We start from the raw sequence: 115343 nt of genomic DNA, 5'->3' as shown, positions 1-115343 counted from the left end.
GACGCGAGCTGGGCGGCGCTGACGTTCGGCAGGCCGGCGTCCCGCATGGCCTGGTCGGGGTCGGCCACGAAGGCCGCCGCGATGTCGGGGCTGCGGAAGAGGTCGAGGATGTAGTCGATGATCGAGGTCATTGGAGTGCCTTTCTGAGTGGCTTTGTCTGTGGTCTGGCGAACTGAAGACAACGTTATGGACTGCGCGCGCCGCCGGAAACGGGGCCGAAACCCCCGCCTTCAGATCCCCCATCAGGGATATAGGGGGTGGCCCCATTAGGGGGTTAGGGGATGCTGGGGGATGGCTGTGTCCCGGCACTAAAAAGCCCGCCCACCTTGCAGGTGAGCGGGCTTTTCGGGGGTTCTCAGTCGAAGATGTCGAACCCTGCGTCGTCGAGCGGCGCGTGGTGAGCGCCGTCGGCGCCCTGGTCCCAGCGCGAGTCCATCCCGGTGTCGACGACCGGGACATCGTCGATGGGGTGCAGCTCCCCGGCAAAGGTGGGAACGTCCACCGAATAGTCGTCGAGGACGGTCGGGACACTGTGCTCGACGCCGCCGGGCAGGTCGCTCAGGGCGGAATGCAGGTCGTCGGTCACCACCACCGGCACGTGATCGCTCACCTCGCCGAAGTCGCCGAAGGCATCGAAGGCCGCCGTGGCTGCGCCACTGGCCCAGACGTTGTCGCCGCCGTCAAGGCCGGCGACCGATCCCAGATCGGTGACGCCGGACGGCTCGGGCGACGAGAGTGACTCGCTGACCACCGGGATCAGGTGATCGACGTCCGCGGTGGTCACGTCGGACAGGTGGGCGTCGGCGATCGCCTGGTGGGGATCAGCGGCGTACCGGGCGGCGGCATCGGGGTCACGCACCAGCGACATCACGAAGTCCAAGAGTTCGTTCGCCATCGTGTCACCGTCCTTTCTGTGGGTTGGCTTCGATGCTATCGGCGCACGTAGACCCACAAATCGGYGCCGAACCCACCTTCCGGACCGCCCCAATAGGGGATGCCCCGTTAGGGGTTTCGACACGTTAGGGGGATTGCGGCCGAGCGGTCCCGGCTACCACTAAGGTGAGGGCGTCACGCTGTCGACAGGAGATCACATGGGCGACTCGCTCGGGTTGTCGATCGGGACAACCAATCTGGTGGCGGCCCGCGAAGGCCGACCACCGGTCGTGCGGCGCGCGGTGCTGACTCTGTTCGACGACCGCGCCCCCGAGGTCGGTGTGCCGGGCGAGAACCCCAATCTGACGCAGCCCGGTCTGGTGCTCGGTGGATTCGTCGACCGGGTGGGCGACCCCGTTCCCCTGGTTGCCTCCGACGGCTCGTCGCACCGCGGCGATCAGGTGCTCGCCGAGGCGCTGGACGCGATGGCCCATTCCGTCGGCGGTGGCCGGCCCATCACCATCGCCGCGCCTGCGCATTGGAGCCCGGCCGCGGTGTCCGCGCTGCAGGTCGCTTTGCGCGCCAAACCCGGCCTGTCGTCGGCGACCCTCGTGCCGGATTCGGTCGCGGCGCTGGCCGGTCTGCGCAGCGGGCCCGGGTTGCCCGCGCAGGGCGTCATCGCCCTGATCGACCTGGGCGGCAGCGGCACCAGCATCACGCTCGCCGACGCGGGTGCCGATCTGGCACCCATCGGCACCACGCAGCGCTATCCCGATTTCTCCGGCGACCAGATCGATCAGGCGCTGCTCAACCATGTCATCGCCGGGATCGCCGAGGCCAACAACGCCGACCCGGGCAGCACGGCGGCGGTGGGTTCGCTCGGCAGGCTTCGTGATGAGTGCCGGCGCGCCAAGGAACGGCTGTCCGCCGACACCGCGACGGTGGTACAGGCCGAACTGCCCGGCTTCAACTCCGGTATCCGCGTCACCCGCCCCGAGCTGGACCAGCTGATCGAGGGCCCCCTGGGCGGGCTGCTCACTGCCGTCGGCGAAGTGTTGCAGCACAACGGCATTCCGGTTTCCAGCGTGTCGGCCATCGCCACCGTCGGTGGGGGCGCGGCCATTCCGCTGGTGACGCAGCGGCTGTCGGAGCGGTTGCAGGCACCGGTCATCACCACCCCCTTTGCACAGGTGAATACGGCCGTCGGCGCGGCGCTGGTGGCCGGCCTGGCCTCCGATGCCGCAGCCGCAACGGGTTTGGCCCCGGCCGCCGAAGCCGACCCTGCGGCCACCGGACTGGCCCCGACGATGGGCTGGGCGGGAGAGTCTCCAGCCGCACCGCCGACCACAGCAGCCCCCGGGCTGGCATGGTCGGAGGACAACCCCGCTCCGGCAGGCGAGCCGATGCCTTACGAGGGCCCGGACTACGACACCGGTTTCAGCAGTGCCCGGCCCGAAGTGGCTTTCACCCCGCAGGACGACGAGCTGCCGGAAGAGGCGGCGGCGCTGCCTTGGTACAAGCGCCCACCGCTGCTCTTCGGGGCGGCGGCCGCGGCGGTGCTCCTCGCGGGGGGTGGCCTTGCCGTCACGCTGACCGGCACCAGTGGTCCCGGCGGCACCGTGATCGAGACGGCGACCAGCTTCTCCACCAAGCCCGGGGAGAGCACCGCGGCCCCGCAGACGACCGAGACGGTCACCGTCACCGGTTCCGACGGCATCATCACCACGTCCGAGGTCCCCCCTCCGCCGCCGCCGGAGACCACCACGACGACGACACCGTCGACCACCAGTTCGACGACGACCACCACGACAACAACGACGACCACCACGACAACGACCACCACAACCACCACGACGCCGCCGACCACGACGACGACGACCCAGCCCCCGACGACCACCACGACGAAGCCGCCGACCACGACGCAGCCCCCGACGACCACCAAGCCGCCGGACCCGGTCACGACGACGGCCCAAGCGGCGGTCACGGAGAAGCCGCAGCCGACGCAGGCACCGCAGACGACGGTCCCCGTCTCCGGCGGCGAATAGCGCTCGCCCATGGCAGGCCTGGGCGAGGGGACACGATCGGGCGACGCGCTCGCTGCCCTGATCGACGCGCCCACCGAGCCGGCCAAGGTGCTGGTCTGCGGAGGTATCGGCACGGGTAAGACAACCCTGGTGAGCGCGGCGCGCACCGCGCTGCGGAGCGCGGGCCGTTCGGTACTGTCGTCGGTCCTAGACGACTCTGAAATCAGCAGTGCCGCAATCGTTATCGACGATGCACAGCTACTCGACGACGCCGCCCTGGGCCGGCTCACCGCGCTGGTCGCGCGACCGGAGCTCACCGTGGTGGTGGCCGCTGAACCGCTGGCCCACCGCCCTCCGCTGAACGCCCTGTTCACCGCGCTGGCCCGGGAGAATCCCGTGGTCACCCTCGGCGTGCTTACACCGTCCGAATTCGCCGGCATCCCAGCCGATTTCGCCCGCACCGTGCAGGCGGCCACCTCCGGACTGCCGTTCCTGCTGGGCCCGGCCGCGCAGGCGATCGCGACGCCCGACGGCGAATCCGCGGCTGCCGTCATCGGCACCGCCACCCGGGTGGCATTGGTGGAGCGGTTGCACCGCCTGGACCGCGCGGCGCTGGACACCCTGTTGCTTTGTTCGCTCAGCCCGGGTCTGGGCGCCGACGATATCGCCGCGGCACTGCGCATCGACGGGGACGGCGCACAGGATCTGATGGACCGGGTCCGCGCCACCGGTCTCATCGACCCGGCCCACCGCCGGCCGTTCCTCGGCATCCTGCACCGCGCAGTCGCCGAGATCCTCGGGACCGCCCGCCACCACGACACCGAGCTCGCACTGCTGCGATCTCAGGATCACATCGGCACGCTGTCAACGGATCTCGCACTTCGGATGGCCGAGCATGGGTTGCGCGACGCGCAGCTGGCCGACGCCCTGATCACCCTGGCGACGCGGCACCGCGCCCAACCGGCGCGCGCCGCGCGGCTGTACCGGGCGGCCGCCGACGCCGGTGCCGGCCCCCGCGCGCACAGCGCCGGGCTGGCCGATGCGCTGGCCATGACGGGCGACTGCGCGACGGCGGCGCAGCTCGCCGACGACCTGCTCGGCTCGGCCGACTCCGCCGAGCGAGCGGCTGCGGTCCGGATCTCGGCGAGCATCGCCCTTCATGACGGCGCCGCACGGCAGGCCGCCGACCTGTTCGGTTGGCTCGGGCCCTACCCCGATGCGTTCGTCGGGTCCGCCGCGGCGATCGTGGCCATCGGGACAGGTGACGCGGCGGGCGCCCGGGCGGCGCTGGCGGTCAAGGACGCCGGGCCGCCCACCTCGACGGCCCGGGCGGCCCGCAGCCTGGCCGACGGTCTGTTGCAGACCCTGGATCAGCCGTTCGGCGCCGCGATCGGTCGACTGAGCCAATCGATCTCCGCCGAGCGCACCGATGCCGGCGTCGCGCCCGACAGCCCCGCCGCGCTGGTTACCCTGGCCGCGCTCCACGGGGGTGACGCGGTCCGGGCGCGCAGCATCATCGGTCGTGCGGTCGGCGCCGACTCGGCCGAGGACCATGGCTTCACCGCCGCGCGGCACCGACTGCTGCTGGGCTGGGTGCGCATGCAGGACGGACAACTGAGCGCGGCGGGCGCGGACGCAGCGGCGGTGCCGGAATCGCTGCATCGCCGGGACGCCCTGTGGGCGGCGGCGCTGCGCACGGCCATCGCGCGCCGGGGCGGCGACGGTGGCGCGACGCAGAAGCACTGGTACGCGGCCATGGATGTGCTGGCCGAGTACTCCCTGGACATCTACTGCACCCTGCCGCTGGGCGAACTGTGGGTCGCCGCGGCCCGACTGCGCCAGCTCGATCGGGTGCAGCATCACCTCGACGAGGCCTTCGCGCTGCTGAGTGCCCTCGGTGCGCCGACGCTGTGGTCGGTGCCGCTGCACTGGGCGGGGGTGCACGCCGGCATCCTGACCAATGCGCCGGAAGCGGTGGCACCGCACGGGCAGGCGCTGGCCGCCGCGGCCGGGGACAGCCCGTTCGCGCGCAGCCTGGCGACCGCGGGCCGGAGTTGGTTGCGGGTGCTGGCCCATCAGGTCGATCCGGACGAGGTGACGGCCGCGGCGCGGGGGCTGACGCGCTTCGGTCTGACCTGGGACGCCACCCGTCTGGCCAGCCAGGCGGCATTGCACACCCCGGACGGCAAGGTGTCGGGCGCCATGTTGCAACTGGCCCGGGACCTCAAGTCCGACATCCTCACCTCTGACACCGCCGAAAACGACGCGCCCAAGGCGACACCGGCGGCGACCGAGCCGGCGTCGTCGATGCCGACCTGGACCCGCCTGTCCGACCGGGAACGGGAGGTCGCCGAGCTGGTCCTGCAGGGCATGCCCTATCGCGATATCGGCAATCAGCTGCTGATCTCCGCCAAGACCGTCGAGCATCACGTCGCGCGGATCCGCCGCCGGTTGGGCGCCGAATCGCGGTCGGAGATGCTGTCCATGTTGCGGGCGCTGGTGGGTTCCCCGGCCTGAGCCAGCCGGGTGATGTGACTGTGGCGACCACCACATCTCGGTTTGCCGAAGTCCGGCCGGCCGCGTCGTTACACAGCCATCGCCCAGTGTCAGCAAGTCTTTTCCGGTACCGGCGGATCGGCTTCCGCGGGGTGACAAATGGTGAGTTAGGTCAGCCTTGCTAGCGGTGCTTCCCGGCCGGATGCAACTATGAGCAGGCATCTAGCCTAAGTTACTGGCGAGTAACACACCTTAAGTTACCGGCGGGTAACTTAAATTACGGGAGGCGCGCGGTGGAAGACAGCCTGGAGCACATGCTCACGACTGGCCGGTTGATCCTTGGTTTGTTGATGACCGCGATCGTTTTGGTGTTCGCCGCCAAGCGGGTGCTGTGGCTGGTCAAGCTGATCAACTCGGGGCAGAAGCTCGGTGACGAGCGCGGCCGCAAGGATGATCTGCTCAAGCGCTTCCTGAACCAGAACAAGGAAGTCTTCGCCCAGTCGAAGCTCCTGAAATGGTCGATCCCCGGCATCGCGCACTTCTTCACCATGTGGGGCTTCTTCGTCCTCGGATCGGTGTACGTCGAGGCCTACGGCGTGCTGTTCGACCCCGAATTCCACATCCCGATCGTCGGCCGCTGGGCCATCCTGGGCTTCCTGCAGGACTTCTTCGCCCTCGCCGTGCTGGCCGGCATCATCGTCTTCGCGATCATCCGCGTCACCCGTGAGCCCAAGAAGCTCGGTCGCGAGTCGCGTTTCTACGGATCGCACACCGGTGGCGCGTGGGAGATCCTGTTCATGATCTTCCTGGTCATCCTGACCTACGCCATCTTCCGCGGCGCCGCGGTCAACGTGCTCGGTGAGGACTTCCCGTACCAGTTCGGCGCGTTCTTCTCCGACGGCATGGCCGCGCTGCTGGCCCCGCTCGGCCACACCGCCAACGCCTGGATCGAGACCATCGCCCTGATGGGTCACATCGGCGTCATGCTGGTGTTCCTGCTGATCGTGCTGCACTCCAAGCACCTGCACATCGGTCTCGCCCCGATCAACGTCACCTTCAAGCGGCTGCCCGACGGCCTGGGCCCGCTGCTGCCCATGGAGTACGAGGGCGAGAAGATCGACTTCGATGATCCCGCCGAGGACGCGGTGTTCGGCCGCGGCAAGATCGAGGACTTCACCTGGAAGGGCTACCTCGACTTCACCACGTGTACCGAGTGTGGCCGCTGCCAGTCGCAGTGCCCGGCCTGGAACACCGGTAAGCCGTTGTCTCCCAAGCTCGTGATCATGAACCTTCGTGACCACATGTTCGCGAAGGCGCCGTACCTGATCGAGGGCAAGACGATGCCCGAGGAGGGCTCGGTCGATTTCGCCTCCTTGGAGCACCATGACAACGGGCATCACGTCCCGGAGTCCGGCTACGAGCGCATCGAGGGCCACGGCGCGGATCAGGCCCTGCGACCGCTGGTCGGCACCCTGGAGCAGGGTGGCGTCATCGATCCCGACGTGCTGTGGTCGTGCACCAACTGCGGTGCCTGCGTCGAGCAGTGCCCCGTCGACATCGAGCACATCGACCACATCGTCGACATGCGCCGCTACCAGGTCATGGTCGAGTCCGAGTTCCCCGGCGAGCTCGGCGTGCTGTTCAAGAACCTGGAGAACAAGGGCAACCCCTGGGGCCAGAACGCCAAGGAACGGACCAACTGGATCGACGAGGTCGAATTCGACGTCCCGGTCTACGGCCAGGACGTGGACTCCTTCGAGGGCTTCGAGTACCTGTTCTGGGTCGGCTGCGCCGGCGCCTACGAAGACCGCGCCAAGAAGACCACCAAGGCCGTCGCCGAGCTGCTCTCCACCGCCGGGGTCAAGTTCCTGGTGCTGGGCACCGGCGAGACCTGCACCGGTGACTCCGCCCGCCGCGCCGGCAACGAGTTCCTGTTCCAGCAGTTGGCGGCGCAGAACGTCGAGACCATCAACGAGCTGTTCGAAGGGGTCGAGACGTCCAACCGCAAGGTCGTCGTCACCTGCCCGCACTGCTACAACACGATCAACCGCGAGTACCCGCAGCTCGGCTCGGATTACACCGTGGTGCACCACACCCAGTTGCTGAACCGCCTGGTCCGGGACAAGAAGCTGATCCCGGTGACCTCGGTGGATCAGGAAGTCACGTATCACGATCCGTGCTTCCTGGGCCGGCACAACAAGGAGTACGAGGCCCCGCGTGAGCTGGTCGGCGCCGCCGGCGCGAAGCTCACCGAGATGCCCCGGCACGCCGATCGCGGTCTGTGCTGTGGCGCCGGTGGCGCCCGGATGTGGATGGAAGAGCACATCGGGAAGCGCGTCAACACCGAGCGCACCGAGGAGGCCATCGACACGGGTGCCTCGGCGATCGCCACCGGTTGCCCGTTCTGCCGCGTGATGATCACCGATGGTGTCGACGACGTCGCCGCCACCCGGGACATCGAAAAGGTCGAGGTTCTCGACGTCGCGCAGCTGCTGCTGAACTCGCTGGACACCAGCCTCTACACGCTGCCGGAGAAGGGCACGGCCGCAGCGGCATCCGCGGCTCGTGCCGAGGCCCGTGCCGCCGCCGAGGCCGAAGCCGAAGCTGCCGCACCGGTCGTGGAAGAGGTCGAGGAAACGGAAGCCGCGCCGGCGGAAGCCGCCGACGCCAAGCCGGTCACCGGCCTGGGCATGGCCGGCGGGGCCAAGCGTCCCGGCGCCAAGGCGGCCGCACCGGCTGCTGAGGCCGCGGCTCCTGCTGCCCCGGCCAAGGGGCTGGGGATGGCCGGTGGCGCCAAGCGACCCGGTGCCAAGAAGGCCGCACCCGCCGCTGCCGAGGCGGCTCCGGCCGCCGAGGCCGCCGCTCCTGCCGCTCCCGTCAAGGGCCTGGGCATGGCCGGTGGCGCCAAGCGACCCGGTGCCAAGAAGGCCGCACCCGCGGCCGCCGAAGCTGCTCCGGCCGCCGAAACCACTGAACCGGCCGCACCCGCGGCTCCGGTGAAGGGCCTGGGCATGGCGTCGGGCGCCAAGCGTCCCGGCGCGAAGAAGGCCGCACCCGCCGCCGCGGCGCCCACTCCGGCCGCTGCCCCCGAGCAGCCGGTGGCCGAAGCGCCTGCTGCACCGGCTGAGCCCGCCAAGCCGGAGCCTCCCGTCGTCGGCCTCGGCATCGCTTCGGGCGCCCGCAGGCCCGGTGCCAAGAAGGCGGCCCCGGCCGCCGCTCCGGCCGCTCCTGCGCCGGCGGCGGAGGCCCCGGCCGCTGAAGAGCCCGCCGCCGAGCCCGAGCCGGTCGCCGAAGCCCCCGCGGCTGCGTCGTCCAATGGTTCGGACAGTGGCGCCGACCGCGTGGTGGGCGACGAGGCTCCCGTGAAGGGTCTCGGCATCGCCAAGGGTGCCCGCCGTCCCGGCAAGCGCTAAATCTCAGCGATTTGTGCACGTTTCGTAACGCCTGGCGTTACGAAACGTGCACAAATCGCGGCTAAACCTGACGTAATTGGAACGGCGTAGCGCTCATGATTCCGCCCGGGCAGGCGCCATTGGAATCCGCGGAAATGACCCCGCCGAGCGTCGCCGGATCAATCGTCATGGAAACGACAGCCGGCTGATAGCTGCCGTCCTCGCAAATGTAGCCATCGGGTTTGGTGACCGAGAAACTCCAGCGGCCGTCGGCAAATAGCATCGGGCTGGTCCAGCCCTGGTTGCTCGCGACGGTCCCGGTACAACCGGTCAGACCGCAGGTGCTGGCGATGGTCCAGACGTTCCCCACATCGCCGCCTGCGTAGGTGCCGTTGAGTAACGGCGGATCGGCATGAGCCGACGCAGCAAATCCGAGCGACGCCACAGCGGCAATGCCGAATGCGGTGCCCAACAAACGTGTCATCGACGTCATAGTGATTCAGGAACCTAACACCGTGTCCCCAGAAAACAGTGGATGCGCACCGCCGAATATCGACGTCGACGTCAAACCGCAACCTTCATCCGGAAAATCGGTTTGCGGACGCATGGGAGAATTAGCCGCGTGAGTAGCAATCAGTTGTCGTGGCAGAACACCGGCCAGAACCCGCGGCCGCGTACGTTCGCGCAGTCCACCAAACTGCAGGACGTCCTCTACGAGATCCGCGGGCCGGTACACGAGCACGCCTCACGGCTGGAGGCCGAAGGCCACCGCATCCTCAAACTCAACATCGGCAACCCGGCGCCGTTCGGCTTCGAGGCACCCGACGTGATCATGCGCGACATGATCCAGGCCCTGCCCAATGCCCAGGGCTACTCCGACTCCAAGGGCATTCCCAGTGCGCGGCGTGCGGTGTTCACCCGCTACGAACTGGTCGACGGCTTCCCCAAGTTCGACGTCGACGACGTCTTCCTGGGCAATGGTGTCTCCGAGCTCATCACCATGACGCTGCAGGCGCTCCTCGACAACGGCGATCAGGTGCTCATCCCGGCGCCGGACTACCCGCTGTGGACAGCGTCGACCTCGCTGGCCGGTGGCACCCCGGTGCACTATCTGTGCGACGAGACCCAGGGCTGGAATCCCGACATCGCCGACATGGAATCGAAGATCACCGATCGCACCAAGGCGATCGTCGTGATCAACCCGAACAACCCCACCGGTGCGGTGTACACCCGCGAAACCCTCACCCAGATAGCCGATCTCGCGCGTAAGCACCAGTTGCTGCTGCTGGCCGACGAGATCTACGACAAGATCCTCTACGACGACGCCAAGCACATCGCCATGGCATCCATTGCGCCCGACCTGCTCTGCCTGACGTTCAACGGCTTGTCCAAGGCGTATCGGGTGGCCGGGTACCGCTCGGGCTGGTTGGTCATCACCGGCCCCAAGGAACACGCCACCAGTTTCATCGAGGGCATCAGCCTGCTGGCGAATATGCGCTTGTGCCCGAATGTGCCTGCGCAGCATGCCATTCAGGTGGCCCTCGGCGGTCATCAGAGCATCGACGACCTGGTGCTGCCCGGCGGCCGCCTGCTCGAGCAACGCGACGTCGCCTGGACCAAGCTCAACGAGATCCCCGGGGTGTCGTGCGTCAAACCGGACGGAGCGCTGTACGCGTTCCCGCGGCTGGATCCCGAGGTGTACGACATCCACGACGACGAACAACTGGTGCTCGATCTGCTGCTGCAGGAGAAGATCCTGATCACCCAGGGCACCGGATTCAACTGGCCCACACCGGATCACCTGCGCATAGTCACGCTGCCGTGGGCCCGCGACCTGTCCAGGGCCATCGAGCGGCTGGGTAACTTCCTGGTCAGCTACCGGCAGTAAGGGCTCAGCCCGACCGCCTACCCTTGGGCAGGTGACCCACTCGCACGGACATTCCCACTCGCTGGACGGCCCCTCACCACTGGGTCCGATGTCCGCGCGGATCGTGGTCGGCCTGCTGGTGGTCATCGGCATCGCCACCGTCATCGGGGCGGCGTGGTTGTGGCCGAGCCAGCAGGAAGTCGACATCCCGCTGCCGTTCCAGAACTCGTCCGGCGGCGCGGTCACCACCGAGTCCGGCCAGGTGCTGTCCACCGGCATGGCCAACTGTGGCAGTCCCTCCACCGGTGCCGTCCTCACCGGCAGCCCGCAGGACGCCCCCGATGGCGGCGGCCAGTGCGTGCACTCGCTGGTGTCCATCGGATCGGGGCCGAACGCCGGCGCGAACACGCTGCTCGAGTTCAGCGGCGGACCCGGGCAACCACAGCTCGCCGCCGGCGATCACGTCCGGCTCAGCCGCGTCGTCGACGGCGCCGGCTCGACCACCTACGCCTTCTTCGATTTCGAGCGCACCTGGGCGCTGGTCGGTCTGGCGGCCGCGTTCGCCATCGTGGTGGTCGCGGTCGCGCGCTGGCGCGGGTTGCGCGCCATGGTCGGCATCGTCGTGGCGTTCGCCGTGCTGGTGGTGTTCCTGCTGCCCGCCCTGCGCGACGGCGCCCCGGCCGTGCCCGTCGCCCTGGTCGCGTCCTCGGCCATTCTGTATGCCGTCATCTATCTGGCGCACGGTGTCAGCCTGCGCACCAGTGCGGCGCTGCTGGGCACCTTGACCGCACTTCTGCTGGCGGCGGTGTTGTCGTGGGGTGCAATCGAACTGGCTCAATTGACGGGGCTTTCGGAGGACCAGAACAACGAGGTCGCGGCATACCTGGGACACGTGTCGATCACCGGCCTGCTGCTCGCCGGGTTCGTCATCGGCTCACTCGGTGTGCTCAATGACGTCACCGTCACGCAGGCGTCGACGGCCTTCGAACTGGCCGAGCACGCGACGTCGCGGCGGGCCATCTTCGCCGGCGCCATGCGGGTGGGCCGCGACCACATCGCCAGCACCGTCTACACCCTGGTGCTGGCCTACGCCGGCAGCGCGCTGCCCCTGCTGCTGCTGTTCAGCGTCGCCAACCGGTCGCTGGGCGATGTACTGACCAGTGAGAGCGTGGCCATCGAGATCGCGCGGTCGGCGGTGGGCGGCATCGCGCTGGCGCTGTCCGTGCCGCTGACGACGGCGATCGCGGCGGTGCTGGCAACCCCGGGTCCGGCGGCGCCCACGGTCGGCCGCCATACCGAATGACGGTCCGCCCCCAGGCTGCGTAGGTACAGTTGGCCCACGATCCGAACGCCAGGGGGTGGGCGTGGCTTTGCCGGACGATCGCACCGTGTTCAGCGCGGTAGTCGTCACCGCGTTCGTGGCTGTGTGCGCGGTGGTGCTGCTGCGTGTCCACATTCCGATACCGGGCTGGCTGGCCGCGGCGATCATCGTCGCCGCGTCGGCCGTCTTCGTGCGCGCGCTGGCGGCACGCATCACCAAACGCCCCGTGCCACCGGGCGGGCTTGCCGCCGCCGGTGCTCCCCTGATGCTGCTGTCCCTGGTCGATCACCGCGTGGCCGCTGTGGTGGTCACCCTCGTGCTTCTCGCGTTGTGCACCTGCCTCGGGGTGACGCCGAATTCCCCAGCGCCCGAAGGTCTGGTCGACGACGACGCAGGGGAACCGTTGCAGCGCTGGATGTCCCGAACCGAGGCATTCGTGCACTGGTCCGGCACGACACGATCTGACTGGGATCGCCGGGTACGCCCGGTTCTCGCCCGCCACTTCGAGGTGGCCACCAAGGCCAATCAACGCCGCACCTCCGATCCGGCGGCATTCAAGGCCAGCGGACTGATGTTGTTCGGCGACTTGTGGCAATGGGTCGATCCGGACAACGTCGTCCGGGGAGGCTCCCCGAAACAGGGCCCCGGCCGTCACACCTTGGAAGAGATCCTCGAACGCCTGGAGCAGGTATGACCTTGAAGACCACGACGACCGCTGCGCGGTGTGCGGCAGTTCTCGACGAGATCGAGGGCGTCGTCGTCGGCAAACGGATCGCGCTCACGCTCATCCTCACCGCCATCTTGGCCCGCGGGCACATCCTCATCGAGGATCTGCCGGGCCTGGGCAAGACGCTCATCGCCCGGTCTTTCGCGTCCGCACTGGGTTTGGACTTCAAACGGGTGCAGTTCACGCCGGACCTACTGCCGGCGGATCTACTCGGCTCGACGATCTACGACATGCAGTCGGGACGTTTCGACTTCCGCGCCGGGCCGATCTTCACGCACCTGCTGCTGGCTGACGAGATCAATCGCACTCCCCCGAAAACCCAAGCGGCGCTGCTTGAGGCGATGGCCGAAAGCCAGGTCAGCATCGACGGTCACACCTACCCGCTCCCGTCGCCGTTCATGGTGTTGGCCACCGACAACCCGATCGAATACGAAGGCACGTACCCACTGCCCGAGGCTCAGCTCGACCGCTTCACCATCTGCCTTGAGCTGCAATATCTTTCGCCCGGCGACGAGGTCGCGATGCTGCGCCGGCGGCTGGACCGCGGATCGGCGCCGCCCACGGTCAAGCCCGTCATCACCGCAGACGAGCTCGTGGCCATGCGGGAATCCGTCGAGCAGGTGGATGTGCACGAGGATGTCCTGCGCTACGTCGTGTCGCTGGCGGCGGCCAGTCGGGCCCATCCGCAGGTCGCCGTCGGTGCCAGCCCCCGGGCCGAATTGGATCTGGTGCAACTGGCACGTGCACGGGCGCTCCTGCAGGGACGCGAACAGGTGTTGATCGATGACGTGCAGGCCCTCGCAGTGGCGGCCATCGCCCACCGCATCACGTTGAAAGCAGAAATGTGGGTCCGGCAGGTGCGCCCGTCGCATGTCGTCGAGGAGTTGCTGCGCCGGGTCCCGGCACCCGACGGCCGGTGACCCGATGGACGAGCCCACCGAGACACGTCGCACCGGCGCCGAATTCAGCTGGGGCGCAGCACCTCTGACGATCATCCTGGCTGTCTGCAGCGTGCTCGCCGTCAGCCTCGGCCTTGCCTTGTCTCGATGGGAGCCGATCGCCCTGGCAATACCGGCGGCGGCGGCGCTCGCCCTGGCCGGTTGGCGTTTCTCCGCCCCACCGGTGCAGGTCTGCGTAGACGCCGAATCCGGCGGCTTCTTCGAAGGTGAGCGAATCCGGCTGACGGTGTGGACCGAATCGGGCTCGACCGGCGCCGTCCAACTGACTGTATCGGCGGTCGCCGGGATGGATGTGCACGTCGTCGAGGAGGAGCCGGACCGTCTGGTCGTGGAATGCACCGCCCAGCGCTGGGGCCGCTACCCCGTGCTGGCCCATCTGCGGACCCGCGCACGCGGCGGCCTGTTGGCCGGCAGCGCGACACTCCATGCAGTCGAGTTGTACGTCTTCCCGGTGGCACCCGCGCGGTCGACGGCCATCCCCCGCACCGAACTACCCGACCGCCTGGGATCTCACGTCGGGCGCCGAGTGGGTTCGGGCGCCGAGTACGCCGACATTCGTGCCTACATGCCCGGAGATCCGCTGCGCGCGGTGAACTGGCCGGTGAGCGCCCGCCGCCGCGCCTTGCACATCACCCAGCGGCTGGGCGAGCAATCCGCCGACGTGGTCGTCGTCATCGACACCTATCCGCAGCCACCCGGCCCGGCGACCGAGGCGACGGAACGTACCGTCCGCGGGGCCATGCAGGTGGTGCAAACCGCGCTCAGAAGGGGAGACCGGGCCGGCATCGTCGCGCTCGGTGGTCGGCAGCCACGATGGTTGCAGCCCGACAGTGGGCGCCGGCAGTTCTATCGGGTGCTCGACGCGACGCTGGGCGCCGGTTCGGGGTTCCACTCGTCGGTCGGTTCGTTGGCGCCACGGCCGGCGGTGCCGCCAGGCGCCATCGTCATCGGCTTCTCGACGCTGCTGAACACGCACTTCGCATTGGCACTTGTCGACTTGCGCAAGCATGGGCACGCCGTCGTCGCCGTCGATGTTCTGCGCGGCTCACCCGCCGCCGACGAACTGGATCCGCTGGTTACCCGAATATGGTCACTGGAGCGGTCTTTCATGTACCGCGACATGCGGACCATCGGTGTCGAGGTCGTCCCCTGGCATGAGGGGAGCACTCTCGATGAAGCGATGCAGCTGATTCCGAATCGGCATTCGGCACGACTGCCGCGCTGACCGTCAGACCAGATCGTCTTCCGACAGCTCCGTCGCCGCGAGCGCCTCATCCAGGCTGGCGTGCCGGAACACCGACGTGATGTGGTCGTGCACCACCCGGAACGCCGAGCCGAAGGTGTCGGCGTCCGCGCCGTCATCACCGGTCACGGTCTGCTCGGCCACCACGACCCCGTCGTGCACGTACATCCGGCCCACGGTCACCGTGTCGCCCAGGCCCTGCGCCCAGTCCCGCAATGCGGTGCGGCCCTGCGCGGCGCCGTCGCCGTCGCCGAACTCGATGTCGTCGCTGCACAACTGGTCCAGCGTGCCGAACTCCCGGGCGTTCAGGGCGTCATGCCAGGCGAGGACCGTGGCGATCTCCGAAGTACTCATACAGCCAACCTTAGAACGGCGTGTTGGCCAGCCAGTCATCCCATACGGCGGTGTCACCGAGGAGTTCGACACCGTCGGCGCGGCGGCGGGTGATGGCCAGCAGCAGGTTGCGCGCCGGCCCCCGGACCGCGACGTCGCCTTTGGCGTGGGCGTGCGACCACGCCAGGCCGTCTTCGTCGTTGACCACCAGCCACTCCCCCGTCGGACCCAGCCCGTCGTCGGTGGCGTGCAGGTGCAGCCGTTGCCCGGGCGCGAGCCCGAGCCCGGTCGCGGTGGCCAGCTCGATCCACTCGCTGACCCCGTCCGCCGCCAGCTCCGCGGACAGCGCGTATTCCTTGCCGAGGGCAAGATCGGCGTCGGCGCGGTGGACGGTCAGTTCGTGCAGGCGGCGGCGCACCCACCAGCCGGCCGGGCGCGGTCCGATGAAGGTCCACACCCGCTGCGGGCCCACGTGGTCGACGGCGTCGAGAACCAGCTGTGCCCCCGCGTTCAGCCAGTCGACGGCGGCGTCGGGGTCCTCGGGCGGTTTACCGTCACGGACATCACGCGGGTCCAGCCCCTCGCTCAGCCGGTCGCTGATTATCTGTGCGCACCAACGGTTTCCACGCCCGACATGACGGAACAGCTGGTTCAGCGTCCAGTCCGGGCAGGTGGGTACGGGCGTCGACGGATCCGCCTGACGGATCACGTGGCCGAAGATCTTGGTCTGCTCGAGCAGGGCGGCCCGGAAGTCCACGCTTATGACCGTAGCGCGGGACGGGCTTCACCGAGGGCGATCGGCAGGGTCGCCCACCCGCGCAGTACCCGGGTGTCGCGCCGGACTCCGGTGCCGGCCAGCCGGGCGTCGGGATAGCGCGCGAAGAACGTCTGCAAGCCCACCTCACCCTCGGCGCGCGCGAGTGCGGCGCCCAGGCAGAAGTGCCTCCCACCGGAGAACGACAGATGCCGCCCGGCGTTCTCCCGTTCGATGTCGAAGCGATGCGGATCGGGGAACACCTCGGGGTCCCGGTTGGCGCCGGCCAGATGAATGATGATCAGCTCGCCGCGCCGCACCGCCGTGCCGGCCAGCTCGACATCGCGACCGGCGAGCCGCGCGCTCATCTGCACCGGCGAATCGAGGCGCAGGATCTCCTCGACGGCATTCGGCCACAACTCGGGCCGCGCGGCCAGGGTGTCCAGATGTTCGGGGTGATCGAGCAGCATCCGGATGCCGTTGCCCAGCAGGTTCACGGTGGTCTCGAAACCGGCAGCCAGCACCAGTCCGGCCAGGGCCTTGAGTTCGCGTTCGGTCAGCGGCTCGCCGGCCGCACCGCCGTCGGACGCCGCGATGATCTGGCTCAGCAGATCCTCACCGGGGTTGCGGCGCAACTCCTGCAGGTGCCCACCCAGCCAGGCGTCGAACCCGGCGATGCCCTCGTCGACCTGTTGGGACTGCGCCCAGGTCAAGCCGATGTCGAGACTGGGCGCGGCCAGCTCGCCGAACCGCAGGATGTTGGGCCGGTCCGGCTCGGGAACGCCGAGGATGTCACCGATGACGGCGACGGGCAGCTGGGCGCAGTACCGGTCGACCACGTTGATCGTGTCGCCGCCGAGTTCATCGAGCAGTTGATCGGCACGCTCCTGCACCCGCTCACGCAGCCGCGCGACGGCGCGGGTGGTGAACACCGACGAGACGAGCTTGCGCATCCGGGTGTGTTCGGGCGGTTCGATGGACAGCAGCGACGGCGGCTCGATGGGGTGCAGCAGGTCATCGGAGGTGTGCTCGACGATCCAGCGCAGCGGCTTGGGCAGGTTGATGCCCAGCGAGCTGACCCGCCAATCCTCGGAGCGCAGCACCTCGTGCGCGACGCCGTGGTCGAACGTCAGCAGAACCGCTCGCCCCCGGACCACCCGCCCCAGTGCACGCATCTCATCGGCGAAGGCACCCGGATCGGAGCGGGCCCGCGGGTCGGCGATCAGTCGCCCCTGAGGATCACCCCGCCGCGCCGCCACCGCGGAGAGCCCGCGTACCACCCCGTGCAGAGCCAGCCAACGAATCCGTTGCCGCATGGGTGCGAGCTTACGACGGTCAGTGCGGAGCGCAGAAGATCAGGAAGCAGGGACCGCTCTTCTTGGGACCGTCGTCGCCGCGGTCACCTCGGCCGTTCCCGTTTCCATTTCCGTTCCCATTGCCGTTTCCGTAGCCGCCCTGGTTACCCGAACCCGGATAGCCGCCGTTGGAATTGCCGGGGTACTGGCCCGGGTACCCGCCGTTGTTCCCCGGGTTGCCGGAACCGGGGTAACCACCGTTGGAGCTGCCGGGGTACTGGCCCGGGTAGCCGCCGTTGGACCCGCCCGGGTACTGGCCGGGGTAACCGCCCGGGTACTGGTTCGGGTAGTCGTCGGGGTCGGGGTACTGCTGCCGTTTGGGGGGATCCCACGGCATGCGGATCACCGGATGCGGCCACTGGACCGCCGGCGGGGGTACCTCGACGGGCGGCGCGACCACCGGCACCGGGACGGGTGCCGGCGCCTCGGGCACGGGCGGCGGGGCCGCAGGTGCCGGTGCCTGCTCGACGTAGACCTGGCGCGGTTGCGGCACCTGCTGCACGACCTGGATCGGAGCCTTGATCGTCTCGGCCGGCGGGGCCGGCGGCGGCGCCGCCGGTTGCACCGGGGCGGCCTCGGGCACCGGTTTCGGTGCGACGGCCGGGGCGCTGGGCGCCACCGCGTTCTGAGCGGGTGACGGACGCTGATCGGCGGTGGGCCGGATGCTCACTGCCAACGAAACCGCAAGCGCCACAACGCCCACGACGAAGATGGAGGTCAACGCACTACCGACGAGGAGGAAGGGTTTGCGGCCTTCTTCGACGGGAGCCGGCGTCTCCGCGAATGCGGCGTCGACGTCGTCGGCGAACAACGGAACGTCCGCCGACGGCATGGCCATCTGGGTGTCCGCGGCGGCCATGGCGGCGTACGCCGATCCGGCGGTCGGGCCGTCGGGATCCTGGGAGTACGCCAGCCCGACGGTCGATGCTTCGAAGGTGGGGGCATTCGCAGCGGCCAGAGCGGCACCGCGGGCCAATGCCAGTTCGGATTCCTCCGGCGCGCTGACCGGGATGTCGACGAGATGCTCGAGGTGGTCCTTCACCGAGGACACGTCGACTCCGGAGCCGACGACGAACATGCCCTGCGGGGCGGATTCCCTGCCGGCGACCGCGGCGGCCATCTCGGCCAGCACGGCCATGGCATCGGTGCTGTGCAGGCTGCGGGTGAGGACCTTGACGACGGAACCGTCGTCCCCGTTGACCACCGACAGCGTGGCGGAGTCGCGGTCCAGGAAGAGCAGTGCGGTCGATTGATAACCGACCGCGCCACCCGCGGCCTTGGCCAAGGCACTGGCGGCGTGCAGTTCGGAGACCAGCATGACGTCGGTGATGCCGTGCGCGGCCAGCGCATCCCGCAGGACGGCGGCTTCGGTGTGGTCGGTCCACGTGACGCCGACATGGGCGAGATGGTGGCCGCCTGCCTCGGCGCTCTCCTGGGTTCCGAGCACCGCCTGGACCACTTGATCGGCCGCGCTGGGAGTTGCTGAGTCACTCGATGTCGACACCGGGAAGACGTCATGATCGACGGTGGCTCCGTCGGCCTTGTCACCCTCTACCAGCACCATACGCACCGTTGTAGGTGTCAGAGACACACCTAATACGATGTCCACTTAACCCCTCCAAAATATTTGCTGCGCTATCCAGGTCGCCGCGCCTGACCCCTGCGGCACAGAGCGCCGACTAGATAGTTCATCGCCTACGGCAGTGCCGTCGTTACCAACCGACGACGTTAGCTAGACCACTTAAGCGACCCTACTCGGGTACCGGCGCGAAAGCTCGGCGGCGTCTGGTCCACACCCTGCCAGTGCGTCCTGTGCAGGAACTATGACTTGAGGAAGTTCTGATACGACTTCGAGGGCGTCGGGCCGCGCTGGCCTTGGTATTTGGAGCCCGCCGCGGCGCTGCCGTAGGGGTTTTCGGCGGGACTGGTCAGCCGCAGCAGGCAGAGCTGGCCGATCTTCATTCCGGGCCACAGGGTGATCGGCAGATTGGCCACATTCGACAGCTCGAGGGTGATGTGGCCGGTGAAGCCGGGGTCGATGAAACCCGCGGTGGAGTGCGTCAGCAGTCCCAGCCGCCCGAGCGATGACTTGCCCTCCAACCGCCCGGCCAGGTCGTCGGGCAGGCTGCAGCGCTCCAGCGTCGCGCCCAGGACGAACTCGCCGGGGTGCAGCACGAAGGGTTCCCCCTCCTTCGGTTCGACCAGTGAGGTCAGGTCGTCTTGGCGCTCCGCCGGGTCGATGTGGGTGTAGCGGGTGTTGTTGAACACCCGGAACAGGTTGTCGAGGCGGACGTCGACGCTGGACGGCTGGATCAGCGAGTCGTCGAACGGGTCGAGCGCCAGACGGCCGGCGGAGATCTCGGCGCGGATATCGCGGTCGGAGAGCAGCACGCGATGAGCCTAGTCACCCGACTGACTTGCCGACGGGCCGCCCGACATGGCAGATGTGCAGGCCGCCACACAGAATTGACGCTAGCGTTTAACTCATCACGCAGTTCCTACCAGCCAAGGAGCTTCCACATGCAAACATTCGCAGCCCGTTTCAGCCTTCCCATGGCGGTCGCCGTGGCCGCTGGAGCCGTTGCTTTCACGCCCGTCGTGGCCCCGCCGCCGGCCTTGTCCGCCGTCGCCCCGCCCGTCGTGCACAGCCTGCAGATGCCGGAGTTCCAGCTGACGGCCTCCATCCTGGAGATCCTGGAACTGCCGGTCCTGAAGCAGTACATCAAGAATCAGATCACCGATCTCGCGACGTTCGGCGTGGGATGGGCCAAGGCCGGCGACGGGCTCGGCACGAGCTTGCGCGCACTGCCCGAGGCGATCGTCACCGTCACCAGGCAGGTACTCGACGGGGACCTGCTCGGGGCGCTGACAACCATCGAGAAGGGCCTCGTCACGACACTGACGCTGGTCGGCGGGCCGCTGCTGGCCTCGCGCATCGCCCGCAATCAGCGCACCCTGGCCGTCGACGAAGCCCTCGCCGCGGCGTGGCCGATCGCTTTTGTCGGTTTGGGTACCGCCTTGTTCGCCGGCTTCGACGACTTCGCGCGGTCGGTGATCGTCGCCGGTCAGAATCTCGTCGATTCCTTGCTGCCCATCAACATCGGCAATGTGATCGATGCGCTGGTCGGTGGCGTCAAGTTGATCGGACAGGGTCTCGCCGAGGGTGCCGGCAAGATCACCGACGGTGTCGTGTTCTTCCAACAGACGTTGGCCGAAGCGCTGAAGGCCGAGCCCTCGGGTGTTCCGGGATTGGCGGGGGCGAGTGCGCTGTCGGTGACCGCGTTGCCGAAGACCGCCGACACCATCGTCACGTTGAAGACGGGCACCGAGACGACGCCCGTCGAGGACGACGTCGTTCAGGACAAGGGCACCGAGGTGACCGGCACCGTCTCGGGCACGGTGTCGACGGCGACCGCCACGGCCACTCCTTCTGCAACGGCCACTCCTTCCGCCACCCCGACTCCTACGGTCAAGGCGACGCCTTCCTCAACCGCGCCGGAGCCCACGCAGGACGTCACCAAGACCGGCAACAAGTTCGAGCCGGGATCGAAGGTCGAGGACAAGGACAACCCGGCATCGACCGGCACCACGGGTTCGACGAGCACGCCGACGACCGGCACCCCGGGCACCACCACCACGGCGACGACCACCGACACGACCACGCCGGGCGGCGTCGATACCAAGACCGAGCCCGCCAAGGAGGACGCCCCGGCAGCCGCCTGACTTCCTCGTTTCCGACGTTTGGGTCGTCGCTGGTGCTTTTCAACGACCCAAACGTCGGAAACCGCCAGCACACCGGGCGTCGAGTGCGGCGCCCGGTTCCGCCGGTGCTAACCTTCCTGTTCACCAGCACCGCTGGTACGCCGATGTAGTTCAATGGCAGAACATCAGCTTCCCAAGCTGAATACGCGGGTTCGATTCCCGTCATCGGCTCCACGAAAGCCCTGGTAGAGGGCGCTTTACGGCGTGGGCGCGAGTTAAGCGCCCTTATTCGTCTCTTGTTGGTACGCGGGGACTAGCTGGACCCGCGCGATCCTCTGCACACGCGATTCGCGGCCAGCTAGGCTTCCTGCCAGTGAATGCACAGGAGAGATTGATGGGAATTGCAGCGACATCTGCCTGGACCCGAAGGACGATTGCGGCGCCAGCGCTGTGCGTTGGAATAGGCCTGAACCTCGTCGCCACGACAATCGCCCTGACGCCCACAGCGCATGCCGACAAGTACTCCGACTGCGCGGCGGCAGGCGGCCAATGGAGCAACCTGAACGGCAATTGCCGCGTCCCTGGCGCTGGTGGCGCTCCAGAGAAGGTGTGCAATCTCGTCCTTAAGGCACAGAACGACACCTTGCCCGGTCTCGGCGGCGGCGGTACTACCGGAGTATCCGACGAAGAAGGCGAATACATCGTCTACCAGATGCGCGACGGCTACGGCCTATCTGCGGGCGAGACGTTGAAACTTATCAACACTGCCACCGGTACGTTCATGTGCGGTGAACAATTCGGCGTCAGCGTCCATGTGGTCCCGTGAAACCAGGATCGGCAGCGCGTCGCACGCTGAATTCGCGGGTTTGATTCTCGTCATCTGCTCCACGCCTACGAGGGCATATTCGCTTCGTGGCCAGCTCGCTCTTGGTGCGCGTACCCGAGTGCGGACACGGCAGCCCGACTCCGCTAACTATCTGCCCCCTGCCCTATGTTTAAAACACCAAAAGGAAAACTGGGGGCGACATGGCGACGGACACATCAATTCCCTACATGGCGGGTTATGGGTCTATCACGCGCACACTGGAGAAGATCAAGAATGCGGCGACGCCCGATCGCTTCACACAAGACTTCCTGGCCACGAAGCTTGGCCTGCCCGGCGGTACGCCGAAGCCTGTGATCCCGTTCCTGAAGCGAACGGGGTTCCTGAATAGCGATGGGTCTCCAACGGAGCTCTACACACAATTTCGCAACGACGATCAGTCGGGTGCCGCAGCGGCCAAAGCACTCAAGATCGGCTACGACGCGCTCTACCAGATTAACGAATACGCTCACGAACTCGATGACAAAGGTCTTGCCGCGGTCATTGTTCAGGTGATGGGGTGGGACAAGAGCTCGTCGAACGTGAAGAGCGCAGTCGGATCATTCAAAGCCCTCAAAGCGTTCGCCGATTTTGACGCTCAGCTGTCCCCAGTCAAAGACGAACCCGCGGAGAGTGGTACAGGTGGTACAGGCGGAAACGCAGGCGGACCGAATCTGTCTCATCAGTCGACTGGCATCAACCTCGGTTACACGATCAATCTCAACCTTCCCGCCACTTCGGACATCTCAGTCTTCAACGCCATCTTCAAGAGTCTTAAAGAGCACCTGTTATGAATAACGACGAGCAGATCAAACTCTTCGGTGTGTCCAACCAACTCTTGGAACACGACCTCGACAAAGTCGAGAAGAACCTGGGGTTGGACCTCGGCCGAGGCCACGTTGCCACGATCGCCCAGGATGGGTCCTACTATCCGCAAATAGAATCTGCCATCCGCGCTCAAGCCGCAGAAATGGCTCCGCACTACGAAGTCTTCTACTCGCTCGAAAACACGATCCGTCGCCAGATAAGCGACGCACTAGAAGCAGTCGACAAGAACTGGTGGGATGACGCACAAAATCAGTACGTGCCGCCGAACATCAAGAGCGAGTGTGAAACCAGGCGCCAACGTGAAGTTGACCAGGGTTTAACAGCCCGGTCAGACGAGTACCTTGATTACTCGACCTTCGGTGAGTTGAGCCAGATCATCAAGCACAACTGGTCAATCTTTGGCCAAACCTTCAACAGCCAGAAGGCGGTCGAAAAGGTTATGGCCCTGCTGAATAGCATTCGTGGCCCAATCGCTCACTGCTCGCCACTAGCCGAAGATGAAGTTGCTCGTCTGAGGCTCGCCGTAAAGGACTGGTTCCGACTGCAAAGCTAGCGCCATCAACCCCACAGCGGCACAACGTTCTCGCGCAACAACTTCGGCTGTTCCAAGGCGTCGAGCGCGGCCATGTCCTCGGTGTGGTCGTCTGTGTCGAACAGGTGCGTGTAGATGTGCTCGGTCGGCGTCGTGTTCGCGTGGCCCATGAACTTCGCGACCTTGCGGACTTCGACACCACCGGCCGCGCACAAACTCGCGTACGTGTGGCGTAGCGCGTGGAACCGGAGGTCGGCCGGTAGGTCGTCTGCCAGATCGTCAACAGAACGAGCTACACCGCGCCGACGTTCGACTTCGTGAAGGGGATGTGATGGCGAACAACGAACCCGGCGTCACCCCGGACGGCTACGTCAAATTCATCCAGGACTCCGGCCCAAACGATGGCCCCACTGAGTTCAGCTTTGGTCCCGGGCTCGTGCCACGCGGCAAGGAATGCGCCCTACCCGAGCACGGCGGCAAGTATCGCGGCACGACCCCGCGACGTGGCCGGCCAAGCGCACGGGACCGGGACGCTCCCGGCCACCCCGGCTACCGCATCGGCTAGCCGCTGCCGACCGCCGGACCTACCGGACCCTCGCCGCGAACGCGGCAGCAGCCCTCCGGCTGTGTCGGGGTGTGGCAACGGCGGCCCTAGACCTCAGCCGGGGGCGGGCGTTTGCCACGCCGCTTGCCACGGTGTCCTTCGAGACGCCCGCCCCGGTTGAGCCGTACGGCTAGGTCGCGGACGTATTACGCCAACGCCAGTCGACCTCCTTGTCTGCAGGTACCGGTCGACTGAAGAGCAAGTCCGCGACAAATTTCGACTTAAACTTCTTTTTCTCAAGTGCATAGGTGAACGTGCCTTCGACCTTCAAGTCGCGCTTGTCGGCAATCCAAGGTTCTAGCTGGGCGTACTGCGCTAGTCCAATCGTGTAGTTGCCGTCCTCTTGGGGCACCAACACCTTTTCTTCGTCCTTCTTGTTAATAATGGGGTTCGCCTGCTCCCCGGGCCTCGGTTCGGCTGGCTCGATGCGGAGCTCAAGAAGGGCCTTCTGTGCTGGCAAAGTCCCGGTGTTCTTCAAAAGGACAAATAGAAGAGGTCTGCCGTCGCTACCGCGGAAGAACTTGAATTCGTCTACGCCCACCCAAGGTCGCATTCGCGCATTGACCTCGGAGCTGGACCCGCGCCAAGTAAGCCCGGCGAAGACAGCGGCGACGATGGCGAACCCTGCACCCACTGCGGTCGCCCAGGCTTCGAGCGTTGCGGGATCCCAACCCCATACATGTGGACTCTCCAATGCGGCCCCCTGCCGGTCTGATTGGAAAGCACCGTAGCCGACCGTCACACCAAAGACTGAGATGTCCCGGCCTGCGGCAGACCCAGCCGTGTTTCGGCCCCTTAACGGTCCCGCCGACGCAGCCCAACCGCACCCCGACATCAGTCCGCCCGCGTCCCGACCTCATCCCGCCAGAATCGGCCAATAACTGCTGGTAGGCAGCAATTATGCGTCGCCTCGCAGGCTTCCGACCTCGGCGTATTCGCTCAACCGTTCGGGCGTGGAAACGGCTTCTCAAGCTGAATACGCGGGTTCGATTCCCGTCATCGGCTCCACGACTAACTGCAACAGCACAATTCGAAAGCCCCGACTCGCTGGCACAGCCTCCCAAGACTGTTTCAATGCCAGTCCAGCGAAGATGTCGAATCGGTAGGGACGGCAGTCCAATTCCGGTCTTCCGCGGCACACCAACTACGCCTACAACCCGGACTAGCGCTAACTAAAGTCCTTTTTATTGCCTTAACTCGGACTAACACTACACTTAGTCCGAGTTAGGAGACCTCTATGTCAGCGATCTTGCGGGCACACGAGGCGCTGATGAGAGAAGATCCGACAGAAGGCCCGCACGCTGGTCGGATAAGAACTGTCCAGAACTGGATCGGCGGCAGCGACTACTCACCGCGAGACGCGCTATACGTTCCGCCACCGCCCGACACGGTGCAGGCGTACATGGACGACCTCATGGAGTTTGCGAACCGAACCGACCTTCCCGTCCTGATTCAGGCTGCCGTCGCGCATGCCCAGTTCGAATCGATCCACCCCTTCACCGACGGCAACGGTCGCATAGGGCGAGCCCTCATCAACACCATCTTTCGGCGACGGGGGGCGACTACGCGCCTCGTTATCCCGCTGGCATCGGCGCTCGTCGCTCACCGCGAGCGCTACTTCGGAGCGCTCGATGCCTACCGCGCCGGTGATTTACGCCCCCTGATCGTCACGTTCGCGCGGTCGTCGAAGACCGCTGCCGCCGAATCGCGCACTACCGCGGAGCGATTGGCTGAGATCCCAGTTGAGTGGCGAAACAAGGTCGGACCCATCAGGCGTCGCAGCGCCACCGACAAACTGCTTTCGCTATTGCCGTCGCAGCCAATCGTTTCGTCCGACGACGTCGCATCACTGATCGACGCACCTCGAAGCAGTGTGTTCACCGCGATCAATCGTCTGCACGAAACCGGCGTCCTACGCCCTCTGACCGACCGCAAGCGCGACCAGATATGGGGAGCAAGCCTCGTACTCGATGAATTAGACGACTTGGGGCGCAGGATCGAGCGAGCGAGCGACTGACTCGGTCTCGGACATTCTCGGGGCAGTTCCATCCCGGGCGGCCTGACGACACCGCCGGCCCTCCACATCGCAAATCCGACGAACAAGCGGCGTTGCCGAAGACACCCACCTGCTAGCGCCTCGCAGGTGGCAATGCCCTTGATTGCACGTCCACTCCCCCTCGTATCACTCAGTGCACCAAGAACTTTCACCCTAGGCGCCTCGTCGCGCCCACCCCGCACTACCTGCACGAACGCGTATTAGCTGCCAATTGACAGGTAGTCCACTACGCGTGATGCGGTCATGCCCTCGGTCATACGTTCGCCACAGTCGCATCTCGCCCGTTCCGGCGCAGACGGCCGACTTCCGAAGGAGCACAAACACAATGACCGAATCAACCAACGAACACCGCCGCGGCCATTCCACGCTGTGGCGTCGGGCGATGACGCGATGGCGGGCGATTGCGACGGCCATCGCGGTCGGCGGCGTCGTCGCCGCGTCCATCATGGCCGCGCCGCTGGCCTCGGCCAGTCCGCAAGGCGACCTGGCGGACCTCATCAAGCGGCAGCACGTGGCCGCCGGTTGTGCGCCCTACGAGCCCGCACAACAGGCGCTCGTGGACGTCGCCGTGCAGAACGCCCAGACATTGGCGGGCAACAACGGCAACCTGACGTCGAACACGTTGGGCCTGCTGCAGGACAAGGGCTTCAACCCCACGGCCTGGGGTCAGATGAACGTCTTCAACCCCAGGGGCCTGACACCGCAAGGCGCACTTGACTTTTGGAATGCCAATCCCACACGGGATCTGATCAGCAATTGCGACATCAGGCAGATAGGCGTCGCGGTGTGGATCATCGGCAGCAAGTGGGCCGCGTCGGTAGTCATGGGCACGCCGGGCGGCAACGGACCGCCGGCGTGCTTCACCAGCGCCGCGGGCCCCAATCCCATCATCAACCTGACCGCGACCTACAACAGCTGCAATGCCAACGTGTCCGTGGTCCTTCCGAAGTGCCCCGGTTTCGATCCGGCGCCGCCGATCTGCGGTGTGGGGCACTACAACATCGGTTTCGGCCAACGGCAGGGCGGCGGCGAACCTGTCTTCTCCGGCCAGAAGGAGCGGGACGGCGACAAACCGCACTACTTGTTCGGCACTCGGCCCGCGCCCGGTCCCGTTACTGCGTACTTCCGCATGCAGTCGTGCGGCAGAGTCTTCCCTTTCGCATCGAATTGCGACCCCTGGACCGATCCGGTGGCCATCGATCTCGGCAACAACGAACTGGTCGCGCGCTGACTCAGTGACACCGTTGCCCCACCAGCATCGCGGTGGGGCAACGGTTTCCGTCACGCCGGGTCAAACCCCGACCCGCTCCACACGCACATCACCCGAGCCGATCAGCTCGTCACCGACGGTGATGATGTCCAAGATCAGATCCTGCTCCACACCCAACTGTCGACCGATCGACTTCGGGCTGAGGTTGCGCTCGAAACTCAGATGCAGTGCGGCAGCCACCGTGTCGACGTCGGCATGACCGCCCCGGGCAACGATCACGTCGGCGACGTCAATCCACGGCTGGTGCGCCTCGTCCACGATGACAGGCGCGGATTCCACCTCGACTGGTTCCACGACCACCGGCGCCACGTCCGGCCGTGCAGCTGAAACGGCCGGGCCGGCCGGGCGTGGCACCGACACCCTGATCAGCAGACTCAGCCCATGGGTCGCCGCCAACAGGCTCACCGGCGCCACCACCGCGATCGCCGCCGCCAGCCACGGACTCAAGGGCGCCGAGCCGGGAAGCACTGCATGCCAACCGTTCCCGACCACGCTCACCGCAGCCGAGATCGCCAGGACGATCCAGAAGTAGCGCCGATTGCGCTGCTGCCCCTCGACTCCCGCGAGCGCGACGATGGCCATGGTCGCCTGCAGGATGGTGCCGTCAACGATGAGTGGCCACAGCCACGCGAGCCGCTCGGAGATGCCGGCCCGGACTGCGAGGTCGGCCAGCGCCGTGAAGGACAGTACGAAGCTGGCGATGCCGATTCCGACCGTGATGACCGCCGCGGCGGTCCGGGTAGTGGCCAACGACCGTCGCGAGGCCACCGATACGTCACTCATGGGGCGTCAGCTTGCCAAGGACGTCCGACAACCTCAGCCGAGACGGATGACGTAGGTCCCGTCCTCGTCACGCTCGATGTCACCGTCCACGCTGCTGACCCAGACGGGCGAATCCGCGCGTGACCCGAGGAAGGCGTTGCGAATGGCCCCGCCGGGCTGCAGGTGCACGTTCCATTCGTCGGCGGTCGCGAAGATGCTCACGACCTCGTCCCCGTCGGCATTGCGGATCGAGAGCATCGACGCATTCTCGGACTGCTCGTCGTCCTCGGCGTCGGCAATCAGGTCCGCCAGGTCGTCATCGTGTTCAGGGTCGTCGTGCACGAGGACACCGTACCCACGGGATCAGCACTCGCAGCCGAGGCCGTCGCCATCGCGGTCCAGCTTCGACTGGTACTTGTCCGAGGAGGACGGAATGTTGCAGGCGCCGTCAGCCTTGGCCGCCGTGCAGTTCTGGTACGGGGCGGCCGCCGCGATGGGTGCGAACACGGACCCCGCCAGCCGCCCGCGGGCCCGCCCCGGCGGTGTTCTGGCCGATATCCGCCGCTGGATGGACGACCATTTCGCTCACTGGCCTGGCGCGCCCCTTTGCCCGGCGCCGGCGGCGGGTTTGCCGAAGCGACTTCGGGATCACCGAACATGCTGCCGGACAACATGATGCTCCATAGGCCGGATATGCCGGCTCGAATATGACTACTTCACTGGATATTTGGCGAGTCGCCGGGACCCGCGATTCGCATCCCGGGGGATCGCACCCCCACCGCGAAAGCGCGAAATTGACGCCCCTGGCGGTGATTTCGCCCGTCAGCCCCAGCAGCCGGAGTGTCACAGCAAAGAACGGTGCAGCTCCCGGTGTCCTTCGACCGTACGAATTTCAGGAGAACAAAAGCACTTTCAGTCGCTTGACAGGATGCTCCCTGTTTGACTGGCCGAACCACAGGCCACCATCGGGGGGACGCGCCATGTACCTGAGAACCATCCCAACCGGAACCGACGTCGTGCCCGACAGCGTGCGCTTCGTCGCGTCACGCAACAGCGTCTATGCAGCAACCGCCGACGGGCGCCTGCTTGCCATCCGATTGTTCGACGGAACGGTCGCCGAACTCGGCACCGGCTTCCTCACGCCGGTCGGCGTCGTCCAACTGGCCGACGGCATCCGCCTGGCCATCGGCGAGTCGGAAGGCACGGTGCTGGTGGTCAGCCGGGACACCGCCGACCGCGACCACGCCCGGGTATTGGCGCAGTTGCCCAGCTATGTGCTGGCTCTCGACGAACATCCGGATGCCGACGCACTGCTGATCCTTTCCGACTCCCAGCCCGACGGGACCTTGCCCGCGCTCCTGCGCTGCGACCTGGAAAGCGGCGATATCGAGGTCATCGCCGCAGACCTCGAAGGCGCCCGCACCCTGAACGTCGACGCCGACGGGCGCACCGCGCTCGTGTTCTCGGCTGTCGCCGGCAGCGGCCGGACGTTGACGACCGTCAACCTCGACGACGGCACCGTCGACAGGGTCACCACCGAGGACTACGACCACATCGCCTACGCGCCCACAGCGGGCGCCCTCGGGGTGTTCGCCACGCGATTCGACCCGGCCGCCGACACCGACGTACTGACCTTCTGGGACGGCGCCGAATCGGTGACCGAACCGCTACCCGGCCCCGTGCCCGTTGCCGGTCTGACGCGCTGGGGATCGCTGGTGCTGGTCGCCGCCGGCTCGAATCTGCACGCTCTGGAATGGGACCTGGAGGAAGGCGAGCTGCCCATCACGGTTCCCCTGGCACCGCTCGTGGCCACCGGGTATGCGCGCCTGCTCGTCGATCTGCCCACGCTGGGTCTCACCCCCGGCGACGTCACGTACTCGGTGCGCGAAGGATTCGACGCCGGCTCGATCTCGCTCGGCGTCGAGCCGCCGAATCCCGACGGCTCCGAATCGGTGATGCTGCTGGCCGGCTACCTGCGCGGCGAATTCCATGTGGAAGCCACCAACACGGCCGACGGCAGCCTGCTGGCGGTGCGGCGCTTCCGGGTGACGACGCTGTGGCCCGACGATGTTGCCGGGCCGCCGGTCGCGGTCACCGGCGATGTCGGTGCCACGCTGATGGACTGGGGCGGAACCGGCGGCATCGCGGGCTACCGTGTTCTCCCGCCGCCGCGGGAATGGCGTGTGCTGACTGTGCTGCTGTTTCTCAACGACCGCAAGTACGACGACGAGGAAGCCACCCGCAACCAATGGAAGGATCTCGCAATCGGCGGGGGCGCTTCGCTGCGTCACTACTACGAGGAGGTTTCGGCCTTCGTCCCCGATCCCAATGGCCGCGGCGTGACCGTCAAGCTGGTCGGCGACAAAGTATTCGGCCCGATCAAGGTCGAGATGGGTTGGGGCGATGCGTTCAAGCAGCGCGGTGGTGCCGACGCGGGCTGGCTGTCCACTCCCAAGGGCAAGAAGGAGATGGCGGGCGCYGTCAGCACGTTCTTCGCCGATATGCCCGGGGGCGTCAACACGATCGCCTTGGCCGACTCGTTCGTCTTCGTGATCCGTTCGGGTTCCGACGGGCCCGTTCCGATGGGTGCCGGAAATCCCGATCTGCCGACCAAATACGTATGGGGTCACGCTGATCCGACCAAGCTGTGGCGCAAGACCGAGGCACCCCCGGGCCAGCCGACCACCTTCACCCAGTTCGAGCGACCGGTCTCGTTCATGTCCGATGTGTATCCCGCCGCTGCGCCGATCGGCGACGTCAGCCGCACCCTATGCCACGAGTTCGGACACAATCTGGGCTTGAAAGATCTCTACAACAGGGGCGACTTCACCGCTGAGGTAGAGGCGCGCGAAGTGGGCGGCATGGACCTCATGCACAGCTCCGAGTATCTGCCGCACTTCAGCCTGGCGAACCGCACGGCCTTGGGCTGGATCGACCCGGCGTGGTTGCGCCGCTTCGACTTCACGGCCAACCCCACCGGTGACACCGTCCGGTTGCAGTCGATCGAAACCGTCGAAGCTGGCGGCCCGACGGACGGGCGCGTGGCGGGTATCGAGATACCGATCAGCGACGACTGGAGTTACCTGTTCGAATACCGTCGCACCCAACCCGGTCAACTCGGCGACCAGCTCCTCAAGCCCAGCGTGATCGCCGACGACGACAAGGCCATCATCGGTACCGACGTGCGTTGGCGCGGTGGCGAAACGGCGCGCCCGCCCATCCTGCGCCTCCCCGAGGACGTCGACGGCGACGGACCCGTCCTCCACCTCGCCGACACGAACTACCGCGACAGCGATACCACCAACCCAGCGCGGATGCACGACTTCGTGCTGACGCTGAACCGACTCGCGCCGCCGTTCGAGGACGACACCGCCGAGGTCACGGTCGAGTACCTCGAAGCCCACCGACCCCAGTTGTTGGTGCACCCCGCCCCCGGCAACGGAAATCTCAAGAGCGAGGACATCAAACTCGTCAGTGCTGCGGGTGCTGCCGTCCCCAATGTGGTCAAGGGTGCGACGAACTTCATCGACGTCACCGTGCACAACGTCGGGTCACTGGAAGCGACGAAAGCCGAGATCACCGTCAAGTGGCTGCCTTTCACCCTCACCGGGTCCGAAGAATGGCGTGAACTCGTGCCGCCGGAGCCGTTCTTGGTACCCAAGAAGGACAAGAAGACCGTGCGGGTCGCCTGGCCCTTGGAGTCCTCGGTGCCCGTCGGCGACACCCGAGTGGAGGCGACGCACTTCTGCGTGCGCGTCGAGATCAAGAAGTACTTCGACGAGGCGCATCCAGAGAGCGAGGAAATCGTCGTCTTCGACAACTGGGCCCAGTCCAATTTCGACACCGCCCCCGTCGGGCACGGCTCGCCGTCGGACCGCCACGCCACAGCCGCGACGGCGACCAACACGCTCGAGCGCAGGGCGACATACCAATTCGATGTCACGCAGAGCACCCCGTGGTACCGGGTGTATCTCGGCAACGCCTGGCTCGAGCTCGATCCGGGGCAAACCCGAACCATCGATCTGGCTTACGAGAGTTTGGCCGGGGATCCGTTGCACGGCAAGGAATTCGACCGCCACATCGAGGAGATCAACGGCCGGGACCACCACGTGGCGGTGACGTCCTCGGTGCTCCCGGAGAGCACCGAATGCGACACACCCCGAACCGTGTTCGGCTGCGGGCTGACGTTGCGCTCCGGGCTGCGGGTGCTCATCGACGAGATCTCCTACACCGTCGAAGGGGTGTCCGCCCGGATCCGGTCACAGCAGAACGGCCAATGGCACAAGGTGTCTTCGGGCACCCTGCACTGCGCGGTCTGGCCCGACGACGATCCCGAGCACGCCGAGCTCACCAACGCCCGCATCAGAAACGGCTTCGTGACCGTCGGGTTCCACCAGCAGACCGCACAGGATCTGCACGATGGGCGGCCGTTGTCGTTCGTGCTGGCACGTCCCGGGGACAACATCTACGTCGCGACGGTGACCTCGCCCGCACCGATGCAGCTGTAGAACGCCACGGAACCTAGGTCATATCGGGCAGTGACACGCCCGCAGCGAGCTCCGCGTACTGCCGCATGAGTCGCAGCGCCACCGCGCGGCTGAGCAACGGGTCGCGCGCGACGATGCGATACCCGAAGTAGTCCTCCATGGACATCAGTGTCATGGCGATATCGCGAGCCGGCTGTTGCAGCCGGAACGCCTCACGCCGCTCCCCCGACACGAGCAGATCCGTGTAGAGATCGACCTGCCGGTGATAGATGCCCTGTACGTCGCTGCGCTGGTCCAGCTCGAACCCGGCGGACAGCACGGCGCGCCAGATCGCGCGCCACTCGGCGTCGTCGGGACCGGTGGGCAGACCGGCGGCCATGGTCAGCGCCAGCTGCTCGCGCGGGTCGCTCGACGTGGTCTGCAGCTCGAGCCGCTCGTCGTAGAACCGCACGTCAGAGCGCAGCGCCAGCTCCGAGAGCAGCTGCGTCATGTCCTTGAAGTAGTAGCGCACCGCGTTGGTGGTCAGCCCCAGTTCCTCGGCGACATCGGCCAGTTTGAGGGTGGCCAGGTCATGGCGCTCGATCAGTGCGATCGCGGCATCCATGATGTCGCGACGCCGTTCCACCTGCTTGTTCGGCCGGGCCATGGCACCAATCTTGCCCGTTCCGTTGCGCGATGGGTCGCTCCGGCGCATAGTTCTTTTCCAATTAGGAAAATAACTCACGATGAATGGGGTGCAACCAATGCGTGCCAGAGACCTAGGCGTGGTCATCGGGGAACATCCCACCGGCCTCAACAACGCCATCACCGACGTGCCCGGAGTGCGCGTCGGCCAGACCACCTTGCGTGGCGACGGGATCAACACCGGTGTCACCGTCGTCGTCCCGCACGACGACATCTGGACCGAACCCGTGTTCGCCGGCTCGCACGTGCTCAACGGCAGCGGCGAACTCACCGGACTGGAATGGATCCGCGAATCCGGCGAACTCACCACCGCCATCGGACTGACCAACACCCACAGCGTCGGGGTGGTCCGTGACGCGCTGGTGGCCGAGCAGGTGCGGGTTCGTGGCGACGGGATCTACTGGTCGCTACCCGTCGTGGGTGAGACCTATGACGGTTTCCTCAACGACATCAACGGTTTTCACGTCCGGCCCGAACACGTCCGCGCGGCGCTGGAGTCCGCGTCCGACGGCTCCGTCGCCGAAGGCAACACCGGCGGCGGCACCGGCATGATCTGCCATCAGTTCAAGGGCGGCACCGGTACCGCGTCACGGGTACTCGGCTACACCGTCGGCGTGCTGGTGCAGGCCAATCACGGCCGCCGCGAACGACTCCGGATCAACGGAGTGCCCATCACCCAACCGGATGTCCCGTTGCCCGCATACCCGCCGGGCTACGCACCCGGGTCGGGTTCGATCATCGTCATCGTCGCCACCAACGCACCGCTGCTGCCCCATCAGTGCCAGCGACTGGCGCAGCGATCGGCGCTGGCGGTGGGCAGGCTGGGTGGAACCGGCGAACAGTACAGCGGTGACCTGATGCTCGCGTTCTCCACCGGAAACCGCGGCATCCCGCCTTACGGGATCGCCGAGGACGCCACGTTGATCCAGCCCGAGATTCCGTTGCGGATGGTGGGTCCGCAGTTGATGGATCTGCTGTTCGATCTGACGATCGAAGCCACCGAGGAAGCCATCGTCAATGCGATGGTCGCCGCCGAGACCGTGACCGGACACCGCGGCTACACCGTGCACGCCATCGACCACACCCAGCTCACGTCTGCCATGCGGGAGAACTCATGACCACCACCGAAAGTCGGCGCCTCACCGGGCATCTCGGTCCCGTAGGCATCGTGTTCATGGTCGTCGCCGCGGCCGCCCCGCTGACCGTGATCGGCGGCAACATGCCGCTGGCGATGGGACTGGGTAACGGCGCGGGCGCCCCCATGGGCTTCGTCATCGCCGCGCTCGTGCTGCTGGTCTTCAGCATCGGCTTCGTGACGATGACGCCCCACGTCCCCGAGGCCGGCGCCTTCTTCTCCTACGTCACAGTCGGACTCGGCGATCGGATGGGCAAGGGCATCGCCGTCGTGGCGTTGATCGCCTACACGGCCATCCAGATCGGCATCTACGGATACATCGGCTGGGCCATCTCCGACACCGTCGCCCACTACAACGGGCCCGTAATCCCCTGGCCTGTCTATTCTTTCGTAGTCCTCGCGATCGTCGCGGTGTTGGGCTACCGGCACATCGAACTGAGCGCCAAGGTCCTCGGCGTGGCGCTCGCACTCGAGATCGGCGTCGTCGTCGTGCTCGACGTCGTGATGGTCGCCAAGCCCGGACCCGCCGGCATCACCTTCACCTCGTTCGACCCCACCACGTTCACCCACGGCACCATCGGCATCGCGATCCTGTTCGCCCTCACCGGTTTCATCGGTTTCGAGGCCACCGCGGTCTTCCGCGACGAGGCGCGTGACCCGGAGCGCACCATCCCGCGCGCCACCTACGCGGCCGTCATCATCATCGGCGCGTTCTATGCCATCACCGTGTGGGCGTTCGTCGTGGCCATCGGCCCGGACCAGGTGACCGACGTCGCGCAGAAAACCCTGGCCGGGGAAGGGAATATGCTCCTGGACACCACCGGCGACATGCTGGGTACCGTCGGGCGCGACATCGTGAACGCCCTGCTGCTCACCAGCTTGTTCGCCTGTGTGCTGTCCTTCCACAACGTGATCGCCCGCTACCAGTTCGTTCTGGCAGGCAAGGGTCTGCTGCCCACCCGGTTGGCGAAGGTGCACGACGATCATGACGCACCGTCGTTCTCCTCGGTGGTGCAGACCGTGACCGCCGCCGTCATCGTCGCCGTGCTGGCAATCCTCGGCATCGATCCGTTGGTCGGGGTGTTCGGGTCGATGGCAGGTGTCGCGACGGTCGGCATGGTCGTGCTGATGCTCACCACGTCGATCGCCGTGCTGGTCTTCTTCCTGCGCAACCGCGACCGGGTGCAGGGACAGCTGTGGACGACCCGGATCGCCCCCGCCCTTGCGGTTCTCGGCCTGCTCGGCAGTCTGTGGCTGGTGCTGTCCAACTTCACCCTGGTCACGGGTGGCAGCGCCACCCTGAGCACGATCCTGGCCGCGATCCCCTTCGTGGGCCTGGTCGCCGGATTCGCGGCATGGCGACCGTCCCGATCGATTACCGGCTAGCTGCAATCGCATATTGCCAGCTAGCCGTGGCGATTCCCGCAGCAACGAGGCGAATGATCGAACTGTCCGACCAGGAACAGGAGATCATCATGAAGACCCCGATTGCATTCGCCACGCCACTGCTCGCCGTCGGCCTGGCCGCGGGATTCGTCGCCTTGGCCCCGGTGGGGAACACGGTGGCGGTGGCCGCCGGACCGGCGAACACCACATCGTGGCAGAAGAACACCCCGATCTCCGCCGATACCGGGGCGCCGGCCGGCGACGCCAAGGACGGTACCGATCCACTCGTCCCCTACGGCACCGAGACGAAAGCCCCTGTCACAACCGGGTTCGTCGACCGCAATCACGACGAGGGCATCACCACCAACGGCGAAGTGGACCTGCCCTTCTGACGCTCAGGCGCTGGCCAACAGGCCCTGCAGGTCCGCGCGGCGGCCGGCGTCCAAGGGAAGCAGCGGCAGGCGCGGGTCGCCGACACCACGACCCAAGAGGTCGAGCCCGGCCTTGACCGTGGTGGGTAGTCCGCCGTCGACGATGAACCGCAGCAGTGGCGCCAGGTCCGCATAGATCGCCTGCGCGCGTGCCGGATCCCCGGCGGTGACTGCCTCGTAGAGGTCGAGGCACGGCTGCGGTCGCAGGTTCGGCGCGGCCGTGCACCAACCGGCCGCGCCGGCCGTCAAGGCTTGTAGCACAAGCGGATTGCTGCCGTTGTAGAACGGCAGCGCGCCACCGGTCAACTCCGTCAACCGCAGCATCCGGCCGAGGTCGCCGGTGGATTCCTTGACCATGGACAGGTTGTCGATCTCGGTGAACATCTGGACCAAGAGTTCGGGCGACATGTCGATGCCACTGGTGGCCGGGTTGTTGTAGGCCATGATGGGCAGATCGACCGCCGCCGCGACGGCACTGTAGTGCGCGACGATCTCCCGGTCGGTGAGTTTCCAGTACGAAACCGGCAGGACCATCAGCGCATCCGCGCCGGCGCGCTGGGCATGGCGGGCGCGGCGGACGGTGTTGGCGGTGGTCAGATCCGATGCACCGACGACGACGGGAACCCGCCCGCCGACGGCGTTCACGGTCGTGTCGACGACCGCGTCGAACTCCGGCTCGGACAGGTAGGCCGATTCTCCGGTGCTGCCCAGCGGGGCGATGGCGTGCACCCCCGAGCCGACGAGGCGGTCGACCAGGTCGGCGAGCTTGCCGGTGTCGATCCGGGTGCCGTCGGCGGTGAACGGAGTGACGGGATAGGCGATGATCCCGTGCAGAGCTGGGGTGGTCATGGCTGGTCCTCTCTAGTTGGTCAGGGCGTCGGGGTGGTGCGCGAGCGCGCGCCGGGCGTAATACGCGAAGTTGGCCTGGCTGCGCTTGGGGGTCAGCGTCCAGTCATGGGCTTCCCGGGCCAGCCGGTCCGGCAGCGGAGCGATGGTGCCGGCGGCCATGGCGGCGAGCTGCAGTTCGGCGGCGCGTTCGATCAGCATGCCCAGTGAGCAGGCTTCCTCGATGCTGGCGCCGGCGACGACGTGCCCGTGGTGGGCGAGCAGGATCGCCTTCTTGTCTCCCAGTGCGCCCGAGATGATCTCGCCTTCCTCGTTGCCGACCGGTACCCCGGGCCAGTCGGGCAGGAAGGCGCAGTCGTCGTAGAGCGGGGCGAGGTCCATCTGGGACACCACCAGCGGGATCTCCAGCATCGAGAGCGCGGCCACGTGGAACGGGTGGGTGTGCACGATGCAGTTCACGTCCGGGCGGGCGCGGTAGATCCATGTGTGGAATCGGTTGGCGGGGTTGGCTATTCCTTTGCCGTCCAGCACATTGAGGTCTTCGTCGACCAGCAGCAGGTTGCCCGCGGTGATCTCGTCGAAACCGAGCCCGAGCCGCTGCGTGTAGTAGGTCCCGGGTTCGTCGGCGCGCGCGGTGATCTGGCCGGCAAGGCCGGAATCGTGACCCGCGTCGAACAAGGCCCTGCAGGTCAGCGCGAGCTTCTCCCGCGGGGTCAAGGTCGATTCGGCGACATCGCGGTCGAGTTCGTCATGGGCTCGGCGCATCAGGTCGTCTTTTGAATCGTGCAGCGTGGAAGCCATCGGCGGTGTCCTCTCCGTTCGTATGACACTCGTATCACCATAGGACACTTTGTGTCATATGGTCAATCGAGTAAACTCCGACCATGGCAGCACTGCTGCGCGCCGTGCGCACCCAACACGGCATGACGCTGGACGACTTGGCCGCCGAGACCGGCCTGACCAAGAGCTACCTGTCAAAAGTCGAGCGCCGCCAGAGCAACCCCTCGATCGCCGCCGCACTGAAGATCGCACGTGCGCTCGATGTCGATGTGGCGCAGTTGTTCTCCGATGACGCGTCCGCAACCTCGATTACGGTCGAACGCAGGGTGACCGAGACCGCGGACAGACATCACCCCATCGCCGCGGCCATGTTGGGTAAGGCGATGTCACCCTTCGTGGTACGCCCGGGCCGGCAGTTCACCAGCCATGCGCACCCCAGCCACCCAGGTCAGGAATTCCTCTTCGTCCACGCTGGACAAGCCGAATTGAGCTACCGCGGCGAGATCCTCACGCTGGCAGAAGGTGACTGCGCGTACATCGACGCCACGGTGCCACACAAGCTCCGGCAGAGCGGCGATGCGCCGACGGTCGTGATCGTGGTGGCCTGCAACGACCCGCGCGCAACGCGGCACTGACCTCAACCCTTGTACGCCGGCCTGTTCCTGGCAGGCTCAGTGGACAGCATCGGCTCGGTGATGCGCTCGCGCTCCTCGGCTGACATCGGGACAAGACAGATCTTCAGGCCCACCGCCGCGGCGACTTCCACCACCGTGGCGAGTGTCGGATTCTCGGTATGCGCACACAGCAGCCTGCCCACCACGCTCGGATCCGAACCGATCGCCCTGGCGAGTTGCGATTTGGACAGACTGGCCTCTTCACGCGCGTCGTTCAACTGGGCGACGATCGCTCGTCGCGCCGCGATACGCACCGACTCCGCAGCGCGATGCCGGGCGTACTCTGCGTCCGCGGGCACAGCACCGAGATTCGTGCTCACAACTTGTGCAGCGTCAGTGGCATCTGGATCACCAACGGCTTGTTGATACCGCATGCCCCGCTGACACCGATGGTGCGTTCATAACCTTGCAGGGTGGTCATGTTCGTCCGGTCCACCTGCCCGTTGGCATCGGTGCCATAGAACTGAAAGCGTTGCCGCCCAGGCGAAGAGGTCCCGTCCGGGCAAGGCTCCCAGTTGTCGATGGTCCGGTCCACGATCCACCGGCCGGCCCGGTAGGTAAGCGGCGCCGTCCAGCCCTGGTCGCTTCTGACTGTGCCGGTACAGGTCTGGGGGTCGGCACAGCTTGAGTTGAACGTCCAGGTCGAGATCACCATCTTCTCGTTCATGAAGACCTCGTTGGTCTTGGCCCAGTCGCCGTTGGACACCACCTGGTGGTGAACTGTTTATGCGTTGTGCTGAGCTTCTTCGGCGGCGTTCAGATCCGGCAGGGTCTGAGAATCACCGTCGAGGACCGAGGTGATGTATCCGGTCAGCGACTGCTGGAACGCATTGATGGTGGCGTCGGCCGTCAGCGATCCGGTGTGCGTCCCGCTGACCGTGACGTTGGCCGTGTAGTGCACGGCCGTCTGGCTGGCCGTGTAGTCGGCCGATTCCGTTCCGTTGAGCACCATGCCGAGCTCGTTGACATAGTTCGTGTAGGTCACGGTGCGGATGGTGCGGGTCGCGTCGCTCGGGTCCGGCGCCTCGGCGACAACCGCGGTGCCGCCCTTGGCCCCGGTGTAGTTGCCGGTGTCCGGAAGCGGCGTGGTGGCCGGGACGTAGGTGCCCAGTGCAGGCGCCCATGAATCCGAACTCGGCGTTGACCTGTCCGCGGCCACTGGCCCGACGCTGGTGGTGTATTTCAGATTCGCGATGACCAGCCGGGAGACCGTCGGGTCGGCGATGCTGGATTCCCAGAACGCCACTGCATCCCCGGTCGGATTCCAGCTGGGCATACTACGGGCGGCATAGCCGTCACCTTCGACGAACAGCGGAATTCCGTTCTCCCGCTTCAGTTCATCGTCGACAGCAACGATCCATTCCTGGTTGGACACATTCACCGGCAACGCGTAGTCGTCATACACCGGCGCGCCGACGTAGACCGGCAGGAAGTTCTGCCGGATGATCCGGGTCATCGGAGTCAGTGCGTCGAGCCCGCGGGTGCTGCCGATCGAAATCCATTTCATGTTGGGCGAGTAGTCCATGTCCTCGTCGTAGTCGAGGCTGGCCGTCACCCGGGTGACCGCGCCGGTGGCCAGGTCGACCTCGATGTCGTCGACATTGCCCGCATCGAACTGGCCGCCGAGGATCACCACACCCTTGCCGTCGGGGGTCCACTGCTTGCCCTCACCGGTGGCGTAGACCACCCGCGCGTCGGTCACTGTGTAACCGGTGTCGGTCCGGGTCAGGGTGCCCACGATCGGTAGCGCCTGCAGAAGGTTGTTCGGCCCGATCACGATTCGGGTGAACAGCACCTTGGTGCCGTCCGGCGACACCCGCATCTCGCGCTGCGAGTCGATGGCGAATCCGCCACCGGCCGGAGTGGTGACGGCCAGCAATTGGGCCCCGCTCACCCCGCTCTCCAGTATCGAGTAGCGCGGGTTCTGGCCGGGAACGTTCACCAGCACCAAGACCCGACCCGACCCATCGACGACGGGAACGGGTTTGGCGAGGTTGCCGGTTTCGGTCGGTGCCACACCGCACGTCACGCACTGCAGATCCGTGCCGTCGGTGTTGACCTGATAGATCTCGGAACGGCCCCCGGCGGTCGGCTGACCGGCGAAGTAGATGGACTTCCCGTCCGCCGAATAGCGCGGGTTCGCCGGGCTGGCAATGGTGCCGGGCAGGTTCAGGATCACCCGCTGCACGGTGGGGTTGAGCACCGTGGACTCCACCGACTCTTTGGCGACGTGCGGAGTGAACAGGCTGAGCAGATTGGCCTTGCCATCGGTGACCGAGACCGAGAACGAATCAGTCTGCGCGGCATCATAATCGATATCGGCCGGGGTGTAGGTGAAGTTGCCGGTCACCTGGTCGATGGTCAAGGTGCCGTACTTCGGCCCCTTGGTCACCTTGTAGGTCAGGGCGTCACCCTCGGCGTCGGTGGCACCGAGGTTGCCGGTCAGGGTCTGACCGGTCTGCACCGTCTTGGTGGGGTCATAGGCGACGGTCGGCGCCTGGTTGAACACGTTGCGCCGCACCCAGGCCAGCACCGCCCACACCGCAGGGGTGAACGGCTCGGGCGTATTCGGCGCGGGCTTGAGGAACGGGTTCAGCAGGTTGGTGACGATCTTGTTGAGGAACCCCACCGTCCCGGTTGCCGGCGAGGTGACCTGAGCCGTCGACACGGCCGGGACCGCGCCGGTCGACTGCGTGCTCACCGCGGCGGCCGCCGAAACCTGGACCGTCTGCGTAATCGGTGTCGAGGGGACCGCGGCCGCCGCCCTCGCTGCCGTGGCCGAGGTCGAGGCCGACTCGGTGGCGGCTGCCGCCTTGACGGTGGCGGCCGAACGCGACGCCTTGGCCGTGGATTTCACCGGCTTCACCTTGGTGGCTTCTGCCGATCCCTCGTGTCCACCCTTGTGCGCGCCGCCGCTACTGCTGACAGTGACGCCGGGCGCGACCTCCGTGGTCGACGACGTCGATCCCGAGGTCTTCGGTGGATCTGTCTCCGGTGACGTCGTGGAACCACCCGCGGAAGTCGAACCGCTGCCGGTGGACGGGGTGGACGTCGAACCGGTGGCTGGGCCCTCCGACTCGGTGGACGGCTTCTCCGTCCCGGCCGACGACGTCCCTGTCGACGCCGAGGTGGTCGACGAAATCGACGAACTCGACTCCGACGATGCGCCGGTGGTGTCAGCCGCGGCCACACCATGGCCGGTGGCGACCGCGGCGACCAGCCAGGCGGCTACCGCCATGCCGCCGTAGCCACCGACCTTGACGGAGGACGCGAAGAGAGGATTGACACGAGAAATGTTACTGGCCATGGGCTTTGGCTCCGTTGCCGTTGGGTTGGTTCCTATGCAGTTGACTGCTGTTCAGTTGAATTCGCTTCGGGTGGATCGACGGGGACCGCCAAGCAGCTACTTGAGCATGCTTCCGGCGTCGATCGTCATGGGAAGACCTGTCACATAACGTGATTCGTCGGAGGCCAGGAACAGCACCGCGTTGCTGATGTCCACCGGCTCGACCCAACCGATCGGGAGCACATGCATCAGCTGCGCAACGACCTTCATATCGTCCGGACCCGGGGTCTCCAGATCGGGGCGGAACAACTTCATGGTGCCCTCGTTCATGAACAGCGGGGTGTTCACATTGGTGGGGTGCACCGAGTTGACCCGGATGGAGTGGTGACCGAGCTCCACGGCGAATGTCCGCATCAACCCGACCACGCCGTGCTTGGCGGCGATGTAATGGCCGGTGTGCGGGTAGGCCTTCAGCCCACCCACCGAGCTGGTCAGGATGATCGACCCGCCCTGGCCCTGCGAGATCAGGTGCGGCACGGCGGCTTTGACCGACTTCCACACACCGGACAGGTTGACGTCGATCATGTCGTTCCAGTCCTCCTCGCTGGTGAAGTCCAGCGTCTGCCCGCCGTTGCCGATACCGGCATTGGCGCAGATGATGTCCAGCCGGCCGAGCTGCTCCACACCGCTGTCCACGGCCGCCTTCACGGCGGCGTAGTCGCGGACGTCGACCTCCGCGGTGACGATGCGCCGGTTGAGCTGCTTCACCAGATCCGCGGTCTCCGCGAGATCATCCCTGGTGGCCGGCTCGATCTGGGGGTTGCTGCTGACCGGTCCGCAGATGTCGATGGCGATGATGTCGGCACCCTCTTCGGCGAGCCGCACGGCGTGGCTACGCCCCTGTCCGCGCGCCGCGCCCGTGATGAATGCGACCTTGCCGTCTACACGTCCCGCCATGAGTCCACCTCGATGTTTGGTTCTTGCCGCCGCCGCAGAGCGGGCGGCCTGGCCGTCGACCTTAAAATTTGATCGATCGATCAGGAACGATGGCATGGACACAGCGCACTGTCAAGAACGAAATGTGACGGAGGCGACACGATCGCCGAGTAGCGACGGGTACCGTCGCCCGACTCGCGAAGTCAGTCGCGGGCGACTTCGGAAGGCTTGGACAGCAAGTCGATCTGCCGTTCGACGAAGGCGTGCAGTTCGTCGTGTCCGCGGGTCACACCCACAGACTTCTCGTTTCCGACACTGCGCGCGATCTGAGCGACGATCATCGAGATCACCACCGGCGGGTAGTCGTTCAGGTCGACGCCGTTGGCACGCAGCACCAGGGTCACCGCCGCGGATTCGATATCGCGGACACGCTCCGAGTATGCCTTCAGCTCGGCGCCAATAGCCTTGCGGTGGTTGGCCAACGCCATGAACTCCGCACTCAGTACGGTTTTCCTGGGATCGCTGTTGATCTGCCAGAGCGCCCGCAACGGATCGTCGGCGAGCAGCACACCGCGCATCTCCTCCAGCGTGACTTCGGCACCGGAGCGCAACATCTCGATGAACAGGTCGTCCATCGTCGGGAAGTAGTAATACACCAGCGCCTGCTTGACACCGGCCTTGGCCGCGACTCGCCGCGAGGTCGCAGCGGCGTACCCCTCGTCGTGCATGATCTGGATCGCCGCCTCGATCAGGCGCTGCCTGGCTCCCCCGTCATCGGCCTTGGATTTCCGTCCGGGCGCCATCAACGACCCGGTCCGGGAATGCTTGACCGGTCGTCCGGGTCCGTGGTAGGCATACGGCAGTCTAACAGTTTGGTCGGTCGATCAGTTTTTGTCATCGCCAGGGGGCGACGACGGTAAGGAGGTGCGGCCGTGCAGCCCTTGTCCGGCAAGACCGCGAGCCGCAGGCTACGAGTTGATCCGAAGCTGTGCGAGGCACACGCGTTATGTATCGATCTGGCCCCGGAAATCTTCGATCTCGGCGACGATATCGCCACCTGTGCGCCCGAGATAAACCAATCCGACTGGGACACTGTGGAAGCCGCCATCTCCGCATGTCCGCGCCAAGCCATCAGCTGGATCGTCAGCAGTTAAAAGCTCAGGAAAGCAGCCCCCAAATATGACCGACCTCTCCGACGTCGACTACTTCACCAACGCCGATATCGCCCAGGACCCCTACGCGTACTGGGACGACCTTCGCCGGGAGGGCCCGGTGGTGCGCGAACCGCACTACGGGGTGTTGGCCGTGACCGGCTACCAGGAAGTCCAGGCAGCCTTCAAGGATGTCGACTCGTTCTCCGCGGTGAATGCGATCGGCGGCCCGTTCCCGCCCTTGCCGTTCACCCCCGAAGGCGACGACATCAGCGATCTGATCGAGGCACACCGGCACCAGTTCCCCATCTTCGAGCACATGGTGGTGATGGATCCACCGGAGCACGAGAAGGCCCGCTCGCTGCTCGGCCGGCTGTTGACACCGCGCCGGCTGCAGGAGAACGAAGAATACATCTGGGCTCTGGCCGACCGGCAGTTCGACGAGTTCATCGGCAACGGTCGCTGCGAGTTCCTCGGCGAGTACGGCAAGCCGTTCGCCACCTTGGCCATCGCAGACCTGCTCGGCGTCCCCGAGGCCGACCGTCCGGAGATCCGCCGCAATCTGGGCGCCGGCAACGTACCCGGTTCGCAGGTGGGCGCCCTGGACCACGAGCCGGTCGGGTCGAATCCGCTGCAGTACCTCGACGATCTTTTCAGCAAGTACATCGCCGACCGCCGGGAGAACCCGCGCGAGGACGTGCTGACCGGCCTGGCGACCGCCACCTACCCCGACGGTTCGGTGCCTCCCCTGCTGGAGGTGGTACGACCGGCGACCTTCCTGTTCGCCGCGGGGCAGGAGACCGTGACCAAGCTGCTCAGTTCGGCGGTGCAGGTGCTCGGCGACCAGCCCGAGTTGCAGGAGCGGTTGCGTGCCGACCGGCAACTCATCGCCCCGTTCATCGAGGAGGCGCTGCGCCTGGAGAGCCCGACCAAGGTGGACTTCCGGCTCTGCCGCAAATCCACCACCCTGGGCGGGGTTTCGGTCAAGGCGGGCACGGTGCTGATGCTGTGCCTGGGGGCGGCCAACCGCGACCCGCGCAAGTTCGAGGACCCCGACCAGTTCCGCGTCGACCGCAAGAACGTGCGCGAGCACATCACCTTCGGCCGGGGCATCCACACGTGCGCGGGCGCTCCCCTGGCCCGGGTCGAGGGTCGCGTCACCATCAACCGGTTACTCGACCGGCTGCACGACATTCGGATCAGCGAGGCGAAGCACGGCGCCCCGGGCAACCGCAACTACGGCTACGAGCCCACCTTCCTGCTGCGCGGCCTGACCGAGTTGCACATCGAGTTCACGGAGGCGCCGAGCAAGTGAGCGTGCAATCCGTACTGGACGACATCCGGGACCGGCCCGGCACCGGTGACCTCATCCCGATCATCAACCCCGCCACCGAGGAGGTGATCGCCGAGTTCCGTGACGGCGGCGCCGAAGCGGTCGACGCCGCGGTGGCCCGCGCCAGGGAGACCTTCACGTCCGGCGTGTGGAGTGGTCTGCCGGGCAACGAACGCGCGAAGGTGCTGTGGCGGGTGGCCGACCTGATCGACCAGCACGCCGACGAGCTCGCCCAGATCGATTCGCTGAACACCGGGATGCCGCACCTCCAGGCGTCGATGATCATGTCGACGTGTGCCGAGTCGTTCCGCTACTACGCGGGCTGGTGCACCAAAGTCAACGGCATCGCCCACGACGTGCAGCAGACCGGCGGAATCACCGGTGCGTTCACCAACATGCACGCCTACACCCTCAAAGAGCCCTACGGCGTGGTCGGACTCATCTTCCCGTGGAACGGGCCGGTCTTCAACGCGTGCACCAAACTGGCGCCGGCGCTGGCCGCGGGCTGCAGCACCGTCGTGAAACCCGCTGAGGAGACCCCACTTTCGGCTCTGCTGCTGGACCGGATCCTCGCCGAGGCGGGCGTCCCGGACGGCGTCGTCAACCTGGTGACCGGCTACGGACATACGGTCGGCGCCGCCATCACCGCCCATCCCGGCGTCGACAAGGTGGCATTCACCGGCTCGACCGAGGTGGGCAAGCAGATCATCGCGGCCTCCAGCGGCAACCTCAAGCGGGTCGCGCTCGAACTGGGCGGCAAGTCGCCGGTGCTGATCTACGACGATGCCGACCTTGGCACCGCCATCATGATGGCGGCGATGGGCATCTTCATCCACTCCGGGCAGGGCTGCATCAGCGGTTCCCGGATCTTTGCCCAGCGCGGTGTGTACGAGAAGGTGGTCGAGGGTGTCGCCAACATGGCGAACTCGGTGAAACTCGGCGCGCCGACCGAAGACGACGTGCTGATCGGCCCCATCATCAGTGCCAAGCAACTCAACAGGGTGGTGGGCTTCATCGACGAGGGCCGCCGTGACGGGGTCGAGGTGGTGGCCGGTGGCGCCCGGCTCGATCGCAGCGGATTCTTCGTGCATCCGACGGTTCTCACCGATGTTGCGCCGACCGCGCGGCTGTACCAGCAGGAGATCTTCGGGCCGGTGGTCGCCATCCTGCCGTTCGACGACGACGACGAAGTGGTCGCTCTGGCCAACGACTCGGAGTACGGGCTGGCCGCGACCGCCTGGACGAAGGACATCAGCCGCGCGCATCGGCTGGCCAAGCGCCTGGAGGCGGGCACCGTCACGCTGAACTGCCAGATGGTGTTCGACCACTCGATGCCTTTCGGCGGTTACAAGCAGTCCGGCTGGGGTCACGAGTGGGGCCGCGAGGGTATCGAGAGCTTCCTCAAGACCAAGACGGTCTACGCCCAGCTCTGAACCCGCGATCAGTGCCCTTCGTATCCCCGGACCAGCCAGTACACCGTGCGGTCGAGGATCGGCAGGATGTCGGTGACGGCGATCTCGCCTGCCGAGTGCCTGCCGAGCAGTCCGTAGATGACGCTGGTGACGACGGCCTCCAGGTCGGCGACGAATTCACTGTCGACACCGGCCAGGATCTCCAGGCCGGCGGGCGCGACGATGTCCAGGCCGAAGCGGAACAGCGTCTGACCGCCGGCCGAGGAGCGGACCCGGAAGTACGCCGTGAGCATCTCCGGGTTCCGCTCCCACGGTTCGAAGATGGACCGGAACAGCTCCATCAGGGCGTCGTAGAGCGTGACTCCCGGCACTCGGGGCGCGGCGCTGACACCCGAGTAGCGGTTCTGCTTCATCCAGGACTCCAGCGCGGCCAGGATCAGGTCTTCCCGGGTGGGGTACCGCTTGTAGATCGTCGCCAGGGAGGTGCGCGCCCGGCGGGCGACCTCGCGCAGCTGCACGGCCTCATAGCCGTCGTTCGCCAGCATGTCGACGACGACCTCCAGCAAGCGGTCGCCCCTGGTTTCGGCCGGTGAACGAGTATCAACCGGTTTCGTCATTTCCCTTGCCCCCCAGTCTGTAACTCAGTTACCCTAATCGGTGTAACACGGTTACACATCTTCTGACAGCCCGCTTACGCGGCGCAATCGAGCGAGGTCCCATGGGTTCCCTAGACGGCAAAGTCGCCTTCATCACCGGTGTCGCACGCGGACAGGGCCGCAGCCACGCGGTGCGCCTGGCCGAGGAGGGCGCCGCCATCATCGGTGTCGACATCTGCGCCGACATCGCCTCCAACGGCTACGCGATGGCCAGTCGGGACGAACTCGACGAGACGGTCGCGCTGGTGGAGGCAGTCGGGGGCAAGATCCACGCCTCCGTCGCCGACGTCCGCGACTTCGCCGCCCTGCGGGCCGCCCTCGATGCCGGAGTCGAACACTTCGGCCGCCTGGACATCGTCTGCGCCAATGCCGGTATCGCAGCAATGGGCTTCCGCGAGTTGACCATCGAGGAGGACCTGCAGATGTGGACCGACGTCGTCGACGTCAACCTCGTCGGCTCCTTCCACACCGCCAAGGCGGCCATCCCACATCTGATCGCCGGCGAGCGCGGCGGCTCGATCGTCTTCACCAGCTCGACCGCCGGTTTGAAGGGTTTCGGTGGCATGCAGGGCGGCGGCCTCGGCTATGCCGCGTCCAAGCACGGGATCGTCGGCCTGATGCGCACCTTGTCCAATGCTCTTGCACCACAGAGCATTCGGGTCAACACCGTGCACCCGACGGCGGTGAACACCATGATGGCGGTCAACCCGGCGATGACGGCGTTCCTGGAGAACTACCCGGGCGGGGGGCCGCATCTACAGAACCCTATGCCGGTCGGTCTTCTCGAGCCGGAGGACATCAGTGCGGCGATCCTCTACCTGGTCTCCGACTCTGCCAAATATGTCACCGGGGTCACCTTCCCCGTGGACGCCGGCTTCTGTAACAAGCTGTGACCGGGCGCGTCACGGGCAAGCGGGTCCTGGTGACCGGCGCCGCCCGCGGAATGGGCCGAAGCCACGCGGTCCGGCTCGCCGAAGAGGGTGCCGACCTGATCCTGGTCGACATCTGCCGGTCACTGCCCGAGGTCGAATACCCGCTGTCCACCGAGGACGACCTCGAAGAGACCGCGCGACTGGTGCGCGAACACGGACGGATTGCGGTCACCCATGTCGTCGACATCCGCGACGCCGATGAACTCACGGCTGCGGTCGACGACGGCGTGCAGCAACTGGGCGGACTCGACGCATCGGTCGCCAACGCCGGCGTGCTGACCGCCGGGACCTGGTCCACCACCACCTCCGAGCAGTGGCGCACCGTCGTCGACATCAACCTGATCGGCACCTGGAACACCTGCCGGGCGGCGATACCGCACCTGGTGGACCGTGGCGGCAGCCTGATCAACATCAGTTCGGTTGCCGGACTGAAGGGTTCACCACTGCACACGCCCTACACAGCCTCCAAGCACGGCGTGGTCGGATTGAGCCGGGCCCTGGCCAACGAGCTGGCCGCCTCCAACATCCGGGTCAACACCGTGCATCCGACCGGGGTCCCGACGGGTATGCGCCCGGACTCGCTGCACACCTTGCTGCACGACACCCGTCAGGATCTCGGTCCGATCTTCCAGAATGCGCTGCCGATCGTGATGGCCGAGGCCGTCGACATCAGCAATGCCGTGCTGTACCTGGTATCCGACGAATCCCGCTATGTCACCGGCCTGGAACTCAAGGTCGACGCCGGCGTCACGCTGCGTTGAGCGAACCCCGAGGGAGCGATATGACCACCATTGATTCCGACCGGCAGCAACGCGGGCGGCGTGCCTTCGCGGAGATCATGACCTTTCCGGCGCCCCACGACCAGGCTCCCACCACCGCGAGTCTGCTCGACTTCGTGTTCGGTGAGGTGTGGCAACGTCCCGCGCTGAGCCGGCGCGACCGGCGATTCATCACGCTGCCCTGCGTCGCAGCAGCCGACGCGGAGGGCCCACTTCGCGACCACGTCTATGCAGCACTCAACAGCGGCGATGTTTCGATCGTCGAAATGCAGGAAACCGTCTTGCATTTCGCCGTGTACGCGGGCTGGCCGAAGGCGTCGCGCTTCAACATGGTCGTCGACGAGCAGTGGGCCCGGATCCACCGCGAGCGCGGCCAGAACGTACCGGCTCCGACACCCCTGCTACCACTGACCACGCCGAGTGATCCCGAGCAGCGGCTCACCGTCGGCGAGGAGTCGTTCAAGGTGATCAACTGCCTGCCCTATTCGCCGGCCCGGGACAACCCGTATCAGGGGGCCGGCATCCTGAACTTCGTCTTCGGCGAGATGTGGCTTCGGCCGGGACTGGGCATGAAGGAACGCCGGCTGATCACCGTGACCTGCGTCGCCTTCCAGGACGCGCCGTACCCGATCCTGAGCCACGTGTACGGAGCACTCAAGAGCCGGGAGATCTCGTTCGACGAGATGGATGAATTGGCACTGCATTTCGCCGCGCACTATGGATGGCCCAAGGCGTCACATCTCAATCAGGTGATCGGCGAGCAGAAGGTGCGGGTGCTCCAGGAGTGGTCCGCCGAAGCGGCTTCCGAGTCGTGAGCGCTTCCGGAGCCGTCGGGCTGCTCATCGGCGGCGACCGAGTCACCGCGACCTCGCAGAGCCTGCATGAACACATCTATCCGGCTACGGGTGTCCCGAATGCGACTGTGGCGCTGGCGGGCCCGGACGAGATCGACCGGGCGGTCACCGTCGCACGCGAGGCCCAGCGGGAGTGGCTGGCGCTCACCGTCGATCGTCGCCGGGATGCGCTGATCGACGTGGCCGACATCGTGCACGAGCACCTCGACGAACTGGCGGCACTCAACGTGCAGGACTACGCCGTTCCCGTCTCCTACGCCGGCACCGCCCGCATGCTCGAATGGTTCCTGCGCCATTTCGCCGGGTATGCCGACAAACCCCACGGGATCAGCTCGCCTGTCAACGGCTCGTTCGACCTCAACTTCATCGAGCGCGAGCCCTACGGCGTCGTCGGGATCATCGCGCCGTGGAACGGTTCGCTGGCCGTGGCGGCATCCTGTGTGGCACCGGCGCTGGCGGCCGGGAACGCAGTGGTGTTCAAGCCATCGGAGCTGGCCCCGTTGGCCGCACTGCGCTTCGGAGAGTTGTGCCTGGCAGCGGGACTGCCCGCCGGGCTGGTCAATGTCGTGCCCGCCGGGGCCGTCGGCGGCGATGCCCTGGTCCGGCACCCCGGTATCGGCAAGGTCCACTTCACCGGTGGTGGCAGCACCGCTCGCGAGGTGTTGAAGGCCGCCGCCGAGAATCTGACGCCGGTGGTCACCGAACTCGGCGGGAAGTCCGCCAACATCGTCTTCGCCGACGCCGACCTCGACCAGGCGGCCATGCTTTCCGCCCACCAGGGCCCTCTGATGCAGTCCGGTCAGAGTTGTGCGTGCGCCAGCCGCATCCTGATCCAGGACGCGGTCTATGACGAGTTCGTCGAGCGATTCCTGACCATCGTGGCCGCCGCTCGCATCGGCGATCCCACCGATCCGGCCGTCCGATTCGGCCCGGTGATCTCCTCGGCGTCACTCGAGCGCATCCTCACGATCGTCGACCGGGCCGTCGACGAGGGCGCGGGCGACCTGCTCACCGGTGGCGACCGGATCGTGGAAGGCCGACTGGCCGACGGGTTCTACGTCGCGCCGACCGTACTGGGCAACGTCGACAACCACTCCGCGCTGGCCCAGGATGAGACGTTCGGTCCCGTCGTCTCGCTGATGCGGTTCACCGAGGCAGACGAGGCCGTCCGGATCGCGAACGACACCCGCTACGGCCTGAACGCGTTCGTGCACACCCGTGACCTCACCCGTGCACACACCGTGGCACGCCGGCTGGAGGCCGGGTCGGTCTGGGTGAACCAGTTCAGCCAGATCTCACCGCAGGGCCCGTACGGTGGCTTCAAGCAGAGCGGGTCGGGTCGTACCGGCGGGCTCGAAGGACTTCATGAATTCACCCGTACCAAGAACATTCGGATCGGGATCAGCTAGCCGAACGGGGTCGGTCGCACCGGCCTATTCCCTGTCCCCCAGCAGTGTTGCCACGTGATCGTCGACGTAGGTCGACAGGTCGCGTGGCGGACGCTGGTAGCTCTCGCCGGGGACCGGGCGTTCGGGCAGCGTCACCGTCGGCGTTTCGACATCGTGGTAGTCGATCGTGGACAGCAGGTGGCTCATCATGTTCAGCCGGGCGTGCTTCTTGACGTCGGATTCCACCACGAACCAGGGGCTGCCCGGGGTGTCGGTGTGGGCCATCATCTCGTCCTTGGCGCGCGAGTAGTCCTCCCACCGGTACACCGACTCCATATCCATGGGCGACAGTTTCCACTGCCGGACAGGGTCATTCAGCCGTGACCTGAACCGGCGCAGCTGCTCGTCGTCGGACACCGAGAACCAGTATTTGCGCAACAGGATCCCGTCCTCGATCAGCATCTGCTCGAAGGTGGGGGTCTGGTGCAGGAACAGGGTGTGCTCCTCGGGGGTGCAGAAGCCCATCACCTTCTCGACGCCCGCACGGTTGTACCAGGACCGGTCGAACAGCACGATCTCGCCTTTGGCGGGCAGCTGCGAGATGTAGCGCTGGTAGTACCACTGGCCGCGTTCGCGGTCGTTCGGCGCGGGCAGCGCCTCGATCCTGGCGATGCGCGGGCTGAGGTATTCGGTGATCCGCTTGATGGTGCCACCCTTGCCCGCGGCGTCCCGGCCTTCGAAGACCACGACGACACGAGCGCCGGTGTGCTTGACCCATTCCTGGAGTTTCACGAATTCGGTTTGGAGACGGAATAACTCGGCCTCGTATACCGCACTGGGCAGCTTCTTGGCAGAACGGCGTTTCTTGGACTTCTTGTCCGCTTTGCCCTTTGTCGTCTCTTTGCTCACCGATGAATAGTAGTGCGAGGTGTTCATATGCGTTGCCTATGAAGAAGTTTCCACGCCGATCGAGCGCGGGTAGACATGAGGGCAAGAACCCCTTCAGTGAAAGGAAATATCATGTCGTTCAAGCTCATTGCCCTCCCCTTCCTCGCAGTGGCGGGCACGGCGGCGGCCATTCTCGCCGCGCCGTCGGCACTCGCCGCGGCGAGCATCGACCCGTGCAGTGCGGCCGTGTCCACGTCGCGCTGCCTCGGACCGCAGGGCATCGACGGTTTCAGCGTGCCGCAACCCAAGACCGGCGTGATGAACGGTCCTTACGGTTCGTGGGGTTCGGTCCCGCCGCTCGGCTGAGCCGCAACCCGCACGCAGTCGACGTTCTGCGACTCGTCGGCAGCCTCGAATGCCCTCCCCCACCGGCCCGCCAGCGTGGCGCAGGTGATGAGCTGGATCTGATGAAAGATCATCAGCGGCAACACGATCAAGCCCACCGGATGCCCCGCGAACAGCACCGTGGCCATCGGCAGCCCGGTGGCCAGGCTTTTCTTGGACCCGCAGAAGATCACCACGATGCGATCGGCCCGGTTGAATCCCATCAGCCGGGCCACGCCCGTCGTCACGCCCAGGACCACCGCCAGCAGCACCACACAGACCCCGACCACGGCCAGCAGATGGGCCACCGTCATCCCGGCCCAGATGTGCTCGGTCATGCCGGCGCTGAAGGCCGCGTAGACCACGAGGTACACCGAGCCGCGGTCGACGATCTTGGTCAGTGTGATGTGTGACAGCACCCGATACAGCTTGGGCCGCAACAGTTGTCCGGCGATGAACGGCAGCAGTAGCTGCACGACGATCTCCAGGATCGAGCGCGCCGACACGGTCGCGTCCCCGGTGGTCTGCATCAGCAGCGTCACCAGCAGCGGTGTCATGAAGATGCCCAGCATGTTCGACGCCGACGCGCTCACCACCGCCGCCGCGACATTGCCTCGGGCGATCGAGGTGAAGGCGATGGACGACTGCACGGTGGACGGCAGCAGACACAGGTAGAGCACCCCGGTGTAGAGGTCATTGGTCAGCACCGAGGGCACCAGCACCTTCAGCGCCAGACCGAGCAGCGGGAACAACACGTAGGTCGACGCCAGCACCGTGGTGTGCAGCCGCCAGTGCCGAAGACCCTGCAGCGCTTCGCGTGGCTCCAACCGGGTGCCGTACAGCAGGAACAGCACCGCGATCGCGATCTTGGTGGCCCAGTCCAGGACGCCGGCGGCTCCCCCGCTTGCGGGCAACAGCAGCCCGATCGCCATGGCGGCGAACAAGCCGAGCAGGAAGCCGTCGATGCGGAGTTTGGCCATAAGTCTCACCGCTTCACCGTAGAAGCCCGAGGACTCATGGCGAAAGTCGATGAGATAGATATCTGTGAACGAGTAGCGTGATGAATATGTTGGATCCGGAGCAACTGCGCACCTTTCTGGCCGTCGAACGCGCGGGCGGCTTCACCGCGGCCGGCCGGGTGCTCGGGCTGCGCCAGTCCACCGTCAGCGGCCATATCGCCCGGCTGGAGCAGGCGGTGGGCCGGGAACTGTTCCGTCGGGACACCCGCAACCTGGCACTGACCGCCGATGGCGCGGCGATGATCGGTTTCGCGCGCAGCATCCTCGACGCCCAGGCACAGGCCGACCGGTACTTCTCCGAATCACGGCTGACCGGCTTCATCCGACTCGGCGCGTCCGACGATCTCGTCACCAGGGACCTGCCGGACGTGCTGGTCGAGTTCCAGCGGTCCTATCCGGCCGTCGACCTGGAACTCGTGGTGGGGCTCAGCGAGAATCTCAAGGTTCGGATGGCCGCCGGGGAGCTGGACATGATGGTGGCCAAGCGGCTACCCGGCGAGCAACACGGCGAACTGCTCTGGCAGGACCGATTGGTGTGGGCGGGTCGCGCTGGAGCCACCGATGTCGGTGACCCGGTGCCGATCGTCACCTATCCCCCACCGAGCCTGACCCGTCATGTGGCTTTACGCGCACTGGAACGCGAAGGCAGGACCTGGCGCATCGCGTGCGTCAGCGACAGCCAACTGGGCCTACAGGCCGCGGTGCTGGCCGGTCTGGGCATCGTCCCACACGCCGAAACACTACTGCCGCAGGGTCTTTACCCGGTCGAGGACGCCGACCTACCACAGCTCGGCGAGCTGGAGTTCGTCCTGGTCACCCGGCGCAGCACGTTGTCCGAGCCCGAACAGGCTTTGTACGACGCCATCGTCGCCGGGGCCCGCCGGATGCACCACTAGAAGACGCGAATCCAGTCGATCAGCATTTCGGCCGGGTAGTTACCCTTGGCCGGCTCGCGCCCGCCGGAGCCGCCGACCGCGATGTTGAACACCGGCGCCAGCGTGTAGCCGGGATCGTTGAACGGCCAGTCGTCCAGCGAGTTGGCCGGCACCGTGAAGTACGGCTCCATACCGGGCGCGTAGTCCTTCCAGAAGTACAGACCGCTCGGCTGCCACGTCATCCGCCAGGTGTGCCAGCCGCTGTCGATCGGGTGCGGATTGGTGGCGAACGACGTGCCGTCCAGCCGGGCGTGCACGGTGGTGCCCGACGGCCAGTCCCGGTTGCCATACCACTCGACCAGGTCGACCTCGCCGCCGCGGACCGGGTCGTCGTTCAGCAGCCAGAACGCGGGCCAGGCGCCGTCGGTCAGGCAGTTGAGCTTGACCCGGGCCTCCCACGTGGTGCCGACCCCACCGCGCCAGTTGCCGATGATCTTGGCGCCGGCGTACTTCTCCTGGATGTTGTTGCCGGGCCCACGGGTGGCACGGATGACCAGATTGCCCTTGCCGTCCTGGAACACGTGCTCCTGGTCGGTGACGTAGCGGCCCATGTTGAAGGGCTGGTCCCACTCGACTGGGTTCCGGATGACCTCGCGGGCGGGCACGATGAACCACCACGCCGGGTCCGGCGGCGTACCGGCCGGACCGTTGAATTCGTCCTGGAACAGGAACACGGGTGCAGCCGCTGCCGGCGCGGGCGCCCCCGGGGCTGCCGGGCCGGGGCCCGGAACCGGCCCGAGGTCACCCGGAAGCGGCTCGGCGTGGGCGGTCGGGGGGGGGGGGGGGGGGGGGGGGGGGGCCGGGGGGCCGCGCCCGCGCCGAGACCCATCATCATCATCACCTTGCGGCGATCCATCTCAGGCACAGCAGAACCTTAGACGATGGAGGTGACCGCGGGCGTTCAACGTGCGTTCGCGTTCCGTTAACTGACAGCCGGCTGTCAGCCCGCCTCGGTGTTCTGCGCCTCGTACAACCGCTTGTACAGGCCCCCTTGCGCGATCAGCGAGTGGTGGTCGCCGGACTGGGCGATCCGACCGCCTTCCAGCACCAGGATCCGGTCGGCGACGGCGGCGATGAAATCCATATCGTGGCTGATCACCAGGCACGTGCGGTCCTTCGCGTAGCCGCGGATCACCCCGGTCAACCGGGCCCGCTGATCGGCGTCGAGGTTCTCGGTCGGCTCGTCCAGCAGCAGCACCTCGGGTCTGCGCAGCAGGCACCGCGCGAGTGCGATGAGGCGCTTCTGGCCGCCGGAAGGGACCTGGACGTCGATCACCGTGTCGTAGCCGTCGAACATCTTCACGGGGTCGGTGATCACCGAGTGGACGTGCGCCTGGGTGCAGGCCGCCTCGATCTCGGCGTCGGTGGCGTCCGGGCGAGCCAGCCGGAGATTCGCCCGGATGGTGTCCTTGGTGAAGAACGGGAACTGGGCGAGCTTGGACACCTGCTCGCGCAACGACGCGATGGTGACGGTCGAGATGTCCCGGCCGTCGAGCGTAATGCGTCCACGTTGGGGATCCAGGAATCTCAGCAGCAGATTGAAGACCGTCGACTTGCCCGAACCGATCCCACCGACCAGTGCGACGGTCTCGCCGTCGGCGACGGTGAACGACAATCCGTCCAGCACCGCATGCTCGGGTGTGTAGCCGAACGTGACGTCGTCGAACACCAGGTTTCCCGATACCTCGCCGAGTTCGGTGGCGCCGGGGATCTCGAGCACCGACGGGCGGGTGTCGAGCAGTTCGTAGGTCGACGAGGCGTTGGGCGCCACGGATTTGTACGTCGTGTAGGCGCCCATGACCCGTTGCGCCGCGCCGAACATCGTCGGGACCATGCCCGCGAACACCAGCAGTCCGGCGAAGGTCAGCCCGAAGTGGTCGCTGAACCCGATCCCCACGAGCAGCACCACGACGGTGCTGAGCGCGACGAAGATCTGAGATCCGTTGGCGGTGGCCTGCATCCACGCCACCGACGACGCGCCGGCTTTGGCCGCGCTTTCGGAAACTTTGCGAAACCGCTTGCTGCGCAAGGACTCCGCATTGAACATCTGGATCTCGGAGATCCCGCTGACCGTCTGCTCCAACTCGGTGGACATGGCGCGGTCGGCGACCATCTCCTTGTGTACCGCCGACTGGACGCGCGCGCCCGCGAAACGCAACGTGAGCAGCGCCAGCGGGGTCAGCACGAGCGCGGCCACCGTCATCTGCCAGCAGATGATCGCCAGATAGCCGACGGCCGCCAGCAGCACGACGCTGTCGATCAGAGGCGGCATCAGACATCCGGTGAGCAGCCGCTCCACGCCCGAGGATTCGGCGGTGACCCGTTGAATCAACTCACCGGTACGCGAGCGGGCGAAGAAGTCCATCGACAGCGTCTGGAGGTGATCGTGCACCCGCTGGCGGATGTCCACCACCAGGATCCGTTCGACCCTGGCCCCCACCCAGCCGTTGACGAAATACATCAACTGGGTGAGCACGAGCGACACCGCCCAGGTGGCCAGCAACACCGCGAACGGCACCGACCCGGCCACCGAATGCAGTAGCCCGTCCTCGCGGGCCACCAGCGGCCCGCGCAGATCCCATACCCCGGTCAGGTTGCCATTGTGGCCGGCGTCCGCGACCACCTGCATCATCGGCCCGAACGCTGCGGCAGAGACGTAGGGAAGCGACGAGGAGACCACACCGAGCAGCAGCGAGAACCCGATGAGACCGCGGACCGCACGGAGCATGCCCAGGCTGCGCCAGATCAGGCGCGGTGCGGAATCAACTCGAACATCAGCCACGAGATCAATATGCGCGATGGCGGCGCTTCATGGGCACCGAAAGCCTGTCAGCGGGGGTAGACCTCACTACCGGTCGGATAGCCGCCGCCGGTGGTGGTCACGTGAACATGGTCGAAATGGCCGTAGCCACCGCGCTGCGCGCCACCCGGGGTGTAGTAGACGCCGCGCCAGATGGCGTCCTGGATACCGAACCGGGCCGCGTTCTTCAGCACGAACGAGACGATCTCGTTGCCCAGCGCGACCCCCGAGGCCGAACCGGGGTTCGGGATCATCACGTCGAGCGCCAGACCGTCGGGATGCCAGCGCAGGGCGTCGGGCCGGACGCCGCCGATGCTGTGGATCTCCGGGAACGTCGCGCTGATGGTGCGCGAGACAAGAATGGTGCGGACCTGCAGCCCCCGCTCGGGCGCGAGGCCGACGGGCAGCATCAGTGGCCGGGTGTCCAGCCGCCAGCGCGACGCGGTGCCGGTCTGCGCGGCGGCAAAACTCACCTGGGGCTGCGCGACGGTGGGGGCGGACGAGAACACCGCGGGTGCGGCGACCACTTCCAGCCCGTAGGGCGTGCTGTCAGCGACCGTGACGACGTTGTCGGCAACCGGCTCGGCGGCTCGGGGTGCGGCCAGCGGGCACACGTCGCCCGAGGCCGCGGCCAGGATGGCGGCCGGCACCACCAGTGCAGCCAGGGCGACCGTGGGCCGAACGCGCCGCTGACGGGCTAATGCGTGTCGGCTCACCGACAGCACATTACGACCGAGACGAGGCATACGCAGCAACTTCCGATATCTGACCGTGCACTGGTTGTTACAACTTCGTGATCATAACCGGGCGTGTCGCTGGCGCTCAAATTCTCCGGAAACGCATCGCTGCAGGCAGCGGGCCTCAATCGAGGTTGCGAGGGTGGTGGCAGGCCGCGACATGCGCGACCTCGACCGCCGCCGTGTGGTCGACGAGCGCAGGCTCATCCGATTCGCACACCCCCGTCGACCAGGGACAACGCGTGTGGAACCGGCAGCCCGCGGGTGGGTCGATGGGGCTGGGCACGTCACCGTCGAGCACCAGCCGCTCACGGGTCGCGTTGCGTCGCGGATCGGGAACCGGCACCGCCGACAGCAGTGCATTGGAGTAGGGGTGCAGCGGGTGCTGGTACAGATGTGCCGCCCGGGCGCTCTCGACGACCTTGCCCAGGTACATCACCGACACCCGGTTCGACACGTGCCGGACCACGCCCAGATCGTGCGCGACGAACAGATAGGACAACCCGAACTCGTCCTGCAGGTCCTTGAGCAGGTTGACGATCTGCGCCTGCACCGACACATCCAGCGCCGAGACCGGTTCGTCGGCGATGATCAGCTTCGGCCGCAGCGCGAGTGCCCTGGCGATCCCGATGCGCTGTCGCTGGCCGCCGGAGAACTCGTGCGGGAAGCGGTCGGCGTGTTCGGGTCGCAGTCCGACCCGGTCGAGCAGGTCCTGCACCCGCGCGCGTACCTCACGCCCCGAGGCCAACCCGTGCAGTTCCATCGGGTCGCCGATGATCTGGACGATGCGTTTGCGTGGGTTCAGTGAGGCGTACGGATCCTGGAAGATCATCTGGATCTGGCGGCGCATGCTGCGCAGTTCGCGCGGACTCTTGCCGACCAGTTCGACGCCGTCGAAACGCACCGAACCTGAGGTCGGCTTGGTCAGTTGCATGATGACCCGGCACAGCGTCGACTTTCCGCAGCCGGATTCACCGACCAGGCCCAGGGTCTCCCCCTCGTCGAGGGTCAGGCTGACCCCGTCGACGGCGCGGACGCGGCCGATCTCCCGGTCGACGATGACCCCCGATTTGATCGGGAAATGTTTGACGAGGTCGGTGACCTCGAGGAGGGGACTCACGGCGCCACCGGGCTGCGCAGCCCGATCCGGCCGTCGACCACCCGCAAGGTGCGCTTCTGCTCGGCGTTCAGCCAGCACCGATCACGGTGCAGCGGTGGGGGTTCGGCGCACTTGTCGAAGACGTGCGGGCAGCGGGCAGCGAACCGGCAACCGACGGGAAGATCGTTCAGCGACGGTGGCGCCCCGGCGATCTGGGCCAACCGCTCCGGGTTCGGCTGGTCCAAACGGGGCAACGAACCCAGCAGGCCCCACGTGTAGGGATGCTGCGGGTCGTAGAACAACTCGTCCAGAGTGGCCTGTTCGACGATCTGGCCTGCGTACATGACCGCCACCCGGTCGGCGACCTCGGCGACCACGCCCAGATCGTGGGTGATCAACACGACTGCCAGACTGCGCTCCTCGTTCAACCGCGCCAGCAGCGCCAAGATCTGCGCCTGCACGGTGACATCGAGTGCGGTGGTGGGTTCGTCGGCGATCAGCACGTCCGGGTCCAGGGACAGCGCCATCGCGATCATCACCCGCTGCCGCATGCCGCCGGAGAACTCGTGTGGATAATCACGCACGCGCCGTTCGGGATTGGGGATACCCACCGATTTCAGCAACTCTACGGCGAGGTCGCGGGCCTCCTTCTTCGATACGTCCCGGTGCGCGCGGATCATCTCGGTCAGCTGATCGCCGACGCGGTAGACCGGATTCAGCGACGTCATCGGATCCTGGAAGATCATCGCGATCCGCTCCCCACGGATGCTGCGCCAGCCGTCGTCGTCGAGGTCGTTGAGGTCGATACCGTCGAAGCGCACCGAGCCACCGATGGTGGCATTGGGCGCCCGGGTCAGGCCCAGCAGCGTCTGTGCGGTGACACTCTTGCCCGAGCCGGATTCGCCGACGATGGCCAGGATCTCGCCGCGATCCAGTCCGAAGCTGACGCCGTCGACGGCGCTCACCACCCCACCGTCGGTCGCGAAACTCACGGTGAGCCCATTGACTTCGAGCATCATGCCGGGGCCGCCTCTCCGAGCCGGATGCGTGGATCGAGGAACGCGTAGACCACGTCGACGATGGTGTTGAACAGCACGATGAAGAACGCGCCGAACATCGTCACACCCATCAGTGGTGGCAGGTCCAGGCTGCCGATCGCCTGGCCGGCGTACAACCCCACCCCGTTGAGGTTGAACACTGTCTCGGTGAGGATCGCCCCTCCTCCGACGACGGCTCCGAAGTCCAGCCCGAAGAGCGTCACGACGGGAATCATGGAGTTACGCAGCACATGCCGTATCCGCACCTGACGCTCACTGATGCCCTTGGCCCGCGCGGTGCGCACGTAGTCCTCGTTCATCACGTCGAGCATGTTGGACCGCAGCACCCGGCTGTAGAAGCCGACGTAGAGCACCGCCAGCGTGATCCACGGCAGGACCAGGTGATACGCCCACTGCGCTGGGTTCTTGGTCAGCGGCACGTAGCTGCTGGTGGGAAACAACTGCAGCTTGAAACTCAAGTAGTACAAAAGAATTGCCGCCAGCCAGAACACCGGCATCGAGATCCCGGTGAGCGCGAGGATCGACAGCAGCCGATCGGTGAGCTTGCCCGAGTGCACCGCCGACAGGTAGCCGAACACGACCGCCAGCGCCATCCACAGCACCGCCGCGCCGATGCACAGCGAGAAGGTGGCGGGCGCACCCTTCCAGATCTGCTCGACGACGTTCTGCGAGCTGGCATACGACGTGAGCTCACCGGTGAAGATCTTGCGCATCATGGTCGCGTACTGGACCGGAAGCGAGCGGTCCAGACCGAGATCGGCGCTGACCCTGGCGATCAACTCCGGATCGGCGTTCTTCCCGGCGATCCGCACCGCAGGGTCGGAATTGGGTACCACGTTGAAGATGACGAAGATGAGCACGGAAATCGCGAACAGCACAGCGATCATGCCGAGCACCCGGCGCACGACGAATTGGAGCATCCTCAGTGCTCCATCCGGATCTTCGCGCGGGGGTCCAGGGCGTCGCGCAGACCGTCGCCGAACACGTTGAGCGACAACACCGTCAGGACAATCATGAGACCCGGGACGATGGTCAGGTGCGGTGCGGTGTAGATGGTCTGGTAACCATCGGCGATCATGGTGCCCCAGGATGCGTTGGGCGCCCGCACGCCCGCCCCGAGGAACGACAGCGCGGATTCGAGCAGCATGTTGTTGGCGATGTTGAGGGTGAAGAACACGATGATCGTGGACACCACGTTGGGCAGCAGCTCGGTGAACATGATTCGCGCCGAGCCCATGCCTTGGGAGACCGCAGCCTCGACGAACTCCTTCTCCCGCAGCGCGAGGATCTCACCGCGGATGGGCCGGGCCATGTAAGGGACGTAGACGAAGCCGATGATCAGGATCGGGATCCACAACGAGTCGCCCGCCACGGTGAAATCGCCGATCTTCAACCCGCCCAGCGCCAACGCGGTACCCAGGGCGATGCCGAGCAGAAGCACAGGGAAGGCCCACACCACGTCCATGACACGGGACAGCACCGCATCGATCCAGCCGCGGTAGTAGCCGCACAACAGGCCCACCAGGACCGCGAGCACCGTCGTGACGACGGCTGCGGCGACGCCGATGAAGATCGAGGTGCGGCCGCCGTAGAGCAGGCGGACCATCACGTCGCGGCCGTTCTGGTCCGCGCCCAACAGGTAGCGACCGTGCAGACCCGGTCCGATCGGGGTGCCGTCGGCCGACACCACATCGGTCTGCTTGCCGTCGATGAGCACCTTGTCGGTGATGTGGTTCTCGTTGGGACTGGTGTGCGCGACATGTTCGGCCCACAGCGGCGCCGCCAGACTGGTCAACACGATCAGGAGGAACAGCGCGCCGAAGGCGAGCGCAGCGCGATTGCGCCGCAGCCGCATCCACGCCAGATACCAGGGGCTGCGCCCCCTGATCTGTTCGATGGGGACGCCGACGGGCAAGACGGGTTCACCCGGTGCCTCGATGCCCCCGGTCGAGCCCGGGGCGCTCATCTACTTCAGCGCCAGCGCGGCCCAGTCCTGGTTGAACAGGAGATGTGGGACCGTCTTCTCGAAGTCGACGCGGTCCGAGACAAACGTCGTGAACTCCTCGTTGCCGTAGGGCGCCCACACCGCCTGCTCCATGTACTTGCGGTCCAAGTCGGCGTACTGCTTCTTGAGGTCATCCGACATCTGCTGGGTGCGAAGCTCGTTCATCTTCGCGTCCAGTTCCGGGATGGCCACCCTGGAGAAGTTGTTGCCGTTGGTCGGCAGGATGCTCTCCCCGTTGAGCAGTGGACGGAAGAAGTCGTCGGGGTGCGGGAAGTCCTGGAACCAGTCGGCGAAACCGGTGTCGATATCGGGTGTCGACTGATTGCCGATGGTGGCCCAGTAGACGTCACCGGCGATCACCTTCAGCGTCGCGTTGAAGCCGAGCTGGGTGAGCAGGTCGTGGTAGTACTCCCCGATCCGCTTGCGGTCCGGCTCGTCATCGGTCCACACCGTGATGTCCTTGTCGACCGGATTCGCTTCGGCGATAAGGGCTTTCGCCTTGTTGAGGTCAGGACCGGGATACAACTTGTACTCCTGGTAGCCAGGCATACCGGGCGGCAGGATCTGCTGTGTCGGATGCAGACGGCCGCCGAACACCCGGTTCAGCGCCTCCGGGTCGATCGCATAGTTGATGGCTTGGCGCACGCGCAGGTCATTGAACGGGGCCGTCTTGTTGTTCATCCAGAAGTAGTAGGTGTTGATCGAGTCCTCCAACCGGAACCGGTCGCCGTACTTCGCCTTCACCTCTGGCAGCCGGTCGGCATCGGGCGGGTCGGCCATGAAGTCGATGGTGTTCTGCTCGATGCCGGTCACTTGCGCCGAGTTGCTCTTGTTCTGCGTCACCGTGATCTTGTCCACGTGCGCATCGGCCACCTCGTCGGCCCCCGCGGCCTTCACCGTCGTGAAGTTCGGGTTGCGCTCCAGCGTCATGGTCTGCGGGGCTTCGACTTTGGTGATCTTGAACGGCCCGCTGGACGCCGGTGGGTTGTTCGTGGCGTCCTTGTCCAGCGGTGTGCTCGGCGGAACGGGCGCGGCGAACGGCAACGCCAGGATATTCTCGAACGTGCCATTCGGCTCCGTCAGCACGATGGTGATGTCGCCGCTGGCATCGTCGGTGGTGATACCGCTGATCTTGTCGGCCTTGCCGTCGGCGTACTCACCGGTGCCGACGATCGGTTTGTAGAACACCGAACCACCGGAATCCGCTTTGAACAATCGCTGGATGGCGTAGGCGAAATCGGAGGCCTTGATGGGTGTGCCGTCGGAGTACTTCATATCGGGCCGCAGGGTCAGCTTGTAGGTCTTACCGTCCGGCGAGACCTCCGGCATGGCCTTGGCCAGCCCGGGTACCACCTTGGTGCCGTCCGCACCTTTGGCGTGTTTGTACGTCAGTAGCGGTGTGTAGACGTTGTACAGCACTTCCCAGCCCTCGACGGTGTAGGAAAGCTGGGGATCGACGTAGTCGGGGAACGACGTCATCGAGATGTTGAGTTCGCCGCCACCTCCGCCGGCGCCGCCCGAGGAATCATCGCCACACGACGTCACCCCGAACGCCGTCAACGCGACCGCGACACCGATGGTGGTCGCTCTGCGCAGCATGCTCATCCCACTCCCCCTCGCTTGCCCTGGCTGTCCACTCGATGTCCATAAGCTGTACGCCTAGCCAACGGGCTGTGGACCATCTTTGAGGAAATCCTTGCGTTGGCAACTCGAGTTGCCAGGTTCGGGCGTCGCTCAGGTGAGTAGTTGCAGATAGCCTGCGATTCCGCGAGTTACGGCCTGCGCGAGCCGGGCCCGCGTGCCGGGGTCCGTCAGAGCCGCCGCGTCGTCCGGGTTGCGCATGTTGCCCATCTCGATCAGGATCGACGGGTACTGCGCCAGATTCAGGCCGGCGAGGTCGGATCGGCCATACAACCCGTCGGTGCCGCGGTAGGTCGATGGCTGCATGCCGCAGGCCATCAGTTCATCGCGCATCACCTGCGCCAGTCGGCGCGCCGGGCCGGCCTGCGCCGCATTCAACGGCGGGTCCGAATAGTTCACGTGAAATCCGCGGCCCTGCCGCGGACCGCCGTCGGCGTGGATGCTGACGATCGCGTCGGGGTGCACCGAATTGGCCATCGCCGCACGCTGATCGACGCATGGACCCAGGGCGTTGTCATTGCTGCGGGACAGTCCGGTCCGGACACCCAGTTGGCCGAGTTCGGCGCGGATGCGCAGCACGGTGTCCCAGTTGAAGGTGTGCTCGGGATATCCGGCGTCGGTGGTGGTGCCGGACGTCTGGCATTCCTTCGTCGACCCACGTCCGTCGGTTACCTGCCGGACGATCGAGGCATCATTGGCCCCGTTGTGACCGGGGTCGAGGAAGACGATCCGCCCCGCCACGTTGGAGGCAGCGTGCGCGGTGGGCGCACCGGACGAAGCGAGCAGCGCCGGCGCTGCCATCGCATAGCGCAGCACGTCACGCCGCTTCGTCGATCCTGGATCGAAAGATCCTCCGCAGCACACGTTTTCACCGTAGATGCCGGATCTTCCGGACGCGACAGGTCACAGCGACCCGGCAGGTAATCGATGCCGACCAGCGACCTGGTTGTCGCTCAGTGGCGGTGGTGGTTCGTAGGGTGTGTACCACCACCATCGGGGGCCTTACTAGTTGCCGCCCGAATCCGGGTTGGCCTGTGCCGATGCCTGCGCTGCGGCCGAAGCGGCGGCGGCCTTGGCAGCGCGGCCTTCCGGGCTGCCCGCCGAGTAACCGGCCGACTTGTTCGACGCCGCACCCGATTCGCAGTTCAGCGACACGACCATCTCCTTGGTGGCCGATCCCGAGCTGTTCTCGGGCGCCGCCACCGTGCGCTGCACCGCGTTGACGACGATGCAGTCGTCGCGGTTCTGCACGTCACCGAAGGTGGTGCCGACGATCACCGTGTAGCCGGCGCCGCTGAGCGCAGAGGACGCGTCGCTGTACTTCTGTCCTGTCACGTCGGTGCCCGCCGCTGCGGCGGTTCCGCTGGTGATCACCGCGGCGAACCCCGCGGCCGTTGCGGCGAGCCCAGCCGCCAGTGCAATCCGTTTCATGGTCAGCTCCTATTTCGCCGGCGCGGCCTTGGTGATGGCCTCCACATTGGACGGCGTGGTCCACGTGGCCGTCGCCCCCATGTTGGCCGGCGCGACCACCGGTGAGGAGTACGTGGTGTTCGCGGGCGCATCGCCCGAGCCCGCCAACGTGCTGGCGGGGTTTGCGCCGTGCGCGGCGCTCAACGCACCGAGCGTGACCATTGCACCGGCGCCGATCACACCGAAAATCGCGCGTCGGGAGCGCCATGACGTTTGAGTTCTCATGCACTGATCGTGCTGCCGGCAACCTCAAGCTAGCTGGAATGCGGCTGTGATATTCCTGCCGCACGGGTTACCGGCCCGTTACGGAATGCTGGGCACGCCCCAGCCGGGCACATGCGGCGGGTAGCTCGGAGTCGACGGTTCACCACGGTTGGGCACCTGGATAGGGATCGGCACCGGCACGAACGGCACGGTGATGAAAGTGGTGGTCATCGCCGGGGTCGTCGTGGTGGTGGTTGTTGTCGTCGTGGTCGTCGTGGGCGGCGTCGTGGTGGTGGTCGTCGTCGTCGTCGTGGTTGTGGTGGTGGTCGTCGTCGGCGATGTCGTCGTGTGCGTGGTGGTGTACGTCGGCGTCACGACGGGTTCCGGGCTCGGCGGCGGCGGCGGGGGCGGCAGCTCGGTCGTCACGGTGACGACCGGAGGCGGCGGCGCCTCGGTCGGCGGCGCGACCGCAGCGGGCGGCGGCTCGGCCGGCGGCGAGGCGATCGGATGCGACACCGGAGCGTTCGTCGGCGTGGGGCTGGGGCTGGGACTTCCCGAGTTTCCGGTGAGGGCGACCGCCACCCCACCGAGTGCCACCAACGTCAACACACCGGCGGCGGCGAACACCAGGATGGGCAGGCGCTGCCAGGTCCGGGGCGGCTCGTCGTAGGAACCCGGAACATGATGTGCCACAGCGCGTGTGGGAGCGTCCATCGCATACGGATTTCCGGGAGCGTAAGGGGCGAAGGGAATCTCGCCGCCCGTGTAGGGCACCGGGTCGCCGGTCGCGGCATCGTCCTGCGACCAGGCCAGGGCCCCGACAGCACCCTGGGCCGTGGACCCGAGCTGCGTCGGAATGTCGGTGCCGGCCGGGGCGAGACCCGTCGGGGCGTCGGACGCCGTCGGCGCCAGACCGGTCGGCGCGTCCGGAGCGATGGGCGCCAACCCGGTGCGCAGATCGGATTCGGCCCCATAGGCGGCAAAAAGTGCTGCGCCGATGGCGGCGTCGAGCGCGGGTTGCGCGGTGGTGACCACCGGGATCCTGGTGTGCTCCGAAAGCCGTTGAGTGATCAACGGAATGCTCGCCCCACCACCGACGGTCGCCACCGCCGAGAGATCGGCGAAGGCGATCCTGTTGCGCTGCAACAGATCATCCAGGGCGGACAAGACTTCGCCGAACGGATCGGCGAGCAGTTCCTCCAGCTCGGCGCGCGTGACCCGGACCACCGACTGATGCCCCGGCAGCGCCACGGGCACCTCGGTGGCGGTCAGCGACGACAATCGCTCCTTGGCCTGGCGGCATTCCTCGCGCAGTTGCCCGAGCAGCCCGACCGCCGCGGTGGCGGCCGGATCCGCGTCGGTGACACCGCCGAGCACCTTCGTGAGCACCGCCTGATCGATCAGATCACCGGAGAACTCGGTGACCCGCAACGTCTCGTCCAACGGCTCGAACGCGGCTCCGGCGTCGGCCAGGGTGATGCTGGTGCCACCCCCACCGAAATCGAGCAGTGCGACCGGCCCACCGCCACTGAGGCCGGGATTGGTGCGCAACGAGGTCAGCGTGGCCACCGCGTCGGACACCAGACGGGGCGGGGTGCCGTTCGGGGCGAGCACCGGATTGGTGCGCAGAACCGCGCGCAGGGTCCGGACCGTCGCAGCGGTCCAGTGCGCGGGATAGGCGATGGCCGTCTGCGGTGCCGGCTGCGCACCGGCCATCACCTCGAGCGCCTCGACCAACAGGTCGTCGGCGGCGTAGGACGACCCATCGGAGGCCACCAGCGGCACCGGATCGCCGACCCGCTCGACGAAGCCGCTGAGCACCAGGCCATCCACTGCGGGCACACCGATGACCGGCGTGCCGTGCGTGGGCAGGGTCAGCACGGCGCGCCGGGTCACAGACTGGCCGCCGACACTGGTCGCGACCATGTTGGTCGTCCCGATCGACAACCCCAACGGGTCGCTCATATTGAGCACACCTTAGCCGCCCACCGGCCACACAGACGAAGGGACACACCGCGCTCGGTCGAACTTCGTTCCGGCACTGAACTTTTGGATCAGTTGTGAATCACCTTTGTCGGCGGGTCACGGCGCCGCGGGAGCCGGATCCAGTTTGCGCAAAATGGCCGACCCGACACCACCCGCCACGATGCACCCGATACCGACGACCGTCGGCACCGAATCCGAGACCAGCCCGGCGATGCCGGTGACCATGACGAACGGCGGCAACCAGTCGATCGCCGCGATCCACGACGGCGCCGGATCGGCGGTCGCGCCGTCCGGATAGAAATCGGTGAACGACACCGCGAACATGATCGCAGCCAACGGCACGATCCAGGCGGTCCAGAAGTTGTCGCCGTCGCGCAGCACCGCGTCACCGACCGCGCCGGACACCGCTGACACGGTGAAGGCCAGCGCCCAGACCGCCGAGATGACATAGTTGATCCGGCGGAACAGCGGGGTCTCCCAGTGCTCTTCGGGAGTGCTGTCCTTGGCATAGGCCAGCGTGAAGGGCCGCCCGATCGCCAGGGTGAACAACGCGAACACCGCCAGCGCGAGGTTGCTCAGCTCACCGGCCCACAGTTGCAGCCAGTCGATGACGGCCGGCGCGGCCAGCAGGCCGATCAGGGCCAGCACGCCGAAGAACACCGCCGTGAATGCCTCCAGCAGATGCACCCGCACCCCGCGGCGCCACCCGGCCCACATCGTCACCAAGGTCAAACCGAACGCGGCGGAGGTCGCCTCCTCGAACCGGCCCGGACCGGCGATCAGTGACATCAACACCCAGGGCGCCACCCCCGCGAACGGGGATTTGACGAAGGCGTCGACGAACTTCATGTCCGGACTGTAAGCGATCTGCATGTGGCGCGAAACAAGTGTGCTGCAATGTCGAATGTGAGTGACAACGCGAGTGATATCGAGGCCATCAAAGACGTCAAGTACCGCTACCTGCGGGCGCTGGACACCAAGCACTGGGACGACTTCGCCGCGACCCTCACCGAGGACATCGACGGTGACTACGGCTCCAACCCGGACGGCTCCGGTACGTTGCGCTTCACCGACCGGGCCGCGCTCGTCGACTACATGAGCACCTCACTCGGCGCCGCGATCATCACCGAGCATCGGGTCGACCACCCGCAGATCACCTTCGACGGCCCGGACGACGCATCCGGCGTGTGGTACCTGCAGGACCGCGTCATCGCCGCCGACTTCAACTTCATGCTGATCGGCGCCGCGTTCTACCGCGACCGCTACCGGCGCACCGCGGACGGCTGGCGGATCTGCGCCACCGGGTACGACCGCACCTACGAAGCGACGATGTCCACGGAGAACCTGGGCTTCCACCTGAAAGCCGGTCCCGCACTCAATATCTGAATTACTTCGCCACCGCGATCAGGGCACCCGGCTGCAGCCACTGCATGATCTTGACCAGGGTGGCGTCGTCGATCGCCACACAGCCCGCCGTGGCACCCCCGTCGGTGGTGTGCAGGAAGAACGCGCCGCCGTTACCGGGCACCCGCGCCTTGTTCACACCCATCACCACGGCGTGCGCGTACTGCGGGATCTTGAGGTTCTCGGTGCCGCTGCTGGGATCGGTGTTGAACGGACACTGTGCCTTCTTGCACACCTGCATGGTGTTGTAGGTCGGGCTCATCATGTCGCCGTCCCACCAGTGGTCCGAACCGACCTGGACGTACTGCAGTCCGCCGCCGGGATTGGGCTGGGTGCCGAACGCGAAGTCGAGGCTGAATATGCCCATCGGCGTCTTCATTTCGCCGTCGTGGGTCTGCGGCGCCATCCCGTTGGACCCGATGTGCGCCGGGATGCCGACGCCGATCGGCTCCCAACCCGCCGTGCTGCGCTGCCAGACGTCCATCTTCGCCGACGAGCCGCCCACGCCGACAACCGAAATGACCTGGGTGGCCGCACCGACAGAGTCGGCGAACCACGGGGTGTCCACTGCGCGGGACACCGGCGTGGGCACAGCTCCGCTCAACAGCGTCACCGCGCACAGCAGCATCAGCAGTCGGCGCATCCGTCCATCGTTCGCAGGCGGCACCGCGCGGGTCAAGTCAAGGTTTGGACACAACCTGCTCAGTAGGTTGGAAACATGATCGGACGACGGGCACGTGGACTGCAGCAGATCGGCCGGGGACTGGGCACCCTGGACCGCGAGATCTTCGAGGCGGTGGCCGAGTCGCCCAGCCCGCTGCTGGACTCCGTCATGCCCAAGCTCACCTCGGCCGCCGACCATTCCAAGCTGTGGATCGGCATCGGAGCCGCGCTGTCCGCCGTCGGGACCCCGTCGATGCGGCGCGGCGCGGCCCGCGGCCTGGTGACACTCGCCGTGACCAGCCTGGTCACCAATCAGGGCGCCAAACGCCTGTGGAAGCGACCCCGACCGGACCGCACGCCCGTCCCGCTCATCCGGCTCTCGCGCAGGATGCCGACGTCGAACTCGCTGCCGTCCGGGCATTCGGCCAGTGCCGCCGCCTTCGCGGTGGGCGTCGGCCTGGAAAGCCCGCCGCTGGGTCTGGGGCTGGCCCTGCTCGCCGGGTTGGTCGGGCTGTCCCGGGTCGCGACCGGCGCGCACTACCCCGGCGATGTCTTCGCCGGCTTCGGCATCGGGGCGGCCATCGCGGTGCTCGGCGCCCGCGTCGTGCCGCCGATCGTCGAGTCGACGCTGCCGAGTTCCGAGCCGCTGCGCCTGGACACCCCGCCCCGCCCCGCCGGTGAGGGCGTCGTTCTGGTCATCAACCCGGCCTCGGGCAGCGGTACCGGCGCCCGCGTCATCGACGAAGTCGCGAAGGGCCTGCCCCAGGCGGAGATCGTCGAGGTCGGCGAGGGCGACGACATCGCCGAGGCGCTGCGCGACGCCGCCGCCCGGGCCGAGGTGCTGGCCGTCGGCGGCGGGGACGGCACCGTGTCCTGCGCGGCCGGGATCGCTGTGGACGCGGGGTTGCCGCTCGCCGTGTTCCCCGGCGGGACGTTCAATCATTTCGCCAAGGACATCGGCTGCGACACCGTCGCGGCCACCGTCGCCGCGATCCGGGCCGGGCGTGCCTCCTATGTGGACGTGATCCGCTTCAACGAATCCGACACCGTGATCAACACCGCCAGCATCGGCGCCTATCCGGCGTTCGTGCGGATCCGGGAGAAGCTGGAGCACAAGATCGGCAAGCCGCTCGCCGGAGCGTACGCGCTGTGGCGCACGCTGCGCAGCGACCCGGCCGTGCGCATCGCGTTCGACAACAAGACGGTGCAGACCTCGTTGTTCTTCCTCGGCAATTCGGTGTACGCGCCGTCGGGTTTCGCCCCGTCCAGGCGCGGCCGGATGGACGACGGGCTGCTCGACGTCCGGATCCTGGAGACCGGGCGCCGGTTCAGCCGGGCCCGCATCCTGACCGCGCTGGCGTTGGGCCGCCTGGTGCGCAGCCCGCTCTATCACGAGTTGCGGGTGCCCGAGTTCAGCTTCGTCGCCGTCGACGGACCGACGCCCGTCGCGCACGACGGCGAGGTCGAGAACTCCTGCGAGGAGGCCACTTTCAAGGTGCTGTACCGGGCACTGCCGGTGTTTCGACCGCTGCGCTGACGGCCTTGGGTTTCAGTACCGGCAGACACGCCAACACCCACAGGTAACCCAACGACCAGCCCGCCAGCACGTCGGAGGGGTTGTGCACGTTGAGCACCACCCGCCCGACGCCGATGGCCAGCACGACCACCACGCCGAAGATCAGCGCCGGCGTCCGCCAGGTGGGGCGCAGTTGGGGCGAGGCCACGATCAGCAGCCCGAGCACCCCCGCCATCACCCCGAGGGCATGCCCGGACGGATAGGACGTCGAGGACTCGAACACCAGCGCGGTGGCGGGGCGGGGGCGGTCCACCAGCGCCTTGAGCACCACGACCAGCAGGCCCGACACCTCCACCGACAACGTCAGGAACAGCGCCACCCGCACCTGACGCCGGACCAGCGCGACGATGATCCACACCCAGGCGAGCACCCGGAACACCGCCGGATGGAACACGGTGCAGAGCACATCCCAGGCGCGTACCCAGCCGGGATGCGCGATGCCGAACCGGTGTAGCGGTTCGAGCACCGACGTGTCGGCGGTGGCCAGCCAGTGAGCCTGGCCCAGCACCGCGACCAGCGTCGCGACGAAAACCACGAACGCGATCACCGCGGACCACCGTACGAAGCGTGTCACCGAATCAGTCCTACCACCCACAGCTGGATGCAGTATGAGGGCAACGCCACGGTGACGCCGCGGAAACATAGCCACCTTAAGTTTGCTGACCATGACACAAGAGCTCACCGACGAGCCGGCCGACGCCGCCGTCGATGCCGACGACCGGCTCACCGCCACCAAAGAGACCCTCGAGGACTACACGCTGCGCTTCGCCCCGCGCAGCTACCGGAAGTGGTCCACTCGAGTGGTCGGCATCTCGGCGCTGGGCGGTATCGCCTACCTCGCCGACTTCGCGATCGGCGCGAACATCGGTATCTCCTACGGCACCACCAACGCGCTGTGGGGCATTTTCATCTTCGCCGTCGTGGTGATGTTGACCGGTTTCCCGGTGGCCTACTACTCGGCCCGCTACAACATCGATCTCGACCTGGTGACCCGTGGCAGCGGCTTCGGCTACTACGGGTCGGTGGTCACCAACGTCATCTTTGCGACGTTCACCTTCATCTTCTTCGCGCTCGAGGGTTCGATCATGGCCCAGGGCCTCCAGCTCGGGCTCGGCATACCGTTGTGGGTCGGCTATGCGGCCTCGACGCTCATCATCTTCCCGCTGGTGATCTACGGCATGAAGGTGCTCTCCACGCTGCAGGTGTGGACCACTCCGCTGTGGCTCATCCTGATGGTCGCGCCGTTCGTCTACCTCGTCATCAGTCATCCCGAGTCGGTCGGCCAGTTCTTCGCCTACCAGGGTGAGAACGGGGTGCAGGGCTTCGACCTCGGTTCCACCCTGCTGGCCGCCGGCGTGTGTCTGTCGCTCATCGCCCAGATCGCCGAGCAGAATGATTACCTGCGCTTCATGCCGCCCAAGACGCCCGAGAACAGCCGCAGCTGGTGGACGTGGATGTTCCTGGCCGGCCCCGGCTGGGTCATCTTCGGCGCCATCAAGCAGATCGTCGGCTTGTTCCTGGCCGTCTACCTGATCGCGAACGTCGCCGACAGCACGGGTATCGCCAACCAGCCGGTGCACCAGTTCCTGGAGATCTACCAGAACTTCCTGCCCCCGTGGCTGGCCATGACGCTGGCCGTCGTACTGGTCGTCATCAGCCAGGTCAAGATCAACGTGACCAACGCCTACTCCGGTTCACTGGCCTGGACCAACTCGTTCACCCGCGTCACCAAGACCTATCCCGGTCGGCTGGTGTTCCTCGGCGTCAACCTGTTGATCGCGCTGATCCTGATGGAAGCCAACATGTTCGACTTCCTCAACACCATCCTGGGCTTCTACGCCAACTGCGGTATGGCCTGGGTCGTGGTGGTGGCCAGCGACATCGTGTTCAACAAGTACCTGCTGAAGTTGTCGCCCAAGGTGCCCGAATACCGGCGCGGCATGCTGTACGGGTTCAACCCGGTCGGGTTCGGCTCCATGCTGATCGCCGCAGGCGTGTCGGTGATCGCGTTCTTCGGCGGCCTGGGTGAGGCCATCCGGCCCTACTCGCCGCTGGTGGCGATCGGTCTGGGCCTGGTACTGCCGCCCATCATCGCCATCGCCACCAAGGGCAAGTACTACCTGCGCCGCACCGACGACGGCATCGACCTGCCACTGTTCGACGAGTACGGCAACCCCGCCGATGACCACCTGAAATGCCATGTCTGCCACCATGATTACGAGCGGCCGGACATGCTGAAGTCGGCGACCGGCAACGGGTTCATCTGCTCGCTGTGCCTGAGCACCGACAAGACCGGGGAACACGTCCTCCCCGCCCAGTGAGTCGCGACGTGTGCACGTTTCGTAGCGCCCGGCGTTACGAAACGTGCACAAGTCGTCGTACTGTGGCCCCATGGCCGTCTTCCTCCGAAAGCTGTTCGGCATCGGCAAGCTGCCCGACGACCTGCGCGCCGCCGTGGAAGCCGAGGGCATCATCCATCTGGCCGAATACGTCGCGGTGACCCGGCACTTCTCCGGCAAGGTCCCCGGCCTGCGCTCGGCTGGCAGCGTCAGCAGCTACTCCGGTTCGCTGGTGTTCACCTCACAGCGGGTGCTGGCCACCCTCTCCTCGGTGCCCAAACTGGCCGGCCGGGTGATCGACCAGAGTTGGGATGCACCACAATCCGGCGTGGTGACCGCGGACATCTCCGAGGCCGGGCTGCACCTCCACGTCGATGTCGGCCAGGTCGACCCACGCTGCAGCGGGCAGCTGTCACTGCACTACAAGGAGACGCTGCTCGACAACGTCCTGGCTGCGCTGCCCGCCCGCAAGCTGGCCTACGACGTGCCCCCGGAGTGGGTGTTCCGGGCCGTCGGCGTGCCGTTTCACCCGTGACCATCACCTACGACGCCGCGCTGCGGGAACGCATCCGAACGAACCTGGCCGGCCACGACCGGCGTACCGTCACCGATCCGGCCAAGCGACGCGCCGCCGTCGCGGTCCTGCTGGTGGATTCCGAACTCGGCGAGGACCGCGTCGACCCGGCGCCCGTCGACGATTGGATCGCCGGCAGGCCGATGCCGGAGGCCGGCCTGGACGGCCGGATGATCGACGTCTCCGGCGGGGCCGCCTTCCTGCTGTGCCGACGCGCGTCCCGGCTCAATTCCCATGCGGCGCAATGGGCCTTGCCGGGTGGACGGCTGGACCCCGGCGAGACGGCGGTAGACGCGGCGCTGCGCGAGACGCACGAGGAGATCGGTGTCGAGCTGCCCGACTCCTCGGTGCTGGGCCTGCTCGACGACTACCCCACCCGTTCCGGCTACGTCATCACCCCGGTGGTGCTCTGGGGCGGTGGACGCCTGGATCTTCGGCCGGCACCCGCCGAGGTGGTCGCCGCGTACCGGGTGGGCCTGCACCAATTGCTGCGCGAGGATTCGCCCCGCTTCATCACCATCCCCGAAAGCCCGCGACCGGTGGTGCAGATTCCGCTGGGCAACGACCTCATCCACGCACCCACCGGTGCGGTGTTACTCCAGGTGCGCCGGCTGTGCCTGCAGGGCAACTCGGACCCCGTCGACGAACTCGAACAGCCGGTGTTCGCCTGGAAATAGGGATGAACGAAAGGGTTGCCCATCACCGCCCCGCCATGTTCCGTGTAGATCCGATGAAGGACTTTCTGTGACCGGCTCCCGTCCCCACAACGTGTTGTTCGTGCACTGGCACGACCTCGGCCGCTACCTCGGCGCCTACCAGCACAGCGACGTCGAGAGCCCACGACTGGACCAGCTGGCCGCCGAAGGCATCCTGTTCACCAGGGCGCACGCCACCGCCCCGCTGTGCTCGCCGTCGCGCGGATCCCTGTTCACGGGCCGCTACCCGCAGAGCAACGGATTGCTCGGGCTGGCCCACCACGGCTGGGAGTACCGCGCGGACGTGCAGACGCTACCGGGCCTGCTGTCCGAGTCCGGTTGGCACACAGCCCTGTTCGGCATGCAACACGAGACGTCCAACCCTGTCCGGCTGGGTTTCGACGAATACGACGTGTCCAACTCGTACTGTGAGTACGTCGTCGAGCGGGCCATCGACTGGTTGCGAAATGAGGATCGCCCCGAGCCGTTCCTGCTCACCACGGGGTTCTTCGAGACGCACCGGCCGTATCCCCCGGAACGCTACGACCCCGCCGATCCCACCACGGTGACCGTGCCCGACTATCTGCCCGACACCCCCGCGATCCGCCAAGATCTCGCCGACTTCTACGGGTCCATCACGGTCGCCGACGCCGCCGTCGGAGAACTGCTGGACACCCTCGCCGAAACCGGCCTCGATCGCACCACCTGGGTGGTGTTCCTCACCGATCACGGACCCGCGCTGCCCAGGGCCAAGTCGACGCTGTACGACGCGGGCACCGGTATCGCACTGATCGTGCGCCCACCGTCGGACGCGGACATCGCACCCCGCGTCTATGACGATCTGTTCAGCGGGGTCGACCTCACCCCGACGCTGCTGGACCTGCTCGGCGTGCCCATTCCCGAAGAGGTGCAAGGCCTTTCACATGCGGGCAATCTGCGCGCCGCGGCCGGCGCCGAGGTCCGCACCGAGGTCTACACCACCAAGACCTACCACGACTCGTTCGATCCGATCCGCGCCATCCGGACCAAGGACTACAGCTACATCGAGAACTACACGGCGCGACCCATGCTGGATCTGCCGTGGGACATCGCCGACAGCCCGCCGGGCCAAGCCGTCGGCCCGCTGTCCACCGCGCCACGCCCGGAGCGCGAACTCTACGACCTGAACGCGGACCCGACCGAGTCCCGCAATCTGCTCACCGAGAGTGCTAGCGACGTGGACTCCGGTGCCGCCGTGGCGATCGCCGGGGAACTGGCGCTCAAGCTCGACGACTGGCGACACGAGACCAATGACGTCATCCCTTCGGATTTCGCGGGTAGCCGCATCTCAGAGCGCTACACCCAGACATACTTGCGTATTCACGGACGCCCCGCCACCAGCCGCTCAGGCATCGCCGAGGACCGCGGAATCGACACCGTGCAGATCGGCAAGAGTAATACTCACGGCGCGTGAAAAAGCCCTCTGAGCAGGTCGGAACAGCACCCGTTAGGCTCTCGCGCATGTCCACACCGACGGCACCCACGGCGTATCTCGTCCTCGCCTCACAACGCAGCGGCAGCACTCTGCTCGTGGAATCCCTGCGCGCCACAGGCGTCGCCGGCGAACCGCAGGAATTCTTCCAGTACCTGCCGACCACCAGCATGTCGCCGCAGCCGCGGGAATGGTTCGCCGACGTCGAAGACGAGTCGATCCTGCGCCTGCTCGACCCGATCGTCGAGGGCAAGCCCGATCTGGCGCCCGCCGAGATCTGGCGCGACTACATCCAGACGGTCGGGCGCACCCCCAACGGCGTGTGGGGCGGCAAGCTGATGTGGAACCAGACCCCGCTGCTGCTGGACCGCGCCAAGGACCTGCCCAACCGCTCGGGTGACGGGCTGCTCGCGGCCATCCGCGACGTCGTCGGCAGCGATCCGGTGCTTATCCACGTCTACCGGCCCGACGTGGTCTCCCAAGCCGTGTCGTTCTGGCGCGCCGTGCAGACCCGGGTGTGGCGCGGCCGCCCCGACCCGGGCCGCGACGCCCGGGCCGAATACCACGCCGGTGGCATCGCCCACGTCGTGAAGTTGTTGCGCGACCAGGAAGCAGGCTGGCGCAACTGGTTTGACGAGGAGAGTGTCGAACCGATCGACGTCTCCTACCCGTATCTGTGGCGCAACCTCACCACCGTGGTCGCCACGGTGCTTGAGCAGCTGGGCCTGGATCCGGGACTGGCGCCGAAACCGGTGCTGGAACGCCAGGCCGACCAACGATCCGACGAATGGGTTGACCGCTACCGCGCAGACGCGCACCGGGAGGGACTGCCGACATGACAAGTGCGACCGACACGATTCGGGTCGACGAGCTGCGGCTGCTGGAAGCCGAAGCCGTGCACATCATCCGCGAGGTGGTCGCCGAGCTGCAGCGGCCGGTGCTGCTGTTCTCCGCGGGCAAGGACTCGATCGTGCTATTGCGGTTGGCGGAGAAGGCTTTCCGGCGCGGGGGCGAGCGAAGCGACGGGAAGGGCTCCGGACCGCTGCCCTTCCCCGTCCTGCACGTCGACACCGGGCACAACTTCGACGAGGTCATCGAATTCCGGGACCGCCGCACCACCGGTCAGGGGCACAAGCTGCTCGTCGGCTCCGTGCAGGAGACCATCGACAGCGGCCGGGTCGCCGACCCGGGACCGGGCGCCTCGCGGAACCGGCAGCAGACCCGCACCCTGCTCGACGCACTGGAGGCCGGCGGGTTCGACGCCGCATTCGGCGGTGCCCGTCGCGACGAGGAACGCGCACGCGCGAAAGAACGCATACTGAGTTTCCGTGACGAGTTCGGCCAGTGGGACCCGCGGGCACAGCGGCCCGAGCCCTGGACGCTGTACAACGGCCGGATCCGCAAGGGTGAGCAGGTCCGGGTGTTCCCGCTGTCGAACTGGACCGAGATCGACATCTGGCGCTACATCGAGCTGGAAAACCTTGAGCTGCCGTCGATCTACTTCGCCCACGAGCGCGAGGTGTTCGAACGCGACGGCATCCTGCTGGCGGTGTCGGAGTACACCCAACCCACCGGCGATGAGACGGCGGCCGTGGAGTGGGTGCGCTACCGCACCGTCGGCGACCTGACCATCACCGGCGCGGTCCGCTCGCGCGCCACCCGGATCGATCAGGTGATCAACGAGATCTCCGCGGCCACCGTGTCCGAGCGCGGCGAGACCCGCGCCGATGACCGGACATCCGTTGCGGCCATGGAAGATCGCAAGCGAGAGGGTTATTTCTGATGAGCGCTCGAACCAGACAACTTCTTCGCATCACCACCGCAGGTTCGGTCGACGACGGCAAGAGCACGCTCATCGGGCGTCTGCTGCACGACACCGACAGTCTCCCACTGGATCACCTGGAAGCCGTCACCGACGAGGAGGGGGTGGCCGACCTCGCCGCGCTGTCCGACGGGCTGCGCGCCGAGCGGGAACAGGGCATCACCATCGATGTCGCCTACCGGTTCTTCTCCACCGAGAACCGCAGCTACATCCTGGCCGACACACCGGGCCATGAGCGCTACACCCGCAACATGTTCACCGGCGCCTCCAATGCGCACGTGGCCATCCTGCTCGTGGACGCCCGCGCCGGTGTCCTGCGCCAGACCCGCAGGCATGCCAGGATCGCAAAACTACTCGGTATCAAGCACTTCGTGGCTGCCGTCAACAAGATCGACCTGGTCGACTTCGACCAGGGCCGGTTCGACGAGGTGACACGGGAGCTGCAGCTGGTCGCCGACCGCCTCGGTGGCGCCGACCTGTCGGTCATCCCCATCGCCGCCAAACTCGGCGACAACGTCGTGCACCGGTCGCCGAACACCCCGTGGTACCAGGGCCCGACGTTGCTGGAATACCTTGAGAACATCGAGCTTTCGGCTCCACACCCCGAACCGTCCAGCCTGCGCCTGCCCGTTCAGTGGGTGTCACGCCCGACCGCCGAACAGCGCCGCCGCTACACCGGCAGGCTGTCGGCCGGGACGCTGAGCGTCGGCGACACGGTGGTGAGCTTGCCGTCCGGCACCAGGTCCACCGTCACCGTGGTCGACACCCTGGATGACGATCGTGCCACCGCGGTGGCGCCGCTGTCGGTGTCCATCGAACTGGCCGACGATATCGACGTCGGCCGTGGCGACGTGTTCGTCAGCGCCGCCAACAATGCGTCGCTGCCGGTGCTGGCCCGCGAGGTCGACGCCACGGTCTGCTGGTTCCTGGACAGCCCGCTGCGTGCCGGCGACCGGTTGGCCCTCAAGCAGGGCACCCGCACCGTGCGCGCCACGGTGCAGGACCTGCACACCAAACTCGATCCCGAGACGCTCGACGAGGTCGACGGCCCGATTGAGCTGGCGCTCAACGACATCGGGTCGGTCACATTGCGGACCAGCTCCATCGTGGTGGCCGACCCGTACGCCGAGAACCGCGACAGCGGCGCGTTCATCCTGATCGACGAGGTCTCCAACGACACCGTCGGCGCCGGGATAATCCTGGAGGCCCGCGAGGTCAAACCCAGCGGCCACAACCGTTCCGACATCAAGTGGCATCCGTCGTCGCTGGACCGTGACTACCGGTGGGGTAAGACCGGTCAGCGTGGAGCCACCATCTGGTTCACCGGACTGCCCGCCTCGGGCAAGTCGACCCTGGCCGTAGCCGTGGAGCGCGCCCTGGTCGAGGCCGGCCGGGTGGCCTACCTGTTGGACGGGGACAACCTGCGCCACGGTCTGTCCGACGATCTCGGCTTCTCCGCGGGTGACCGGACCGAGAACATCCGGCGCGTCGGCCATCTCACCCGGCTGCTGGCCGACGCCGGTGTCGTCGCCCTGGCCGCTCTGGTGTCACCGCTGAAATCCGACCGTGAGATCGCCCGGTCCCTCAACGATGCCGCCAAGCTGCCGTTCATCGAGGTGCACGTCGCCACCCCGGTGGACGAATGCGCCCGCCGCGATCCCAAAGGTCTCTATGCGCGGGCCAAGTCCGGAGAACTGAAGGGGCTCACCGGGATCGACGCTCCCTACGAGGCGCCCGAAGCGCCCGATCTGGTGGTGGACACCACCGACGCCGCCCGTAATGGTTACGGGTGCGGCTCCACAAATCACCGGGTCTGGGCGACGACGAACAGCCGCCGGAACGGGAAGAACGTGATCCCGTCGTCGCGCACCGGGTAGGCCTGCGCCAGCACCGGGATGATGGCCTGCCGGTACTGCTCCCACAGTTCGTCGGACAGCCGTGCTTTCACCTGGGTCAGCGCGGTACCCGTGATCCAGTCGAGCACCGGTGTCTCACCGTGCAATTCGTGGATATAGGTGGTCTCCCAGGCGTCCACGACGCAGCCGGCGTCGGTGAGCAGGCCCGCGTATTCGACGGGGGTGCCGACCACAGCGGCGTCCCGCCAGGGCATGTCCCGCAGCGCCTCGACGAACTGTTCCCGACGGGCCACCTCCCGCACGGCTTCGTGCGACGGCGCATCGAAGTTGCCGGGCACCTGGAACGCGATCCACGATCCCGGCGCCAGCTGACGCGTCCACCGCAGCACGATGTCCCGGTGCTCCGGTAGCCACTGCAGCGCCGCGTTGGACACAACCACATCCGTGTCGGGTTGCGGGATCCACTCCTCGATGCCGCCGACGTCAGCGTCCAGACCACGCTCGCGCGCCTTCGCCACCATCTCCGGCGACGAATCCCACGCTTCGATGCGTGCGCCGGGCCAGCGCTGGACCAACGTCGCGGTCAGGTTGCCGGGCCCGCAGCCCAGGTCGGCAACGCGGCGCGGGCTGTCCGCCGCAACCCGCGACAGCAGATCGTAGAACGGCCGGCCACGGTGATCGGCAAAGGCCAGGTACACATCCGGATTCCACACGCTCGCCATTCTCCTCCTCAAGCCCGTGGGTATGTTCAAACACGATGGATGAGCCGACTTCGGTACGCCAGATCTGGGAGCCCCTCGGGCTGCCTGGCATCTTCGACGTACACACGCACTTCATGCCCAAGAACGTCATGGACAAGGTCTGGCAGTACTTCGATGCCGCCGGCCCGCTGGTGGGCCGGCCCTGGCCCATCACCTACCGCACCGACGAGCGGGCCCGCCTGCAGACGCTGCGTTCGTTCGGGGTCCTGGCCTTCACGTCGCTGGTGTATCCGCACAAGCCGGAGATGGCCGCCTGGCTGAACCAGTGGGCGGCGCAGTTCGCGGCCGACACCCCGGACTGCCTGTCCACCGCGACGTTCTTCCCGGAACCGGGTGCGGCCGATTACGTCGGTGCGGCCATCGCCGGCGGGACCCGGGTGTTCAAGGCCCACGTGCAGGTGGGCGGCTACGACCCGACCGACCCGCTGCTCGACGAGGTGTGGGGCGTGCTCGCCGACGCCGGAACCCCGACCGTCATCCACTGCGGGTCCGGACCGCAGCCCGGCAACCACACCGGCCCGGACCCGGTGCGCGCGGTCCTGGAGCGCCATCCGCGGTTGCGCCTCATCGTCGCGCACATGGGGATGCCCGAATACACCGAATTCCTGGACCTCGCCGAGCGTTTCGAGGTGTACCTGGACACGACGATGGCGTTCACCGGATTCGTCGAGGAGACCATGCCGTTCCCCACCTCCGACTACGCGCGGCTGCGCGGACTCGGCGACCGCATCCTCTGGGGCAGCGATTTCCCGAACATCCCCTACGGCTACACCGAGGCGATGACGGCGGTGACCCGGCTGCCCGGCGTCGACGACGACTGGCTGCGCGGCGTCTTCCACGGCAATGCCGCACGCATCTTCGGGCCGAACTGACCTCGGTCCCGTTAGCATCGGCCTGTGACCGAACCAGCGCAGGTTCCAGGGGCTCCGCCATCCGTACCGCCCATCCCGGTGCCCGACATCGCAGGCGCCGACGCGACCGCCCGCGGCCTGCCCCGCCGCGTCGACCTGACCTGGCAGCAGAGACTGGTGGTCGACGCCTCGGCGATCGCCGATCTGGGCCTGCGCACCACCGTCGCCTCGATCATCGGCGCGGCGATGCTGCCCCGTCTCGTGGGGGCGGCACTGCACCCGTCCGGCGTCGCCGCCGAGGAACTGGATTTCTACATCGACCTGGCGGCCGAACACGACGCGCAACGGTCGTTCCCGGCGCCGACCACACCACCGCGGGTGTCCTCGCGCCCGGCCAACCCGGTGGCCACCTGGATGGCGCACGGCGAGGTCCGCAACATCCGGTTCCAGAGCAGCTTCGAAGCCGTCAACCCGGCGCTACGGGACCAGCGCCGGGGCTACTCCCGCAACAACGTCGTGCATGCGCAGCATTGGGTGCACAGGGACGGACCCCGCCCGACGCTGTGCGTCATCCACGGTTTCATGGGTTCGCCCTACCTGCTCAATGGCCTGTTCTTCGCCCTGCCGTGGTTCTACCGGTCCGGTTATGACGTGCTGCTCTACACCTTGCCGTTCCACGGCCCGCGCGCCGAGAAGAACTCGCCCTACAGCGGATACGGGTATTTCGCCGACGGTATGGCGGGCTTCGCCGAGGCGATGGCCCAGGCTGTGCACGACTTCCGTTCGGTACTCGACCATCTGGAGCACACCGGGGTGGATCGCATTGCGCTGACGGGGATGTCGCTCGGCGGCTATACCGCGGCTCTGATCGCCAGCGTGGACGACCGCATTCAGGCGGTCATCCCGAACGTCCCGGTGGTCACCCCGGAGGCCGCGTTCGACGACTGGTTCCCGGCGAACAAGCTTGTCAGCCTGGGCAACCGGATCACCCACATCGACAAGGCCAAGTCCGATGCGGCCACCATGTTCCATTCACCGCTGAACTACCGGCCGCTGGTCCCCCGGGACCGCCGCCTGATCATCGCCGGGCTCGGTGACAGGATGGCGCCCCCGCAGCAGGCCGAGGCACTGTGGCGACACTGGGACCGTTGCGCATTCCACTGGTTCCCGGGCAACCACATCCTGCACGTCAGCCAGCCGGACTATCTGCGCCGGATGACGCGATTCATGCACCCGTTCATGTTCTGACGGACGCCTCGGGCACGCCCGCCGGCCAACGCAGCTGCGAGGCAAGCTCGTGTTCGGCCGGAGAATGACCGTCAAGCCGCTGGGCGGCAAAGAGATTCAGCGCATCCAGGGTGGGACGTTGCCGGCCACCGAGCCGGATCAGCCCGGGTACCGGCACCGCGGCGCCGGGCGCATCCGCGGTGCGCAGCGCGACGAGCGCCGCGGCGGAGTGCGGACCGAACTCGACGGCGGTCCAGGTCTCCTGCGCGGGATGTGCCCACACCGCATCGAGCACCTCCGGCAACTGGTGCACCGGGATCCCATAGGCCGCAACGAAGCCGGCGTCATCGGCCAGTGACCGCCACGATTCCTTCGCCCCGTCCGATACCGGATCCGGCTGGCCGCCGTCCATGGCGGTCACCGTCCAGCCGTTCTCCCGCAACTGATCGGCCAGCCGCCGCCCGACGATGTCGGTGGTGTCGTGCAACGGGATCCGCGCCGAGCGGGCCTGCAGCGCGGCCAGGTTATCTGCGGCGGCCATGGTCAGTCCCACCCACGTCTGGCGGCGGCCGCCGGCGTCGCGGCTGGTGATCCGCACCTTGTCGCAGCGCAGGCCGTAGCGATCGACATATCCGGCGATCAGCGCCACCGGCAGTTCGCTTTCCGCCGATTCGATCCGCAGCAGTATCGACGCGCGGTCGGCAGAGGCCGTCACCGGCGCCTTCTTCCGGGCGTTGCGACCGATGATCGCCAACCGCCGGCCCAGCAGAGTGGTGACGAATTGCCCACGCCACCAAGCGAACACAACGATCACCACGGCGATGGCCGCACCCAGAACCCATCGCGAGGTGGCGGTCTGCCACGGGTAGGCGAGTGCGGCCGGAACGATGAAAAGCAAGGCCAGTGCGAGTCGGGCCGTCATGCGGCTGTGTCCTTCCGTCGGTGTGCGGTGATCGCGGCGACGGCCAGCACGAGCAGCGCGAGTGCACCGGTGCCGAGGAACGCGACGGTCCGCGGGGTGAGGTCCTTCTGAGCGGGAGGCGGCGGTGCCGCAACCGTTCTCGTCGTGTCGGCCGGACCACCGGGCCCGGGGACATCCCACGTCAGCGCGGCGACGGGGTCGACGCTGCCCGCGCCCACCAGATTGGACGGCGACCGATCGGCGCCGTGTGCGGTGACGGTCAACCTGCGCACCACCTGGTCTGCGGTCAACTCGGGGAACCGGGCGCGCACCAGCGCCGCCACACCCGACACATACGCCGCGGCGTAACTCGTCCCACTGGCCGACGCCAGTTCACCCTTGGCGTTGGGCAGCCCGTTGGCCAGGCCACCGTCTCCCCCGTTGCTCACCGAGGTGATGTCCTGCCCCGGGGCGGCGATACCGACCCACGGTCCGGCCATGCTGAACGGTGCCGGCTCCCCGGCGCGAGTCAGCGCGCCCACCGACAACACGTACGGCTGCCACCAGGACGGAATGGACACCGAGGTGACCCCGCCCCAGTTGCGCGGGTCGTCCGGGCGCGCCGGATCGGCCAACGGGTTTGCCGCGCAGGTGGTTCCGGCTCCGGTGGTGGAGCTGCTGTTGCCTGCGGCCGCGACGATCACGGCATCCTTCTGCACCGCCGCGTAGCGCAGCGCAGCGCCCAGCGCGGACTGATCGACGGCGCTGTCGGCGGGCAGACACGTCACCGCGGAGATGTTGATGACCCGGGCACCCAGATCGGCGGCCCGCACCACGGCACGCGCCAAGGTCGCGACGTCGATGGTGGCCCGGGTGGTCACTGGGTCTGCACCCTGCTGCGCGGGCGAGTAGTGCGCCGACGTCTGGCGGATCGCGAGCAGTTCGGCACCGGGCGCGACGCCGGAGAATCCGTCGGCACCGGGCTGGCCGGCGATCAGTCCGGCGATCAGGGTGCCGTGGCCGTCGCAGTCGGTCAGTCCGTCAGATGATGCGACGAAGTCGCCGCCCGCCTGCACGTTCGGCAGCCGCGGCCCCGGGTGTACGCCGGTGTCGATGACGGCCACGGTCTGCCCGTCCCCACGGCTGTACTGCCATGCCCCGGACAGGTTGAGGGTCAACTGATTCGGGTTCACCGCCGCCGGGTCGCTGTCGGGCAGCACACCCGTGGTCACGCACGGGGTGCGCAGGCTCATCGTCTGTACCGGACCGGCCGAACCCGCGGGCGGGGCGATCTGATCGTCGACCGCGGGCGGGGTGATCGCCAGCGCGGAGGGACAGATCAGCAGCGCCACGGCACCGACGGCGCCGAAAGCTGCCGACGCACTTCGCTTTCCGGTCACCTATTCAGGACCCATTCGAACAGCCCCAGCAGGTAGGCGGCCAGCGGGATCACCGACGCGTCCACCGCGGCGGCGACGAAGCCGAGCAGGCGCCGGGCGGGCAGTGAGTAGGTGTCCGGCGCGGCGATCCGCGGGTTGAGCGCCACCAGCACCCAGGCGGCCACCAGGGCGGTGAGCACGCCGAGCGCCCACCAGGCCGCGGTGTAGCGGTCGGTGACCAGCAGGACGACCAGCAGCACCGCGGTCACCAGGAACGAATGGCTCAGCAGCCAGGCCTTGCACGCGGCCGAATCCCACACCCGGGCGCGCAGGGCCATACCCGCCGCGGCGGCGACCACCAGCACCCACGCCCACGGTGACACCGCGGGTCCACCGACCAGGATCACCGACCCAGCGACCGACAGCAGCACACCGGCGGCCAGGAAGCCGGTCTGATGGGCGTTGGTGGCGCGAACCCGGCGCGGCAGATCCTCCAGGATGCGCAACGGTTGGGCCGACGGCGTCGGGTCACCGGGCGCCGGGATGACGGGGACGGGCAGCCGTGCCCACAGGGCGGCCAACTGGGCGGCCTGCACGGTGACCAGCAAGGCGAAAACGATCAGACCGCAACCGATCCGGGTGTCGGTCAGCTCCCAGACACTGGCCAGCGCCGCGAACAGCAGCACACCGAACCCGGTCACCGCCGCCGCTGTGAACGTAGCGATGGCGCGCTCGAACACCACGATGCTGATGATCGACCACGCAGTCACGCCGGCCGCGGCGAGCAGCAACTGTGCGGCGCCGACGTCGCCGGGAACCGCGAGCGCGAACGCCACCGCGACGGGTACGAGTGCCGTGACCGCCAGTGCGGTACCCAATGCGGGGGAACCCGCCCGGGCCACCAGGGCTGCCACCACCGTCACCAGTGCGACGCCGGCGAGGGTGAACAGCCCGGCGGCGTGGCCGGTGCTGACCCGGAAGGTGGCCGCCAACAAAGTCGCCAGCAGCACGAGCGCGATCACCGCGACGGCGCCGCCACGCTGGATCTGCGCTGCGCCCCAGGCCCGCTCGCGTGCGGCGGAGAAGATCACTGCCGCGTCGGCGATGTCCTCGATGATTCGGGGCGCGGCCGGGCCGGCCGGAATCTCCTGCAGCGCCAGCAGATCACCGTCGACCACGCCGACGGTGTCCAGCGTCGCGTCCAGGCTGAACGGCGCGCCGCCGATCGGGGCGAGACTCAGCCGGGTAAGGGTGTCGTCGCGGTCGCCGCTGGTGGGCAGCACGGTGCGCTGGACGGCCGGAATGATCTCGCGCAGCGGCAGTTCGGCCGGCAGCGCCAGTTCCGTGAGCCGTCCGGCTTGCTCGCCTTCGCCACCAGTACCGGCGGCCAGCACGGCCACCCGCACGATCGGCATCACAGTGTTGTCGGGCATCGGTTTTCCGTTCTCTGGTCGAAATCTTTTCTCAGTCGGGAGGGGAGCCAGGAGCCGTCCGGCAGGCTCGCGGTCAGGCGTTCCACCGCGTCGGCGATCGCCGACGTGTGTCCGGGGGTGAAGGTCGAGACCCACTCGCCGTCGAACGCCTGCGTGGGGTACACCAGCAGGCGCCCGGCTGCACAGTCGACGACGCTGACGCCCACCTGAGTGCTCACCCGGTATCCGTCGCGGTGTTCGCCGGCGACGATCTCTGCGTAGCTACGCCGGCCTGTGAGGACCGACTCCACCACCGGGCGCGCGGACGGCGGGATCCCCAGGTGGTCGATGACCTCGGCGAGATCAGTTCCGCCGCGCAACTTCTCGTCCGCGCGGGCACCCGCACGCATGGGGACGGTGAAGTCGTCGAAGTCCGCAGGTGTGCGCGCTTGCAACCCGGCGGTCAGAACCGGCACCAGGTCATGCGGGTGCGCGATGTCCATCTCGGTGAACGTCACAAGACCCCCGCTGCGCAGCGCGACGATTACCATCCCGTCGCTCCGGCCGACCACGCCACGCAGCATGTTGCCGCCGGCGCTCACCACGCGGATCTCCAGCCACTGCCGCGCCCGGCAGGTCAACGTGATCCATTGGGCAACCGCGGGATTGATGGTGCCACCCGCGGAGATGACACCGAGTGCGGTGAGTTCGGCGACCCGATCGGCCGCGAACGCACCTGCGACCGACGGCTCGCTGTAGGGCGGCGTGATGGCCAGCACCCACGGGAACGAGCCTGCCCCGGTCAGTTCGGCGAGGTACCAGGCCTGCTCGACGGTCAGCTCGACCGCATTAGCAGCCATCTAGCCCCATTTGGCGCCCTCGGCCTGATCGCGGGCGTTCATCGCGACGGTGTTGGTCTCATGGGTGCTGGCCATCGCCTGGTACGCCCGGACCAACTCGACCATGCTGGTGTTCCACTGCGCCTGCCACGCCTGGTACGTCATCCCGGTGTCGCCCTGCCAGGCGCTGCCCAGGGCGGCCTGCTCGGCGGCGATGTCGGCGCCCACCGCGTTCAGTGCGCCTGCGTAACCGGCCATTTCGCCGGCGAGTCCCAGCATGGCCGGGTAGTTGTACATGATCTGCGACATGTTGTTCTCCTGGTCGGCTGGTGGGTCAGATGGAGGTGTAGGTCGTGGCGGCGGACGCGTCCTGCGCCACGTAGGTGCCTGCCGCGTCGCTCAGGTTGGCCTGGGCGATGTCCAGCAGTGCGTTCACCCGGGCAGCCACCTCGATGAAGCGGGCGTGCGCACCCTGGAACGCCGCGGAGGACTCGCCCATGTGGAAGGCCTGCGAAGCGGTGGCGGCCTGCTCGGCCTGCGCGATGGTGCTACGCATCAGGGCCGCCTTGGCGCCGAATGCGGACTCCGAGGCGACGATCTGCGGGATGTGTGCGTCGAGCATGCTCATGAATGTTCCTTTCGAATGTAGTGATCGGACGGACTCGTATTCGGGGTTGCGCTCAGTTGTGCTGTCCCCCTTCTGGTCCTGACGTCCAGTTGCCGGGCAGCATCGGGTCCACCGGTCCGCCGCCGAACTGATCGCCGGTCATCTCGGTCAGCCCGGCCGCCTTGCCGTCCCCGGCGACGGTGCCGCTGAACCCCATCGGCCCCGCGCCGCGCGCGGATGCCCGGACCGCCGGCTCCTCCTGATGGGGAACCGGTGGGCGCTCGTCGTCCTCGTCGTAGTCCATGTATTCGTCGGCGTACGCGAAATCCTTGATCTCGGCGGCCTTCTTGCGGCGTCGCTTGCGCCGCTCCATCGCCGTCAGCGCGGCGGCCGAACCGATCGCGGCGGCCGATCCCGAGGCGGGCGCCTTGGCCGCGGTGTGGTCCCGGATCACCGGCGTGAAGCCCTCATCGGGACCGCCACCGGGCACGGCGTACGCCACGGCGGTGGCCGCCACCGGGGCGGCCGCGGGTGCACTCACGGGCGCGGTGCCGGCCGGCGCACCCGCCGGCGCACCCGCTGGGGCGCTGATGGTCGGGGCGACGCTGGCCACCGGCCACACGTTGGGCTGGTCGGCCCGCTGCGCAGGTGCCTCGGGCACGGCGGCTTCCGCAGGCACCTCGGGTTGCGGGATGAGGGCGAGCAGACCCAGCATGGCCAGGCCGACGCCGGCCAGAGCGGGCAACAGGAACGGAAGGATGGCCACCCCGATCCAGGTTCCCCAGCCGACCGGCTGCAGGATCGCCTGATAGAGCAGCGCGGACAACAGCGGCCCCCACTGCACCAGCGCCGCGGTCGGGTTCGTGAGGAAGTCGAGGATGATCTGCCGGGTCGTCCCGATCGGGTCCTTGAAGAAATCCCAGATGAGGTCGCCGCCCACCAGCGACTTGATGTACTGCTCGAGGAAGCTTGCGATCGAGTTCGAACTGTCCAGTGCGGTACCGGAATCCACTGCCTGGGCCTGTGCCAGCGACTGGGTGGCCGTCGCAGCCGCCGCACCCGCCTCACCGACGCCGGGGAGCACCACCATCGGTGCCGGTTGCAGCACGGGCGTGGCAGCCACGGTGGCAGCCGACACCGCCTGGTAGGTGGTCATCACAGTGGCCGCCTGGATCCACATTCGGACGTAGTCGGCTTCGTTCACCGCGATGGGAATGGTGTTGAGACCGAAGAAGTTCGTGGCCAGCAGCACGCCGTGCGCGACGTGGTTGGCGGCCAGTTCGGCCAGCGTCGGCATGGTGACCAGGGCGGTGCTGTAGGCAGCGGCCGCGGTTTCGTGCTGCGCCGCGGCGATCGCGCTGTGGGTGCCTGCTTGCGCCAGCCACATCAGATACGGCTGGTGCGCGGCGATGTACTGTTCCGAGCTCGGGCCCTCCCACGAACCTGCGCCGACCGATCCCAGGGTGGTGACGAGTTCGCCTGCAGCCGTCGCATATTCGGCACTGAGTGCCTGCCACGCCCCCGCGGCGGCCAGTAGCGACCCGGGGCCCGGGCCGCTGCTGAGCAGCGCCGAATGCACCTCGGGTGGCAGGGCCATCCAGATGGGGGCGGTCACGTCAGCCGCGCGCGATCAGGTACGACGACGCGGCCAGCGCATCACCGGCGGAGTAACTCGCCCCCGATTCGGCCACCCCGGCTCCGGCCCGGCCGAGCTCCTCCACGGCGAGCGCCGCGACGGTGCTGTGTTCGACACCTGCGGCGCTGAAACCGGCGGCGGTTTGCAGCGACACGGGATCGGCGGCCGGCGGGAGCACCGCGTTCACCACCGGTGCGGCGGCGGCGTGGGCCGCGGCCAGCCGTGCTGTCAACGCTTCGACCGCGGCTCCGGCGGCGGTCAGACCTTCGGGAACGACACGCAGAGTCATCAGCTGTATTCCTTTCCGTTCGAAGCGATACCCGACACATGCTCGGGGACCAAGGGGTTAACCAGTTGGACGTAGGTGGCGACCTCGCTGTCGCCGAGCAGCATGGCGCGGCCCGCGGGCAGCCGGGTGAAGCGATGCCCGCGCAACTTCCCGCCGTCCGCGGGGCTGCCCGACAGCATGACGGTGGTCGCCTGCAGGTCGTTGAGCCTGCGCAGCAGTGGTGCGGTCATCACCGCGTGCGCCGAGCCGCTGGCCCTGGCGGTGACAATCACCCGCAGCCCCAGATCATCTGCCTGAGCGAGCAATCCGAGCAGAGGTGTCCACGGCCGCGCGCCGACGTACGGGCCACTGACGGCCGGGCCGTCCGGGATCTGATCGACGTCGTCGATGATCAGGTAGTGGGTGTGTCCCTCGAACTTCCAGTTGCGCAGCTCACCCGGCGACAGGCCGGCCGGCGGGCGGCGCTTGTCCAGCAGCCCGGCCAACCCGAGCATCGCCGGGGTGATGCGGTCGATGTTCGGGGTGTACTCGTTGTCGGCGAACAACGGCTCGTCGACCAGTTGCAGCCGGCGGTCCACGACGGTGAACGCCACACTGTCGGCGGTCGAGTTGTCCCGGATCGTGCGGATCAGGTGCCGCAGTAGCGTCGTCTTGCCGGAGCGGGTATCGCCGAAGACCATCATCAGCGGATGGCGGGCGAAGTTGATCGCCACCGGACGCAGATCTTCTTCGCGCTGGCCGATGACCACCTGCTCCGGGCCGATGTACAACGGGCCCAGCGCATTCGGGAGGAGCTGCGTCGGTAGCAGTCGGACCTCGGGGGCACTGAGCTCCGGGTAGCGGGCGTTGATCGCGGGGATCAGGCGCAGGTCCGGCTCGGCGAACAGGAAGTGTTCGGCGGCCATGGTCAGGCCGCGGCCCGGCTGCTCGGCCGGCACCGAATCGGCCGGACGGCGCAGCGCACCGACGACCCGGACATTGCTGTCATGGGAGTCGTTGAGCTTGAGCTCAAGCCGCAGCCCCAGGCCGTCGCGCATGGCCAGTGGCACCTCCAGCCAGTTCGGCGTGGTGATCACGACGTGGATGCCGTACGCCAGGCCGGTATTGACCAGTTCGGTGACCTTGGCCAGCAACGGGTTCCGGGTGTTGAACGTGTCGACGTTGTCGCGACTGAAGGCGTACAGGTTGTCGATCACGAGGAACACCTCGCCGTAGCCGTCTTCGTAGGTGCCGGCCCGGTTGACCGCGCCGCGCTCCTGACGTTGGCGCAGGAGCTGCTCCAGTTCGGCGAAGGTACGCCGGATACGTTCGGGCTGCAGCGGGGATGCGACGGCACCGACGTGGGCCAGATCGGCCATCGGCGCCAGCTGACCTCCGCCGTAGTCCAGGACGTAGAAGCTGACCTCCCGCGGGGAGTGCAGCGCGGCCGCCGAGAGCATGAAGGTCTGCAGTGCGCCGGACTTGCCAGACTTGGGTCCGCCGTGGATGAGCACGTTGCCTGCAGCCGAGCCGGCCGCGAACACCAGTGCGTCGCGGCGCATCTCGAACGGCTTGTCGATCTCGCCGAGCGGCCACTGGAATTGGTGCTCGGGAACACCTGCATGGCCGAGCACCTCGGCCAGCGGGATCGACCCGTCCAGCGGGGGCAGCCACAGCTGCGGTGCCTTCGGCCCGTACGCGGCGAGTTGGTCGCCGATGGTGGCGATCAGCTTGCGCGGCACCGGTACCTCTTCGGGCTCGGCGGCCAGGATGATCGTCTCCACCGCCGGCTCCACCCGGCCCGCGGTGAACACCTGCGGCTCCGGCAGCGACTGCACGACGACCGAACGCGCAGCGCGCGGCGGATCGTAGATGCCGTCGACGTAGGTGCTGCGGAACTTGATCGGTGTCGCTCCCGGGGAAGGCACCAGGAAGCCCTCGCCCTTGTGCTCGCGGCTCGACTCGATGTGGAAGGCATCCTCCACGCCGATGATCTGCCTGCTGATCGACGGGCTGGCCACCTTCAGGCCGATGCGGTACGAGGTGTTCTTGTCGATGTCCTTGATCCGGCCCACGTCCAGCGTCTGCGACGCGAACAGGATGTGGATCCGGAAGGAGCGACCCTTGCGTGCCACGTAGTCGAACAGGTCGGCGTACTCGGGGTGTTCGGCGAGCATCAGGGTGAACTCGTCGGCCACCACGAACAGTGTCGGGATGGGCGGCAGGTCGTGCCCGGCCGCGATGGCGGCCTCGTACTCGGTCACCGAGTTGAACGCGCTGCCCTGGACCTGGCGTCCGGATTCCTTGAGCAGCTGCTCTCGGCGGGCCACCTCGCCGCGCAGGGTGTCGGCGAACCGGTCGGCCAGCGAACGCTTTTCGGCCATGTTGGAGATGACGGCGACCACCTGCGGGAAGTGCCGGAAGATGTCGGCCCCCGCCTCACCCTTGAAGTCGGCGTAGATGACGATCAGCCGGTCGGCCGAATGAGTGGTCAACAGCGACAACAGCATCGACATCAAGGTCTGCGACTTGCCGGAGCCGGTCATTCCGATCATCAGCCCGTGCGGGCCCATGCCGCCCTCTGCCTCGTCCTTGAGGTCGAAGAGCAGCGGTTCCCCGGTGGCGGTGACGCCGATGGGCACGCGCAGTTCGTTGTCGCGGTCACGGGGTGCCCACAGACCGGCGATGTCGAGGGCGGAGGCATCCGGGATGCCGAACAGCGTGGTGAATGTCGACGCCCCCGAGGCCGCGGTACGCGCCTGGTCGGGGTTGGAGTCCCAGCGCGCCAACCGGCGGGCCAGGTGCGTGGCCGCGCCGGCGGAGAACCCGTCGGCGTTGTCGACGTAGGGCTGCCAGCCCCCGCTCTGCCACCGAGAAATCCTGCCGTCGGCGACCTTCAGGATCGGACGCTCCGGATCCGAATACTGTTCGCGGTGGGGCTCGGCGTCCGACCGGTGCACGACGGTGACGCCCGCGGCGCCTGCGCGGTGGCACACGTCGTCGGGATCGATCTCGGGGTCGTCGAGCACGATGAGCAGATGCTTGCCCGACGCGAGCGCGTCCCCGGTGAACGGGTCACGGTCTGTCAGCACGGGCGCCAGCAGGCCTCGTAGTTCGTCGGCGCCGGCCGCCAGGTAGCGCGCCGGGCCGACACCGTCTGCCTCGCCGGCGATATCGCTGTGCGGCAGCCATTTCAGCCAGGACCAGTCGGGGGCTTCCAGATCAGGGGTGGCCAGTGCCACGCCGAGCACTGCCGGATCATGCCAGGTGACTGCCTGAGCCACCCACGCCCGCAGCGCATCTCGCACCTCGTCGGGATCACCGAGCACGGTGACCCGCGAGACCTTGGCCAGGTCGATCCCGGCAGGCACCGAGCGCACGGTGCGATGCACGTCGAGCAGGCCGCGCAAAGTGGTGTGCGACACCGGCTCCAGATCGACCTCGTCGCCGGCATCCTTGACGCGCAACGCCGTGGACAAGGGTGCGTCGTGCAGACCGGTGCGCAGCACCAGGAAGTCGGCGTCGTGGGGGTCGCGTTCCCATTGCCTGCGGGTGCCCGGCACGGCGGCCAGCAGCTCCGGATCCGGATGCGACCATTCCAGTGCCGCCCGCTGCGACTCGGCCTGGGCGCGGACGTTGTCCCGCACCACCGACAGGTAGCGCAGATAGTCGGCGCGCTCGGCGTCGACCTCCTCGGTGCGCAGCTTGTTGTCCGACCCGCGGTACATCGCGGTCGCGGCCAGCAGCAGCACGAACGGGAAGAACAGCGTGGTCGGTGAGATCAACCGCATACCGGTGGCCACCAGCGCGACGATCATCCCGACGATCAGGATGACGATCAGGTACGGCAGCACGCGGCGCAGCAGGGACGGCGGCACCAGACGCGGCAGCGTCGGGGGCGCCTCGATGGTGATCGCGCCCTTACGGACCTCCGGCGCGGGGACGCGCCGCCGGGCCTCGAAGATCAAGCGGCTCATCAGTTGTCTCCCTCGCGGGCGGTGTTCACCGCGGCAGGTCTCGGGTCGGCGGGCAGTGCGTCGTGTGCGACCAGCGCGTCGGCACGCGACAGGGTCGGGCCTGCTGCGAACTGGGTGAGCATCGACCACGGAATCGCGACCGGTGGCGGTGTCAGGCCCAGTGCGGCAACGGCTTTGCTGTCACCGGCGGTGTCGACGCCGTAGCGCACACCGGTATCGCTGACCCAGAATGCCGAGCCCGCTTGCGGTGCACCGGCGTCCGAACCCACGGACTGGACGAAGTAGCCGCTCCCGGGCGACAGCGCCACCCGGTTGGCAGTGCTGCCGTTCCCCGCTCCGACCAGATCGACCGTGCGCCGGCCGTCGGGCAGCGGCAGGGCCGCCCCGGACAGCAGCGTCAGCGAACTCTCGGTGGCGTCGGCCGGCTTGGACCAGTAGGCACAGGTCACCGGGTCGGCCGAGGCATCCACCGGAGTCACCTCGTCGGAGGGGTACGCCGCGGTGTCGATGCCGGTGACCGCAGGCAGCCGGGACACGTCGTCGGCGCCCAGGCGCGGCGGCTGCTGCAGCCCGTATGAGTCGGTGTTGCGCAGGATCGCGGCCAGCACCGCCGAAATCTGTTGCAGGCCATCGGCTTGCACGGCGTAGTACCGGATGCTGTTGTTCGCCTCATACGAGGCGACCACGGCGCCGATGGGTGCCTGCACCGGCAGCGCGAAGCGCGGCGGGGTCCCGGCACCGGGCAGTGCCGGCGCCACCAGCGGCGCCGATTCGGGGATGGCGTTGAACAATCCGGGTGCGATCACCCGGGGTGCGGGAATGTCGGTGCCCAGGCCGAGGGCGTCGGTGACGGCACGGTTGCCCAGGTCGATCGGGCTGCGCTTACCGTTCCACAGCAGCCACGTACCCGCGTGCACGCCACCCACGTTCTGCACCAGTACGACGTGACCGGCGGGCAGCGCGGTGGCACGCTCCCCCGTCTGGTCGGGCGTGCCTGCGAGCACGGTGACTCCGGTCGCCGGGGCGACGGGAGAATTCCCACTAGCGTCGCAGACCGTCCACGCGGCGTCCCGAGACGTGTTCTGCACCATGCGTTCCGGCGCACCCGGGATACCGATGAGGTTGCCCCTGGCGAATCGGTCGATCTCGGCGCTCTTGACCAGGGTGGGGTTGTCGGGCTGGCCGGCGATCAGCCGGGCCGAGGTGAGGTTCAGCGCGGGGTGCACCACGTCGCCGATGCGCACGTACAACGCCGAGGTGTCGCGGTCGGCGATGATGGTCGAACTGCCGGCGTCCCCGCCCGGACGGATCAGCGAGAACACGAAGCAGCCGGCCACGCCGGTGATCACCACGAGGGCGCCGACCAGCACGGCGCGGCTCTGGCTGCGCAGCGGGTCCACCAGCATCCGGGTGTCGTGCAGCGCCACCCCGGAGGCGATCCGGCGCATCATGAATCGCCAGCCCGACACCTGGTGGCGGGTGACGAACCCGCGCCGGTAGGCAACGTGGTCCGGATTCTCGTTCACCGGTGTGCGCGAGGTGAACTCGCGCCGGTCACCGTTCGTCTCGCTCATTGTCCGGGCACCGTCAGTCCCAGGCCGCGCAGCAGCGGGCCGGCCGAGCGGTTGACGTCATCGGCGGTGATGGTCATCAATTGGTCGTCGGTGAAGTCGTCGGAATCGGAATGGTCCAATCGGTATTCGCGTTCCTCTTCGGAACGTTCGACAAGGTTTCGCACGAAGCGGCCGTTACCGGCGATGTCGAGGCTGCGGCGCGCCACACCGTTGCCGTCCGGGGTGCTGCCGGCGGCCAGCTGCGCGAACAGCGTCTCCATTGCGTCGTGCGCCGCGGGCTCGAAGATGCTGTCGCGTTTCTCGGCCATCCGCATGGCCATCTCGACCAACTCCGGTGCGCTGTAGGACGGGAAGTCGATGCTGCGGGTGAAGCGCGAACGCAGACCTTCGTTGGTGTCCAGGAATCGGTCGAGATCGGCCCGGTAGCCGGCGACGATGACCACCAGGCGGTCGCGGTCGTTCTCCATCCGGGCCAGCAGGGTGTCGATCGCCACCAGACCGAAGTCGTTCTTGGCGCCGGTGGACACCAGGGCGTACGCCTCGTCCAGGAACAGCACGCCGTCCAGCGCGCTGTCGATGATCGCGTTGGTCTTTGCCTCGGTTTCGCCGATGTGCTGGCCGATGAGGTCCGCACGGTGCACCTCGCGCACCGTCTCCTTCTTCAAAAGTCCCAGCCCGCAATAGATTTTGGCGACGACGCGGGCGATGGTGGTCTTGCCGGTGCCGGGCGGACCGGCGAAGACGAGGTGGTTGGTGCGCTGGGCGACGGCCAGGCCACGTTCCTGGCGCCGGATCGACATGGCCACCGAACTCTTCAGGCGGGCGACCTGATACTTGACCTCTTCGAGGCCGATGAACTCGGCCAGTTCGGCCTCGGCCTCGGTCAGCAGATGCGCCTTGCGCTCCTTGGCGCCCGGGTCGACGAAGTCGCCTTCGCCGGGTTCGGTGTTCGGATCCCACGGATCGCTGCGGGCGTCGATGCGCGCCGCAGTGGTGGTGGTCAGACCGAAAGACGAATCGAGCAGCGCCGCTTCGGTTCCCGCATGTTCGGGGTTGGCGGCGTACAACTCGGCGAGCACATCGCCCGCCTCGTCGGCGTCGCCCTGGGCACGCAGTGACAGCCCCTTGGCCAGCCCGCCGTCGACGACGGCCACCGCGACGGGACCCTCCGGGTTCTCCAGGTGCGAGATGGCCGGCGCGTACATGCCGAGGTTGGCCAGGGCGATACCCAGCGTCACCCGGGCGGCGTGCGCGTAGTGCTCGTCGAGCTTGGGGTCGTTGACCACCGGGGTGAGCAGCCGCACCACATCCGACCAGCGCCGGGTGCGGTGGAAGATCGCCACCCGGACCCAACGGGCCTGCAACCAGGCGGGTCGGCGCTCGGTGAGCTCGGCCGCCAGCTGATCGGCCGTGGCGAAGTCGCCGCGCTCAGCCAGCGCTGCGGCGTAGGCCAGTTGGATGTCGTCGCGATCGGCGGCCCGGAATTCCAGATACAGGCCGGTGTCGTAGGTGAACGCGAGGGCACCGGGGACCAGCGCGATGTCGCGCTGCAGGACGCCCAAGGTCGCGGCGGTCCGCCAGATGGTCTCGATGACGCGCGGGGCATCGTCACCGATACCCGCGCCGGCGGCGGCCAGACCGACCCAGCCGTCGCACTGTTCGCGGGCGATGCGCGTCAGCTCGGTGAATCCCGATCGGGCGGCCGCGAGGTCGGCGGGGCGCTGCCGATCGTTGACGGACAATCCCAACGCGCGACAGCAGGTCGCGAACCTGCTCGCGACGTCGCGGTCGACGCGCGCTACTCCTACGCTCGGCGTGAGCGTGCCATTGACCGTATCCATATGCCTTCGCGCAGGGGCGCAAAGCCGCCTGCCGTCTCCTTAAGTTTGCCTATGCTAACTCGGGTGAAGTTAGCATTGCATTAACTAACTGTCGAGACGTTGCGCGACGGCTGCGCCAGTGACACCAGTCACCGGAGGCGGGGGCTCGCCGCCCTAGCTGGGCGAATCGACGGCGAGCAGAGTTGGGCAAGGATGACGCGCGCGCGAAGGCGTAACTTCGCTGGCAGCGGGCTTTCGGGTACAGCGAAGACGGCCACTCATCGAGTGGCACGACGTCATGCAGCAAACATGGTCACCGCGTATGCAGTCACACCAGCGGACGGCCCGTCCGGATGCGCCAGTCCAGGTCTTTGAGCAAGACGTTGAACGGGAACTTCCGGACGAAGCCGGGCGCCGCGTTGTTCGCGACGCGCAAAACCTTCATCAACCGGTCGAACTGACGTTGCCGGCGCGCATCCCAGGGCAGGCGCATCTCGTCGCGAAAACGCTGCGGCAGGAAGCCCGTCGTGACGAGTCCGGCCCAATACTCGGAGCGGCGCTGCAGCGGTCCCGGCAACCGCACGCCCCGCACCCGCGCCACCGCGATCGGGTAGAGGTAGTCGCGCACCGTGTCGTCGATGTGCACCTGATCCAGCGACTCGTCCCAGTATTTGTCGAACGCCGCGCGGTCGGCCGGCCACATCTCGGGCGTGACCTGCAGGGTGGTGCCGAGCGTGATGCCGTCGCGGTAGTGCTGGTCGGCCGTCTCTTCGTCCATCTCGCCGATGAACAGCCGGTAGATGTCGACCGCGCCCTTGTAGAGACACGCCGCGACCCACAACTGCAGGTTCTTGTCGAAAGCGTTGTATTTGACCGGACTTTCGTCGGTCGAGTGCACCTGGGCGTGCGCTCCGTTGACCGCACGGCGGAAGGCGGCCTTCTGCGCATCGGTGCCACGCCCGGCCACCGCGAGATAGGTGAAGGTGGTGCGAGCCCGCTTGACCGGATGCAGGTCGGTCCGTCCGCTCTCGACCTTGCTCTCGACGACGCCGTATCCCACGCCGGGCCGGGCCAGCTGCATGATCACGTTGGCCGGACCCGCCAGCAATGCCACGCCCATCAGGCCGTCGTCGACGCTGGCCCCCCACCGGGCCTTGCGCACCGGGAGGAGCGCGGTCTCGTTGATGGGACGTTCGGCGATCGTCATTGATTACCCCTACAGAGCGTGTGCGCAAAAGTGAGAACGAAAGTTTCCTGATCTTGCCTTCCGTACTGGACAGGTGTCAAGATGGCAGCATGACGCAGGTCAGGCCGTATCGCGGCGTCGAGGCGCCGCAGCGAATGGCCGACCGGCGCCGCCGCTTCATCGAGGCCGGCCTCGACCTGCTCGGCGGCAGCACCGAGGAGCTCACCGTCCGCGCCATCTGCCGGCAGTCCGGGGTGGCCACCCGGCACTTCTACGAAGCGTTCACCGACAAGGACGAGTTCGTCGCGGCGGTGTTCGACTCGGTGATCACCGAGGTCGCGACGACGACCCAGGCCGCCGTGGCGGCCGTCCCGTTCGCCGAGCAGAACCGCGCCGGCATCACCAACCTGGTGCAGACCGTCGGCGAGGACACCCGGGTCGGGCGGTTGCTGTTCGATCCGCATCTGTCCAATGCGGTGGTGATGCGCAAGCGGGCCGACCTGGGCGGGGTGTTCGCGATCCTGGCCGGCCAGCACCTGCAGGCTGCGCTGCAACGTGCGGAGAACCCGCATATCAAGGCCGTGGCCCATTTCGTGGTCGGCGGCGTCAGTCAGACCATCAACGCATGGTTGACGGGCACCATCGAGTTCGGTCGCGACGAGCTGATCGACCAGTTGACGACGCTGCTCGACGGGTTTGCCGACCCCCGGCTGTACTGAGCTATCTCCCGCGAACGTTGATTACCGCTCGAAGACACGCGGGTGCCTTCGAGCGGTAATCAACGTTCGCGGGTAGGGGGCGCGCTACACCTTGACGTGGCGGTCGGCCGCGGTCCGGGGTGCCACCTTCGCCTCGTCCGGGTTGAAGTCCTTGATCCAGCAGGCGAATTCGAGGGTGATGCCGTCGGGGTCCTGGAAATAGAAGGACCGCACGTAGACGCCGGGGTGCAGGGTCGGCGACGCCTGCCATTCGCTCTCGTCGTGATTGAGCACCGGCCCGACGCGAATACCCTTCGCCTTCAGCTTCTCCCGGTACTCGTCGAACTTCTCCGGCGGCACGTGAAAGGCCAGGTGGTTCATGGTGGACACGGCGCTGGTGATCTCGCCGAGGCCGGGCAGGGCGATCGGTGCGGAGATGCCGGGCACGCCGTCGGGCGCGTCGGTGAACCAGAAGAACGCCACGCAGTCACCGTGGCCGGCGTCGAAGAAGAAGTGCTGGCCCATGCCGCCGGGCAGATCGATCGCCTTGATCAGCGGCATACCGAGCACGCCGGAGTAGAAGTCGACGGTGCGCGCCATGTCCGAGGACACCAGCGCGACGTGGTTGATGCCGCCGAGCGCGAACTCGGTGTTGGGATTGTCCGGCCTGATCATGATGACCCCTCCCTCTGGCGCAGATGCGAATCTGAACCTAACATCAGATTCAGATTCGATCAATGCTGCGACGGGAGGCCAGGAGCATCGAGACCGCACGCGTTCAACTCCCGACCGTCCGCGGCCGCCAGACCCAGGCCGCTCTGGACAGCGCCGCGCGGAATGTCATCGCGCGCAAGGGAATTCTTGCCGCCACGGTCGCGGACATCGCCGCCGAAGCCGGCCGTTCCACGGCGTCGTTCTACAACTACTACGACTCCAAGGAGGCGATGGTCCGGGACTGGGCCCTGCGATTCCGCGACGAGGCCCGCGTCCGGGCCCGCGCCGCCGCCGAACCCGGTCTGACCAATGCCGAACGGGCGCACGCCGCCGCGGCGGCCCACTGGCACACCTACCGGCACCGGCTCGCCGAGATCATCAGCGTTTCGCAGCTGGCCATGATCAGCGACGACTTCGCGCAGTACTGGGCGGACATCTGCGCCCTGCCCATCAGCCTGGTCACCGCCATGGTCGAAGACGCTCAGCAGCAAGGGTTCTGCGCCGACGACGATCCCAGCCTGGTGGCGGTGGCGCTGGTGTCGATGCTCAATCAGTTCTGCTACACCAAGCTGTCCGGCAACGGCGCCGGCACCGCGGACGACGGCGCCTGTATCACCACCCTGGCCAACATCTTCTACCGAACGATCTACCACAAGGAGGCTGCCGCACCATGAGCAAGAGTGCTGCCGCCGGCGTCACCCGCGAGTTCGTGGGACTGGACTCACCGACCGCCCTGCGCGCGGGTGCCGGTGGCCACCCCTGCCAGGGCCTCTACCACCGCGGCGTCGGGCGAAAGCCCAAGATCGCGATGATCGCCACGCACTATCAGATCGATTTCTCCGAGCACTACCTCGCCGACTACATGGCCACCCGCGGTATCGGCTTCCTCGGCTGGAACACCCGGTTCCGGGGATTCGAGAGCAGCTTCCTGCTGGACCACGCCCTGGTCGACATCGGGGTGGGAGTCCGCTGGCTGCGCGAGGTGCAGGGCATCGAAACCGTGATCCTGCTCGGCAATTCCGGCGGCGGATCGCTGATGTCGGCGTATCAAGCACAGGCGCTGCACAACCATGTCCGGCCCACCCTCGACGGGATGCGGCCCGCGGCCGGGTTGGCCGATCTGCCCCCCGCCGACGGCTACGTCGCCAGTGCCGCACACCCGGGGCGCCCGGATGTGCTCACCGCATGGATGGACGCCGCGGTGATCGACGAGAACGACGCGGTGGCGACCGACGCCGCGCTGGATCTGTTCGAGGAGAAGAACGGTCCTCCCTACTGCGCGGACTTCCTCGCCCGCTACCGGGCCGCCCAGATCGCCCGCAACGAGGCCATCACCGACTGGGCAGAAGCCGAACTGGAACGGGTACGCGCGGCCGGTTACTCCGACCGTCCCTTCACCGTGCTGCGCACCTGGGCCGACCCCCGGATGGTCGACCCCACCCTGGAGCCCACCAAACGGCAGGGCAACCTGTGCTACGCGGGAACTCCGATGCACGCCAACCGATCTGCCCGCGGGATCGCCGCGGCCTGCACGCTGCGCAGCTGGCTCGGCATGTGGAGCCTGCGGTACGCCCAGACCCGGGCCGAACCGCATCTGGCACTGATCGACTGCCCGGCCCTGGTGATCAACGCCGACCAGGACACCGGCGTGTTCCCGTCGGACGCCCAACGTATCCACGCCGCACTCGCGTCGACGGACAAGACGGTGTGCTCCATCGACACCGATCATTACTTCACCACTCCGGGTGCGCGTAGTGAGCAGGCCGATACCATCGCCAAATGGATCGCCAAACGGTGGAAGTAAGGGTTCTCGCGCACTTCACGCCCGGCGCGAAGGTCCTGGATTTCGTTGCACCGGAGTCTGATTGGCTCGACATCCGGTGGTGCGCCGAGGACGACGACGAGACCTTCTACCGCGAACTCCCCGACGCCGAGGTGATCTGGCATGTGCTGCGGCCGCTCTCGGGTGCCGAACTGGACCGGGCCGCGAACGCGAAGCTGGTGCACAAACTGGGCGCCGGGGTGAACACGATCGACGTCACCACCGCCACCCGGCGCGGTATCGCGGTGGCCAACATGCCGGGCGCCAATGCGCCGTCGGTCGCCGAGGGCACCCTGCTGCTCATCCTGGCGGCGCTGCGCCGGCTGCCCCAACTGGACCGCGCCACCCGGGAGGGCCGCGGGTGGCCGTCGGATCCCGATCTGGGTGAAACGGTGCGCGACATCGGCGGTTGCACCGTCGGCCTGGTGGGTTACGGCAACATCGCCAAGCAGGTCGAAAGAATCGTGCTGGCCATGGGCACTCCGGCTGCCAAGGTCGTGCACACCAGCACACGCGACGACGGGACACCCGGCTGGCGCTCGCTGCCCGACCTGCTGGCGGCCGCCGACATCGTCTCGCTGCACCTGCCGCTGAACGAGCACACCCATCACCTGCTCGGCCCCAGCGAACTGGCCGCGATGAAACCCGGTGCGGTCCTGGTGAACACGTCGCGTGGGCCGATCGTCGACGAAACGGCCCTGGTCGACGTGCTGCGGTCCGGCCACCTGGCCGCAGCCGGGCTGGACGTCTTCGAAACCGAACCGGTGCCGCCCGGCACTCCCCTGCTCAGCCTCGACAACGTCGTGGTCACCCCCCACGTCACCTGGTACACCGTGGACACCATGCGTCGATATCTGGAGATGGCCGTCGACAACTGCCGCCGGCTCCGGGACGGTGCGTCGCTGGCCCACCTGGTTAACGAAGTCAGATAGCCCCCTCTCAGTGGCGCGGGTCACGTCAGGGGTACCCTCGTTCCCAACCGACCGGTTAATAGGGAAGGGCGCATATGCCTATCGCGATCAATCCTGAGCACAACGACCTGGCCGATTCGGTCCGGTCCCTGGTGGCCAAGGTGGCCCCCGCCGAGGTGCTGCACGAAGCGCTGGAGACCCCGATCTCCAATCCGCCGAGCTACTGGAAGGCGGCGGCCGAACAGGGCCTGCAGGGCGTACACCTCGCCGAAGAGGTCGGCGGCCAAGGCTTCGGCATCCTCGAACTGGCGATCACCCTCGCCGAGTTCGGTTACGGCGCCGTACCGGGACCCTTCGTCCCCTCGGCCATCGCCAGCGCGCTGATCTCCGCCAACGATCCGAAATCCGCACTGCTGGAAGGCCTGGCCGCCGGTGACACCATCGCCGCCTACGCCATCGACTCCGGGCTGACCGCCACCCGCCAGGACGACACCCTCGTCATCCGCGGTGAGGTGCGTGCCGTGCCCGCCGCAGCGCAGGCGTCACTGCTGGTGCTCCCGGTGTCCGGCCTGGGTGAGGCAAGCAGCGTGCAATGGGTGGTGCTGGACGCCGACACGCTGGAAATCGAGCCGGTGACCAGCGTCGACCCGCTGCGCCCGCTGGCCCATGTGCGGGCCAACGCCGTCGAGGTCGGTCTGGACCGCGTGCTGTCCAACCTCCCCCGCGCGCACGCCCGCGCGCTCATCACCACGCTGCTCTCGGCCGAGAGCGTCGGCGTCGCCCGCTGGGCCACCGACACCGCCACCGAGTACGCGAAGATCCGCGAACAGTTCGGCCGTCCCATCGGCCAGTTCCAGGCCATCAAGCACAAGTGCTCCGGCATGATCGCCGAAACCGAGCGGGCCACCGCTGCGGTGTGGGACGCCTCGCGCGCCCTCGACGAGTACCGAAATGGCGACGACGACAGCCACTTCGAGTTCGCCGCCGCCGTCGCCGGCACGCTGGCACCGGTGGCGACGCAGCACTGCGCCCAGGAGTGCATCCAGGTGCACGGTGGCATCGGCTTCACCTGGGAGCACGACGCCAACATCTACTACCGTCGTGCGCTCGTGCTGGCGGCCAGCTTCGGCCGGGCCGCCGACTACCCGCAGTTGGTCGTGGACACCGCCACCAATACCGGTCTGCGCGACCTCGACATCGACCTCGATCCGGACACCGAGAAGCTCCGCGAGGAGATCCGCGCCGAGGTCGCCGCGCTGAAAGCCATTCCGCGCGAAGAACGTAACGCCGCGATCGCCGAGGGCGGCTGGGTGCAGCCGCACCTGCCCACGCCGTGGGGACGCAACGCCGGCCCCATCGAGCAGATCATCACCGCGCAAGAGTTCAGCACCGGAAAGGTCGCCCGCCCCAACATGGGGATCGCCGCGTGGATCATCCCGTCGATCGTCGCCTACGGCACCGATGAACAGCAGCAGCAGTTCCTCTCACCCACCTTCCGCGGTGAGATGATCTGGTGCCAGCTGTTTTCCGAGCCCGGCGCCGGTTCGGATCTGGCCAGCCTGAGCACCAAGGCCACCAAGGTCGACGGTGGGTGGCGGATCACGGGACAGAAGATCTGGACCACGGGTGCGCAGTACTCGCAGTGGGGCGCGCTGCTGGCCCGCACGGACCCGAGCGCCCCCAAGCACAACGGCATCACCTACTTCCTGCTGGACATGAAATCGCCTGGGGTGGAAGTCAAACCGCTGCGCGAGCTCACCGGTGACGCGATGTTCAACACCGTGTTCATCGACGACGTGTTCGTGCCGGATTCGATGGTGCTGGGCGAGGTGGACCGCGGCTGGGAGGTCAGCCGCAACACCCTGACCAATGAGCGGGTGTCGATCGGCAGCGGCGAGCCGCCGTTCCTGGCCAGCCTGGACCAGTTCGTGAAGTTCATCGGCGAGGGCCAGTTCGATCAGATCGAGCAGAATCACGCGGGCAAGCTCATCGCGGAGGGCTACGCGGCCAAGGTGCTCAACCTGCGCTCGACGCTGCTGACGCTGGCCGGCGGGGACCCGATGCCCGCCGCCGCCATCTCGAAGTTGTTGTCGATGAAGACCGGACAGGGTTACGCCGAGTTCGGGGTGTCCTCCTTCGGCACCGACGGCGCGGTCGGTGACAAGGAACAGATCACCGGCACGTGGGCCGACTACCTGTTGTTCAGCCGGGCGACGACGATCTACGGCGGTACCACCGAGGTGCAGCTGAACATCATCGCCGAGCGCCTGCTGGGCCTGCCCCGCGACCCGTAATCCATAGCGCCGAGACTACGGTTTGTGTCGCGGATTGACGAAAATCACGCCACAAAACGTAGTTTCGGCGAACTAAGGGAGAATCGAGTCCACGTAGCCGCCGTCGACGCGCAACGCGCCGCCGGTGGTGGCCGACGCCAGCGGTGATGCGAGATAGGTCACCATGTTGGCGATCTCATCCGGCTCGATGAGCCGCTGCAGCAGGGATTGCGGGCGGTGCTTGCGCATGAACTCGCGCTGGGCCTCGTCCCACGGCAGATTCTTGTCGACCAGCTCGTAGACGAAGTCCTCGACGCCCGCGGTGTGCGTCGGCCCGGCGATCACCGAGTTCACGGTCACCCCGGTGCCCGCGGCATCCTTCGCGAACCCGCGCGATACGGCCAGCAGCGCGGTCTTGGAGACGCCGTAGTGGATCATCTCCTCGGGGATGACGATGGCGGAGTCGCTGGCGATCTGGATCGCCCGGCCCCAGCCACGGTCCGTCATGCCCGGCAGGTAGGCGCGGATAAGGCGCACCGCGGCAAGGACATTCACCTCGAAGTAGCTGCGCCACAGCTCGTCGGTGACCTCGCGGGCCGGCACCGCACCGAAGATGCCGAGATTGTTGACCAGGATGTCCACCTCGGGCAGGACGGCCAGCAGCTCGGCCGCGCCCTCGGCGGTACTGACGTCGGCGGCCACCCCGAACGCGTCACCGCCGAGGGTGGCCACCGCTTCGTCGACGCGGGATGCGGTGCGGCCGTTGACCGCCACCCGCGCGCCGCTGCCGGCCAAGCCCTGCGCGATGGCCAGCCCGATGCCCTGAGTGGAACCCGTGACGAGTGCCGTCTTTCCGGAGAGGTCGATATTCACGAGCTATAACTACCCTCCGGCCGGCCCATCTATTCCGGACTCAGAGTTCGCGCAGCTCGCGTTTGAGGATCTTTCCCGTCGGGTTACGCGGGAGTTCGTCGAGGAAGACCACCTCGCGCGGCACCTTGTAGCGGGCCAGGTTCTCCTTGACGTAGGTCTTGATCGCCTCTTCGTCGACGGACGCGCCCTCGGTCTTCACGACGAAAGCACGCAGCCGGTGGCCCCATTCCTTGTCCTCCACGCCCAGCGCGGTCGCCTCGACCACCTCGGGGTGTCCGCTGATGAGATCCTCGACCTCGGCGGGGAAGACGTTCTCACCGCCGCAGACGATCATCTCGTCGTCGCGGCCCGACACGAACAGCAGACCGCTCTCATCGAAGTAGCCGACGTCGCCCGAGGACAGCATGCCGTCGATGATCTGCTTGCCACCGCCACCGGTGTAGCCCTCGAACGGGAACGTGTTGCGTACGAAGATCCGCCCCACCTCACCCTGCGGAAGCTCGGTTCCGTTGTCGTCCAAGATCTTCACGGTGATGCCCTTGACCGGCGGGCCCACCGTCGCCGGATTCTTGGACAGGTCCTTGGGCCGGGCGATGGAGGCGAACGCGATCTCGGTCGAGCCGTACAGGTTGTAGACCACCGGGCCCAGATCCTTGAGCGCGCGGGTGGCCAGTTCGGCGCCCAACTGCGAGCCGGACACGAACACGATCCGCAGGCTGGACAGGTTCGGCTTCTGCTGGGTCTTCTCCAGTTCGTCGAGCGTGCGGGACAGCATCACCGGCACCACGACGATCGCGGTCACCTTGTGCTTCTCGACGTCGGCCAGCACGGTCGCCGGCTTGAAGCGCCTGCGCAGCACCAGGGTGGTGCCCAGCATCATCGCGATGGTGGCGTGCAGGAAGCCCAGCGCGTGGAACATCGGCGCCGGCAGCGAGGTCACCTCACCGGATTTGAACGGCACGTGCGACAGCACGCCGCCGATCGGTGCGAGCGACGGCGGGGTGCTGCGATTGGCGCCCTTGGGGGTACCGGTGGTGCCGCTGGTCAGGATGATCACCGACGAGTGCTTGGAGGCCTTCGGCGCGGGCTGCTTGCTGCTGTGCTTGATGAGGTCGGCGAGGGTGTCGTCGGTGCCCGACGGCTCATCCGGCTTGTCCGGATTCGTGGCCAGGGCGCGCAGCTTGCCCAGCGGGGGGTCCGCCTGCGCCACGGCGGCGGTGTACTCGTCGTCGTAGATGACCAGCTTGGCGCCCTCACGCTCGGACACCTCTTTGATCTGCGGACCGGAGAACTCGCTGTTGAGCAGGATGATCCGGGCCCCGACCCGGGCCGCGCCGTAGACGGCGATGAGGAACCAGCGGTGATTGCGGATCAGCAGCGCGACACCGTCACCGCCGCGGACGCCCTTGTTGCGCAGCCCGTTGGCCACGGCGTGCGCGGCCTGATCCAGTTCGGCGAAGGTGATTTCACCGTCGTCGTCGATGACGGCGGTCCGGTCCGGGTAGCGGCGCGCGTTGAGCGCCGGGATCATGCCGAACTCGCCCCAGCGCCGGATGTCGGCGAGCATGGCGACGAAATTCTGTGGTGGCTCGAGCTTGAACGCGCCCGCCTCGAACATCTTGCGGGCGTAGTGCAGCTCGGCCGAGCCACGGTCGAAGTATTGCTGGGCTTTCGCCGCCGCCTGCACGGGCAGGTCGAAGAGACTGGGCATACGGCCACACTATGTGACACACGTCGCACCCGGGCCGGTAACTACCATGGGCTCCATGGCCGACGCGGTCTCACTGGATGTGGGCGGCCGGCAGGTACCGATCAGCAATCCCGGCAAGGTGGTCTTCCCCGACGCGGGAGTGACCAAGAGGGACCTGATCGACTATTACCTCGCCGTCGCCGGTGGCGCGCTGCGTGGTGTCGCGGACCGGCCGATGATCCTGAAGCGCTTCGTCAAGGGCATCTCACAGGAGGCGATCTTCCAGAAGCGCGCGCCGGAGAAACGGCCGGACTGGATCAGCGTCGCCGAGCTCAAGTACGCCTCGGGTACGTCGGCCAAGGAGGCAGTGCTCACCGATCCGGCGGGCCTGGTCTGGGCCGTCAACCTCGGCTGTGTCGACCTGAACCCGCACCCGGTGCGGGCCGCTGACCTGGACCATCCCGACGAACTTCGGGTCGATCTGGACCCCATGCCCGGGGTGGACTGGCAGCAGATCCTGGCCGTGGCGCAGGTGGCCCGCGAGGTGCTCGACGACCATGGGCTGACCGCCTGGCCGAAGACGTCCGGGTCGCGGGGATTCCACATCTATGCACGCATCCATCCGCACTGGCCGTTCAAGCAGGTCCGGTTGGCCGCCGAGACGGTGGCGCGAGAGGTCGAACGCAGGGCGGCGCATCTCGCCACCGCACGCTGGTGGAAGGAAGAGCGCGGCGAGCGGGTGTTCGTCGACTTCAACCAGAACGCGAAGGACCGCACCGTCGCCTCGGCGTACTCGGTGCGGGCGACCCCGGACGCCCGGGTGTCCACCCCACTGCACTGGGACGAGGTGCCGGACTGCCGGGCCGAGGCGTTCACCGTCGCCACCGTCCCCGCGCGGTTCGCCACGATCGGCGATCCCTGGGAAAACATGGACGACGCCCCCGGCGGCCTGGAACCGCTGCTGGCGCTGGCCAAGGAGATGGGGCCGGCCGAGAAACCCCCGAAGGGCACCGGCAAGCGGACGATGACCATGCCGCTCATCGAGGTCGCGCGGACCAAGACCCGCGACGAGGCGATGGCGGCGCTGGACGTCTGGCGTGGCCGTCATCGGGCGGCGGCCGACCTGCTGACACCGGTGGATGTGCTGGTCGACGGGATGCGCGGACCGAGCTCGATCTGGTACCGGGTACGGGTCAATCTCCAGCACGTGCCCGAGCAGGAACGCCCCCCGCAGGAGCCGCTGATCGCCGACTATTCGCCGTGGGACGGGTACCGCGGCGGACAGTTTCAACGCTGAGCGCAATTTGAGGCTACTCAACAGTAAGTTGACGTCAATTACTGAGGACTAATCTTAAGCAATATGAAATATGTTGCGCAGCAACACAATTGAAAACTCTCAGCAAACCCTTACGCGCATTTCAGGCGTAAGTCTTAGCAAAGTATTAATGCGTACTCCCAGGTACCTTAAATTCGGCCGATAACTTCAGTGTTAGTTCCACACATCGAAGGGAGGCATTACATGACGATCGCATTCCGCTACGGCAACCCGGCGGTCGACTGTGACGGTGCCCAGCTGCGTGCACAGTGCCGCCATCTGGCGACCGTTGCGACGCTCACGGGAGTCATCGACGACGCCAACTTCGACCACCTCACCCACCGGGTCCGGCAGATGGTTCTCACCGAGAAGCCTTTTGTCCTCGACCTGAGCGGCGTGACGGGACTGTCCGCCCGCGGCGTATCCCTGCTCTACGGACTCGATGACGAGTGCGACCTGGCCGGGGTCGAATGGGCGCTGGTCGCCAGCCCGCAGGTTCTCGACATCCTGGAAATGCTCGACGACGCCTTCCCGATCACCGCATCGGTGCCCGAGGCGCTGCATCACTTCGCCGAGGGCACCCTTGCCCGCCGGCGTCTGCTCCCGCTGCTTCACAAGACCGCATAACAAAGAAAGGCGGATCACATGTTGCTCGACGTTCGCTGGTTGACCGCTCTCGTTCGCCGTCACCGCAAGCACGCCCACTAACTTCAACGTCAGAAGCCTGGCTGGCGAGTCACCCGACTCGCCGGTCAGGCTTTTTTCGGTTCAGCCGGCCCGTTCAGCCCTTGTAATAGACCAACTGATGCGTCGTGGCCAGCAGGCCGCCCGTCCGGCTCCAGATCTGCGCCGTCTGATCGAAGTGCCCGGCACCGAATCGCTGAGCTCGGGCCACACCCAGCACGAAGTCGTCACCCTGAGCCGCGAGTTCAGCCTCGTCGGCATGGAAGTAGACGGTGAATGAGATGGTGCCGGCCGGCATCAGCTGGCCGCGCCGTAGATAGACCCGCGGATAGAAGATGTCGCACACCGCGCTCAGGGACGCGAAATCCAGTCCCCGCGCCGGCTTGTCCCTGACCCACATGACGGTCTGCGAGGACGGCGACGGTGCTGGGTCGGTAGCCGGGATGGCGCCTTCGACGAAGCGGATGTCGTAATTGCCCAGCCACACCACACCCAGCGGATTCGCGCCTACACCGATCTCGTCCGGCGACGGCACCACCGGCGGCGCCAACTCGGTATCGGCCCACGTCTCGCGGCGCACGGCGAACACCGCAGTGGCCGTGGTCTTCACCTCGCCGCCCTGACTCAGCTCGACGTACCAATGCTGATTGGACCGGTTGGTGCGCACGGCTCGCGCCTGGACGTCGAAGCCCCCGTCCACGATCGGCGCCAGATAGTTCACCGTGAGCGCGACGGGAAATCCGTGCACGTCGGGCTGGAGTTCGATGGCCCGGAGCATGGTGGCCGCGGTGATGCCACCGAACGGGCCGACCATGTTCGCCCATTCCGGGACCGTCCGCCCGCGTAACCGGTCCTCATCCAGAGCTTCCAGTGCAATGCCGTCATCGAACACCGTCATCGGCGAGACATTACCGCGAATCCTTTGACAGGCTAACCAGTAAGGCTTACCGTGACCGCCATGGCAGCCCTTGCAGGTCGGCGCATCCTGGTGACCGGCGCGGCGACCGGGATCGGCGCGGCGGCGGTTCATGTCCTCGGCGACGCCGGCGCACGGGTGGCCGCCACCTATCACTCCACGCCACCGCCCGAGGGCCTGGCCGCGACCTGGTTGCGGTGTGACGCCCGCGATCCTGAGTCGGTGCAGCACGCGGTCGATGCGGCGGTCGACGCGCTGGGCGGCCTCGACGTCCTGGTGAACGCCGCCGGGTTGTGGCAGGCCGGCGTACCCGGTCACATCACCGCCGACCAGATCGACTCACTACTGGCCACCAACGTCCGAGCCACCATCCTGACCAATCAGGCGGCCCACGCCGTCCTGCGCGAAAAGGGCGGTGCCATCATCAATTTCGGGTCAGCGGAAGCCGTCATGGGCAGCCCGATCTCGGCCGCCTACGCCGCCAGCAAGGGCGCGGTGCAGGCGTGGACGCGGTCGGCCGCCAAAGCCTGGGCCGCCGACCGCGTCACCGTGAATGCGCTGGCTCCGGCGGTGGAGACGCCGGGGGCCGAACGCCTGCGGGACTTCCTCGGCCCGGACGTCGCGAAATTCATCGACCAACAGTTGAAATCGACGATCCCGCTGGGCGGAAAACTCGGCGATCCGGCGGACCAGTTAGGTCCCGCCCTGGTGTTCCTGTGCAGTGCGGGCGCCGGTTTCATCACCGGGCAGCTGATTCCGGTCGACGGCGGCCTGATCATGGTGGGCGGCTGAGAAACCCACGCCGGCCACACACGACGCCGCCAGCACCAGCGACACCGCGGCGTACGCCAGATTGCCGACCGGCGTGCCGTCTGCGGTGACACCGTCGACGGCCGCGAAGTAGGCAGGCAGCGCGGTCAGCCACAACAGAGTCAGCACCCCGAGGTAGACCGGCCCGAACACCGCCACGAAACGATTCGACTCGGCGCGGCCCGCCCGCCACTGCCTGAGCAGAACCGGGATGGCGACCGCCGCGATCGCCACCAGTTCGAGGGCGAACACCACGGCCTGCGCGGTGACGTTCGGCCGCTCCCCGCCGAACAGTGAGAACGGGATGCTCAAGACGGCGACACCGATGGGTACCAGGGCACCGGCAATCACCGTGCACCACAACAGGTCTGGTACCGAGTACGTCCGCCCGGCCCGCACCAGGCGGGTGACGAGCAGCACCAGCACTCCGGGTCCGAGCGCCGCGAAGATCACCACGCTGGTCATCGGTACCGAGGCCAGCATCGGGTGGTTCAGATTGTTGTCGGTGTTCCAGGCCCACCAACGCAGTTGCGGACCCAGCTGATCGAACACCTCGTAGAAGCAGTGGTGCACGAAGCCGACGCAGACCGCTCCCACCACGACGCCACGGTCGCGGAACACCCCGAACGCGCGCACGATCTCATACGCCAGCGTCGCCAGCGCGGGATAGAGCGCCACGATGTACAGCGGGAGTCGCTCGAACAGGAACTGCACCGTGAACACGTTGTGCGCGAACACCACTCCGACGTGATCCTGCACCCCGAAGACATCGGGGAAGTACAGCGGTATCTCGATCGCCAGCAGGTACAAGCCGGACGCGAACCACAGCACCAGATTGGTGGCGTCGCCGTCGCGGCGCAGCCGGCGGATCGCCCACCACAACGCGAACACCGCGCCGGCCACCATCATCAACTCGAGCACCGGCAACGTCGAGTTCGACAGCGCGAACGGATTGCGCAGGTGCACCACCGCGGGTGCACCACGGCAGGTGAAATCTCCCACCCGATGCGCTATCTCGTCGAATATCGCATTGCACTGCGACATCAGCGCACCGCCTCGGCCGTGTACCACCGGGTGACGTCGCCGCCGTCGTCCCACCGCCGGAACCAGCGGTCCGCGAGTTCCGGCAACGGTTCACGCTCCGGGTTGTGAAACGGTGTCTGGCTGAGCAACACCCGGCCGGCGGCGACCATCCGTTGCCTCCGCGGCACGGCGGCGAAGGCAGTTCCCGGCCCACCGCCTGCCCGCCCGAGTTTCTGTCGCAGTGCCTGGCGCATCCCGTAGGCCGGCAGCAGCGTGCGGGCGTCCACCTGCCGCTCCTCCTCGGGGATGTGCGCGTTGGCGCCGTCGGCGATGATGGCCAGCACCCCGATCATGTGCTTGACCACCCCGGGTAGCGCCCGCAGCCGGTACCAACTGCTGCCCACGACGGCGTCGTAGATGACCAGCGCCGAACTGCGGTGCTCCACCTCTTCGACGAAGTGCCATACCAGTAGCGAGGCGACGCGTTCGTCGCCCGGCCGGAACAGCGCGTCGTCGTTGTCCAGCATCATCTTGAAGCTCGGCGTGAAGGTCGCCTCGAGGTCGGCGACATAGGCCAGCCGGAACTCCAGCGGCGTGGTGGCGGTGACCCGGTCGAAGCTGGCCGTCACGGCGTCGAAGGTCTGCTGCAGTCCGGGATAGCTCTTGATCAGCGCCGTGACGTGCTTGCGGTGGGTGCTGGAGTGCTGGGCTTCCTGACGCAGGAAGGCCGTCGCCTCGGCGGCGACGGCGGGATCGGTGATCAGCGGTTTTGCTTCCTGAACCGCGGCGACGATCATCTGCTCGAACCCTACGGCCAGCATCGATGTCGCGTTCATGAAGAACGAGAACGCCGGATTCTGCGGGTTCCAGTTCCACGGCACGTCCGCGGTGAAGTCGAACTTCGGCCGGCGCACCTCGAGATCGGTCATCGGACCCTCCCAGATCAATTGATTACACACTTTGTCGCATTGTGTAACTTGTGCATTGTTAGTCGAAGGATCTGGAAGAGTCAACGTCGTGGGACGCAAAGGATGGGGCGGTGCACCACCGGCCGACGACGCCGAGGCGCGCAAACGGATCATCGATGCCACGCGGACGATGATCGACGAGCGCGGCGCCGGTGCGACCGCGCTGGCCGACGTGGCCGACTCACTCGGCATCACCCGCAGGACCATCTACCGCTACTTCACCGGCACCGAGGACCTGTTCACGGCGGTGGCCGAGGTGAGCCTCGAGGGTTTCGTCACCGACATCGGGGCCATGACCGCGAACCTGGATGTCACCGAACAGCTCGTCGAGGTGGTTGCGCACATCATCGAGCGGCTCCCCCACGAGCCGCTACTGGAATTGCTCCTGGCCAATGACCGCACCAACAGCTTCAGCCGCGGCATGCTCACGCCAGATGTCATCACCCGCTGCCGAACCATGCTCCGGCACACCCATATTGATTGGGCAGCAATAGGTTACGAGGACACCACACTCGACGAACTCATCGAGTTCCTGCTACGCAACATCCAGTCGATGATCGTCGCGCCGACCGACCCGCCGCGCTCGGGCGCGCGCCTGCGGGCCTACCTGCGACGCTGGATCGGACCGGCGCTGACGCTCACCTGAAGCGACCGGCGAACCCACGCAGCGGCAGGTCGGCGCTGGTGAGCAGACCCGGACGGGCGGCCACCACCGACTTGATGGCGTTCAGCGCCGGCAGACCCGTGACGGTCATGCCGATGGAAGCGAAGCTCGTCGGGTCGGACAGGTCGACGCCGGGCTTCGGGAAGATCATGTGCTTGTTGTAGACGCACGGGTCACCCATGACCTGAGTGATGTAGCAGCCCTTGATATCCCAGCTCGGGTCGGTGTGCGGGGTCATCTGCCATTCGAGATGGGTTTCGATCTTCGGTACGCCACCGACCATGCCCTGGTACTTGATGTAGTTGCCGCCGAGCGAGCCCTTGGGCAGCTGGTACCAGCCCAGGTCGACATCCTTGGTGCAGGCGCCGAGTTCATAGCTGAACTTCACCTCGTCGAGTTGCACGTCGAAGCAGTCCGCCATTAGCAGCACACTGTCGGCGAACACCCGGGTGTACTTCTCCAGCATGTCGGGCAGTCTCGGGTCGTCGACGGGCAGCCCGTAGCCGACCTCTTTCCAGGTGTCGGCCGAATGGTGACAGGACACGTCCACCGACTCGATGGTGGTGACGTTGTCGATCTCGGCGACGTCGGCCGAACACAGCACGCCCAGAATCTGATTCAGACCCGGGTTCATCCCGGTGCCGTAGAACGTCACTCCGCCCTTGGCGGCAGCCGCAGCCAGCACCTCGCTCACCGGGCGACCCGACGGGTGCGGATGGTTCGAGTCCCGATGCCAACCGGTGATCCAGTCCGCGGTGGTGACGATATTGATCCCGGCCTCAAGGACTTTCACGTAGAGGTCCTCATCAGGGAAGACGCCGTGGAAGGTGAGCACATCCGGTTTGGCGGCGATGATCTCCTCGACCGTGCCGGTCGCGATCACCCCGTTGGGCTCCAGGCCGACGATCTCACCCGCGTCCCGGCCGATCTTGTCCGTTGAGTAGCAATGTAATCCGATGAGTTCGAGGTCGGGATGCGCGGCGATGCGCTTGATCATCTCGGAGCCGACGTTGCCGGTGGCGACCTGGAAGACGCGGATCTGCTGGGTCATAGGGTGTCAACCTCTCTGATTCTGGCCAGGTCCGCAGCGGAGCCGCCGCGACCGTCGGGATAGAACTGGACCGCCCACTTGCGGATCGCCGTGAAGCCCTCATACTCGGCGGTCGCCAGGGCCGGCGGATCCGAATAGCGTTGGTGTTTCCAGATATCGATGTCCTGGGCGAACTGGCGGATCACCTCGTCGCCGAACATCCGCGCCTTGTCCTCGGTGCGTTGATCATCGCGTCCGGGGGTGCGCCCGATGTAGACCATGAACCGTACATCGGAGGTGCGGTCGTCGACCGGGGTGACCGCGGAGATGGTGCGGTTGTCGATCATCCCCCAGCTCTTTGTCACCGCGATCCCCAGTCCGCCGTTGATCGCCTCGACCCCGCTGTCGACGTCTTCGATGCGCTGGCCGTCGTCACCTTCGAAGGTGATGGTGAAGTCGACGTAGGACCACGGCTCGGCGAAGTCGTGGCGGGTGAAGACGGGGACGATCGGCGTCTTGTGCACGAACTTGAAGTGGGCGAAGTCGACGCCGTTCTCCAGCACGTACTGCGGGTGGATCTCCAGCGACTCGGCGTGCAGGCGTTGTTGCGGGTAGTAGTCCTCGGCGGTGCGGTCGCCGAAGTCCGCGAAGATGTCGGGGACCTCGAAATACGGTGCCCTGCCCTCGATGTCATGCCAGATATAGACGGATTCGTTGCGCTCGGCCACCGGATAGGTCGTCATCCGGCGCCCCCGGTTGGGCCGGTCCTGGTACGGGA

Annotated in this window: 110 protein-coding genes and 1 tRNA gene (2 of these 111 only partly in view); 52 read left to right on the top strand and 59 right to left on the bottom strand. The window is 67.0% G+C overall.

Annotated elements, in window-relative coordinates; all coding sequences use genetic code 11:
* Positions 1–131, bottom strand: the beginning of a protein-coding gene (locus tag AC1DY7_RS26425; RefSeq protein ID WP_477496706.1) for an IniB N-terminal domain-containing protein. 955 nt of this gene lie to the left of the window's left edge; the window shows 131 of its 1086 coding nt (coding positions 1–131); the start codon lies at positions 129–131; its stop codon lies beyond the left edge, outside the window.
* Positions 132–355: 224 nt separating this feature from the next.
* The gene (locus AC1DY7_RS26420; RefSeq protein WP_477496705.1) at positions 356–895 is read right to left on the bottom strand and encodes an Rv0340 family IniB-related protein; all 540 of its coding nucleotides are present in this window, start codon (positions 893–895) and stop codon (positions 356–358) included.
* Positions 896–1091: 196 nt separating this feature from the next.
* Between AC1DY7_RS26420 and AC1DY7_RS26415 the strand changes: the two genes are divergently transcribed.
* The 3 genes from AC1DY7_RS26415 to AC1DY7_RS26405 all read left to right on the top strand — a co-directional run bounded on the left by AC1DY7_RS26415 (position 1092) and on the right by AC1DY7_RS26405 (position 8806).
* The gene (locus AC1DY7_RS26415) at positions 1092–2918 is read left to right on the top strand and encodes an Hsp70 family protein (protein WP_477496704.1); all 1827 of its coding nucleotides are present in this window, start codon (positions 1092–1094) and stop codon (positions 2916–2918) included.
* Between the two features lie 9 nt (positions 2919–2927).
* Positions 2928–5414, top strand: coding sequence for an isoniazid response ATPase/transcriptional regulator IniR (gene iniR, locus AC1DY7_RS26410; RefSeq protein WP_477496703.1), 2487 nt, complete (start codon positions 2928–2930; stop codon positions 5412–5414).
* 293 nt (positions 5415–5707) lie between these two features.
* Entirely contained in the window at positions 5708–8806 is a 3099-nt protein-coding gene (locus tag AC1DY7_RS26405) for a (Fe-S)-binding protein (protein ID WP_477496702.1), read from the top strand.
* Between the two features lie 61 nt (positions 8807–8867).
* Here AC1DY7_RS26405 and AC1DY7_RS26400 read toward each other — a convergent pair whose 3' ends face one another.
* Positions 8868–9269, bottom strand: a complete 402-nt coding sequence (locus AC1DY7_RS26400; protein WP_477496701.1) for a hypothetical protein — start codon at positions 9267–9269, stop codon at positions 8868–8870.
* A 111-nt stretch (positions 9270–9380) separates the two neighbouring features.
* Here AC1DY7_RS26400 and AC1DY7_RS26395 point away from each other — a divergent pair, with 111 nt between their 5' ends.
* The 5 genes from AC1DY7_RS26395 to AC1DY7_RS26375 all read left to right on the top strand — a co-directional run bounded on the left by AC1DY7_RS26395 (position 9381) and on the right by AC1DY7_RS26375 (position 14884).
* Entirely contained in the window at positions 9381–10673 is a 1293-nt protein-coding gene (locus AC1DY7_RS26395) for a pyridoxal phosphate-dependent aminotransferase (protein WP_477496700.1), read from the top strand.
* Between the two features lie 31 nt (positions 10674–10704).
* On the top strand, positions 10705–11955 hold the full coding sequence (locus AC1DY7_RS26390; protein WP_477496699.1) for a YibE/F family protein: 1251 nt from the start codon (positions 10705–10707) through the stop codon (positions 11953–11955).
* 61 nt (positions 11956–12016) lie between these two features.
* Positions 12017–12667 (top strand): hypothetical protein, encoded by a 651-nt coding sequence (locus AC1DY7_RS26385; protein WP_477496698.1) that lies wholly within the window; start codon positions 12017–12019, stop codon positions 12665–12667.
* On the top strand, positions 12664–13620 hold the full coding sequence (locus AC1DY7_RS26380; RefSeq protein WP_477496697.1) for an AAA family ATPase: 957 nt from the start codon (positions 12664–12666) through the stop codon (positions 13618–13620). Before AC1DY7_RS26385 ends, AC1DY7_RS26380 begins: the two co-directional genes overlap by 4 nt.
* A 4-nt stretch (positions 13621–13624) precedes the next feature.
* Positions 13625–14884 (top strand): DUF58 domain-containing protein, encoded by a 1260-nt coding sequence (locus AC1DY7_RS26375; RefSeq protein WP_477496696.1) that lies wholly within the window; start codon positions 13625–13627, stop codon positions 14882–14884.
* Positions 14885–14887: 3 nt separating this feature from the next.
* On the opposite strand, the gene AC1DY7_RS26370 is transcribed toward AC1DY7_RS26375, so the two are convergent.
* The 5 genes from AC1DY7_RS26370 to dcd form a co-directional block, all read right to left on the bottom strand.
* A complete protein-coding gene (locus AC1DY7_RS26370; protein WP_477496695.1) occupies positions 14888–15256 on the bottom strand; it encodes a nuclear transport factor 2 family protein in 369 nt (122 codons plus the stop codon).
* Between the two features lie 10 nt (positions 15257–15266).
* Complete coding sequence (locus AC1DY7_RS26365; protein ID WP_477496694.1) at positions 15267–15992, bottom strand: maleylpyruvate isomerase family mycothiol-dependent enzyme; 726 nt, start codon at positions 15990–15992, stop codon at positions 15267–15269.
* A gap of 2 nt (positions 15993–15994) precedes the next feature.
* Positions 15995–17305, bottom strand: coding sequence for a cytochrome P450 (locus AC1DY7_RS26360; protein ID WP_477496693.1), 1311 nt, complete (start codon positions 17303–17305; stop codon positions 15995–15997).
* A gap of 19 nt (positions 17306–17324) precedes the next feature.
* The gene (locus AC1DY7_RS26355; RefSeq protein WP_477496692.1) at positions 17325–18953 is read right to left on the bottom strand and encodes a DUF7159 family protein; all 1629 of its coding nucleotides are present in this window, start codon (positions 18951–18953) and stop codon (positions 17325–17327) included.
* A 212-nt stretch (positions 18954–19165) separates the two neighbouring features.
* Positions 19166–19735: a dCTP deaminase gene (gene dcd, locus AC1DY7_RS26350; protein WP_477496691.1), complete on the bottom strand. Its 570-nt coding sequence runs from the start codon at positions 19733–19735 to the stop codon at positions 19166–19168.
* Positions 19736–19864: 129 nt separating this feature from the next.
* Between dcd and AC1DY7_RS26345 the strand changes: the two genes are divergently transcribed.
* From AC1DY7_RS26345 to AC1DY7_RS26325, 5 genes are all read left to right on the top strand, one after another.
* Entirely contained in the window at positions 19865–21067 is a 1203-nt protein-coding gene (locus AC1DY7_RS26345) for a hypothetical protein (protein WP_477496690.1), read from the top strand.
* Between the two features lie 139 nt (positions 21068–21206).
* Positions 21207–21280: transfer RNA gene (locus AC1DY7_RS26340), tRNA-Gly, on the top strand.
* A gap of 160 nt (positions 21281–21440) precedes the next feature.
* Positions 21441–21872: a hypothetical protein gene (locus tag AC1DY7_RS26335; protein ID WP_477496689.1), complete on the top strand. Its 432-nt coding sequence runs from the start codon at positions 21441–21443 to the stop codon at positions 21870–21872.
* A 200-nt stretch (positions 21873–22072) separates the two neighbouring features.
* On the top strand, positions 22073–22702 hold the full coding sequence (locus AC1DY7_RS26330) for a DUF5343 domain-containing protein (protein WP_477496688.1): 630 nt from the start codon (positions 22073–22075) through the stop codon (positions 22700–22702).
* Positions 22699–23289, top strand: coding sequence for a Swt1 family HEPN domain-containing protein (locus AC1DY7_RS26325; protein ID WP_477496687.1), 591 nt, complete (start codon positions 22699–22701; stop codon positions 23287–23289). Before AC1DY7_RS26330 ends, AC1DY7_RS26325 begins: the two co-directional genes overlap by 4 nt.
* Positions 23290–23294: 5 nt before the next feature.
* Here the strand turns inward: AC1DY7_RS26325 and AC1DY7_RS26320 are convergent, their stop codons facing one another.
* On the bottom strand, positions 23295–23543 hold the full coding sequence (locus tag AC1DY7_RS26320) for a tyrosine-type recombinase/integrase (protein ID WP_477496757.1): 249 nt from the start codon (positions 23541–23543) through the stop codon (positions 23295–23297).
* A gap of 56 nt (positions 23544–23599) precedes the next feature.
* Between AC1DY7_RS26320 and AC1DY7_RS26315 the strand changes: the two genes are divergently transcribed.
* Complete coding sequence (locus AC1DY7_RS26315; protein ID WP_477496686.1) at positions 23600–23833, top strand: hypothetical protein; 234 nt, start codon at positions 23600–23602, stop codon at positions 23831–23833.
* 169 nt (positions 23834–24002) lie between these two features.
* On the opposite strand, the gene AC1DY7_RS26310 is transcribed toward AC1DY7_RS26315, so the two are convergent.
* Positions 24003–24614, bottom strand: coding sequence for a hypothetical protein (locus tag AC1DY7_RS26310; RefSeq protein ID WP_477496685.1), 612 nt, complete (start codon positions 24612–24614; stop codon positions 24003–24005).
* A gap of 495 nt (positions 24615–25109) precedes the next feature.
* On the opposite strand from AC1DY7_RS26310, the gene AC1DY7_RS26305 reads away from it, so the two are divergent.
* Positions 25110–25889, top strand: a complete 780-nt coding sequence (locus AC1DY7_RS26305) for a Fic family protein (RefSeq protein WP_477496684.1) — start codon at positions 25110–25112, stop codon at positions 25887–25889.
* A 364-nt stretch (positions 25890–26253) separates the two neighbouring features.
* Positions 26254–27159 carry a hypothetical protein gene (locus AC1DY7_RS26300; protein WP_477496683.1) on the top strand — a complete coding sequence of 302 codons (906 nt, stop codon included), beginning with the start codon at positions 26254–26256 and terminating at the stop codon, positions 27157–27159.
* Between the two features lie 60 nt (positions 27160–27219).
* Here the strand turns inward: AC1DY7_RS26300 and AC1DY7_RS26295 are convergent, their stop codons facing one another.
* The 3 genes from AC1DY7_RS26295 to AC1DY7_RS26285 are packed head-to-tail and all read right to left on the bottom strand — an operon-like array spanning position 27220 to position 28467.
* Positions 27220–27981 (bottom strand): DUF2637 domain-containing protein, encoded by a 762-nt coding sequence (locus AC1DY7_RS26295; protein ID WP_477496682.1) that lies wholly within the window; start codon positions 27979–27981, stop codon positions 27220–27222.
* A 33-nt stretch (positions 27982–28014) separates the two neighbouring features.
* Entirely contained in the window at positions 28015–28302 is a 288-nt protein-coding gene (locus AC1DY7_RS26290; RefSeq protein ID WP_477496681.1) for a hypothetical protein, read from the bottom strand.
* 21 nt (positions 28303–28323) lie between these two features.
* Entirely contained in the window at positions 28324–28467 is a 144-nt protein-coding gene (locus AC1DY7_RS26285; RefSeq protein WP_477496680.1) for an excalibur calcium-binding domain-containing protein, read from the bottom strand.
* Between the two features lie 473 nt (positions 28468–28940).
* On the opposite strand from AC1DY7_RS26285, the gene AC1DY7_RS26280 reads away from it, so the two are divergent.
* Positions 28941–32468 carry a metallopeptidase domain-containing protein gene (locus AC1DY7_RS26280; protein WP_477496679.1) on the top strand — a complete coding sequence of 1176 codons (3528 nt, stop codon included), beginning with the start codon at positions 28941–28943 and terminating at the stop codon, positions 32466–32468.
* 13 nt (positions 32469–32481) lie between these two features.
* On the opposite strand, the gene AC1DY7_RS26275 is transcribed toward AC1DY7_RS26280, so the two are convergent.
* Positions 32482–33093 (bottom strand): TetR/AcrR family transcriptional regulator, encoded by a 612-nt coding sequence (locus tag AC1DY7_RS26275; RefSeq protein WP_477496678.1) that lies wholly within the window; start codon positions 33091–33093, stop codon positions 32482–32484.
* Between the two features lie 97 nt (positions 33094–33190).
* Here AC1DY7_RS26275 and AC1DY7_RS26270 point away from each other — a divergent pair, with 97 nt between their 5' ends.
* The 3 genes from AC1DY7_RS26270 to AC1DY7_RS26260 are packed head-to-tail and all read left to right on the top strand — an operon-like array spanning position 33191 to position 36044.
* Complete coding sequence (locus AC1DY7_RS26270; RefSeq protein ID WP_477496677.1) at positions 33191–34249, top strand: DmpA family aminopeptidase; 1059 nt, start codon at positions 33191–33193, stop codon at positions 34247–34249.
* Positions 34246–35652 carry an APC family permease gene (locus tag AC1DY7_RS26265; protein ID WP_477496676.1) on the top strand — a complete coding sequence of 469 codons (1407 nt, stop codon included), beginning with the start codon at positions 34246–34248 and terminating at the stop codon, positions 35650–35652. The genes AC1DY7_RS26270 and AC1DY7_RS26265 overlap by 4 nt, the downstream gene beginning before the upstream one ends.
* 53 nt (positions 35653–35705) lie before the next feature.
* Positions 35706–36044, top strand: a complete 339-nt coding sequence (locus tag AC1DY7_RS26260) for a hypothetical protein (protein WP_477496675.1) — start codon at positions 35706–35708, stop codon at positions 36042–36044.
* Positions 36045–36047: 3 nt separating this feature from the next.
* Here the strand turns inward: AC1DY7_RS26260 and AC1DY7_RS26255 are convergent, their stop codons facing one another.
* Entirely contained in the window at positions 36048–36932 is an 885-nt protein-coding gene (locus AC1DY7_RS26255) for a dihydrodipicolinate synthase family protein (protein WP_477496674.1), read from the bottom strand.
* A 12-nt stretch (positions 36933–36944) separates the two neighbouring features.
* Positions 36945–37730, bottom strand: coding sequence for an aldolase (locus AC1DY7_RS26250; RefSeq protein WP_477496673.1), 786 nt, complete (start codon positions 37728–37730; stop codon positions 36945–36947).
* An 83-nt stretch (positions 37731–37813) separates the two neighbouring features.
* Between AC1DY7_RS26250 and AC1DY7_RS26245 the strand changes: the two genes are divergently transcribed.
* Positions 37814–38344, top strand: a complete 531-nt coding sequence (locus tag AC1DY7_RS26245) for a helix-turn-helix domain-containing protein (RefSeq protein ID WP_477496672.1) — start codon at positions 37814–37816, stop codon at positions 38342–38344.
* A gap of 2 nt (positions 38345–38346) precedes the next feature.
* Here the strand turns inward: AC1DY7_RS26245 and AC1DY7_RS26240 are convergent, their stop codons facing one another.
* The 3 genes from AC1DY7_RS26240 to AC1DY7_RS26230 are packed head-to-tail and all read right to left on the bottom strand — an operon-like array spanning position 38347 to position 41084.
* The gene (locus AC1DY7_RS26240) at positions 38347–38682 is read right to left on the bottom strand and encodes a helix-turn-helix domain-containing protein (RefSeq protein WP_477496671.1); all 336 of its coding nucleotides are present in this window, start codon (positions 38680–38682) and stop codon (positions 38347–38349) included.
* A 17-nt stretch (positions 38683–38699) separates the two neighbouring features.
* Positions 38700–39089 (bottom strand): Rv2253/PknI dimerization domain-containing protein, encoded by a 390-nt coding sequence (locus tag AC1DY7_RS26235; RefSeq protein ID WP_477496670.1) that lies wholly within the window; start codon positions 39087–39089, stop codon positions 38700–38702.
* An 18-nt stretch (positions 39090–39107) separates the two neighbouring features.
* Positions 39108–41084: an Ig-like domain-containing protein gene (locus AC1DY7_RS26230; protein ID WP_477496669.1), complete on the bottom strand. Its 1977-nt coding sequence runs from the start codon at positions 41082–41084 to the stop codon at positions 39108–39110.
* Between AC1DY7_RS26230 and AC1DY7_RS26225 the strand changes: the two genes are divergently transcribed.
* Entirely contained in the window at positions 41077–41631 is a 555-nt protein-coding gene (locus AC1DY7_RS26225) for a hypothetical protein (RefSeq protein WP_477496668.1), read from the top strand. The genes AC1DY7_RS26230 and AC1DY7_RS26225 overlap by 8 nt on opposite strands.
* Before the next feature lie 155 nt (positions 41632–41786).
* Here AC1DY7_RS26225 and AC1DY7_RS26220 read toward each other — a convergent pair whose 3' ends face one another.
* Both AC1DY7_RS26220 and AC1DY7_RS26215 read right to left on the bottom strand, forming a co-directional pair.
* Positions 41787–42626 (bottom strand): mycofactocin-coupled SDR family oxidoreductase, encoded by an 840-nt coding sequence (locus tag AC1DY7_RS26220; RefSeq protein ID WP_477496667.1) that lies wholly within the window; start codon positions 42624–42626, stop codon positions 41787–41789.
* A 182-nt stretch (positions 42627–42808) separates the two neighbouring features.
* Positions 42809–43408, bottom strand: coding sequence for a TetR/AcrR family transcriptional regulator (locus AC1DY7_RS26215; RefSeq protein ID WP_477496666.1), 600 nt, complete (start codon positions 43406–43408; stop codon positions 42809–42811).
* A gap of 129 nt (positions 43409–43537) precedes the next feature.
* On the opposite strand from AC1DY7_RS26215, the gene AC1DY7_RS26210 reads away from it, so the two are divergent.
* Genes AC1DY7_RS26210 through AC1DY7_RS26200 form a run of 3 tightly spaced genes read left to right on the top strand, consistent with a single transcriptional unit; the run spans position 43538 to position 46522 of the window.
* Positions 43538–43759 carry a ferredoxin gene (locus AC1DY7_RS26210; RefSeq protein ID WP_477496665.1) on the top strand — a complete coding sequence of 74 codons (222 nt, stop codon included), beginning with the start codon at positions 43538–43540 and terminating at the stop codon, positions 43757–43759.
* Between the two features lie 25 nt (positions 43760–43784).
* On the top strand, positions 43785–45071 hold the full coding sequence (locus AC1DY7_RS26205) for a cytochrome P450 (protein ID WP_477496664.1): 1287 nt from the start codon (positions 43785–43787) through the stop codon (positions 45069–45071).
* Entirely contained in the window at positions 45068–46522 is a 1455-nt protein-coding gene (locus tag AC1DY7_RS26200) for an aldehyde dehydrogenase family protein (RefSeq protein WP_477496663.1), read from the top strand. Before AC1DY7_RS26205 ends, AC1DY7_RS26200 begins: the two co-directional genes overlap by 4 nt.
* An 8-nt stretch (positions 46523–46530) precedes the next feature.
* Here the strand turns inward: AC1DY7_RS26200 and AC1DY7_RS26195 are convergent, their stop codons facing one another.
* Positions 46531–47118, bottom strand: a complete 588-nt coding sequence (locus AC1DY7_RS26195; protein ID WP_477496662.1) for a TetR/AcrR family transcriptional regulator — start codon at positions 47116–47118, stop codon at positions 46531–46533.
* Positions 47119–47219: 101 nt separating this feature from the next.
* Here AC1DY7_RS26195 and AC1DY7_RS26190 point away from each other — a divergent pair, with 101 nt between their 5' ends.
* Genes AC1DY7_RS26190 through AC1DY7_RS26175 form a run of 4 tightly spaced genes read left to right on the top strand, consistent with a single transcriptional unit; the run spans position 47220 to position 51131 of the window.
* Complete coding sequence (locus AC1DY7_RS26190; protein ID WP_477496661.1) at positions 47220–48050, top strand: mycofactocin-coupled SDR family oxidoreductase; 831 nt, start codon at positions 47220–47222, stop codon at positions 48048–48050.
* A complete protein-coding gene (locus tag AC1DY7_RS26185) occupies positions 48047–48850 on the top strand; it encodes a mycofactocin-coupled SDR family oxidoreductase (protein ID WP_477496660.1) in 804 nt (267 codons plus the stop codon). Before AC1DY7_RS26190 ends, AC1DY7_RS26185 begins: the two co-directional genes overlap by 4 nt.
* A 20-nt stretch (positions 48851–48870) precedes the next feature.
* Positions 48871–49683: a carboxymuconolactone decarboxylase family protein gene (locus AC1DY7_RS26180; protein WP_477496659.1), complete on the top strand. Its 813-nt coding sequence runs from the start codon at positions 48871–48873 to the stop codon at positions 49681–49683.
* Positions 49680–51131 (top strand): aldehyde dehydrogenase family protein, encoded by a 1452-nt coding sequence (locus AC1DY7_RS26175; protein WP_477496658.1) that lies wholly within the window; start codon positions 49680–49682, stop codon positions 51129–51131. The genes AC1DY7_RS26180 and AC1DY7_RS26175 overlap by 4 nt, the downstream gene beginning before the upstream one ends.
* 24 nt (positions 51132–51155) lie before the next feature.
* Here the strand turns inward: AC1DY7_RS26175 and ppk2 are convergent, their stop codons facing one another.
* On the bottom strand, positions 51156–52046 hold the full coding sequence (gene ppk2 / locus AC1DY7_RS26170) for a polyphosphate kinase 2 (protein WP_477496657.1): 891 nt from the start codon (positions 52044–52046) through the stop codon (positions 51156–51158).
* A gap of 84 nt (positions 52047–52130) precedes the next feature.
* Here ppk2 and AC1DY7_RS26165 point away from each other — a divergent pair, with 84 nt between their 5' ends.
* A complete protein-coding gene (locus AC1DY7_RS26165) occupies positions 52131–52364 on the top strand; it encodes a hypothetical protein (RefSeq protein WP_477496656.1) in 234 nt (77 codons plus the stop codon).
* Here AC1DY7_RS26165 and AC1DY7_RS26160 read toward each other — a convergent pair.
* The gene (locus tag AC1DY7_RS26160) at positions 52328–53371 is read right to left on the bottom strand and encodes a bile acid:sodium symporter family protein (protein ID WP_477496655.1); all 1044 of its coding nucleotides are present in this window, start codon (positions 53369–53371) and stop codon (positions 52328–52330) included. The genes AC1DY7_RS26165 and AC1DY7_RS26160 overlap by 37 nt on opposite strands.
* Before the next feature lie 71 nt (positions 53372–53442).
* Here AC1DY7_RS26160 and AC1DY7_RS26155 point away from each other — a divergent pair, with 71 nt between their 5' ends.
* Positions 53443–54297, top strand: a complete 855-nt coding sequence (locus AC1DY7_RS26155) for a LysR substrate-binding domain-containing protein (RefSeq protein WP_477496654.1) — start codon at positions 53443–53445, stop codon at positions 54295–54297.
* On the opposite strand, the gene AC1DY7_RS26150 is transcribed toward AC1DY7_RS26155, so the two are convergent.
* The 10 genes from AC1DY7_RS26150 to AC1DY7_RS26105 all read right to left on the bottom strand — a co-directional run bounded on the left by AC1DY7_RS26150 (position 54294) and on the right by AC1DY7_RS26105 (position 65107).
* Positions 54294–55010, bottom strand: a complete 717-nt coding sequence (locus AC1DY7_RS26150; RefSeq protein ID WP_477496653.1) for a glycoside hydrolase family 16 protein — start codon at positions 55008–55010, stop codon at positions 54294–54296. The two genes, AC1DY7_RS26155 and AC1DY7_RS26150, sit on opposite strands and share 4 nt — an antisense overlap.
* Before the next feature lie 266 nt (positions 55011–55276).
* On the bottom strand, positions 55277–57118 hold the full coding sequence (locus AC1DY7_RS26145) for an ABC transporter ATP-binding protein (RefSeq protein WP_477496652.1): 1842 nt from the start codon (positions 57116–57118) through the stop codon (positions 55277–55279).
* A 47-nt stretch (positions 57119–57165) separates the two neighbouring features.
* Positions 57166–57852, bottom strand: coding sequence for a VldE C-terminal domain-containing protein (locus AC1DY7_RS26140; protein ID WP_477496651.1), 687 nt, complete (start codon positions 57850–57852; stop codon positions 57166–57168).
* 145 nt (positions 57853–57997) lie between these two features.
* Positions 57998–58993 carry an ABC transporter ATP-binding protein gene (locus AC1DY7_RS26135; RefSeq protein ID WP_477496650.1) on the bottom strand — a complete coding sequence of 332 codons (996 nt, stop codon included), beginning with the start codon at positions 58991–58993 and terminating at the stop codon, positions 57998–58000.
* Entirely contained in the window at positions 58990–59988 is a 999-nt protein-coding gene (locus tag AC1DY7_RS26130; RefSeq protein ID WP_477496756.1) for an ABC transporter ATP-binding protein, read from the bottom strand. Before AC1DY7_RS26130 ends, AC1DY7_RS26135 begins: the two co-directional genes overlap by 4 nt.
* Complete coding sequence (locus tag AC1DY7_RS26125; protein WP_477496649.1) at positions 59988–60950, bottom strand: ABC transporter permease; 963 nt, start codon at positions 60948–60950, stop codon at positions 59988–59990. Before AC1DY7_RS26125 ends, AC1DY7_RS26130 begins: the two co-directional genes overlap by 1 nt.
* 2 nt (positions 60951–60952) lie before the next feature.
* Positions 60953–61996: an ABC transporter permease gene (locus AC1DY7_RS26120; protein WP_477496648.1), complete on the bottom strand. Its 1044-nt coding sequence runs from the start codon at positions 61994–61996 to the stop codon at positions 60953–60955.
* On the bottom strand, positions 61997–63640 hold the full coding sequence (locus AC1DY7_RS26115) for an ABC transporter substrate-binding protein (RefSeq protein ID WP_477496647.1): 1644 nt from the start codon (positions 63638–63640) through the stop codon (positions 61997–61999).
* Positions 63641–63769: 129 nt separating this feature from the next.
* Entirely contained in the window at positions 63770–64477 is a 708-nt protein-coding gene (locus AC1DY7_RS26110; RefSeq protein ID WP_477496755.1) for an Rv3717 family N-acetylmuramoyl-L-alanine amidase, read from the bottom strand.
* Between the two features lie 204 nt (positions 64478–64681).
* Positions 64682–65107 carry a hypothetical protein gene (locus AC1DY7_RS26105; protein ID WP_477496646.1) on the bottom strand — a complete coding sequence of 142 codons (426 nt, stop codon included), beginning with the start codon at positions 65105–65107 and terminating at the stop codon, positions 64682–64684.
* Between AC1DY7_RS26105 and AC1DY7_RS26100 the strand changes: the two genes are divergently transcribed.
* Positions 65106–65363 (top strand): hypothetical protein, encoded by a 258-nt coding sequence (locus AC1DY7_RS26100; protein WP_477496645.1) that lies wholly within the window; start codon positions 65106–65108, stop codon positions 65361–65363. The two genes, AC1DY7_RS26105 and AC1DY7_RS26100, sit on opposite strands and share 2 nt — an antisense overlap.
* Before the next feature lie 86 nt (positions 65364–65449).
* On the opposite strand, the gene AC1DY7_RS26095 is transcribed toward AC1DY7_RS26100, so the two are convergent.
* Together AC1DY7_RS26095 and AC1DY7_RS26090 are read right to left on the bottom strand one after the other, a co-directional pair.
* Positions 65450–67315 carry an Hsp70 family protein gene (locus tag AC1DY7_RS26095; protein ID WP_477496644.1) on the bottom strand — a complete coding sequence of 622 codons (1866 nt, stop codon included), beginning with the start codon at positions 67313–67315 and terminating at the stop codon, positions 65450–65452.
* Positions 67316–67432: 117 nt separating this feature from the next.
* Positions 67433–68185 carry a DUF3159 domain-containing protein gene (locus AC1DY7_RS26090; protein WP_477496643.1) on the bottom strand — a complete coding sequence of 251 codons (753 nt, stop codon included), beginning with the start codon at positions 68183–68185 and terminating at the stop codon, positions 67433–67435.
* Positions 68186–68233: 48 nt separating this feature from the next.
* Between AC1DY7_RS26090 and AC1DY7_RS26085 the strand changes: the two genes are divergently transcribed.
* Positions 68234–68722: a nuclear transport factor 2 family protein gene (locus AC1DY7_RS26085; protein ID WP_477496642.1), complete on the top strand. Its 489-nt coding sequence runs from the start codon at positions 68234–68236 to the stop codon at positions 68720–68722.
* 1 nt (position 68723) lies between these two features.
* On the opposite strand, the gene AC1DY7_RS26080 is transcribed toward AC1DY7_RS26085, so the two are convergent.
* Positions 68724–69383: a L,D-transpeptidase family protein gene (locus tag AC1DY7_RS26080; protein WP_477496641.1), complete on the bottom strand. Its 660-nt coding sequence runs from the start codon at positions 69381–69383 to the stop codon at positions 68724–68726.
* 75 nt (positions 69384–69458) lie between these two features.
* On the opposite strand from AC1DY7_RS26080, the gene AC1DY7_RS26075 reads away from it, so the two are divergent.
* Positions 69459–70940: a bifunctional phosphatase PAP2/diacylglycerol kinase family protein gene (locus AC1DY7_RS26075; protein ID WP_477496640.1), complete on the top strand. Its 1482-nt coding sequence runs from the start codon at positions 69459–69461 to the stop codon at positions 70938–70940.
* Here the strand turns inward: AC1DY7_RS26075 and AC1DY7_RS26070 are convergent.
* Complete coding sequence (locus tag AC1DY7_RS26070) at positions 70894–71553, bottom strand: phosphatase PAP2 family protein (RefSeq protein WP_477496639.1); 660 nt, start codon at positions 71551–71553, stop codon at positions 70894–70896. The genes AC1DY7_RS26075 and AC1DY7_RS26070 overlap by 47 nt on opposite strands.
* A gap of 91 nt (positions 71554–71644) precedes the next feature.
* On the opposite strand from AC1DY7_RS26070, the gene AC1DY7_RS26065 reads away from it, so the two are divergent.
* The 7 genes from AC1DY7_RS26065 (at position 71645) to cysC (ending at position 79757) form a co-directional block, all read left to right on the top strand.
* Positions 71645–73300 (top strand): purine-cytosine permease family protein, encoded by a 1656-nt coding sequence (locus AC1DY7_RS26065; RefSeq protein ID WP_477496638.1) that lies wholly within the window; start codon positions 71645–71647, stop codon positions 73298–73300.
* Positions 73301–73370: 70 nt separating this feature from the next.
* Positions 73371–73853, top strand: coding sequence for a hypothetical protein (locus AC1DY7_RS26060; protein ID WP_477496637.1), 483 nt, complete (start codon positions 73371–73373; stop codon positions 73851–73853).
* Positions 73850–74569: an NUDIX hydrolase gene (locus AC1DY7_RS26055; RefSeq protein WP_477496636.1), complete on the top strand. Its 720-nt coding sequence runs from the start codon at positions 73850–73852 to the stop codon at positions 74567–74569. The genes AC1DY7_RS26060 and AC1DY7_RS26055 overlap by 4 nt, the downstream gene beginning before the upstream one ends.
* 67 nt (positions 74570–74636) lie before the next feature.
* A complete protein-coding gene (locus AC1DY7_RS26050; RefSeq protein WP_477496635.1) occupies positions 74637–76040 on the top strand; it encodes a sulfatase family protein in 1404 nt (467 codons plus the stop codon).
* A gap of 47 nt (positions 76041–76087) precedes the next feature.
* On the top strand, positions 76088–76897 hold the full coding sequence (stf0, locus tag AC1DY7_RS26045) for a trehalose 2-sulfotransferase (RefSeq protein ID WP_477496634.1): 810 nt from the start codon (positions 76088–76090) through the stop codon (positions 76895–76897).
* Positions 76894–77841 carry a sulfate adenylyltransferase subunit CysD gene (gene cysD / locus AC1DY7_RS26040; protein WP_477496633.1) on the top strand — a complete coding sequence of 316 codons (948 nt, stop codon included), beginning with the start codon at positions 76894–76896 and terminating at the stop codon, positions 77839–77841. Before stf0 ends, cysD begins: the two co-directional genes overlap by 4 nt.
* Complete coding sequence (cysC, locus tag AC1DY7_RS26035; protein ID WP_477496632.1) at positions 77841–79757, top strand: adenylyl-sulfate kinase; 1917 nt, start codon at positions 77841–77843, stop codon at positions 79755–79757. The genes cysD and cysC overlap by 1 nt, the downstream gene beginning before the upstream one ends.
* Here the strand turns inward: cysC and AC1DY7_RS26030 are convergent.
* On the bottom strand, positions 79685–80449 hold the full coding sequence (locus AC1DY7_RS26030; RefSeq protein WP_477496754.1) for a trans-aconitate 2-methyltransferase: 765 nt from the start codon (positions 80447–80449) through the stop codon (positions 79685–79687). The genes cysC and AC1DY7_RS26030 overlap by 73 nt on opposite strands.
* Before the next feature lie 44 nt (positions 80450–80493).
* Between AC1DY7_RS26030 and AC1DY7_RS26025 the strand changes: the two genes are divergently transcribed.
* Together AC1DY7_RS26025 and AC1DY7_RS26020 are read left to right on the top strand one after the other, a co-directional pair.
* Positions 80494–81369, top strand: coding sequence for an amidohydrolase family protein (locus AC1DY7_RS26025; protein WP_477496631.1), 876 nt, complete (start codon positions 80494–80496; stop codon positions 81367–81369).
* Between the two features lie 24 nt (positions 81370–81393).
* Positions 81394–82596: an alpha/beta hydrolase family protein gene (locus tag AC1DY7_RS26020; protein WP_477496630.1), complete on the top strand. Its 1203-nt coding sequence runs from the start codon at positions 81394–81396 to the stop codon at positions 82594–82596.
* Here AC1DY7_RS26020 and eccE read toward each other — a convergent pair.
* The 12 genes from eccE to AC1DY7_RS25960 form a co-directional block, all read right to left on the bottom strand.
* Positions 82586–83497: a type VII secretion protein EccE gene (gene eccE, locus AC1DY7_RS26015; protein ID WP_477496629.1), complete on the bottom strand. Its 912-nt coding sequence runs from the start codon at positions 83495–83497 to the stop codon at positions 82586–82588. The genes AC1DY7_RS26020 and eccE overlap by 11 nt on opposite strands.
* Complete coding sequence (gene mycP / locus AC1DY7_RS26010; protein ID WP_477496628.1) at positions 83494–84876, bottom strand: type VII secretion-associated serine protease mycosin; 1383 nt, start codon at positions 84874–84876, stop codon at positions 83494–83496. The genes eccE and mycP overlap by 4 nt, the downstream gene beginning before the upstream one ends.
* Positions 84873–86288, bottom strand: a complete 1416-nt coding sequence (gene eccD / locus AC1DY7_RS26005; protein ID WP_477496627.1) for a type VII secretion integral membrane protein EccD — start codon at positions 86286–86288, stop codon at positions 84873–84875. The genes mycP and eccD overlap by 4 nt, the downstream gene beginning before the upstream one ends.
* The gene (locus AC1DY7_RS26000; RefSeq protein ID WP_477496626.1) at positions 86270–87127 is read right to left on the bottom strand and encodes an ESX secretion-associated protein EspG; all 858 of its coding nucleotides are present in this window, start codon (positions 87125–87127) and stop codon (positions 86270–86272) included. The genes eccD and AC1DY7_RS26000 overlap by 19 nt, the downstream gene beginning before the upstream one ends.
* Positions 87128–87415, bottom strand: coding sequence for a WXG100 family type VII secretion target (locus AC1DY7_RS25995; protein ID WP_477496625.1), 288 nt, complete (start codon positions 87413–87415; stop codon positions 87128–87130).
* 25 nt (positions 87416–87440) lie between these two features.
* The gene (locus AC1DY7_RS25990) at positions 87441–87734 is read right to left on the bottom strand and encodes a type VII secretion protein EsxS (protein WP_477496624.1); all 294 of its coding nucleotides are present in this window, start codon (positions 87732–87734) and stop codon (positions 87441–87443) included.
* 52 nt (positions 87735–87786) lie between these two features.
* Positions 87787–89328: a PPE domain-containing protein gene (locus tag AC1DY7_RS25985; protein ID WP_477496623.1), complete on the bottom strand. Its 1542-nt coding sequence runs from the start codon at positions 89326–89328 to the stop codon at positions 87787–87789.
* A 1-nt stretch (position 89329) separates the two neighbouring features.
* Entirely contained in the window at positions 89330–89638 is a 309-nt protein-coding gene (locus AC1DY7_RS25980) for a PE family protein (protein ID WP_477496622.1), read from the bottom strand.
* A complete protein-coding gene (gene eccCa / locus AC1DY7_RS25975) occupies positions 89638–93594 on the bottom strand; it encodes a type VII secretion protein EccCa (protein WP_477496621.1) in 3957 nt (1318 codons plus the stop codon). The genes AC1DY7_RS25980 and eccCa overlap by 1 nt, the downstream gene beginning before the upstream one ends.
* Complete coding sequence (gene eccB, locus AC1DY7_RS25970; protein WP_477496620.1) at positions 93594–95168, bottom strand: type VII secretion protein EccB; 1575 nt, start codon at positions 95166–95168, stop codon at positions 93594–93596. Before eccB ends, eccCa begins: the two co-directional genes overlap by 1 nt.
* Positions 95165–97009, bottom strand: coding sequence for a type VII secretion AAA-ATPase EccA (eccA, locus tag AC1DY7_RS25965; protein WP_477496619.1), 1845 nt, complete (start codon positions 97007–97009; stop codon positions 95165–95167). The genes eccB and eccA overlap by 4 nt, the downstream gene beginning before the upstream one ends.
* 307 nt (positions 97010–97316) lie before the next feature.
* On the bottom strand, positions 97317–98195 hold the full coding sequence (locus tag AC1DY7_RS25960) for an oxygenase MpaB family protein (RefSeq protein WP_477496618.1): 879 nt from the start codon (positions 98193–98195) through the stop codon (positions 97317–97319).
* An 89-nt stretch (positions 98196–98284) separates the two neighbouring features.
* Between AC1DY7_RS25960 and AC1DY7_RS25955 the strand changes: the two genes are divergently transcribed.
* Positions 98285–98893, top strand: coding sequence for a TetR/AcrR family transcriptional regulator (locus AC1DY7_RS25955; protein WP_477496617.1), 609 nt, complete (start codon positions 98285–98287; stop codon positions 98891–98893).
* Positions 98894–98977: 84 nt separating this feature from the next.
* On the opposite strand, the gene AC1DY7_RS25950 is transcribed toward AC1DY7_RS25955, so the two are convergent.
* Positions 98978–99547 (bottom strand): VOC family protein, encoded by a 570-nt coding sequence (locus tag AC1DY7_RS25950; RefSeq protein ID WP_477496616.1) that lies wholly within the window; start codon positions 99545–99547, stop codon positions 98978–98980.
* Positions 99548–99609: 62 nt separating this feature from the next.
* On the opposite strand from AC1DY7_RS25950, the gene AC1DY7_RS25945 reads away from it, so the two are divergent.
* The 4 genes from AC1DY7_RS25945 to AC1DY7_RS25930 all read left to right on the top strand — a co-directional run bounded on the left by AC1DY7_RS25945 (position 99610) and on the right by AC1DY7_RS25930 (position 104613).
* A complete protein-coding gene (locus AC1DY7_RS25945) occupies positions 99610–100260 on the top strand; it encodes a TetR/AcrR family transcriptional regulator (protein ID WP_477496615.1) in 651 nt (216 codons plus the stop codon).
* Positions 100257–101390 carry an alpha/beta hydrolase family protein gene (locus AC1DY7_RS25940; protein WP_477496614.1) on the top strand — a complete coding sequence of 378 codons (1134 nt, stop codon included), beginning with the start codon at positions 100257–100259 and terminating at the stop codon, positions 101388–101390. The genes AC1DY7_RS25945 and AC1DY7_RS25940 overlap by 4 nt, the downstream gene beginning before the upstream one ends.
* Positions 101366–102340 carry a 2-hydroxyacid dehydrogenase gene (locus tag AC1DY7_RS25935; RefSeq protein WP_477496613.1) on the top strand — a complete coding sequence of 325 codons (975 nt, stop codon included), beginning with the start codon at positions 101366–101368 and terminating at the stop codon, positions 102338–102340. The genes AC1DY7_RS25940 and AC1DY7_RS25935 overlap by 25 nt, the downstream gene beginning before the upstream one ends.
* Positions 102341–102414: 74 nt before the next feature.
* Complete coding sequence (locus AC1DY7_RS25930; RefSeq protein ID WP_477496612.1) at positions 102415–104613, top strand: acyl-CoA dehydrogenase; 2199 nt, start codon at positions 102415–102417, stop codon at positions 104611–104613.
* 72 nt (positions 104614–104685) lie between these two features.
* Here the strand turns inward: AC1DY7_RS25930 and AC1DY7_RS25925 are convergent, their stop codons facing one another.
* Both AC1DY7_RS25925 and fadD2 read right to left on the bottom strand, forming a co-directional pair.
* Complete coding sequence (locus tag AC1DY7_RS25925; protein WP_477496611.1) at positions 104686–105465, bottom strand: SDR family NAD(P)-dependent oxidoreductase; 780 nt, start codon at positions 105463–105465, stop codon at positions 104686–104688.
* A gap of 40 nt (positions 105466–105505) precedes the next feature.
* Entirely contained in the window at positions 105506–107176 is a 1671-nt protein-coding gene (fadD2, locus tag AC1DY7_RS25920) for a long-chain-fatty-acid--CoA ligase FadD2 (RefSeq protein ID WP_477496610.1), read from the bottom strand.
* A gap of 55 nt (positions 107177–107231) precedes the next feature.
* Here fadD2 and AC1DY7_RS25915 point away from each other — a divergent pair, with 55 nt between their 5' ends.
* A complete protein-coding gene (locus AC1DY7_RS25915) occupies positions 107232–108452 on the top strand; it encodes a DNA polymerase domain-containing protein (RefSeq protein ID WP_477496609.1) in 1221 nt (406 codons plus the stop codon).
* Between the two features lie 222 nt (positions 108453–108674).
* Positions 108675–109097: an STAS domain-containing protein gene (locus AC1DY7_RS25910; protein WP_477496608.1), complete on the top strand. Its 423-nt coding sequence runs from the start codon at positions 108675–108677 to the stop codon at positions 109095–109097.
* Positions 109098–109251: 154 nt separating this feature from the next.
* Here AC1DY7_RS25910 and AC1DY7_RS25905 read toward each other — a convergent pair whose 3' ends face one another.
* Positions 109252–110052, bottom strand: coding sequence for an acyl-CoA thioesterase (locus tag AC1DY7_RS25905; protein ID WP_477496607.1), 801 nt, complete (start codon positions 110050–110052; stop codon positions 109252–109254).
* Positions 110053–110112: 60 nt separating this feature from the next.
* On the opposite strand from AC1DY7_RS25905, the gene AC1DY7_RS25900 reads away from it, so the two are divergent.
* Entirely contained in the window at positions 110113–110862 is a 750-nt protein-coding gene (locus tag AC1DY7_RS25900) for an SDR family NAD(P)-dependent oxidoreductase (RefSeq protein WP_477496606.1), read from the top strand.
* Here the strand turns inward: AC1DY7_RS25900 and AC1DY7_RS25895 are convergent.
* Positions 110764–111924 carry a hypothetical protein gene (locus AC1DY7_RS25895; protein WP_477496605.1) on the bottom strand — a complete coding sequence of 387 codons (1161 nt, stop codon included), beginning with the start codon at positions 111922–111924 and terminating at the stop codon, positions 110764–110766. The two genes, AC1DY7_RS25900 and AC1DY7_RS25895, sit on opposite strands and share 99 nt — an antisense overlap.
* Positions 111924–112832, bottom strand: a complete 909-nt coding sequence (locus tag AC1DY7_RS25890; RefSeq protein ID WP_477496604.1) for a metal-dependent hydrolase — start codon at positions 112830–112832, stop codon at positions 111924–111926. Before AC1DY7_RS25890 ends, AC1DY7_RS25895 begins: the two co-directional genes overlap by 1 nt.
* 88 nt (positions 112833–112920) lie before the next feature.
* Between AC1DY7_RS25890 and AC1DY7_RS25885 the strand changes: the two genes are divergently transcribed.
* Positions 112921–113517: a TetR/AcrR family transcriptional regulator gene (locus tag AC1DY7_RS25885; RefSeq protein ID WP_477496603.1), complete on the top strand. Its 597-nt coding sequence runs from the start codon at positions 112921–112923 to the stop codon at positions 113515–113517.
* Here AC1DY7_RS25885 and AC1DY7_RS25880 read toward each other — a convergent pair.
* Both AC1DY7_RS25880 and AC1DY7_RS25875 read right to left on the bottom strand, forming a co-directional pair.
* Positions 113510–114586, bottom strand: a complete 1077-nt coding sequence (locus AC1DY7_RS25880) for an NAD(P)H-dependent amine dehydrogenase family protein (RefSeq protein ID WP_477496602.1) — start codon at positions 114584–114586, stop codon at positions 113510–113512. The genes AC1DY7_RS25885 and AC1DY7_RS25880 overlap by 8 nt on opposite strands.
* Positions 114583–115343: the 3' portion of a Rieske 2Fe-2S domain-containing protein gene (locus AC1DY7_RS25875; RefSeq protein ID WP_477496601.1), read on the bottom strand. Its footprint extends 268 nt past the window's final position; only the last 761 of its 1029 coding nucleotides appear in the window; the start codon falls outside the window, past its right edge; its stop codon occupies positions 114583–114585. The genes AC1DY7_RS25880 and AC1DY7_RS25875 overlap by 4 nt, the downstream gene beginning before the upstream one ends.

It is taken from the genome of Mycobacterium sp. P2_H7, from assembly GCF_056403275.1.
This window is presented reverse-complemented; position numbering and strand designations above follow the sequence as displayed.

Coding starts and splice junctions, on each gene's coding strand:
- AC1DY7_RS26420 (WP_477496705.1), bottom strand. CDS start 895: ATGGCGAACGAACTCTTGGACTTCGTGATGTCGCTGGTGCGTGACCCC.
- AC1DY7_RS26415 (WP_477496704.1), top strand. CDS start 1,092: ATGGGCGACTCGCTCGGGTTGTCGATCGGGACAACCAATCTGGTGGCG.
- iniR (WP_477496703.1), top strand. CDS start 2,928: ATGGCAGGCCTGGGCGAGGGGACACGATCGGGCGACGCGCTCGCTGCC.
- AC1DY7_RS26405 (WP_477496702.1), top strand. CDS start 5,708: ATGCTCACGACTGGCCGGTTGATCCTTGGTTTGTTGATGACCGCGATC.
- AC1DY7_RS26400 (WP_477496701.1), bottom strand. CDS start 9,269: ATGACACGTTTGTTGGGCACCGCATTCGGCATTGCCGCTGTGGCGTCG.
- AC1DY7_RS26380 (WP_477496697.1), top strand. CDS start 12,664: ATGACCTTGAAGACCACGACGACCGCTGCGCGGTGTGCGGCAGTTCTC.
- AC1DY7_RS26375 (WP_477496696.1), top strand. CDS start 13,625: ATGGACGAGCCCACCGAGACACGTCGCACCGGCGCCGAATTCAGCTGG.
- AC1DY7_RS26370 (WP_477496695.1), bottom strand. CDS start 15,256: ATGAGTACTTCGGAGATCGCCACGGTCCTCGCCTGGCATGACGCCCTG.
- AC1DY7_RS26360 (WP_477496693.1), bottom strand. CDS start 17,305: ATGCGGCAACGGATTCGTTGGCTGGCTCTGCACGGGGTGGTACGCGGG.
- AC1DY7_RS26345 (WP_477496690.1), top strand. CDS start 19,865: ATGCAAACATTCGCAGCCCGTTTCAGCCTTCCCATGGCGGTCGCCGTG.
- AC1DY7_RS26335 (WP_477496689.1), top strand. CDS start 21,441: ATGGGAATTGCAGCGACATCTGCCTGGACCCGAAGGACGATTGCGGCG.
- AC1DY7_RS26330 (WP_477496688.1), top strand. CDS start 22,073: ATGGCGACGGACACATCAATTCCCTACATGGCGGGTTATGGGTCTATC.
- AC1DY7_RS26325 (WP_477496687.1), top strand. CDS start 22,699: ATGAATAACGACGAGCAGATCAAACTCTTCGGTGTGTCCAACCAACTC.
- AC1DY7_RS26315 (WP_477496686.1), top strand. CDS start 23,600: ATGGCGAACAACGAACCCGGCGTCACCCCGGACGGCTACGTCAAATTC.
- AC1DY7_RS26305 (WP_477496684.1), top strand. CDS start 25,110: ATGTCAGCGATCTTGCGGGCACACGAGGCGCTGATGAGAGAAGATCCG.
- AC1DY7_RS26300 (WP_477496683.1), top strand. CDS start 26,254: ATGACCGAATCAACCAACGAACACCGCCGCGGCCATTCCACGCTGTGG.
- AC1DY7_RS26295 (WP_477496682.1), bottom strand. CDS start 27,981: ATGAGTGACGTATCGGTGGCCTCGCGACGGTCGTTGGCCACTACCCGG.
- AC1DY7_RS26275 (WP_477496678.1), bottom strand. CDS start 33,093: ATGGCCCGGCCGAACAAGCAGGTGGAACGGCGTCGCGACATCATGGAT.
- AC1DY7_RS26270 (WP_477496677.1), top strand. CDS start 33,191: ATGCGTGCCAGAGACCTAGGCGTGGTCATCGGGGAACATCCCACCGGC.
- AC1DY7_RS26265 (WP_477496676.1), top strand. CDS start 34,246: ATGACCACCACCGAAAGTCGGCGCCTCACCGGGCATCTCGGTCCCGTA.
- AC1DY7_RS26260 (WP_477496675.1), top strand. CDS start 35,706: ATGATCGAACTGTCCGACCAGGAACAGGAGATCATCATGAAGACCCCG.
- AC1DY7_RS26255 (WP_477496674.1), bottom strand. CDS start 36,932: ATGACCACCCCAGCTCTGCACGGGATCATCGCCTATCCCGTCACTCCG.
- AC1DY7_RS26250 (WP_477496673.1), bottom strand. CDS start 37,730: ATGGCTTCCACGCTGCACGATTCAAAAGACGACCTGATGCGCCGAGCC.
- AC1DY7_RS26245 (WP_477496672.1), top strand. CDS start 37,814: ATGGCAGCACTGCTGCGCGCCGTGCGCACCCAACACGGCATGACGCTG.
- AC1DY7_RS26220 (WP_477496667.1), bottom strand. CDS start 42,626: ATGGCGGGACGTGTAGACGGCAAGGTCGCATTCATCACGGGCGCGGCG.
- AC1DY7_RS26215 (WP_477496666.1), bottom strand. CDS start 43,408: ATGGCGCCCGGACGGAAATCCAAGGCCGATGACGGGGGAGCCAGGCAG.
- AC1DY7_RS26205 (WP_477496664.1), top strand. CDS start 43,785: ATGACCGACCTCTCCGACGTCGACTACTTCACCAACGCCGATATCGCC.
- AC1DY7_RS26195 (WP_477496662.1), bottom strand. CDS start 47,118: ATGACGAAACCGGTTGATACTCGTTCACCGGCCGAAACCAGGGGCGAC.
- AC1DY7_RS26190 (WP_477496661.1), top strand. CDS start 47,220: ATGGGTTCCCTAGACGGCAAAGTCGCCTTCATCACCGGTGTCGCACGC.
- AC1DY7_RS26180 (WP_477496659.1), top strand. CDS start 48,871: ATGACCACCATTGATTCCGACCGGCAGCAACGCGGGCGGCGTGCCTTC.
- ppk2 (WP_477496657.1), bottom strand. CDS start 52,046: ATGAACACCTCGCACTACTATTCATCGGTGAGCAAAGAGACGACAAAG.
- AC1DY7_RS26165 (WP_477496656.1), top strand. CDS start 52,131: ATGTCGTTCAAGCTCATTGCCCTCCCCTTCCTCGCAGTGGCGGGCACG.
- AC1DY7_RS26155 (WP_477496654.1), top strand. CDS start 53,443: ATGAATATGTTGGATCCGGAGCAACTGCGCACCTTTCTGGCCGTCGAA.
- AC1DY7_RS26130 (WP_477496756.1), bottom strand. CDS start 59,988: ATGCTCGAAGTCAATGGGCTCACCGTGAGTTTCGCGACCGACGGTGGG.
- AC1DY7_RS26125 (WP_477496649.1), bottom strand. CDS start 60,950: ATGCTCCAATTCGTCGTGCGCCGGGTGCTCGGCATGATCGCTGTGCTG.
- AC1DY7_RS26120 (WP_477496648.1), bottom strand. CDS start 61,996: ATGAGCGCCCCGGGCTCGACCGGGGGCATCGAGGCACCGGGTGAACCC.
- AC1DY7_RS26115 (WP_477496647.1), bottom strand. CDS start 63,640: ATGAGCATGCTGCGCAGAGCGACCACCATCGGTGTCGCGGTCGCGTTG.
- AC1DY7_RS26110 (WP_477496755.1), bottom strand. CDS start 64,477: ATGGCAGCGCCGGCGCTGCTCGCTTCGTCCGGTGCGCCCACCGCGCAC.
- AC1DY7_RS26100 (WP_477496645.1), top strand. CDS start 65,106: ATGGTCAGCTCCTATTTCGCCGGCGCGGCCTTGGTGATGGCCTCCACA.
- AC1DY7_RS26105 (WP_477496646.1), bottom strand. CDS start 65,107: ATGAAACGGATTGCACTGGCGGCTGGGCTCGCCGCAACGGCCGCGGGG.
- AC1DY7_RS26095 (WP_477496644.1), bottom strand. CDS start 67,315: ATGAGCGACCCGTTGGGGTTGTCGATCGGGACGACCAACATGGTCGCG.
- AC1DY7_RS26090 (WP_477496643.1), bottom strand. CDS start 68,185: ATGAAGTTCGTCGACGCCTTCGTCAAATCCCCGTTCGCGGGGGTGGCG.
- AC1DY7_RS26085 (WP_477496642.1), top strand. CDS start 68,234: ATGTCGAATGTGAGTGACAACGCGAGTGATATCGAGGCCATCAAAGAC.
- AC1DY7_RS26080 (WP_477496641.1), bottom strand. CDS start 69,383: ATGCGCCGACTGCTGATGCTGCTGTGCGCGGTGACGCTGTTGAGCGGA.
- AC1DY7_RS26075 (WP_477496640.1), top strand. CDS start 69,459: ATGATCGGACGACGGGCACGTGGACTGCAGCAGATCGGCCGGGGACTG.
- AC1DY7_RS26065 (WP_477496638.1), top strand. CDS start 71,645: ATGACACAAGAGCTCACCGACGAGCCGGCCGACGCCGCCGTCGATGCC.
- AC1DY7_RS26060 (WP_477496637.1), top strand. CDS start 73,371: ATGGCCGTCTTCCTCCGAAAGCTGTTCGGCATCGGCAAGCTGCCCGAC.
- stf0 (WP_477496634.1), top strand. CDS start 76,088: ATGTCCACACCGACGGCACCCACGGCGTATCTCGTCCTCGCCTCACAA.
- cysD (WP_477496633.1), top strand. CDS start 76,894: ATGACAAGTGCGACCGACACGATTCGGGTCGACGAGCTGCGGCTGCTG.
- cysC (WP_477496632.1), top strand. CDS start 77,841: ATGAGCGCTCGAACCAGACAACTTCTTCGCATCACCACCGCAGGTTCG.
- AC1DY7_RS26025 (WP_477496631.1), top strand. CDS start 80,494: ATGGATGAGCCGACTTCGGTACGCCAGATCTGGGAGCCCCTCGGGCTG.
- eccE (WP_477496629.1), bottom strand. CDS start 83,497: ATGACGGCCCGACTCGCACTGGCCTTGCTTTTCATCGTTCCGGCCGCA.
- eccD (WP_477496627.1), bottom strand. CDS start 86,288: ATGCCCGACAACACTGTGATGCCGATCGTGCGGGTGGCCGTGCTGGCC.
- AC1DY7_RS26000 (WP_477496626.1), bottom strand. CDS start 87,127: ATGGCTGCTAATGCGGTCGAGCTGACCGTCGAGCAGGCCTGGTACCTC.
- AC1DY7_RS25995 (WP_477496625.1), bottom strand. CDS start 87,415: ATGTCGCAGATCATGTACAACTACCCGGCCATGCTGGGACTCGCCGGC.
- AC1DY7_RS25990 (WP_477496624.1), bottom strand. CDS start 87,734: ATGAGCATGCTCGACGCACACATCCCGCAGATCGTCGCCTCGGAGTCC.
- AC1DY7_RS25980 (WP_477496622.1), bottom strand. CDS start 89,638: ATGACTCTGCGTGTCGTTCCCGAAGGTCTGACCGCCGCCGGAGCCGCG.
- eccCa (WP_477496621.1), bottom strand. CDS start 93,594: ATGAGCCGCTTGATCTTCGAGGCCCGGCGGCGCGTCCCCGCGCCGGAG.
- eccB (WP_477496620.1), bottom strand. CDS start 95,168: ATGAGCGAGACGAACGGTGACCGGCGCGAGTTCACCTCGCGCACACCG.
- eccA (WP_477496619.1), bottom strand. CDS start 97,009: ATGGATACGGTCAATGGCACGCTCACGCCGAGCGTAGGAGTAGCGCGC.
- AC1DY7_RS25960 (WP_477496618.1), bottom strand. CDS start 98,195: ATGACGATCGCCGAACGTCCCATCAACGAGACCGCGCTCCTCCCGGTG.
- AC1DY7_RS25955 (WP_477496617.1), top strand. CDS start 98,285: ATGACGCAGGTCAGGCCGTATCGCGGCGTCGAGGCGCCGCAGCGAATG.
- AC1DY7_RS25950 (WP_477496616.1), bottom strand. CDS start 99,547: ATGATCAGGCCGGACAATCCCAACACCGAGTTCGCGCTCGGCGGCATC.
- AC1DY7_RS25945 (WP_477496615.1), top strand. CDS start 99,610: ATGCTGCGACGGGAGGCCAGGAGCATCGAGACCGCACGCGTTCAACTC.
- AC1DY7_RS25940 (WP_477496614.1), top strand. CDS start 100,257: ATGAGCAAGAGTGCTGCCGCCGGCGTCACCCGCGAGTTCGTGGGACTG.
- AC1DY7_RS25935 (WP_477496613.1), top strand. CDS start 101,366: ATGGATCGCCAAACGGTGGAAGTAAGGGTTCTCGCGCACTTCACGCCC.
- AC1DY7_RS25930 (WP_477496612.1), top strand. CDS start 102,415: ATGCCTATCGCGATCAATCCTGAGCACAACGACCTGGCCGATTCGGTC.
- fadD2 (WP_477496610.1), bottom strand. CDS start 107,176: ATGCCCAGTCTCTTCGACCTGCCCGTGCAGGCGGCGGCGAAAGCCCAG.
- AC1DY7_RS25915 (WP_477496609.1), top strand. CDS start 107,232: ATGGCCGACGCGGTCTCACTGGATGTGGGCGGCCGGCAGGTACCGATC.
- AC1DY7_RS25910 (WP_477496608.1), top strand. CDS start 108,675: ATGACGATCGCATTCCGCTACGGCAACCCGGCGGTCGACTGTGACGGT.
- AC1DY7_RS25905 (WP_477496607.1), bottom strand. CDS start 110,052: ATGACGGTGTTCGATGACGGCATTGCACTGGAAGCTCTGGATGAGGAC.
- AC1DY7_RS25900 (WP_477496606.1), top strand. CDS start 110,113: ATGGCAGCCCTTGCAGGTCGGCGCATCCTGGTGACCGGCGCGGCGACC.
- AC1DY7_RS25895 (WP_477496605.1), bottom strand. CDS start 111,924: ATGTCGCAGTGCAATGCGATATTCGACGAGATAGCGCATCGGGTGGGA.
- AC1DY7_RS25890 (WP_477496604.1), bottom strand. CDS start 112,832: ATGACCGATCTCGAGGTGCGCCGGCCGAAGTTCGACTTCACCGCGGAC.
- AC1DY7_RS25880 (WP_477496602.1), bottom strand. CDS start 114,586: ATGACCCAGCAGATCCGCGTCTTCCAGGTCGCCACCGGCAACGTCGGC.